Source organism: Chromobacterium sp. INPA-IVC (assembly GCF_059047085.1).
In genome coordinates this window covers 1-112511 of the sequence record NZ_JBTNLS010000012.1, presented here as the reverse complement: position 1 = coordinate 112511, position 112511 = coordinate 1, and the positions used below count along the sequence as shown (strand labels likewise).

The following is a 112511-nucleotide window of genomic DNA, read 5'->3' as shown; positions in this document are numbered from 1 at the left end:
GTCTGGTGGCCTTAGCGAGGTGGTCCCACGCCTTCCCATCCCGAACAGGACCGTGAAACGCCTTAGCGCCGATGATAGTGTGGCATTCGCCATGTGAAAGTAGGACACCGCCAGACGCCCCATTGTTGAGCGAATCGAAGATTCGCACACGAATGCAGAACCCCAGCTCAGACGAGCTGGGGTTTTTGCTTTGCGCGACCCGCGCTGAGTCCGCCCCCATGAAAAACCCCGCCAGTCTTCTGGCGGGGTTTTTTTACTTGGCGGCAGCCCTGAGTGATTTACAGACTGGTCCACTCTTATGACTGCGACGGTTCGGAGTCCAGCAGCCTGTGGATTTCTTCTTCATTCCAGACGACGATGCCATTTCGCTCCAGCAGGCTGGCGGCTACGCCCTGCCCATCGCGCAAGGTGGATGAAAAACTGCCATCGTAAATCCGACGGTTGCCGCAGGAGGGGCTGTTGGCTTTGAGCAGCGCCTGAGTGCAACCCTGTTGCAAGGCCGCATCCAGGGCGCGTTCCGCGCCGGCGATGAAGGCGGCGCTGACGTCATCACCGGCCGCGGTTCGAATGCGGGCCGCGCCGTCCAATGCACTGCGGCCGTCTCCGCCGACAATTTCGGCGGCGGGCCGGGGCGTAGGCAAGCCGCCCAGGCATTCCGGACAGACGGGGATCAGGTCGAAGCGTTGTCTCAAGGTTGCCCAGCGCGGATTGGACAGCGGTTTGGATTGGCCATCGTAGCGCACGGGCTGTCCCAGCAGACAGGCGCTGACCAGCAGTGGCGGTTTTGTCATTTGAGTCTCGTTTCCAGCAAGTCCGCCAATTGTTGCACGGCCGGGCGCATCGCGTGGTCGGCGATGCCGGCATAACCCAATACCAGTCCGTTGCGGTAGGGCGTATCCAGAAAATGGCGGGCCAGCGGGCGCAGCCACAGTTGGCGCTCCGCCGCCGCCGCTTGCAGCTCCCACTCATCGAAGCCATCCGGCAGCTCCGCCAGCAGATGCATGCCGGCATCGCCGCCATGAAGGGGAAGGGCCGAGCCGAGACGCTGTTCCATCGCGTGTCGCAGCAATTGCTGGCGTCGCTGGTACAGCTCGCGCATATGCCGGATATGGCGAGCGAAGTGGCCCTGTTCGATGAAGTCTGCCACAGCGGCCTGCTGGAGGTAGCTGCCCTCGCCTTGCAGCCTGGCCTGGCAGCGGCGGTAGGGATCGACCAGTTCGGCCGGCAGCACTAGGTAGGCCAGCTTCAGGCCGGGAAACATCACTTTGCTGAAGGTGCCGACATAGATCACGCGGCCATCCTGATCCAGGCTTTGCAGCGCGGCCAGCGGCGCCGAGGCATAACAGAATTCGCCGTCGTAATCATCTTCCACGATCCAGCTATCGTGGCGGCGGGCTTGCGCCAGAAGCTCCAGCCGCCGCGGCAGGCTCATCACCGCGCCGGTCGGGTATTGATGGGCGGGCGTGGCATAGATGAGGCGCGGCGGATCGGCTGCCGGATCCGGCAACAGCCCTTGCGAATCAACGCGGATGGCCTGGCAGCGCAGGCCGGCGGCCAGCATGGCGGCCTGCGCTCCGGTATAGCCAGGCTCTTCTATCCAGGCGGTGTCTCCGGGCTCGGCCAGCAGTTGGGCCAGCAAGGTCAGCGCGCTTTGGGCGCCGGGAACGATGACGACCTGTTCCGGCTGGCAGCGGACCGATCGCGTCAAATGCAGGTATTGGCTGAGTATGGCGCGCAACTCGGGCAATCCGCCTTGATGCTGATAGTGCAGCCATGCCAGCGGCGCGCTCCGTTGCCGCCGGCTCAAGCATTGTTGCCATTGCTTGTGGGGGAAGAGCTCCAGTTCAGGCTGGCCCGGCACGAAGGCGCCGAGCTTGCGGGCTGGCAATCGGCTGGCATTGGCCAGACCTTGGCCGCGGAGGGAAAGCTGGCGCGGGAGCGTATCGGCGCGGGAGAGTTGGGGCGCTGCATCGCCGAAGGCGTCGCAGACATAGGTGCCCGAGCCGTGGCGGCTTTCCAGATAGCCCTCGGCTGCCAGCTGATCATAAGCCGAAAGCACGGTATTGCGGCCCAGCCGCAGCGTCTGCGCCAGCGCGCGGCTGGCGGGCAGCGCGCTGCCGCCGGCCAGCCGGCGCAAGCGTATCAATTCGCGCAGCTGGCGATAAAGCTGACGGGACAAATGCTCCGAGCCATTGCGCGTCAGCCGGGACTGCAGATAGTCGACTAACCAATCGTCGCTCAAAGTGGTTCCATTGAATTGGTTGAAGTGGAGCTATTCGTGTGATGACTTTGAACTTAGCATAACAGTATTCCATGCATGCAGAAGGACAGGCTCCATGATCAGCCAACAGGAGTTTTACGAAGCCAAGCTGGCTTACGAGATCGATGCCGCCGATGTGGCGCAAGCGCTGGCAGAAGGCGGTGGCTCGCTGCTTCTGATCGATACCCGAAGCGCCGAAGCATTCGGCCATGAAACCATCCCTGGCGCGCTCAGCCGCCCGCACCGGCTGATGACGGTGGAGAGCACCGCCGACCTGCCGCGGGATGTCACGCTGGTGGCGTTCTGCGACGGCATCGGTTGCAACGGTTCGACCAAGGGCGCGCTGAAACTGACGCAGCTGGGATTCAAGGTGAAGGAGCTGCAGGGCGGTCTGGATTGGTGGAAGCGCGACGGCTACGCCACCACCCGCGATGCGGGTTGCGGCAAGGAGGTGTGCGATGCGTGCTGATTGGGATGCGCTGGCGCAGCCGGCGGAAGCGAACGCGAATGGCCAGATGGTAGGCATGCCGGTTGAGTGGCAGGGAGCGCGGCATCCGCCGCGCAGCCTGTTGGCCGGGCGCTATTGCCGGGTGGAGCCGTTGAGCCTGGAGCGCCATGGCGCGCAGCTGTTCGACGAGCTGCATCGGATGCCGGGCGGCGCGAACTGGACCTATCTCAGCCATGGTCCGTTTCCCAGTTTGGAAGACTGGCGGCAGTGGGTTGTGGCGAATGCGGCGCTCGACGACCCGCAGTTCTACGCGATCGTCGACGCGCGCGATGGCGCGGCGATCGGCCTGTGCAGCTATCTGCGCATCGCGCCGGCTGACGGCAGCATCGAGGTGGGCTTCCTCAATTTTTCTCCTCGCCTGCAGCGCAGCCGGCTGGCCACCGAGGCGATGTATCTGATGATGCGCAACGCGTTTGATCTCGGTTATCGCCGTTACGAATGGAAATGCGACGCGCAGAACGCGCCGTCGGTGCAGGCCGCCTTGCGCTTGGGCTTCAGCTTCGAAGGCCTGTTCCGCCAGGCCCGCGTCAACAAGGGGCGCAACCGGGACACGGCCTGGTTTTCCATCCTGGACCATGAATGGCCGGCGCGCCGGGCTGCGTTTGAGGCCTGGCTGGATGAGGGCAATTTCGACGCCGAGGGCCGGCAGCGCGCCAGTTTGGCGAGGATTGTTGCGGCGCGGGTGTAAATTGCGCGGCAGGCTTCAAGCCGGAGGATGGCGGCGCTACAATAGATGCTTGTAAACGTAGATAGTGTCGCCTGATGAAATCCCTGCCGCGCAATGCCCGTATTCGGGGCGAACCCTACCTGCCCAACCGCTTCATCTTCGGCGACGCCGTCGATGAGCAGGGCCTGGAGGGCGCCGAATACCTGGTGCATACCGAATCCCCCGCCTTTGTCTGCCGCCTGGTGGGCAATGACGATACCGACTTTCCCGGTCGCGAACGCGATGGCCTGGTGAGCGCGATGCTGTACGACGAGGAGGAGAGCCTCACCGTCTATGTCTGCAACCTGCGTTTAAGGCTGTTCGACTTCAATTTCTACGACGAGATCGAGCCCAGCGTCGGCGAGCTGCAGGATATCTGCGACGAGGCGATGCGCGTCTACCAGCGTTTGCACAAGGCTTATGCCGATCGCGACGCGGCCGGTCCGGAGCCGCGAGAAATGCGCACCGGGCCGACCAAGCCGCTGCCGCCGACGGAGCGCCAGCAGGCGGTCGGCAAGCTGGCGGAGCAGGCGCGCCAGGCGGTGGGCAAGCCGATGGAGGGCGCGCAACTGGCGGCCGCGGTGCAAATGGCGTTGTTGGCCGGCGACCAGGCGGTGTTCACCGAGGCGCAGCTGTCATTGGTGTCGGAGCCGGCTGCGCGCCAGCTGCTGGTGAACAGCGCGCGCGACGCGGTGGCCTTCCCCGAGGTGATGCGCAAGGATGGCAATGTGATGTCGTTCGAGCTGTGGGCGCTGCCGTTCGCGTTTTCCCGCAGCCAGGGCGGCGTCTGGTGGCACTTCCCGCGGCTGGAGTCGCTGGAGGTGGCGCTGGCCGATGCGCTGGAGGTGCCGGAAAAATCCATCCTGTGGATTTCGCCGACGCTGTTCACCGTGGACATGCTGAATGAGCGCGCCTGCCAGGATCTGGTGCAGCTGGCGCCGGTGATGGACGCCGGCTGCGACTTCGCGCCGCTGGATCCCGAATCGTCGCGCGCCACCTTCGACGCGGCGCGCAAGACGGCTGAGCCGCAGCTGGTGATGAGCTGGATTCCCTTTCTGGTGGAACGCGGCGCCTTGCCGCCGGAACGCGCGCGCCGCCTGGCGCGCCGCGCGCTGGACGCATCGATGCCGCTGGTTCAGCAGGCGGTCGCCGCCGAGATGGAATACGGCGAGGCCGAGCTGTTCGCGCCGCTGCCGTGGTGGGAGGCGCTATCCAGCGGCATGCGCGCCTGGAACCGCAAGCGGCTGGGCATATCGGTGGCCTTGCTGGCGACTAGCCAGGGCGGCATCGATAAGCTGGAGGCTGTGGCGGAATACCAGCCGGAGATCCAGGGCTATGAAGTGGGCCTGAGGTTGAAGGGCAGCGATGAGATCGCCGCCCGCGTGCCGTGGCTGGTGGTGCCGGACGTGGCGCCCGACCGCGACGCGAGCTGGCGCGATCTGGCCGATTGTCTGAAAGAGGCGGGCATTCCGTTGTCGCAAAGCGTGGCGCGGCTGCATTGAGCGGCGCGTTGCGGAAAACAGAAAGGGGCCAATGGCCCCTTTTTCTTTTGTCCGGCTACTTCTGCCAGTAGGTTTTGACGTTGACGAATTCGTACAGGCCGAATTCGGACAGCTCGCGGCCATAGCCGGAGGCCTTGACGCCGCCGAAGGGCAACCGCAGATCGGAACTGGTGTGGCGGTTGACGAATACGCTGCCGGCCTCGATCTGGCGGGCCAGCGTCCACGCGCGGTCATTGTCGGCGCTGTAGAGGCTGGCGCCCAGGCCGAAGGGGGTGTCGTTGGCCAGCCGGATCGCGTCGGTTTCATCCGCGGCGCGCAGGATGCCGGCCACCGGGCCGAACACTTCTTCGTGGTAGACGCGGCAGTTGGAATTGACATGGTCCAGCACGGTGGCGGGATAGTAGAAGCCTGGCGTGTGCGGCATCTGTCCGCCCAGCTTCAACTCCGCGCCATGATGACAGGCGTCCAGCACCTGGGCGTGCAGCGCTTCGCGCAAGTCGGCCCGAGTCAGCGGCGACAAGGTGGTGGCCGGATCGCGCGGATCGCCGGCGCGCAGCTTGGCCGCCTCGGCGCAGAAGGCATCGACGAAGGCATCGGCGATTTCCGGCACCACGATCATCCGCTTGGCGGCGTTGCAGCTCTGGCCGGCGTCGCGGAAGCGGGAATTGGCGGCGTCGCGCGCGGCCGTCTGGACGTCGGCGTCGGCGAGCACGATGAAGGGATTGCTGCCGCCCAGTTCCAGCACGGTTTTCTTCAGGTGCCGGCCGGCCAGAGAAGCGATCACGCGTCCGGTCTGGGTGGAGCCGGTGAAGGCGACGGCATCGCATTGGCGGATCGCCTCTTCCACCAGCTCGGTTTCGATCCAGGCCATGTCCAGGACATGGATGCCGGCTTGCAGGACGATGTCCAGCAGCAACTGGCTGCATTGCGGCACCGACGGGGCCGGCTTGACCAGGCAGGCGTTGCCCGACATCAGCGCAGGGATTGCAAAGCGGAGCACCTGCCATACCGGATAGTTCCAGGGCATGACCGCGAGCACCAGGCCCAGAGGCTCGAAGGCTACGCCGCTGCGGCTGGCCTGGGTGGGGATGTTCAGCGACTGCAGCAGTTCCGGCGCCAGCGCTGCGTAATAGCGAATCAGTTGCGCGGACTTGTCTATTTCCGCGAGGCACTCAGGCGTGCGTTTGCCCACCTCCAGCGTCACCAGATCCGCCAGCGCTTCACGTTGCTGGGACAGCAGGTCCGCCAGGCGCAGCAGCGCCGCGGCGCGTTGTTCCACTCCTTGGGCGGCCCAGCCGCGTTGAGCGGTTCGCAGCTGTCGGAGACTTTGCTCGAGGGCCGGCATGTTCCAGGATGAACGGGTGAAGCAGACTTCGCCGGAAGAGGGATTGCAACTGGTGAAGGCGGTCATGATCAGAGGAGGGCAAAGACCTTAATGTAACAAAAAATCATGGATGGGATGACGATTTGGGCGGGATTTGATTGTGGTTTCTGCGCATTCGCTAGACAAAATTTCATCAAATTTTCCTGTCCTATTTGTCAGATTCAGTTATTTCGGTCTGGTCTTACATTTCTCCTGCCTATACGAAACCATAATAGGAGGTTGAAATGAAAGAATTTTTTCCGCTGCAGCAGAATGGACTAGTACTGGAGTGGGCGGACACCGAGTCCAGAATGAAACAGTTGTGGGCGTTTCGACACAGGATTTTCCGCGAGCAGTTGCAGTGGGTGCCCTTATGCGAGGATGGCTTCGATAGGGACGCGTACGATGATTTTTCTGACAATCTGATGCTGTCTCGGGAGGGCAGAGTCGTCGGCGCGATACGGCTGACGACCGGAGACCATCCTTTCATGCTGGAAGAAGAGTTCTCACGCTTGCTGGCGCCAGGCGAGCGGATAGGCAAGGGACGCGAGTATTCGGAAATCACCCGTCTGGCGGTGGATCGGGACGCGCTAGGCGCGCGCGAGTCCATCATGGCGGCCCGGCTGCTATACCTGGGGGCATGGCTCTGGTCGCAAGCACGCGGCGTGCGCTGGATGTATTTCGTGGTGGAGCCAGTGTTTTACCGGCGATTGGTGATGATGGGCTTTCCCATCGTGCCCGTGGGCATCCCCCGCCCTCTGGACGGCGGGGTGATGTCGATGACTGGTCTGCTGGATTGGGGCCAGGCGAAAACGGAGCTTATCCGTTCACTAAATCGCGGGGTGTCAGCGCCAGGTGCATGCCAAGCACTATGGCATGAGTACGATTATTCGCATTGAGCTTGCGAATCACGTTAGCGACGTGAAACTTCACCGTCCTCTCGCTGATGTTGAGGATGGTGGCGATTTCCCAGTTGGTCTTGCCGCGGCTCATCCAGTGGAAGATGTCGTATTCCCGTTGCGACAGCGGCATATTGCTGGGAGAGGCTGGCGGCAGATTCGCGATGCGGACTGCGGCTTGGTGTAGATGGGGCGTCAGGCAATTGAGCATGGCCACCAGCGCCGCGTTGCGGCTGGGTTCCTTGCCGCCGAGAGATAGGATGCTGCCGACGTTGTTGCGATCGGACGCCGCGCTGAAGGTGATTCCGCTGGCCATGCCGTTGCTGGAGGCCTCGGCGATGAAGCGTTTTTCTTCCGCGCCTTTAGCGCGGCTGAAGCGCTCCTCCCAGATCACCGGCCCCTGTCCCAGATGGATGCGCATGATGGGGTCGTGCTGGGCGAAGTTCTCCTGAGAGTATTGGTCTAGCCAGTCCGACGGGTAGCTGACGTTCAGCACCTTCTCCATGCGCTGGATCTGATTCTGATTGTTCAGGCGGCCGAGGACCAGAATGATGCGGTCCGAGGGGGCCTGGGTCAGGATGTTGTCCAGGAAGGCCTTGAGCTCGCCTTCGGTTTCGATGTGCCCGGCCATGTGAATCCACTCCAGCAATGTCCATTGCTGCGACGCGGTGAGTCCGGCCGGGAGCGGTCTTGCATTGATGGGTTTTGAAGTCACCATGAGCGGGTCTTCCTTGTTCTTGGTTCTGTGTGCCGCAGATAGTACCCCACATGCTTGTTGCATGTAAGACCCTGCGGATTTGAATTCATATGAATTGTTGCTTTTTCGTCATTGAGTATACCAAATTTGTAAGAGCATGAATCCTAGGAAAATTACTGATAATTCATCATTTTGTTTGTCATAACGCCATTCGTTACAAATAGAAACATGCTTGCAGGGGAAAAGAATTTGACTTTTTTTGAATTGTAAAAGTGGTGAGATTGATTTGCATCAATGATGACAAGTGCATGTTTTGGCGGAGAATAATCTTCTGCTTATCTTGTCGCGGAGAACGATGGCTGATGCCTAGAAGGGTTGGAATGTCGCATTTTACATTCACCCCGATGGCATAAATTGTAAGTGATAGCTAATAAATTCTGGCAAGCGAACGCTTTAAAGCGCATAATTGGATCGCATAAAATAATTGATAAGCTGGCGGCGTTCATTCGTGGATGCGGTCAGCGAACATCGGGGATGTAGGGTAGGCAGTCGGCGTGGCCAAAGTGGTGGATAGTATATGAGATTAAACTATATTCTTTAATATCGTGCAGAATTGATGTAAGCTGTTTTAATAAATAGCTTCAATTCTGTGAACGATCCGTCTATTTGCCAGACCAATCAATCAGGCAAACAAGCATGGATCGCTTCAGGAATCGCCCCGCTTATGGATACCTTGAAAGCATTAATGGTCTTCATGACCACCGCCGAGAACGGCAGTTTTTCCGATGCCGCGCGCAAGCTCGGCGTCTCGCCGGCCGCGATCAGTCAGAGTATTGCCCGCTTGGAGCAGGAGCTGGAAGTGCGGCTATTCAACCGCACCACCCGCCAATTGACGCTCACCGAAGACGGCCGGCGCTTCTATGCGCAGTGCCGCGGGCCGGTCAACAATCTGGATTCGGCGATCAACCAGCTGAAAGCCAGCCGCGACGAGCCGGCCGGCCATCTGCGCGTCAGCATGCCCAATTCCTTTGGCCGCCGCTTCATCTTGCCCATCATGGGCGAGTTCTGCGAACGCTATCCCAAGGTGAGGGTGTTTTTCGGCCTGGATGACCATTTCAGCGATCTGATCGAGGATGGCTACGATGTCGGCGTCCGCACCGGCATGATGCCGGACAGTCGGATGGTGGCACGCAATCTGGCGCAGATGCCGTTGTACGTGGTGGCCTCTCCTGAATATTGGGACCGCCACGGCCGGCCGTCCGCTCCCGAGGAGCTGAGCGGCTACGACTGCATCAATTTCCAGTTTCCGACTTCCGGCCGCCTGTTCAAGTGGGAGTTCGACCGCAAGGGCGAGCGCATTCCGCTGGAGGTGAACGGCACCTATACGCTGAACGACATGGAGGCGGTAGCCGAGCTGGCCCGTTTGGGCATGGGCGTCGCGCAACTGCCGGGCCACGAGGTGGTGCACCTGATCCGCAGCGGCGAACTGGAGCCGGTGCTCACCGACATGGTGTCGCTGGAGCGCTCCATCTACATCTGCTTCCCGCACCGCGACCATATCGCGCCGCGCACCCGCGTTTTCGTCGATTACGTGGTGGAGAAGCTGGCGGACCATCCGGACATCATGGCGGATTTGCCGGGATTGGACCTGTCGGCCAAGCGCAGCGCCTTTCAGCAGAGCGTGGGCGCGCTCTGAGCAGCCTTTCCCCATGCGAAGAAAACCGGCGCCGCGGCGCCGGTTTTTTCATGGCTGCGTGGCGGGGGAATGGTTTTCTCCCACGACTTGGTCCCGGCCTGCCTGCTTGGCTGCGTACAGGCAGATGTCGGCGCGATGGACCAGGCTGTCGGGCGTGTCGTCGTCGGCCAGGGTCGCCACGCCTATGCTGGCGGTGACGCGGAGGGCCGGATCGAAGTCGGTTTCGCGCAGCAGCTGGTTGATGCTTTCGGCCAGCGCCAGCGCGCCGTCCTGCTCGGTTTCCGGGCAGACGATGATGAATTCCTCTCCGCCCCAGCGGGCGATGGTGTCCAGCTGGCGGGCCCGCTGGCGCAGCACCTGGCCGAAGCGCAGCAGCACCTTGTCGCCGACCAGGTGGCCATGGCTATCGTTGATGTGCTTGAAGTGGTCGAGGTCGATCAGCAGCACCGAGTAGCGCCGGTCCGAACGGCGGCTGCGTTCGGTTTCGCGCTGCAGCGCCTGATTGGCGCGCCGGCGGTTGGCCAGGCCGGTGACGTCGTCGCGCTCTGCTTGGCGGCGCAGCGCCTTCAGCAACTGGCGCGCTTCGCGCAGCCGGCGGATGGCGAACCAGGTCATCGACAGCGCCAGCGTGAAGCTGAGCAGCAAGGCTTCATCCAGCAGGGAGCCAGGATGCCGGTGCAGCCAGACGTCCAGCTTTTCGAACAGATCCCAATGAATGAACAGCAGATAGCAGCCCAGATTGAGCAGCAGGATCAGGATCAGTTCCTTGCGGATGCGGCGGGCGCTGAACGGCCAGGGATTCATGGTGCCCCTGCGTGGGTGGCGGACTATTTTCTTGCTAGCCCATCCCGCAGGCCGGGGCAAGCGGCCGCTCAGGCCGCCATCATCCGCGCCAGCGGCGTCTGGCTCCAGTCCACGCTGTCCAGCAAGTTCTTGATGATCAGCCCCAGCTCGGTATCGCCTTCAATGGAGAGCTTGCGCTGGAAGAACAGCGTGTCCGGGTCTTCCTCGCGCAGCATCATGCGGGCGAAGTCGCAGCCGCTGGCGGCGAGGCGCAGATCGGGCTCGCCGCGGCTGGCGACGAAGGCATCGCCGCTGGCGGCGACGCCCAGCCTCAAGCCGGCATCCTTGACGTGAACCTCGAAGCGCTTGCCGTCCAGCAGCGCCATGTCCACCGGCAGCACGCCGCGTTTCTTCAGCAGATTCAGGGCGGCGGCCAGCAGCCAGCTGGGCGGCGCGGAGGGCAGCCGCGACAGCAGCCGGGCGCCGGCGGCGGGGAAAGTCAATTCTGGAACGTGCATCAATGGGTTTCCTCCAGCGCTTGGATGCCGGCCTGGCCGCGCCAGTAGCCGTCGACGAGTTCGCCCGGGGCTTGGGCGCGCAGCCCATCCAGCAGACCGTCCGCATCGGCTAATCCGTCCAGCCGCTGGCGGAAGGCCTGAATTACGGCGCCGGTGCCTTGCGCCTGCGGACTGATCCGCGCCCGGCGCGCGCCGGCGGCGTGCAGCTCTTCCAGGCGCGGCAGCAGCGCGTGGCAGCCGTCGGACATGGTCTGGATGCCGTTGATGGCGAGAAAGTGCTGGCCTTCGCGGGTATCCAGCCTGAGTCCGTCGGGATGCTCCAGGCAGCGGAACTGGCAGTCGTCCTTGTTCAGGTTGTAATGGCGGGCGGTGAAGCAGCGCGAGGACAGCGCCAGCGGCAGCCGTCCCCAGGCGAATACCTCGGTGTCGATTTCCAGCCGCTGGCGGTCGGCTTCGGCCAGCAATGCGGCCAGCGTGTCGCGGCCCATTTCCACCGGCGGCAGCCAGCGGTAGGCGCCCAGGCGGCGCATCAGCGACAGCGTGTCGGCGTTATAGATGTTCAGGTGGGTGCCAGCGACGAAGGGTAGCTTCTTTTCATTGGCCAGCCGCACCGCGCCGAGGTCGTTGGCCTCGATCGCCAGCTGGCCGTTGTCGACCATCTTGCGCAGCCGCTTGAGGTCGGTCTCGCTCTCGATCAGCGCCTGGCAGGACAGCACCACCTCGCGGCCGGTCGAGGCGAGATCGGCGGCCAGCGAAATCCAGTCCTGGCTGCGCAGCTGCTGGCGGCGGCCGCACACCACTTCGCCCAGGTATAGGGTATCCAGCGGCCATTCGGCGGCTTCGGCGTAAAAGCGGAGGATGTCGTCGCGGCTCCAGAAGAACAGCACCGGGCCGAGCGACAGTTTCATGGGAATGGGATTCATGAGGGTATCCATGCGGCGGCTCACTTCCAGGGCCGGTCATAGGCGCCCAGCGTTTGCTGGCGCCCTTCGGCCACCTTGTTCAGCGCCTGTTGCCAGGCGGGCAGCACCATGAAGCGGTGCCGCTCGCGGCCGGCTGCGTCCAGCGCCTCGCGCAGCGCCCTGGTCACCTGGGCGACGTAGGCCGGGCTGCGCTGGCGGCCTTCGATCTTGATCGCGGCCACGCCCATGTCCAGCAACTGCGGCAGCACCGCCAGCACATTAAGGCTGGTGGGCTCCTCCAGCGCGTAATAGGTATCGCCCTGGACGTCGAAGCGGCCCTTGCACAGCGTCGGGTAGCCGGCGGGCTGGTCCAGGCCGTACTGGTCGATCAGGATGCCGGACAGGCGCGCGTCCAGGCTGGACGGCGTGTTCTGCCACTGCACGTATTTGGCCGGAGAGCAGACGCCGTGGCTGTTCGGCGATTCGCCGGTGGCGTAGCTGGACAGCAGGCAGCGGCCCTCCACCATCACGCACAGGCTGCCGAAGCCGAATACTTCTATTTCTATCGGGCTCTGCTCGATCACTTTCTTGACCTGCTCCAGGGTCAGCACCCGCGGCAGCACCGCGCGGCGCACGCCGAACAGTTCGTGGGCGAGGCGGATCGCCTCGTGGTTGGTGGCCGAGCCCTGCACCGACAGATGCAGCCGCAGTTCGGGATGGCGGCGGCTGGCGTAGTCGAGCAGGCCCAGGTCGGCCAGGATCACGGCGTCGACGCCGAGGTCGGCGGCCTGATCCACTGCCCGGCGCCAGCGGCTGATGTCGCCGCCCTGGGCGTAGGTGTTGATCGCCATCAGCACCTGGCGGCCGCGGTCATGCGCGTAGCGGATGCCGACGCGGGCGGTGTGTTCGTCGAAATTGAGGCCGGCGAAGTTGCGGGCGTTGGTGTCGTTTTTCAGGCCGAAGTAGACGGTGTCGGCGCCATGGTCGACGGCGGCCTTGAGCGCGGGCAGACTGCCCGCCGGGCACACCAGTTCCGGCAGTTGCTGACTGGCTGGCATCGGATAATCACGGGTAGGGGAAATGCGGCGACAGTAGCAGATGGGCGTCCGGCCGCCCTTGTTTTGGGTCAAGGAGCGCCAGACGCGCTATTTCGGAGCGGTCAGGCTCAGGGTGAGGCTTTCGCCCTCGCTGTCGGTCCAGTTCACGTCCACCTGGGCGGTGAGGCCGCTATCGTTGCTGCGGCAGCGGAAACGGGCCAGGGTGCCGCTGGCGGCGGCCGGCGCGTAATTGCTCTGGCGGCAGTCGGCGGGCTGGTTTGTTTTCCGCTGTTCCAGCGCCGCCTGGGCCAGATTGGTGGCGGTGTTGTAATCGTTGGCGGCGATCTGGCTGTGCAGCAGCTGGGTTTCCAGCCGCAGCAGGCCCAGCGCGCCGACGGCCAGCACCAAGAGGCTGATCATCATTTCCAGCAAGGTGAAACCGCGCGGGGCCGGGGTCTTCATGTGTCCATCCAGCTGTAGGGCAGCGCTTTGAAGCGGCCGCCGCCGTTCTGGCCGCCACCGTTGTCTGGCGGGCCGTCCGGCCGGAACGAGTCGGGCAGTCCGCGCAGGTCTATCGTGGTGCTGGCGCCCCATTGGTGCGGCCGCGCGCCCTGGCCGCCGGCCTGGGCCAGCGCGCTGACGTAGCCGTGTATCGTGGTGCTGCCGCTGGAAAACAGCTGGTTGCCGGCCCAGACATTGCCGAACACCCGGCTGGACGAGCCCAGCGTGATGTCGCCGCCATGGAAGCGCTTGTCGACGTAGCCGCCGGCCAGCAACACCGCGTTGCCCACCGGCCGCCCCTTGAACGCGCCGCCGCGGCAATCGTCTTCCGGATAGAGGCTGGGGAAGTCGGCGTTGGCGCAGATGCCGACGGCGCCGGCGTAATTGACCGCGTAGCTGACGTGCTGGCCGCTGGTGGCGATGTTGCCGCTGGCGATGAAGGTGTTGTGGTAGGTGCCGTTGCCAACCTCCAGGTCACCGTCGAACCACAGCACGCCCGGCGCGAAGGTGACGCCGTCCAGCTTCCATTGGCCGGGCCGGCTGCCGGCGAAGCAGTCGTTCTGCGGCGAATGCCCCTTGCAGATCAGCGTCGCCGGCGCGCGGCAGACGCCGTTGACGTCGGCGGTTCTGCACAAGTAGTTGGGCAGCCGGTTGTCCGGGTCCCGGCCCAGCCGGTATTCGCCGTCGGCCAGGCCGTGGATCTTGCGCACCGTCACCCGCACGCCGCCGTCGGCGGCATGGGTGAACACGTAGTGGGCCTGGCCGCGGTAGTCGTAGGCATCCAGGCGCGGCCGTTTCACTTCCAACGGCGGCAATGGCTGCAGGTTCAGTTGCAGGCTGGGCTGGAACGCGACGCGGATGTCTGGATTGCCCGCGTTGTAGCTGGCGGCGCCGGCGACGGTGGCGGCGATGGGCGCACCCCAGCCCTGCACGCTCAGGTGGCCTTCGGCGCGCAGCGCGTCCAGCGCGCCGATCTGGCGGATGTCGACCTTGCCTTCGGCATCCAGTTGGCCGAAGCGGGCGCCGCCCATCGCGATGTCCACGTCGCCCTTCACCTCGGCCCGAGTCACCGCCGGCGCGACGCCCGGGCTGTTGAGGAAGGCGGCTTTGCCGTTGACCCGCGCCAGCGCGCCGATCGCGGTGTCGCCGCGCAGCGTCAGGTTGCCGAGCGCCTTCACCGTCTGGTAGCGGCCGTTTCCCAGTTCGATATTGCCGTTGGCGTACAGGGTGTTGATGCTTTGCGGCCCGGTCACGATGATGTCGCCGGTGCTTTGCAGGGTGGCGATGCCGTCCACCGAGCCGCTCAGCGTCACCGTACCGTCCACCGTCATTTCCACAGGTTTGTCGCCGATCAGGTTGATGGCGCCGCTCAGGTCCAGATTGCCGACCAGGGTCAGCGCGCTGCTCGATCCGCCCTGGTTCCCGCTTTGGAGGAAGTCCCGCTGCACGGTGACGCGATGGCCGTCGTAGTTGCCGGTGCTGCGCAGCCGCATGCGGTCCGGAGGGATAGCCTGCTGCGCGAGCGAGAAGCGGTCGTCATCCGCTGGAAGAGGCTGGCCGTTTTCCAGCGCCTGGCTGCCTTGGCGGAGGCCTTCCTCGGCGTTGTCCAGCGCCTGGTGGTAGCGATGCTGGTTTTGCGCGTTGGCGTGGATCAGCACCAGCTGGCGCGAGGCCGCCAACAACACCAGGCTGGCGATCGCCAGCAACGTCAGCACCGCGAACAGCGTGGCGAGCCCGGCGTGGCGGCGGCTCATCTTGCCGCCGCCTTGGGGTGATTGCGCAGCGTCACGCTGGTGTGGATGTCCAGCCTTTCCTCCTCCGGGCCGTTGGCGGCATGGGCGCCGACGGCGATGCCGATCGCGTCGCCGCCGGCTTCCGGGCTGAAGCGCAGCTTGTCGACGACGCCGATGCCGGGTTTGCTCAGGTCGTCCCAGCCGCCGCTGGCGGAGCAGCTCCAGCCGGCCTTGTCGCTGCTGCGTCGCTGGATGCGCTGCCCTTCCAGGCGGAAGGCGAAATAACGGAGATCGGGCGTGGCGGAGGGTGTGGCCGGATTGTCGTAGCCGTAGAGCAGGCAGCTTCCGTTTCGCTCGATGAACAGCTCGCGGTAGGGATTGTCTTCCTCCGCGCCGGAGCCGTTCCAGAAACCGGCGCGGCGAAGGTCCATCGCGATCAGCGACAGCGACGCGTCCATCATCGCGCCCAGCTGCGCCTGGCGGCGTTCGCGGCTTTGTTCTCCCAGCAGGCTGACCAGCAGGCCGGACACCACCAGCAGCAACAGCAGGCCGATGGTCATGCTGATCAACAGCTCCAGCAGGCTGATGCCGCGCGCCGGTCTCATGGACATCTGGCCTCGCCGACGATGACCAGGCCGGTGGGCAGCAGTTGCAGATCCGCCGGCCGGCAGCCGGAGCGGCTGAGCCGCAGCCGCAGTCCGCCGATCATGGCGCCGCCGGGGGTTTCCGGCAGGCCGCGCAGCGGCGTGAAAACCAGCTGCAGCGGCAGCGGATCGGCCATGTCCAGCACGATGCCGGCATGCTCGGCGCTGCCGACGCACAGCAAGTCGCGGGCGGTGTCGCATGGGCCCTTTGCGTCGCTCTCCGACACCCGCAGCAGCCAGGCGGCGCCGTCGCGGCGGAAGGTCACCCAGATCTTTTTCTGTCGGGTGGCGGCGCTCTTGCGCGCCAGTTGAAGCCCGCGGTCGATGTCATCCAGCGCGCCCTGCAGCTGCTGGCGGGCGATCCAGCGGCCCAGCGCCGGCAGCGCCTGGGTCAGCAGCACTAGAGCCAGGGCCAGCACCACCAGGAGCTCGATCAGGGTGACGCCTCGCTGGCCGCCGCGCATCATCGTCCCCAGCAGGCGGGCGGCGTCAGGCTGACCGTCTGCTGCCGCTGGGTGAGCGTGATGGTCTGGCAGTCGCGGTCGCCGGCCTGGGCACCGCCGGGCTTGGCCGTGGCCTGGACGTAGAAGTCGGACGCGGGCTTGCTGCCGGTTCCGGTTTCCAGCTGGTAATGCTTTTGGCCGCTGACGCCGCTGGCGTAGAGTGTTTTCAGGTCCGTCAGTTGCGAGGCGTATTCGGCGTGAAAGCCCCGATAGCGTACTTGCGCCTGCTGCAGCTGGTACAAGGCGTCCAGCGCGTCGCTGCGGCGGCTGCGCTGCATATGGCTCTGGTAGGAGGGGATGGCGATGCCCGCCAGGATGGCCACCACCGCCAGCACGATCAACAGCTCCAGCAGCGAAAAACCGCGGTTTCGGAAGGCGGCGGGAAGGTCGCGGTTCATCTGGCGGCAGGCTCCGGGGGCAGGGACGGGATAAAGGGCTGCATCGCGCGTCCCTACTGTGTCCTAGAAGCCGCGGCCGGCGCAGTCAAGCCGGCGGGGTCGATCAGAGCAGCGGCATGACCAGTTTGGTTTTGGCCACCAGCACGATGTAGATCACGGTGAGCAAGGCGGCGATGAAGGCCGCCACGCGCCGCCGAGGCGTGGAGCCGCGCAGCGCGATGGTGCCCAGGGCCACGTAGGCGATCAGGCCGGCGATCTTGGCCAGCAGCCAGGGGCTCTGCAGAATGGGCCAGCCGCCCATCGCCACCAGCGCGATGGCACAGGCCAGCAGCAGGGTGTCGATCACGTGCGGCAGAATGCGCAGCGGCTTGTTCTGCAGCAAGTGGCCGCGGCCGCCCAGCACCAGCGCGCCGCGGGCGGCGAACAGCAGGATGGACAGATAGGCGAAGCCCATGTGGGCGTGCTTGACGATCAGGTAGGGGTACATGGCGGTCCGACGGTTGAGGCGCGCAGCGCGCCGATGCCGGCCATGGTACACGGCGCGGGCGACGTTTTGTAGCGAGCGCGGCGAGGGGCGGTGGGGCGGAAAAACGAAATGTCATCATCATCGGCGTATTGAATGTCATCCGAGCGGGGCGGGCCTTGATGGGCGTCAATCGCCGCCGGTTCCCCGGCCGGCCGCCGCGCGATGCTACAATCCGGCCATATCCGCATCCAGGCGCGCGCACTCCATTCCATGCTGTTTCTCTATCAATCCAATCGTCTCGAGCAACTGGGCGAGCTGTTCTGCGGCATGACCCAGGCGATGCCGCTGGCCGATCCGTTCGCGGCGGAGACCGTGATCGTGCAAAGCCGCGGCATGGGACGCTGGATCACGCTGGACGTGGCGCGCAAGGCCGGCATCGCCGCCAATATCGATTTCGCGCTGCCGGCGGCCTTCGCCTGGCGGTTGATGCAGCTGGTGATGCCGGATCTGCCGCGGAAGTCGGCCTTCGTACCCGAGGTGCTGGCCTGGCGGCTGCTGGCGCTGCTGCCGACGCTGGAGGGCGAGCCGTTCGGTCCGGTGCTGCATTATCTGGAAGGCGGCGAGGCCGCGGCTTTCGAGCTGGCCGGCAAGATCGCCGACATCTTCGACCAGTACCTGGTGTTCCGCCCGGACTGGATCCGCGCCTGGGAGGCCGACGAGCTATTGGGCCTGGGCGAGGACGAGGCCTGGCAGGCCGCGTTGTGGCGGCTGCTGGCAGAAAGCGATCCGGGCCGCCACCGGGTGCGGATGCTGGACCAGTTTTTCTCCGAGCTGAAACCCGAGCACCTGCCGCCGCGGGTGACGCTGTTCGGCATCGCCAGCCTGGCGCCGATGTATCTGGCGCTGGTCAAGCGCCTGGCCGAACTGACCGACGTCTGCCTGTTCACGCTGAACCCGTGCGAAGCCTACTGGGGCGACATCGTCGACGCGCGGCGCATGCTGAAGCTCAGGCAGGCCGGCGACCTTTTCGCCACCCAGGGCCATCCCTTGCTGTCGTCGCTGGGCAAGCAGGGGCGCGACTTTTTCGAGCTGATCGCCGAGGACGCCGAACTGGACGCCAGGCCGCTGTTCGCCGCGCCCAAGGGCGACAGCCTGCTGGCCCGGCTGCAGCGCGACATCCTGGAGCTCAACGATCCGTCGCAATTGCCGCGGCCTTTCGACACTGCCGACGATTCGGTGGAGGTGCATGCCTGCCATGGCCCGATGCGCGAGCTGGAGGCGTTGAAGGACAGGCTGCTGGCGATGTTCGCCGCCGACCCCAGGCTCAGCCCGGCCGACGTGGCGGTGCTGACGCCGGACATCAACGCCTACGCGCCGTACATCGACGCGGTGTTCGGCCGCCGCGACGACGCGCCCAACATCCCGTACAGCATCGCCGACCGCCGCGTCGAGCGCGAGCAGCCGCTGCTGTCCACTTTCGCCGCCGCCTTGAAGCTGGCCGATTCCCGCTTCGCCGCCGACGAGGTGCTGGCGCTGCTGGATTGCCCGGCGTTGCTGGCGCGCTTCGACCTGGCAGACGCCGACCTCGCCTTCATCCAGGACTGGGTGCGCGGCGCCGGCATCCGCTGGGGGCGGGACGCCGCGCATAAAGCTTCGCTGGGTCTGCCGGCCGAAGCCGCCTACACCTGGCGCTGGGGGCTGGACCGCCTGCTGCTGGGCACCGTGCTGCCGCCGGCGCTGGCCGGGGACGACGCCGGCCTGTTCGCCGGCCTGCTGCCGCACACCGCCGCCCAGGGCCAGCTGGGCGAGGCGCTGGCGCGTTTCGCCGATTTCTACGACGCGCTGGACGCGCTGGCCGGCGAATGGTCGACGCCGGCCGCGCCGCAGCAGTGGGCGCAGCGCTTCCACCTGGCCTGCGACAGCCTGTTCCTGACCGACGGCGACGACGAGGCGGCGCTGGAGCTGCTGCGGGAAACCTTCGCCGAGCTGGCCGAGGACGCCGATCTGGCCGGCTTCGGCCAGCCGGTGGGCCTGGCGGTGGCGCGCGACTGGCTGCTGCGCAAGCTGTCCTCGTCGTCGGCGCAGGGCTTTCTGTCCGGCGGCGTGACCTTCTGCGCGATGGTGCCGATGCGCTCGATACCGTTCCAGGCGCTGTGCCTGGTGGGCATGAACGACGGCGCCTATCCGCGCGACGAGCGGCCGGTCAGCTTCGACCTGGTGGCGCGCAATCCGCGCCGCGGAGACCGTTCGCGCCGCTTCGACGACCGCTACCTGTTTCTGGAGGCCATTCTGTCCGCCCGCGGCCGGCTGTATCTTTCTTATGTCGGCCAGTCGGCGCGCAGCGGCGAGCCCTTGCCGCCGTCGCCGCTGGTGTCGGAGCTGCTGGACACGCTGTCGGCGATGTGCGGCGAGGACATGGCGGCGCGGCTGACGCTGCGCCATCCGCTGCAGCCGTTTTCGCCCAAATCGTTCGATGGCGGAGACGCGCGGCTGGCCAGCTTCGAGCCGGCCTTCGCCGCCGCGCTGGCCGCGCCGCCGGCCGAGCCCGCGCCCTTTGTCGCGCCGCTGCCGGACGAGACGGCGGCGACGGTGGTCAATCTGCACGATTTCATCCGCTTCTGGCAGAACCCGGCGCGGGCCTGGCTGGGCGACCGACTGGCGCTGCGCGTCGCCTATCGCGACGAGGCGCAGCCGGCGCGGGAGCCGTTCGCGATGGCGCGCGACGCCAGCCACGCGTTGCGCCGCCAGCTGGTGGAGGCGATGCTGCACCGCAAGCCGTCGGCTCCGGTGCGGCAAAGAGTGGCCGCCGCCGGCCTGCTGCCCACCGGCGAGCTGGGCCAGGCCTGGCTGCAGGAGGAGGGCCGGGCCAGCGCCCGGCTGGCCGGCCGCTTGCCGCGCGCGCTGGGCGAGGAGACGCTGCCGCCGCAGCCGGTGCATCTGGACATCGCGGGCTTCACGCTGGTGGGCGAGCTGTACGGCCTGCGGCCCGAGGGTCGGCTGGATTTCATCGTCGGCAAGCTGAACGCCGCCCAGCGCGTCGCGCTGTGGCTGAGCCATCTGATCCTGTGCGCGGCGCGGCCGGCGAACGTGATCCTGCACAGCGCCTGCTACGACGATGCCGGCAGCACGCTGCTTAACGAGGAGACCGACGCCGCCGGCCTGCTTGCGCCGTGGCTGGTCCGCTGGAAGCAGGGCCAGGCCCAGCCCTTGCCCTTCTTCGGCCGCACCAGCTGGGCTTACGCCGAAGCGCTGGCCAAGGCGCCCGAAAACCGCGAAAAAGCTTTGGCCGCCGCCTGGCAGAAGTGGGAACCCAATTTCATCCTCGGCGACGGCATCGCGCAGAAGGACGAGCCGGCGATCGCGCTGGCCTTCCGCCACCAGTCGCCGCTGGAAGATCCATTGTTCGTCCAGTTGGCGGAGACGCTGCTGCTGCCATTGGCCGAACGCCTGCAGGGAGGCGAGGCATGAACGCGCCGCAGGCGCTGGACGCGCTGAACTGCCCGCTGGCGGGCGTCAACCTGATTGAGGCCTCGGCCGGCACCGGCAAGACCTGGACCATCGCCGCGCTGTTCGCCCGGCTGCTGCTGGAGGAGCGCGACGGCGCGCCGCCGCCGGCCATCGAGCAAATACTGGTGGTCACCTACACCAAGGCCGCCACCGCCGAGCTGCGCGAGCGGCTGCGCCGGCGGCTGGCCGAGATGCTGGCGCTGCTGGACGGCAAGGCCGACGGCGACGACTTCCTGCAGGCGCTGGCCGCGCGCTTTCCCGAGGGGCCGGCGCGCGACGTGGCCCGGCAGCGGCTGACCGCCGCGGTCAACGGTTTCGACGCCGCCGCCATCTACACCATCCACGGCTTTTGCCAGCGGGTGCTGACCGACGCCGCTTTCGAGAGCGGCCAGACTTTCCAGGCCGAGTTGGTCGAGGACGACGCCGCGCGGCTGGCCGAGATCGTCGACGACTTCTGGCGCCGCCGCATCGTCGCCGCGCCGTTGCTGGCCCAGGTGCTGGTGGAGCAGGGCGAGAGGCCGGACGCCTGGCTGGCCGAGATCCGCCCCTATCTGTCCAAGCCTTATCTCAAGCTGCGCGCGCCGGACTCGGTCAGGCTGGAAACCGCGCAGCGGCTGGCTTTCGAGCGCTGGCAGGCGCTGGCCGGGGAGTCGGCGCTGGTGGAAGAGGGCTTGGCGCTATTCCTCGCCCATCCCGGCTTCAAGGCCAACATCTACCGGCCCGACACCATGGCGCGCATCGCCGACAATCTGCGCGGCTGGTTGGCCCTGCCCGACGCGCTGCCCGAGCTGGACAGCGACAGCCGCAAGCTGTTGGATAAGCTGCGGCCGGAGATGCTGGCCAAGGGCATGAAGAAGGGCTGCGATGCGCCGGCCCACCCCTTGTTCGAACGGATGGAGGCCTGGCTCGCGGGCTGGGATGTCTATATGGACCAGGTGGCCAACTCGCTGGCCGGGCTGAAGCTGGAGCTGATCGCCTGGGCCAACGAGGAGCTGGCGCGGCGGCGCGGCGTTGAGCGCAGCCGCAGCTTCGATGATCTGCTGACCGATCTGGGCGCGGCGCTGGCGCATCCGGAAACCGGCCCCTTGCTGGCGGCGCAGGTGGCGGACAGTTTTTCCGTGGCCTTGATCGACGAATTCCAGGACACCGACCCCACCCAGTACCGGATCTTCCGCCGCTGCTTCGTCGAGGAGGCGCGGCCGGTATTCCTGGTCGGCGATCCGAAACAGGCGATCTACAGCTTCCGCGGCGCCGACATCTTCGCCTATCTGGCGGCCCGCCACGACGCCGAGCGCCAGTACACGCTGGACACCAACCGCCGTTCCGACGAGCCGCTGGTGGCCACCGTCAACGCGCTGTTCGGCCGCGAGCTGCCGTTTCTGCTCGACGGCATCGCCTACCAGCCGGTGGCGGCCAGTCCCTCGTCCGGCGGCCGGCTGGAGGTGGACGACGACCGCGCGCCGTTCAACGCGCAATGGATGCAGGCTGGCGAAAAAGAATTGAGCAAGGAGTCGGCCGAGCAGGCCGCGGCCGAAGCCTGCGCCGACGAGATCGCCCGGCTGCTGACGCTGGCGGGCGAGGACCGCGCCGCCATCGTCAAGGGCGAGTCGCGGCGGCCGCTGGCCGGCGGCGACGTCGCGGTGCTGGTGGCCACCCACAGCCAGGGCGACCGGGTGCGCACCGAGCTGCGCGCGCGCGGCGTGGCCAGCGTGGCGCTGACCCAGGAGAGCGTGTTCGCCAGCCGCGAGGCCGGCGAGCTGCTCGCGCTGCTGCACGCCTGGGCCGAACCGGCCAACGAGGGCAGGCTCAGGCGCGCGCTGGCCACCGAGCTGGCCGGCTTGGACGCCGCGCGGATCAAGGCGGAGCTGGAGGACGAGACGCGCTGGGAGCGGCAATTGCTGAAGAACGCCGGCGACCACCAGCGCTGGCGCGAGCGCGGCTTCATGGCCGCCTGGCGGCATTATTTCGCCCGCGAGCGCGCGGCGGAGCGGCTGCTGCCCTTGCCTGACGGCGAGCGGCGGCTGACCAATCTGGGCCACCTGGCCGAGCTGATCCAGCAGGAGAGCGAGAGCCGCCAGGGCATGGCGCCGCTGTTGGCCTGGTTTGCCGCCCGGGTCGCCGATCCGCCGCGCGGCGAGGACGCGGTGCTGCGGCTGGAGAGCGACGCCGCGCTGGTGAAGATCGTCACCGTGCACACCTCCAAGGGCCTGCAGTACCCGGTGGTGTTCTGTCCCTTCCTGTGGAACGGCGCGCTGGAGCGGCGGGGCGCCGGCTTCTGGAGCTATCACGACGGCGACGAGCCGTGGCTGGCGCCGGAGGCGGCCGCCGACGACGGCATCCGGCAGGCGGCGCGGAGCGAGATGCTGGCCGAAAAGCTGCGCCTGCTGTACGTGGCGCTGACCCGCGCCCAATACCGGCAGTACATCGCCTGGGGCTGGGTGCGGGAGCTGAAGACCGCCGCGCTGTCCTGGCTGCTGCACGCGCCGGGCGCGCGCGACCTGGCGGCGCTGGACGCGCTGGAGCTGGACGGCGGGATGGTGGAGGCGCAGCTGCGGGCCTTTCTCGACCAGCGCGGCGACGCGGCGCGCTGGCTGGCCGGCGAGGGGCGACAGGCGCTGGCCGGCGGCCGCGATCCTGGCCGCGCCTACGCCGCGCGGCCGTTCGAGCGCAAGTTGTACACGCCGTGGAAGATCGCCAGTTTCACTTCGCTGACCCATGACGCCGGCAGCCATCTGGCCGAAGCGCCGGACTATGACCGCGCGGCGGCGTCGGCGCCGGCGGCCTCGCAGGAGGACCCGATCCGGAATCGCTTCAGCTTCCCGCGCGGCGCCAAGGCCGGCGTCTGCCTGCACGAGATTTTCGAGAACATCAGCTTCGGCGCCGGCGAGGACGATATCCGCGCGGCGGTGGCGCGCGCGCTGGCGCGGCACGGCTTCGGCGAGGAGTGGCTGGACGCCGGCTGCGAGTTGATCCTGGACGCGCTGAACGCGGAGATCGCCCCCGGCGCGCGGCTGCGCGGCGTCGCCGACCATAAGCGGCTGATCGAGCTGGAGTTCACGCTGCCGGTGAAGAAATTGGACGTGGCGGCGCTGATCGCCGCGCTGCAAAAGCCGGAGCACGGCCTGGCCGAGCCGTTCCGGCGCGCCGCCGGCGCGCTGGATTTCGCCAGCGTGCAGGGCTTTTTGAAAGGCTTCGTCGATCTGGTGTGCGAAGCGGACGGCCGCGTCTACCTGATCGACTACAAGTCCAACCATCTGGGCGACGCCTACGACGATTATCGCGACGACAGTCTGGTCCATGCGGTGGCGCGCGAGCATTATTACCTGCAGTACCTGATTTACCTGGTGGCGCTGCGGCGCTACTTCGCCGCGCGCGGCGCGGATTGGGACGGCCGCTTCGGCGGCGTGCGCTACCTGTTTTTGCGCGGCATGGGCGAGCCGGGCTGCGGCGTGTGGGCCGATGCGCCGTCCGCGGCGCTGCTGGACGCGCTGGACGCGCTGCTGGCGGGATCTGGAACCAAGAGAGGCCCTGGTAGTTCTACGCAGTGATGGCGACCGGGGATGGCAACTAAGCTAAGCAAGTGGACAAGGATGTGAAACATGTTTGAATCCGCCGAAATCGGCCACAGCATAGACAAAGACACTTTCCGCAAGATGATGCCGGCGTTGCGCGAGGCGCTGCTGGACGTGCAGTACGACTTGAAGGAAAAAGCCGATTTTCCGGTGCTGATCCTGATCCACGGTTTCGACGGCGCGGGCCGCGGCGAAACGATGAATTTGATCAACGAGTGGCTGGACCCGCGGCTGATCCACACCGTCGCCTTCGACAAGCCCAATGACGAGGCGCGCGCCCGGCCGTGGATGTGGCGCTATTGGAACGAGCTGCCGGCCACCGGCCGCATCGGGATGTTCTTCGGCTCCTATTATTCCGATACCTTGTTCGAGCGGGTATTCAACCGCAGCGACCGCGACGCCTTCGACCGGCAGATTTTCGACATTCTGCGCTTCGAGCGCATGCTGACGCTGGACGGGGCGGTGGTGCTGAAGTTCTGGTTCCATCTGAGCCGCGACAAGCAGAAGGCGAGGCTGAAAACGCTGGAGCAGGACCCGGCCACCAGCTGGCGCGTGACCAAGACCGACTGGGAGCACTATGAGCGCTACGACAAGATACGCAAGTACGGCGAACACATGCTCAGGCTGACCAATACCGCGCACGCGCCGTGGATCGTCATCGACGGCGAGGACGCCAACTACCGCAGCTTGACGGTGGCCAACACCATACTGGAGGCGATACGCAACCGTCTGGGCCAGCCGATGCTGAGCACCGACCGCGTCGAGGCGCCGCCGCTGCTGGCGCCGATAGACAACAAGCTGGTGCTGGACACGCTGGAGCTGGAGCAGAAGCTGGACAAGGCCAGCTACCAGAAAAAGCTGGACCAGCTGCAGGGGCGGCTGAACAAGCTGACCCGCGATCCGCGCTTCGGCAACCACTCGCTGGTGCTGGCGTTCGAGGGCAACGACGCGGCCGGCAAGGGCGGCAGCATACGCCGCATCACCCAGGCGCTGGACGCCCGGCGCTACCGGGTGGTGCCGGTGGCCGCGCCGACCCAGGAGGAAAAGGCCAAGCCCTGGCTGTGGCGCTTCTGGCGGCATCTGCCGGGCAAGGGCGGCATCACCATCTTCGACCGCAGCTGGTACGGCCGGGTGCTGGTGGAGAGGGTGGAAGGCTTCGCCGCCGAGGCCGACTGGATGCGCGCCTATTACGAGATCAACGACTTCGAGCATCAGTTGACCGAGAACGGCGCCATCGTGCTGAAGTTCTGGCTGGCGATCAGCAAGGATGAGCAGCTGGCGCGCTTCAAGGGTCGGGAGGAGACGGGCTTCAAGCGCTTCAAGATTACCGACGAGGATTGGCGCAACCGCGACAAATGGGACCTCTACCGCCAGGCGGTCAGCGACATGGTGGACCGCACCAGCACCAGCAAGGTGCCGTGGACGCTGGTGGAGGCCAACAACAAGTATTTCGCGCGCATCAAGATACTGTCCACCATCTGCGACGCGCTGGAGGCCAGGCTGAGTGAATAGGCTGTGGTGGGGACTGATGCTATTGCTGTGCCTGCCGGCGCTGGCCCAGACCACGCTGCGCGCAGGCCTGGCCAACGACAGCGGCGAGTCGCTGCGCGCGAACGCCGACGACGGCCTGACGCTGGCCTACCGCGACGCGCTGGCCCTGATCGCCCGGCAAAGCGGCATCCGTTTCCAACTGGACTACTATCCCTCGCAGCGGCTGGAGCAGCTGTTTCAGGTGGGCAAGCTGGACGTCGAGGTCGGCGTCAACGCGTCATGGCGCGCGCTGTCCCCGGTGGCCGGCTTCTACACCCAGCCCATCGCCGACGAGGAATTCGTGCTGTGCCTGCCGCCGGGCGGGGGCAAGCGGCCGGCCACCCTGGCCTCGCTGAAGGGCGGCACCATAGGCACGCTGCTGGGCCAGCGCTTTCCGTCGCTGGAAAGCGCGTTCGCCAGCCGCAAGCTGCGGCGCGACGGATCGGCCAACGAGGACGAAATGCTGGACAAGCTGCGGCAGGGCCGGGTCCAGGCCGTGGTGCTGGAGCGCCGCCGCGCGCAGTACTGGAGCCGGCGCGACGAGGGCGGCCGTTGCCTGCCGGGCGAGTCGCTGGGCAGCCTGCCGGTGGCGCTGCGGCTGCACCCGCGCTATCGGGACCTGCTGCCGGGCTTGAACCAGGCCATCCAGCAACTGCATGAGCAAGGCCGCTTGCGGCCGCTGTTCGCCCGCCACTGAGCGGCGTCCGATTTATCCGGAAGTCCCATCGATGAAACCCGATATCCCGCTGCTGCCCGGCCAATTGGTCCGGCTGTTCCAACGCCTGGCGCCCGGAGCCGATGATAGGGTGCTGGCGCTGATAGGCGAATTGAGCAACGCCAATCTGGCTGGCCACGTTTGCCTGCCGCTGGCTCACCGCGGCGAGGCGGCGGCGCTGCGCGGCAGCCCGCTGGTCGGCCGGCCGGGCGATTACGCGCCCTTGATCCTGGACGAGGCTGGGCGGCTGTATTTCGCCCGCCACTGGCACGACGAGGACAGGCTGGCCGAAGGGCTGGCTCGGCTGGCCCAGCCGCTGCCCCCGCCGGACGAGGCGCGGCTGGCCGATCTGCTGGCCCGGCTGTTTCCCGGCGCGGCCGACGGCGAGCCGGACCGGCAGAAGCTGGCGGCGGCGTTGGCGGCGCGGCAGCGGTTGATGGTGATTTCAGGCGGTCCCGGCACCGGCAAGACCACCACCGTGGTGCGGCTGCTGGCGCTGCTGGCGGCGATGTCGCCGCGTCCGCTGGTGATGGCGATGGCGGCGCCGACCGGCAAGGCGGCGGCGCGGCTGTCCGAGTCGGTGCGGGCGGCGCGCGACCGGCTGGACGTGGATGACGCGGTGCGCCGCCAGCTGCCGGCCCAGGCGGAGACGCTGCACCGGTTGCTCGGCCTGCGCCCCGGCGTGGAAGCGCCGCGCCACCACGCCGGCAATCCGCTGCCGCTGGACGTGCTGGTGGTGGACGAGGCGTCGATGATAGATCTGGCGCTGATGGCGCGCACGGTGGCGGCGCTGCCGTCTCAGGCCAGGCTGATCCTGCTGGGCGACCGCGACCAGCTGTCGTCGGTGGAGGCCGGCGCGGTGCTGGGCGAGCTATGCGGGCGCATCGCCTATCGCGACGAGACCTCGCAATGGCTGCAGCGGGTCGCCGGGGCCAGCCTGCGGGGCGACGCCGCGCCCGGCGGCGCGCTGACCGACTGCGTGGCGCTGCTGACGCGCAGCCACCGTTTCGGCGCGGACTCCGGCATCGGCGAGCTGGCGCGGCGGGTCAACGCCGGCGAAGGGCGGGACTCGCTGCAAGTGCTGGACGATGCCGGACGGCCCGATGTCTGGAGGCAGGACGCGGCCGACGACGCGGCGCTGCTCGCGCGCCGGCGCGGCTATCTGGACGCGGTGGCCGCCGGGGCCGGCGCGGACGAGGCGCAGCGCGAGTTTTCCGCCTTCATGCTGCTGGCTGCCGAGCGGCGCCAGGTGGCCGACTGCAATCGCCGCATCGAGCGCGAGCTGGAAGCGGCCGGGGTCAAGCAGGAGGGCCGCGACTGGTATCCCGGCCGGCCGGTGATGATAGGCGAGAACGATTACGGGCTGGGCCTGTTCAACGGCGACATCGGCTTCGCCTTGCAGCGGCCGTCCGGCCTGAGGGTGCTGTTTCCATCGGACGACGGCGGCTGGCGTGAGTTCGCGCCCGGGCGGCTGCCGGCGCATGAAACGGTATTCGCGATGACGGTTCACAAGAGCCAGGGCTCGGAGTACGACGAGGTGTGGCTGCAGTTGCCGCAGCAGGCCGGCGCGCTGCTGAACCGCGCGCTGTTGTATACCGCCATCACCCGCGCCCGCTCCCGTTTCGCCGCGGTGGGGGACGCCGAGGTCTGGCTGCGCGGGGCGGAATTGGCGCTGCGGCGGGATTCCGGACTCGGCGATCGATTGCGTTGAAATCGCGGGAATGCAACAGTCTCCGGCTTTGTGCGACGAAGGATAGTCAAGCGTTGGCAGACATCCTAATATGCAGCCTTCCCGGAACAACGCAGGGGGAGTGGTCATGCAGGTGGACGCCGTACTCGGCTATCTGGACAAGGTCAGCCGCTTCGATGCTCAGCAGTTCACGCCGCTGTTCATCGGCACCGAAAGAATGGGGTGCGTCAATGCCCAGTGGAAAGAGCGCCTGCTGCAGCATGAGCCGCAATTGTTCGAGGAAACCTTCCAGGGCCTGCGTTGCAAGGTGAAGGGCAGCTACCGCAGCATCAGCCACGCGCTGGCCCATGCCGCGCGGCGCTGGCAACAGGCTGGCTGGCTCAACGGCTGGCGCAACGAGAACTTCACCGCCTTCCGCCAGGACGGCAGACCCTATTTCGAATTGGAGCGCGCGGCCTTCCGCCCGCTGGGCCTGACCAGCCGCGCTGTGCACGTCAACGGCCTGTGCCGGCTCGACGACGGCGAGGTCCGGATGTGGGTGGGACGGCGCAGCCCGCACAAGGCGGTGGACCCGAACCGGATGGACAACCTGGTCGGCGGCGGCGTCGCCGCCGGCGAAACGCTGGCGCTGGCCTTGGAGCGCGAGTCGTGGGAAGAGGCAGGCGTCGCGCGCGAGCGGGTGGACGGGCTGACGCCGGCGTCGCTGCTGTTGGCGCAGCGGCCGGTGGCGCGGGGCCTGCACCGCGAATGGCTGTACGCCTACGATCTGTGGCTGTCGCCGGGAGAGTCGCCGGCTTGCCAGGATGGAGAAGTGGCCGAGCATCTGCTGCTGCCGTTCTCCGAGGTGGAGCAACTGCTGGTGGACGAGCGCTTCATGATAGACGCGGCGCTGGTCAGCATGGATTGTCTGTGTCGGCATGGCTACTGGGAGAACCACAACCCGAAGCTGGCCGACGCGCTCTCGCGGATCCGCTACGCGCAGGGGCAGGAAATGGGCGTGCCAGCCTGAGCGCCGCTCTCAGCGGGACGCTGCCCGCTTATAGATGACCCGGCCTGGCCGGGTTTTTTCGCGTCGATTTTTCCCATATTCAATTTTCTCATTCAGTTGTCCAGGCTTTTTCCCGACAGTATCCGCATTTATTAGAATGTTTGCATTGAATTGTAAACATAAATGGATTTCTCCTTACATGGCGCAGCATCGATTTTCTATCAGGTAAACTCATGTAGAATCGAATGCTGGAAATGCATTCCGTATAAAAATATCCGGCAGCGCCATTTTTCGAGAAAATAATAATGTATCGGTTGAAACTGATTTCACCGGATTTCGGCATCGATGACAGCGGGCCTCTTCATCCGACCCAGGAGCAGGCGCGCAGGGCTGCCGAACTGATGTTGCATGTCTACAAGGGCAGGCTGAGGGCCGAGGTCCACAAAGTGGACGTGAAGACGCGCACGTCGGAAAAGCTGGAAGAGGTATATATCCGGCTGGAGGTGCAGAACTGAGGCAATCCGCCGGATGCCGCCAGTCTCGGCTATTTTCGTGCGCGAAAATGACTGCAAGCAAACTTTCCCATTGCAGACCTGCCGAAGATACGCTACCGTCATCGCTCCACTAAACCCCCTGTCCGGCGACCGCCTTGGTTGTCGGGAATGGAGCGATCTTTATGTTTTCCTGGTTTGAACGCCGGATATCCCCCTATCCGGACACGCCTGCCGCCCAGCCTCCACGCGGCTTTTTCTCCTTTATCTGGTTCTGTACCCGCGGCATGCGCGGCCTGATCCTGTGCATGACCCTGCTCACCGCGTTGATCGGCGCCTTCGAGGCCTTGCTGTTTTCGATGCTGGGCTCGGTGGTGGACTGGCTGGCCAAGGTGCCTGCCAACCAGCTGTGGCAGCGCGAGAGCGGCCATCTGCTGCTGCTGGCCGGGATTCTGCTGGCCAGCGTGCTGCTGGTGTCGCTGCAGGCGATGAGCAAGTACCAAGGCCTGTTTTCCAACTTTCCGATGCGGCTGCGCTGGAATTTCCACCGCCACTTGCTGGGGCAGAGCCTGAGTTTCTATCAGGACGAGTTTGCCGGACGGGTGTCGGCCAAGGTGATGCAGACCGCGCTGGCGGTGCGCGACACCGTGCTGATCATCACTGACATCCTGGTGTTTGTCGTCATCTACTTCGTCACCATGATCGCGGTGCTCGGCCATTTCGATGTCATGCTGCTGCTGCCTTTCCTGGCCTGGCTGGCGCTTTACGTCGCGACGCTGTGGTTTTTCGTGCCCAAGCTGGGCAAGGCTGCCACCCTGCAGGCCGACGCGCGCAGCCTGATGACCGGCCGCATCACCGACGCCTACACTAATATCGCCACGGTCAAGCTGTTCTCGCACGGCCAGCGCGAGGCGCGCTTTGCCAAGGGCGCGATGCAGGAGTTCCTATCCACCGCCTATCGCCAGATGCGGCTGGTCAGCGGCTTCGAGGTCGTCAACCAGCTGACCAGCATGCTGCTGATCGGCATCACCACCGGTTCCGCGTTGTGGCTGTGGAGCCAGGGCCAGGTCAGCATCGGCGCGGTGGCGGCGTCCACCGCGATGGCGTTGAGGCTGAATGGCATTTCGCACTGGATCATGTGGGAGATGTCCAGCCTGTTCGAGAACATCGGCACGGTGCAGGACGGCATCACCACGCTGTCGCGCACGGTGGCGGTGGTGGACAAGCCGGACGCGGCCAAGCTGGAAGTGCCGCGCGGCGAGATCCGCTTCGACAATGTCGATTTCGCCTACGGCGGCGCCAAGAAGGTGATTTCCGGCTTGGATCTGACGATACGCCCGGGCGAGAAGATCGGCCTGGTAGGCCGCTCCGGCGCCGGCAAGTCCACCATCGTCAACCTGCTGCTGCGCTTCTATGACCTGGATGGCGGCCGCATTTTGATCGATGGCCAGGATATTTCCGGCGTGACCCAAGACAGCCTGCGCTCGCAGGTGGGCATGGTGACCCAGGACACGTCCTTGCTGCACCGCTCGGTGCGCGACAACCTGCTGTACGGCAGGCCGGACGCCAATGACGGGCAAATGATTGAAGCGGCGCGCAAGGCAGAGGCAGACGATTTCATCCGCTCGCTGACCGATCCCAAGGGGCGCGTCGGCTACGAGGCGCATGTCGGCGAGCGCGGCGTCAAGCTGTCCGGCGGCCAGCGGCAGCGGATCGCCATCGCGCGGGTGATGCTGAAAGACGCGCCCATCCTGCTGCTGGACGAGGCGACCAGCGCGCTGGATTCGGAAGTGGAGGCGGCGATCCAGAGCAGCCTGTACCGGTTGATGGAAGGCAAGACCGTGGTCGCCATCGCCCACCGCTTGTCCACCATCGCGGCGATGGACCGGCTGATCGTGCTGGACCAGGGCCAGGTGGTCGAGGAGGGCACGCATCAACAGCTGCTGGCGCAGGGCGGTCTCTATGCCAGGCTGTGGGCGCACCAAAGCGGCGGTTTCCTCGGCGAGGAGGATGGCGACGAGGAGTCCAGCCTGTCCCTGATGGGCTGAGTTGGGCCTGATGATGCAAACACGCAAACCCTTCGGCATGCCGGAGGGTTTTTCATTGGAGAGGGGGCGGAAATTTTTTGAGGCGGGATGGCGTGCGTTGTTTTACCCATCGTTTTGCGGACGAGGCGTCAGAAAAGAACGACAGGCGCGGGGCGGCAAGGCGAAAGCGGCGAAGCCGGGCAATTAATGGCGGGCTTTATGAGAAGTGAGCGAAAAAGATATTAATGCGGAGAATCGGCAAAAGCAGGCAGCGACGTAAGCGCTTGTTTTGATTGGCGCACCCGACAGGGATCGAACCTGTGACCTTCAGCTTCGGAAACTGACACTCTATCCAACTGAGCTACGGGTGCGCTGATACTTGAGATCAAGTGAACGCATCATACAGCAAACATCTAATCCGAGTCCAGAGTATGGTTTTTTGCCTTGTGAACTTGCATACCGTATAATTAACCAGTTTTAATTGTCATTTTTTCAGGCGAGGCTTGGGATGAGTAATGAGAACGGAATGGCCCCCGGCCAGATCGTAAAGGTTCTGGTCAGCGTCGTTGTCTTCCTTGTCGTGGCGATTTGGCTATTGGCCAAGCTCGCCACCAGTGGTTTCAACGTGGATGCCGAGGTGATGACCAAGGAAGCCGTGGCCGCCCGCCTGAAACCGGTCGGCGAGTCAAAGGCCAGCGACGCGCCGCCGGGCATGCGAACCGGCGAGCAGGTCTACAAGGGCATCTGCATTTCCTGTCACGGCACCGGCCTGGCTGGCTCTCCCAAGTTCGGCGACGCCGGCGCCTGGGGGCCCCACCTGGCCAAGGGTTGGGACATGCTGGTCGACCATGCGCTGCATGGCTTCAATGCGATGCCGGCCAAGGGCGGCGCCACCGACCTGAGCGATGACGAAGTGAAGCGCGCGGTCGCCTATATGGGCAATGCCGCCGGCGCCAAGTTCACCGAGCCGCCGGTTGGCGGAGCGGGCGGCGCAGCCGCGGCGGCGGATCCGGCGGTGGTCGGCAAGAAGATTTACGACAGCGTCTGCGTGGCTTGCCATGCCGCGGGCGTTGCGGGCGCGCCGAAGTTCGGCGATAAGGCGGCGTGGTCCGCGCGCTTGAAGCCGGGCATGGACGAAGTGGTGAAAATCGCCACCAAGGGCCTGAACGCGATGCCGCCCAAAGGCGGTTATACCGGCAGCGACGCGGAATTCCGCTCTGCCATCGAGTACATGGTCAATAATTCAAAATAAGCAGCACTTGATATTAAAAAAGCACCCAATCGGCATTGGGTGCTTTTTTATGCCCTTGGGGTTTTGTGAAATGTCAATATCTATGACTTGCTAAAAAGGACAGGTGGCATCCTGGCCGATATCGGGCATCATTCGTTCATCTGATTGACCGATTGGCTTTCCAGCCCTTCAGTCAGGTGAGGTTCCCCAGCCTCGCTTCACCCAGAGATGTTCCTCATTCTTCTTTATGGCGCCTCGCGGCGCCATTTTTCTTGCCTGTTCACTCTGTCGGCGTTTCGCCTGATTTGTCCTTGCCGGCCAGCATCGCGGTCAGATTGGCCAGCCGGGACTTGCCCTCGCTTTTGCTGACCAGCGGCTCGGCGCCGGGTTTGCCGAAATGGCGCAGGTCATCGCCGTCGATTTCGCTGATGAAGCGCGACGGTTCGATGAACTGCCATTCGCCGGCGCGGCGGCGCTTGACGCAGTAGCTGAGCGTCAGGCTGCGCTGGGCGCGAGTGATGCCGACGTACATCAGCCGCCGCTCTTCTTCCACCATGCCGTTTTCCACCGATTCGCTGTGCGGCAGGATGCCTTCCTCGCAGCCCACCAGGAACACGTGCGGATATTCAAGGCCCTTGGACGCGTGCAGCGTCGACATTTTCACCGCGTCCACCTCGCCTTCGTCGCGGCCTTCCAGCATGGTGATCAGCGCGATGGTCTGGGTCAGCTCGATCAGGTTCTTGCCGTCGGCCTCGCCCTTCTTCGCCAGCCAGGCCACCATTTCCAGCATGTTCTTCCATTTGGTTTCGGCGATCTTGGGGCTGTCCTCGCTGTCGTACAGCCAGGCTTCGTAGCCTATCGCCTGCAGCAGCTCCATCGATAGCTTGCCGGCTTCCTCGCGGGTGGCGCGGTACTGCAGCTGGGTGATGAATTCGCAAAACTGCTCCAGCGGCGCCAGTTGCGCCTGTTGCACCTGCACCCGCAGGCCGGCGTCGTGGGCGGCGGCAAACAGGCTCTTGCCGTATTGGCCGGCCCAGGCGCCCAGCTTTTCCAGCGTGCCGGCGCCGACGCCGCGTTTGGGCGTGGTCAGCGCGCGGATGAAGGCGGGATCGTCGTCAGGGTTGGTGACCAGCCGCATATAGGCCAGCAGATCCTTGATCTCCGGCTTGTCGAAGAAACTCTGGCCGCCGGCCATCTGGTAGGGAATGCGCTGGTTGCGCAGCGCCTGTTCGAAGATCCGAGCCTGGTAGTTGCCGCGGTAGAGGATGGCGTAGTCCTTGAACTCGGTGCGGCACTCGAACTTGTGGGCCAGCAGCTTTTGCACCACCGTCTCCGCCTCGTGCTCCTCGTCCTTGCACTGGACCACGTGTATCGGCTCGCCCAGGCCCAGCTCGCTCCACAGCTGCTTTTCGAACAGTTTGGGATTGTTGGAGATCACGCTGTTGGCGGCGCGCAGGATGCGGGCGGTGGAGCGGTAGTTCTGCTCCAGCTTGATCACTTTCAGCGCCGGGAAATCCTGCTGCAGCAGGCGCAGGTTTTCCATATTGGCGCCGCGCCAGGCATAGATCGACTGGTCGTCGTCGCCCACCGCCGTAAATAGGCCGCGCACGCCGGTCAGCAGCTTCACCATCTGGTACTGGCAGGTATTGGTGTCCTGATATTCGTCCAGCAGCAGGTAGCGCAGCTTGCCCTGCCATTTGAGCAACACTTCCGGATGGGTGCGGAACAGCTGCACCGGCAGCCGGATCAGATCGTCGAAGTCCATCGCCTGGTAGGCGGTGAGGGTGTCCTGGTAGGCGAGATAGGTCTTGGCGCAGACGCTTTCCCACTGGTCCTGCGCCGCCAGCAGCATGTCGTCCGGCGTTTTCAGATCGTTCTTCCACAGCGAGATCTGGCTCTGCACCTTGCGGATCTCGTCCTTGGCCGTGGTGTTCAGGATGTCGGCGATGATCTTGCCGGCATCGTAGGCGTCCAGAATGGAGAACTGGGTCTTGTAACCCAGATGGGGCGCTTCCTGGCGCAGGATGTGCATGCCCAGCGAGTGGAAGGTGGACACCGTGATGCCGCGGATCTCGGCCGGGCTCATCAGCTTGCCCACGCGCTCCAGCATTTCGCGCGCCGCCTTGTTGGTGAAGGTGATGGCGGCGATGTGCCGGGCGGGGATGCCGCCCTCGCGCACCAGGTGGGCGATCTTGTAGGTGATCACCCGGGTCTTGCCCGAGCCGGCGCCCGCCAGCACCAGCAAGGGGCCGTCGAGATAATGGATGGCCGCGCGTTGCGGCGGATTGAGCAGGGGAGCGGACATGGCGGTCGGGCCCGGACGGGCGCAGCAAATCGGTAATCAAGGCCATGCATTGTAGCATGGGGTATCATGGCTTATCGCGGATGGAATCCCAAGCCCGATCCGCCTCACAAGGAAACAATATGGCCATCTACGCAATCGGCGACATCCAGGGCTGTTTCGAGCCGTTCCAGCAGTTGCTGCGGCTGATCGACTTCAATCCCGGCAAGGATACGCTGTGGCTGACCGGAGATCTGGTCAACCGCGGACCGCAGTCGCTGGATGTGTTGCGCTGGGTGTTCCAGCACCAGGACCAGGTGGAGATGGTGCTGGGCAACCACGACTTGCATCTGCTGGCGGTATCGGAAGGCTTCGGCAAGCTCCATCGCGACGACACCATCGAGGACATTCTCAACGCCGCCGACGGCAAGGTGCTGCTGGACTGGCTGCGCTGCCAGCCGATGATGCTGGAGGGCCAGGGCTACGCGATGGTGCACGCCGGCCTGCTGCCGGAGTGGACGATTTCCAAGGCGCTCCGGCTGGCGGAGGAAGTGGAGTTCGGCCTGTCCGGCACCCGCTACCGGGAATTTCTCGGCCGCCTGTACGGCAACAAGCCCACGCGCTGGACCGATGATCTGAAGGGCGTGGATCGGTTGCGCCTGATCGTCAACGTGATGACGCGGATGCGCTTCCTGACGCGGGACGGCGAGCTGGACCTCAGCTACAAGGGCGAGTTGGACGGCGCGCCAGCGAATCTGGTGCCGTGGTTCGAGGCGCCGGGGCGCCGCCACGGCGGCACGCCCATCATTTGCGGCCATTGGTCGGCGCTGGGGGTGCATCTGGACGAGGACATCCTGGCGATAGACTCCGGCTGTCTGTGGGGCGGCAGCCTGTCGGCGCTGAGGCTGAATGACAGGCAATTGTTTTCCTTGCCATGCCGGGCCTATCGAGAAATCGCGCTGGCGGCGGGCAGATAAATAAATTTTTATCAAAGCTGGCAAGCGGCAAGGCTTGTTGTCATAATTGCCGCCTCCGCCAGCTTGTTACCTTAGCATGAGCTATCTGTCCATTGAGTTTGCCCTGGCTTTCGTCGGTTTTTTTACCGTCTACTGGGGCTGCCGCCGCATGCCCAGCATGCAGAACCTTCTGCTCCTGCTGGCCAGTTATCTGTTCTACGCCAAGCTCGACTGGCGTTTCGCCTCCATTCTTGCCGTCTACACGCTGGTTCAGCATGGCCTGAGCCGGCGGATGAGCGCGTCCGCCAATCCGCGGCGCTGGCTGCAGGCGTCCTTGCTGCTGGCCGTGGGCAATCTGGCCTTGTTCAAGTATTTCGATTTCTTCCGCGAGAGCGCGCAGGCCGGCCTTAACGCGCTGGGGGTGACGGCGCTGTTGCCGGCGCTGGATATCCTGATGCCGGTGGGCATTTCCTTTTATACCTTCCAGTCGGTCAGCTACTTCGTGTCGGTGTACCGCAAGGAAATCAAGCCGGCGGCGCTGCCGCAGTTCGCGCTGTTCCTGGCGTTCTTTCCCACTTTGCTGGCGGGGCCGATCTGCCGCGCCGGCGATCTGCTGGAGCAACTGCGCAGCCCCGCCCGGCGGCAGGTGGCGCAGCTGGACCGCGCCTTGGGCCTGATCGCGCTGGCGTTGCTGAAGAAGCTGTGGCTGGCCGGCTGGCTGGCCAGCGCCTGGGTGGACCCGGTGTTCGCCGCGCCCGACACTTTCCATACTCTGGAGGTGTGGGCGGCGTTCTACGCCTACGCGCTGCAGATCTATCTGGACTTCTCCGGCTATACCGACCTGGTCACCGCGCTGGCGTTGCTGCTGGGCATCCAGCTGCCGCGCAACTTCGACGCGCCCTATCTGGCGCTGAACCTGCGCGATTTCTGGCGGCGTTGGCACATCTCGCTGTCCAGCTGGATCCGCGACTATGTCTACATCCCGCTGGGCGGCAACCGCGATGGCTTCGCCCGCGCGCAGATCAACCTGCTGGCGGCGATGCTGCTGTCCGGCCTGTGGCACGGCGCCAGCCTGAAATACCTGGTGTGGGGCGCGATGCACGGCCTGGGCGTGGTGGCGTTGAACGTCGGCGACAAGCTGTGGCGGCGCGACGCCGTCAGCGGCGCATCGCCGTGGCTGGCGCGGCTGATCACTTTCCATTACGTGTGCCTGGCCTGGGTATTCTTCCGCGCCCAGTCGCTGGACGAGGCGATGGATTTCCTGCGCGCGATGTTCGCCCACTCCGGCCAGGAGCTGACGCTGAACGCGCCGGGCCTGCTGCTGCTGCTGGCGCTGTGGCTGGCCGCGCTGCCCATGCTGTCCTCCCTGCCCGAGCGCTGTTTCGGCCGGCTGGCCGCGCTGCCGTGGTGGGGCAAACCGCTGCTGTTGAGCGCCATCGCGCTGCTGGTGATCTCGCTGGCGCCGTCCGGCATCCCCGCTTTCATTTACTACCAATTCTGACGATTCGACCCTCGCCATGCTCGCCGCTTATCCGCACCGCCGCATCCTCGTGATCCTGCTCAGCTGCATGCTGTTGCTGTTCTGGCTGGAACAGGCCGCAGTCAACGCTTACTGGCGGCAAACCTTCCACGCTCCCAGCCTGCTGGAGCGGCTGGACGCGCTGTCGCCGTGGCGCGAGGGAGGCTCGCTCGGCGGCGGCTTGCGCCGGCACAGCGAGGCGTTGCAACAGCAGGTAGGCAGCTGGGACCGCAGGATGATAGACCGCCTGAACGCCTGCTGCTTGAGGCCGAAGCAGGATGCGCCGACCGCCGCCGCCAAGCCGATTGCGCCCAAGCCGCAGGCATCGGCCGCCGCCGCCGTCCAGGCGGTGGACCCGCGTCTGCAACTGGAGGAGGGGCTGCCGGTGCTGCTGGCCGGCGATTCGATGATGCAGGGCGTGGCGCTGCATCTGTTGCCGCCGTTGTTCCGCCAGCACCAGGTCAAGGCGATCGACATCAGCAAGCAAAGCACCGGCCTCACCTATCCGGACTTCTTCAACTGGCCGGCGACGGTGGAGCGCCAGCTGGCGGCCAATCCCAAAGCGCAGTTGCTGGTGATGTTCATCGGCGCCAACGATACCTGGGACATGGTCAACGGCAATCATTACATCCGTTTCGCGTCCCCCGATTGGGAGCAGCGTTACCGCGAGCGGATCCGGAGCATTCTCGCCAGCGCGAACAAGCGCAAGGTCAAGGTGCTGTGGCTGGGCCTGCCCAATATGAGCCGCGACAAGATGAACGACGGCGTCCATTACCTGAACCGCCTGTACCGGGAAGAGGTGGCGGCCGGAGGCGGACGCTTCATCTCCACCCGCGAGGCGCTGGGTAGCCAGGACGACAGTTTCAATAAATTCATGACATTGCCCGACCAGGGCGAGGTGGCGGTGCGTGCAGCCGACGGCGTGCATTTCACCCGTCAGGGCCAATTGCTGCTGGCGCGCCGCGTGCTGGCGGAATTGAGGTTCGAATGACATTCAAGGCAATCGCGCGCGCGTCGCGCTGGATGATCGCGGCCGCGCTGGCGGCCCAGGCGCAGGCCGCGCCGGTGCAGGACTTCGGCGAGCCCAACCTGGCCCGTCTGGCCGCGCGTTTCAGTCTGCAGGGCGACGCCCAGCCGCCGGTGCGCGTGATCCAGTTCGGCGACTCGCACACCGCCGCCGATTATTTCAGCGGCGAGTTGCGCGCCCGGCTGCAGGCGCGTTACGGCGATGCCGGCATAGGCTGGCTGCCGCCGGTCAATGTGTCGGGGCAGCGCAACGCGCTGGCCTATATGCGCAGCGAAGGCTGGGCGCTGCGCAACAGCCGCCGCGACACCGATCCGGACTTTCCGCTGGGCGGTTTTGTCGGCGTCGCGCAACGGCCCGGAGCCAGCGTCTCGGTGCGGCCGCGCGCCGAGGACAAGGGCTTGTGGCGGGTGAGGATCTGGCTGCGGCAGAGCGTGGACGGGCAGGGGCTGATCGTGGACGACGGCAGCGGACCGCGACGGGCGCAGGCGGTTGCCGGCGCGGGCTGGCAGCGGGTGGAAATGAAGCTGAAGCTGCCGTTCACCTTGCGCGCGGACAGCCTGCCGGCGCCGGAGGTGGGGGGTTACGAGCTGGAAAAGCTGGCGCCCGGCGTGGTGCTGGACACCGTCGGCAGCAACGGCGCCGAGCTGGCCTTGTGGCGCGGCTGGGGTGGAGCCTGGGACAGGCAGCTGGCGGCGCGGGAAGCTGATCTGGTGATTCTGGCCTACGGCACCAACGAGGCTTTCGATCCCAAGCTGGATCTGGATGAATATCGCGCCACATTGCAGGGCGCGGTCAGCCTGGTGCGCAGCCAATTGCCGCAGGCGGCCATCCTGTTGCTGGGCGCGCCGGATTCGGCGCGAAGCAAGGGCGGGGCGGTCAGCCACGAGTGCGCGGCGGGTCCGCAGCGGCCGCTGATGCTGAGCGCGGTGCAGCAGACGCAGCGCCAGTTGGCGCGCGACAACCATTTGCTGTATTGGGATTGGCAACAGGCGATGGGCGGGCCGTGCAGCATGCGGGTTTGGCGGCAACAGCAACTCGGCCGTCCGGACATGGTCCACTTCACCGGCCCAGGCTATGTCCGCCTGGGCGACGACCTCTACGAAGGCCTGAGCCAGCGGCTGGCGCGCTGAGCGATCAGGCGCCGGTTTCCGCCGCCGGCGCCGACTGCGGCTTTTCCTCCAGTTGCAGGCGCAGGCCGCGCGCCACTTCAAGCCTGGCTTGCTCCGCCAGCAGGAAGCGGTTGTCCAGGCTGGCGTCGCCGGCCTTCAGCGGCTGGCCGTAGCTGATTTCCACCTCGATCTGCGGCACGCTCAACACCTTGCCTATGCTCTGAAATAGCGAAATGTCGTCGATGTAGGCGGCCTCGCGCAGCAGGCTGCCGTCCGGACGCTGATAACGCAGCGATACCGGCTGCACGGTGCCGCCGGCGAGCAGCGCGGCCTCGAACAGGGAGGCCTTGAACGGCAGCAGGCCGCTGCCGTCCGAGGTGGTGGATTCCGGGAATACCGCCATGCAGCCGCCGTTCTTCATCGCCTCGGCCAGGATCTGATTGACGCGGCTGGCGTCGCGGCGGTTGCCGCGGTCGATGAACAGCGTGCCGGCCACGTAGGCCAGCCAGCCTATCAGCGGCCACTTGCGGATTTCGCGCTTGGCGACGAAGCGCGACACGGTGCAGCTGTTCAGCGCCACGATGTCCAGCCAGGACACGTGGTTGGCGACCAGCAGGGTGTTGGGCGGATAAAAGCCCGGATTGACGCCCTGCACCTTGATGCTGACGCCGAGTATCTTCAGCGCGTGCTGTGCCCAGCGGCGGGTGACCACCGCGCGTTCAGCCTGGGCCAGCCGGGAATAGCGGGTGGCTACGATGAACACGCCGACGGCCAGATGGCCAAGCAGGCGCAAGACGCGGCCGCAGCGGGTGGCGAAAGAAGTGGTGGCGTGTGACTTCAAGATCGTTACGGTTTCAAGTCTGAGGGATGACAGGCCGCCACTCTATCACGGCTGGCACAGCGGGCAATAGTAAGTGCTGCGCTGGCCCTGGCGGATGTGGCGTATGGGGGTGCCGCAACGGCGGCACGGCTCTTCCTGGCGGTTGTACACCATATAGCTTTGCTGGAAGTAGCCGGGCTTGCCTTCGCTGTCGACGAAATCGCGCAGCGTGCTGCCGCCGGCGTCGATCGCGCGCCGCAGCACGGCCTTGATTTCGGCCGCCAGCCGGTCGCAATCCGCGCGGGACAGATCGCAGGCCGGACGCGACGGCGAGATGCCGGCGTGGAACAAGGACTCGTTGGCATAGATGTTGCCGACGCCGACCACCACGTGGTTGTCCATGAGCACCAGCTTGATCGGGCTGCCGCGGCGGCGGATGGCCTGGAACAGCGCCTCGCCGTCGAGGGCGTCGGACAGCGGTTCCGGCCCCAGCGCCTTCAGCAGCGGATGCAGCTCGACCGGGCCGATATGCCACAGCACGGCGCCGAAGCGGCGCGGGTCGCGGAAGCGCAGCACCTGATCGCCCAAGAGCAGGTCCAGGTGATCATGCTTTTGCGGCGGCGAGCCGGCGGGCATCACCCTCAGGCTGCCGGACATGCCCAGGTGGATCAGCAAGGTGCCGCTCTCGCATTCCAATAGCAGGTATTTGGCCCGGCGGCGCACGGCCAGCACTTTTTCGCCGGCGACGCGCTCCGCCAGATCCGGCGGCACCGGCCAGCGCAGGCTGGGGTTGCGGACGACGGCGCCGCGCAGGATGCGGCCTTCGAGATGCGGCTCTACGCCGCGGCGGGTGGTTTCGACTTCGGGCAATTCGGGCATGGTCGGGCTGCGATTCGGTAAATGGTGCAAAGATGAAAAGCGGACATGCTATTCTACGCGTTCAACAGGCTTTGAGCAGGCAACTTAATCCATGCGAATGAAACCGCTGAAACGATCCCTCCCGTTGCTGCTGGCGCTGCTGCTGTCGGCTTGCGCCGGCGTCAAGCCTCCGGCGTCGGCGCCCGCTCAGCCCGAATCGAAACCGGCGGCCGCAGCCGATCCGGACGAGGCCAATCTGCCCAAGGTCGAACTGTCGCCCGAAATCCTCTACGGCGTGCTGGCCGGCGAGATCGCCGCCCGCCGCGGCGCGGCCGGCTCCGCCGGGCTCACCTATCTGGATCTGGCGCGCGAGACCCGCGATCCGCGGATGGCCCAGCGCGCCGCCGAATTCTGCCTGCTGTCCGGCCAATTGAAGCCGGCGACCGAGGCGCTGCAATTGTGGATAGAGCTGGATCCCAATTCCCTGCCGGCGCGCGAGCAGCTGTTCATCACGCTGATGCGCGGCGGCAAGCTCGCCGAAAGCAAACCCTTGATCGAGGAGCTGCTGCGGCTGGAGCCGCAGCGGGCGCCCGCGATCTTCGTGCAGCTGGCGCGGCTGAGCGCCAGGCAGGACGGCGGCTCTGCCCCGTCTTACCGCCTGGTGGAAGAGCTGGCCGATCGTTATCCCGATCTGCCGGAGGCCCGATTCGCGGTGCTCGCCGCCGCCGCCGACAACAATGACCAGGCCGCGGTGGACCGCGAGTTCGACCGCCTAGCGCGCATCGCGCCGAAATGGGACCTGCCGGTGGCCTGGCAGGTGGACAGGCTGCGCCGCAAGGACATCAACGCGGCGGCGGAATTTCTGCAGCGCGAGCTGGCGCGCCGCCCCGACGCCGGGCTGGAGCTGCAGACCGCCTACCCGCGGCTGCTGGTCGGCGCCAAGCGTTTCCCCGAAGCGCGCGCCGCTTTCGAAGCCTTGCTGAAGACGCATCCGGACAATGCCGACCTGCTGTACGCGACCGGCCTGCTGGCTTACCAGATGCGGGATCTGAAAACCGCCGACGACCGGCTGCAGCACGCGCTGGCCAGCCAGTATCAGGAACAGGACTTCGTCCGCTACACGCTGGGACAGATCGCGGAAGACAGCCGTGATGTCGAGCGCGCCGAAAACTGGTACCGCCAGGTCGGCCCCGGCCAGCAATACCTGCCCGCGCAATCCCGGCTGGCGATACTCGAGGCCGGGGACGATCATCTGGAAGAGGCGCTGGCGCGTCTGAACGGCCTGGGCGGCAACGACCAGGAAAAGGTTTCGGTGGCCTTGCTGCAGTCGCAGCTGGCGCGCGAGGCCAAGCAGCCGCGCCGCGCTTATGAAGTGTTGACCCAGGCGCTGCAGCGGCAGCCGCGCTCGACCGAACTGCTGTACGAGCGCTCGCTGGTGTCCGACATGCTGGGCAACACCGGCAATTCCGAGCGCGATCTGAAGCAAATTCTGAAAGACAAGCCAGGCGACGCCCAGGCCTTGAACGCCCTTGGCTACACGCTGGCCAACCGGACCACGCGCTACCAGGAAGCCTATGGCTATATCGAAAAGGCGCTGAAGGCAGAGCCGGGCAATCCGGTGATCCAGGACAGCCTGGGCTGGGTGCAGTACAAGCTGGGCCGGCTGGACGCCGCGCGGCGCAGTCTGGAAAAGGCCTACGCGGCGATGCCTGACCCGGAAGTGGCGGCGCATCTGGGCGAGGTGCTGTGGAAGCAGGGCCGGCGCGACGAGGCCATGGCGATATGGAGCAAGGAATTGGCGCAGCATCCCGGCCATGAGGTGATCACTGAGGCGATGCGCCGCTTGGGGGCCAAGCCGTGATCCGGCGCGCGCTGCTGCTGACGTCGGCGCTGCTGCTGGCCGGCTGCGCCAACGAGGCCTTGTTCCGTCCCAAGCCGTCGCTGGAAGCGGCGGCCGACGCGCCGTTCAGCGTCAGCGGCCGCCTGTCGGCCAATCTGGACGGCAAGGGCCACGTAGCCAATTTCGACTGGCGGCACCAGCCGCCGCGCGATGAAGTGGCGATCAACTCGCCGCTGGGCAACACCGTGGCCAAGGTGCTGCGCGATCCCGGCGGCGTGACGCTGCTGGCCGACGGCAAAAGCTGGCAGGCCGACGACGTGGAAAGCCTGACCCGGCAGGTGATGGGGTGGCCGCTGCCGCTGTCCAATCTGGTGTGGTGGATACGCGGCCTGTCGGCGCCAGGCCTGGAAAGCCGCGTCGATGCCGACGGCAATCTGGAGCAACAGGGCTGGCATATCCGCTTCGTCCGCGACGCCGACGTCGACGCCGACCATCCCAAACGGGTGGAAATGCAGCGCGAAGGCCTGACCGTCAAGGTGGTGGTGCAGAGCTGGCAGTAAGCCAGCGTCCCCGCGCGCTCCGAATACCCATCATTCAGATACAGAACAAGATCGATATGCGGCATCCGTTTCACACCTATCCGGCTCCGGCCAAGCTCAACCTGTTGCTGCACGTGGTCGGCAAACGGCCCGATGGCTACCACTTGCTGGAGACGGTGTTCCGGTTCATCGATTTCGGCGACACGTTGCGCCTGGCCGTCCGCGACGACGGCGGGATCGAGCTCTTGACGCCGACCGACGGCGTGCCGCCGGAGCAGGATCTGACCGTGCGCGCGGCCCGGCTGCTGCAGCAGGAAAGCGGCTGCCGGCTTGGAGCGAGCATCGAGCTGGAGAAACGCACGCCGATGGGCGGCGGCCTGGGCGGCGGCAGCTCCGACGCCGCCACCGTGCTGATCGCGCTGAACCGCTTGTGGGGGCTGGGTTGGCCGCGCGAGCGGCTGCAGGCGCTGGGCTTGAGGCTGGGCGCTGACGTGCCGGTTTTCATCTTCGGCCGCAGCGCCCTGGCGACGGGGGTCGGAGAGGTGTTGGAGCCGCTTGATTTGAGGCCTGCCTGGTATTTGGTAATTCACCCACAGGTCCACGTGCCGACTGCCGAGATATTCCGGAATTTTTCGCAAAGCATGTTGACAGAAGTAGGTCGCCTCGGCATAATGCGAATCCTCGAATCAACGCAGCAGCGCAGAAACGACCTGCAAAACGTTGTAGAGAAAAGATTTCCAGCGGTGAATGAAGTACTGAGCGAGTTAAGAAAATATGGTTCGCCGCTGATGACCGGTTCCGGCGCTTGCGTGTTTATGGAATTCGAGTCGAAAGACGAAGCCGATAAAGTTTACCGAGTGTTGTCGCAAAAATATCAGGGATTTGTAGCGGAAGGGCTGAATGTCCACCCCCTGTTCGACAGCGCTGAATAAGGTTACTGGGGAGTCGCCAAGTGGTAAGGCACCGGATTTTGATTCCGGCATTCGTAGGTTCGATCCCTACCTCCCCAGCCAGGACTTTCTCCGAATAAGAGAGAGCATGAAAAAAGCGTGTAAGAGAGCCTTACACGCTTTTTCTTTATCCAGCTAAGGCAAAGCGAATCATGGCGGCATACGACAGTTTGATGGTATTTACCGGTACGGCTAATCCGGAACTTGCTCAGAACGTAGTCAAACATTTGGATATTTCGTTGGGACGCGCCGATGTCGGCAAGTTCAGCGATGGCGAAGTGGCAGTGGAGCTGCTGGAAAATGTTCGCGGCCGCGACGTTTTCATCCTGCAATCCACCTGTGCGCCGACCAACGACAACCTGATGGAAATCCTGACCATGGCCGATGCGCTGAAACGCGCGTCCGCCGGCCGGATCACCGCGGCGATTCCCTATTTCGGCTACGCCCGCCAGGATCGCCGTCCGCGTTCCGCCCGCGTGCCGATTTCTGCCAAGCTGGTGGCCAATATGCTGACCAGCGCCGGCATCGACCGCGTGTTGACCGTCGACTTGCACGCCGACCAGATTCAAGGCTTCTTCGACATCCCGGTGGATAACGTCTATGCGACCCCGGTGCTGTTGAAGGACATCCGCGCCCAGCGCTTCGACGACCTGATCGTGGTCAGCCCGGACGTGGGCGGCGTGGTCCGCGCCCGCGCGGTGGCCAAGGCGCTGAACACGGATCTGGCGATCATCGACAAGCGCCGTCCGAAGGCCAATGTGGCCGAAGTGATGAACATCATCGGCGATGTGTCGGGCCGAACCTGCCTGATCGTCGACGACATGATCGATACCGCCAACACGCTGTGCAAGGCGGCCAGCGCTCTGAAGGAGCGTGGCGCCGAACGCGTGCTGGCCTATGCGACCCACCCGATCTTCTCCGGTCAGGCGGTGGACCGCATCAAGAATTCCGACATCGATATGGTGGTGGTGACCGACACCATCCCGTTGACCGCCGCGGCCAAGGCCTGCCCGAACATCCGGGTGGCTTCGATCGCCGGCCTGCTGGCCGAGACGCTGCGCAGGATCAACAACGAAGAATCGGTGTCCTACCTCTTCAATGAGGAACTGGTTGCGACGGGCGCTTGCCTGCCGTAAACATCTGGCCTGCTGGTCGCGGCGGGCCGGGTGCTTTTAACTGAAACTGGAGTTTTACAATGTCTTTTGAACTGATTGCTAGCAAGCGTGTTGATCTGGGTACGGGTGCGAGCCGCCGCCTGCGTCACGCTGGCCAAGTGCCGGCCGTGGTTTACGGCGCCGGCAAGGAAGCCGTTTCCCTGGTGCTGGATCACAACACCATGTACTACGCTCTGAAGAACGAATCCTTCCACGCTTCCGTGCTGGATCTGGTCATCGACGGCCAGAAAGAGCAAGTGAAAGTGGCTGCATTCCAGATGCACCCGTACAAACAGCAAGTGATGCACATCGACTTCGCTCGTGTGTGATTTCTGCTGCCGTCGCCGTTCGCGGTGACGGTGAAAAGCCCGTTGTGCGCCCAGGTGGCGGGCAGCGGGCTTTTTTCATTGGAATGAGCGATATGTCTGGCACCCGCCTGATTGTCGGCCTGGGCAACCCGGGCCCCGAATACGAAAAGACGCGCCATAACGCCGGTTTCTGGCTGGTGGACGAGTTGTGCTGGCAGTTCAAGGGCAACTGGCGCACGGAAGGCAAGTTCCACGGCGACGTCGCCAGGATCCAGATCGAGGGGCAGGACGTCTGGCTGTTGAAGCCGATGACCTATATGAACCTGTCTGGCCAGGCCGTGTTGGCGCTGGCGCATTTCTACAAGATATTGCCGGACGAGATCTTGGTCGTGCACGACGAACTGGATCTCGCGCCGGGTGTCGCCCGGTTCAAGCAGGGCGGCGGTCATGGCGGCCATAATGGCCTGAAGGACATCGCGGCGCGGCTGGGCTCGCCGGCCTTCTGGCGTCTTCGGCTTGGCATCGGCCATCCGGGGGACAAGAAGGAAGTGGCCAACTTCGTGCTGAAGAAGCCGCGCGCAGAGGAGCAGCAGGCGCTGGACGAAGCCATCCTGGCGTCCTTGCGCGAGCTGCCGCGCGCGATCGCCGGCAAGATGGCCGAGGCGATGAAGGCGCTGCACACCGAAGCCAAATGATTGCGGGCTGGCGGTCCGCCGGTCCGCCGCCATAATGGATTGAAATAGAATTTCTTTAGGAAGACAGCAATGAGTCTGAAATGCGGTATCGTCGGTTTGCCCAACGTCGGCAAGTCCACCCTGTTCAATGCGTTGACCAAGGCCGGCATCGAAGCCGCCAACTACCCGTTCTGCACCATCGAGCCCAATGTCGGCATCGTCGAAGTGCCGGATGCGCGCCTGGCTGAACTGGCCAAGATCATCAATCCGCAGAAGATCCAGCCGGCCATCGTCGAATTCGTCGACATCGCCGGCCTGGTGGCGGGCGCCTCCAAGGGCGAGGGCCTGGGCAACCAGTTCCTGGCCAATATCCGCGAGACCGACGCCATCGTCAACGTGGTGCGCTGCTTTGAGGACGACAATATCGTCCATGTCGCCGGCAAGGTAGACCCGATCGCCGACATCGAAACCATTCTGACCGAACTGGCGCTGGCCGACCTGTCCGCTGTGGAAAAAGCCATGCAGCGCGAAGGCAAGAAGGCCAAGTCCGGAGACAAGGACGCGCGCGCGCTGATCGCGGTGCTGGAAAAGCTGGTGCCGCATCTGGATCAGGGCAAGCCGGCGCGCTCGTTGGATCTGTCCGATGAGGAAAAGGCGCTGATCAAGCCGCTGTGCCTGCTCACCATCAAGCCGGCGATGTATGTCGCCAATGTGGCCGAAGACGGTTTCAGCGGCAACCCGCTCTTGGAGCGGGTGCAGGCGCTGGCCGAAAGCGAAGGCGCGCCGGTTGTCGCGCTGTGCGCGGCCATCGAGTCCGAGATCGCCGAACTGGACGACGCCGACAAGGCCGAGTTTCTGGAAACGCTGGGTCTGGAAGAGCCTGGCCTGGATCGCCTGATCCGCGCCGGCTACAAGCTCTTGGGTCTGCAGACCTATTTCACCGCAGGCGTCAAGGAAGTGCGCGCCTGGACCATCCATATCGGCGACACCGCGCCGCAGGCGGCCGGCGTGATCCATACCGATTTCGAGCGCGGTTTCATTCGCGCGCAAACCATCTCCTACACAGACTTCATCTCTTACGGCGGCGAAGCCAAGGCCAAGGAAGCCGGCAAGATGCGCGCCGAAGGCAAGGAGTATGTGGTGCAGGATGGCGATGTGATGAACTTCCTGTTCAACGTCTGATAAGCAAGTGGTGGCGATGAGCCGCCACTTTTGCTATAAAAACGCGGTTTGAAAATGGTCTGCACTGCCAGGGCGGCGGAGATTGGGGTACGGTAGTGAAGCAAGAAGAGCAAGAAGTCAGTTTTTTGCAGATTGTGCGCTTTTGCTATGGCAATTGGCGGCTGCTGTTATCTGGCTGCCTTTTGTTTGGGTTGCTGGGCTTGATGGTGGCGATGACGTTGCCGGATGTGTATTCGGCAAAGACTCAACTGCTGGTTGCTGAGCCAGTAGGGGCGAAGGGCGCGGCGACATTGGCTCAAAGCGATATAGCGCTTGATAAAATGGTAAGCAAGTTTGGCTTGATGGAGCGCTATAAAAAAGAGACTGTCCGGGAAGCCAAGCTGGAATTGTTGAATAGTAATTTGAAGGTCAATGTGAGCAAGGATCAGCCGCTGGAGATTGTTGTTTCGGACTCCAATCCGACGGTTGCGGCCCAGATGGCCAACTATTTGGCGAGTGTTTGCAAGCAGCAGATTCTAGACGCGCATATTACGGATCAGGGGCGCAGGCTGTATGTGCTGCAGGGTAGGCTGGCGGCGACAAAGGAGCGTCTGAAAGTTGCGGAAAAAGATGCGCGCGCGGATATCCAGAATGGGCGCTTGAGCCTGGGCTCAACCTCTGTGCAGATCGTAAGTGGCTTTGCCAGTCTGGAAGGCATGCTCGCCGCGGGTGACACCAGCAATCTGGATAGTGCTTTAATGCAGATTAAGATGGAGCTGGCCAAAGCCAGCGGAGAAGTCGCCGCGCTGCCGCCTGATGTGTTTACCGAAGTTCGAGACGTATATTATTACCGTGCCTTGACCAAGGAGCTGGCAAGACAGGTCCAGCAGGCAACCTTGGTGGCATCTCAAGATGTGCAGGTGCTGGTTGAAGCCACGCCGCCTTTGGTGAAGACCATGCCCAAGCGCAGCATGATCGTGCTGATGGCGGCGCTGATCGGTTTGGCGATTTCCGTCTTGTTGTCGCTGGTGTTGCAGTGGCGCAGATCGGGGGGGTTGGCTCTCTCTCCGGTGAAGTGAGTGGAGTGGTTTTCAGACCTTGCAGCCCTGTCGGTAAGCCGCCAGGGCTGTTTCGTTTAAGCAGCTAGAAAATGCTTGCGCTACCGGGTAGCAAATGCGGGCATGTCAGGCTGGGCTTTTCAATATCAACTTTTATTGATATTCTCCATAAAATTATTTATGCAGTTCAATATTGCAAAAGGTTATATTGATATGAAGAAGTTGATGCTCGCACTGATGGCCGCCGCAATCGGCAATCTCGCTCTCGCGGCGGACCTGATGGACACGGTGAAGCAGCGCGGCACGCTCAAGATCGCGTTGGAAGGCACCTATCCGCCGTTCAACTTCAAGGATGCCAAGCAGCAGCTGACCGGCTTCGACGTTGAGATTGCCACTGAGATCGCGCGCCGGATGAAGGTGAAGCCGGAGTTCGCCACCGCGGAATGGAGCGGCTTGCTCGCAGGCCTGCAGAGCGGCAAGTTCGACATCGTCGTCAACCAGGTGGGCGTGACCGCGCAGCGCCAGGCGGTATTCGATTTCAGCCAGCCTTACACCTACTCTAGCGCCCAGCTGATCGTGCGCAAGAACGAAAGCCGCGTCTTCAAGAACCTGGCCGACCTGAACGGCAAGAAGCTCGGCGTCGGCCAGGGCAGCAACTACGCCGACATGGCCAAGGCCGCGGCCGGCGTGCAGGTGAAGACTTATCCCGGCGCGCCGGAATACCTGCAGGATCTGGCCACCGGCCGCCTGGACGCGGCGCTGAACGACAGCCTGCTGATCCCGTTCGCGATCAAGCAGGCCAAGCTGCCGCTGAAGGCCGGCGCGCCGGTGGGCGACGTGGCCACGATGGCGATTCCGTTCGCCAAGGGCAATCCGCAATTCAAGTCCGAGATCGATAAGGCCCTGAGCGGCATGAAGGCTGATGGCACCTTCCGGAAGATTTCCGTGAAGTGGTTCGGCATCGACGTGTCCAAGGCGCCTGCCGCGGCGAAGAAATAAGCCGGTTTGTGATAGCATGAACCGCACGCCCCTGCTTTCGCGGGGGCGTCGGTTTTTCAGGGAAGGGATGGAATGAGCGATTGGATGGCTCTGTTCGAGGCGGCGCTGCCGGTGCTGCTGCAGGGCGCGGCGCATACGCTGCTGTTCGCGCTGGTGGCGATGGTGCTGGGTCTGGCGCTGGGTTTCGCGGTGGCGATGGTGCGGGTGGCGAAGCTGCCGGTGTTGTCGCAGCTGGCGGCGTTCTATGTCAGCGCGATGCGGGGCACGCCGCTCCTGGTGCAGATTTTCGTCATCTATTACGGCTTGCCCGGCGTCGGCCTGGAGCTGGACCCGGTTCCCGCCGGCGTGTTGGCCCTGACGCTGAATGTGGCCGCCTATCTGTCGGAAAGCCTGCGCGGCGGCATCGCCGGCGTGGCCAAGGGGCAGTGGGACGCGGCGTTCTCACTGGGCTTTACCTGGTGGCAGACGATGCGCCACATCATCGCGCCGCAGGCGCTGCGCTTGTCGGTACCCAGCCTGTCCAACAGTCTGATCTCGCTGATCAAGGACACTTCGCTGGTATCGGTGATCACCGTCACCGAGCTGATGCTGGCGACCAAGGAAGTGATCGCCCAGACCTTCCAGCCCCTGCCGCTGTATCTGGCCGCGGCCGCCATCTATTGGGCGCTGAGCGCGCTGTTCGAGCGTTTGCAGCGCCATGTGGAGAACCGGCTCAATCTGGCGCATCAGCGCTGAGCGACGCCGGTTCCGCCGCTGCTGCGGATCGCCATATGAAAAAGCCCCGCATCGCGGGGCTTTTCGTTTACGCCGGTTCCGGCATGCCGTACATGCCGTCTATCAATATGCGGCAGCGCTCGGTGATCACCTTGCGGCGCAGCTTCAAGGTCGGGGCCAGCTCGCCGGCGTCCACGCACCACGGCTTGTCCAGCAGCGAGAACTTCTTGATGTGCTCCCAGCTGCCGAAGTAGCGGTTGAAACGCTTCACCTCGCGGTCGATCAGCTCCACCACCTTGGGATGGCGGCTCATCTCGCAGTCGGTGGTGTAGGAGATGCCGTGCTCGGCGCACCATTCCTTCAGCTTCTCGAACAGCGGCACGATCAGCGCGGCCGCGTACTTCTGGCCGTCGCCCACCACCATGATCTGGTCGATGAAGGCCGACTCCTTCAGCTTGTTCTCCAGCGCCTGCGGCGCGATGTACTTGCCGTTGCTGGTCTTGAACATTTCCTTCTTGCGGTCGGTGATGCGCAGGTAGCCGTTCTCCAGCACGCCGATATCGCCGGTGTGCAGCCAGCCGTCGCGCAGCGCGTCCGAGGTCTGCTCCGGCTCCTTGTAGTAGCCGGACATCACGTTGTCGCCGCGCACCAGGATCTCGCCATCGTCGGCCAGGCGCACTTCCACGCCCGGCAGGGGCAGGCCGACGCTGCCGATGCGCACGCCGCCGGCGGTGAACGGGTTGGCGGAGATGACAGGAGAGCTTTCGGTCATGCCGTAGCCCTCGGCCACGGCGATGCCGGCGGCCCAGAACATCCGCGCCAGCCGCGGCTGCAGCGCGGCGGAGCCGACATTTATGGAGATCAGCTCGCCGCCCATCGCCGCGCGCCACTTGCTGTACACCAGCTTGTCGGCCAGCGCATGCTGGATCGCGTCCAGCGGCGAGCGGCGGCGGTTGGGGTCGAAGCTTTCGGCGCGCGCCAGCGCCCACTGGTAGATGCGGCGCTTGGCGCCGGTCAGGTCGCGCGCCTTGCCTACCAGCTTCTCGTGCACCTTCTCCAGCACGCGCGGCACGGAGCTGAAGGTGTGCGGCTTGACGTCGGCCAGCGCCGACGACAGGCACTCCACGCTGGCGAAGTAGATGCCGGTGCCGCTGTACAGGTAGTAGAACACGCCGGCGCGCTCGAAGATGTGCGACAGCGGCAGGAAGCTCAGCGCGCGGCAACGGCCCTGCGGCAGGCCGGTGAAGGCGGCGGTGGCCACCACGGTGCTCAGCACGTTGCGGTGGCTCAGCATCACGCCCTTGGAGCGCCCGGTGGTGCCGGAGGTATAGATGATGGTGTAGACGTCGTCGGCGCGCGCGGCGTCGCGCAGCGCGTCCAGCTCGGCCATCCGCTCCAGGCGCGCGCGCTCGGCGATCTCGCGCCAGGAAGGCACGCCGTCGATGTCGGCCAGGCCGTAGATCGGGCAAGACAGCTTGCCTAGCGCTTCATGCAGTTTTCGCTGCAGTGCAGCACTGCCGGCGAAAGCCAGCTTGACCTCGGCATGCGTCAGGATATAGCGTGCATCATCAAGGGTGATGGTGGGATACAGCGGCACGCTGACCGCGCCGATTTGCTGCAGCGCGATATCCACCAGCACCCATTCGATGCTGTTGTCGGCGGCGATGGCCACCTTGTCGCCGCGCTGGATGCCCATTTCCATCAGACCCAGGCTGACGCGGTTGACGGTGTCCCGGACCTCGGCCGTCGACAATTGCCGCCAAGCCTTGCCGGACTTCGCCGCCAGGCAGTCCGGGCGGGGATGATTGGCGAGCTGGTGGGACAGGATGTCAAAAACGCGTTCTAGCTTCATGCAAACGATGGTTTTAATGCGAAACGCAGCAAAATAGCCCTATTGGCCGCCGCTGTAAAGTAAAAAACGGCGCTAGCTTGGCGAAAATCAGGACAATTTGCCGATATTTGCTCGCAATTGACCTGAAATTTTGGCATCGTGATGAAATGAGCATGGCAAATGCATGATTTGCAAGGAGTTAGGGTTTGATTGTCGGGCAATTTGGCCCAAGCTCATGATTTAGAGGGATTTTTGTGAAATTCGCTACCCGCGCCATCCATGTCGGCTACGACAACGCCGAGCACAACCGCTCGGTGATGCCGCCGCTGTACCAGACCTCGGCCTTCGCCTTCGACCATGTCGGCGAAGATTTGCGCTACGCCTACGCCCGCACCGGCAATCCGACCCGCAGCGCGCTGCAGGACTGCCTGGCCAGCCTGGAGGACGCCAGGCACGGCCTGGCCTTCTCCAGCGGCATGGCGGCGATAGACGCGGTGCTGCGCGCCTGCCTGAAGCCCGGAGACGAGGTGATCGCGGTGGCCGACCTGTACGGCGGCGCTTACCGGCTGCTGACCCGGGTGATGGAGCCGGCCGGCGTCAAGGTGAGTTTTGTCGACCTGTCCGATCCGGCGCGGCTGGAGACGGCGATCACGCCGGCCACGCGGCTGCTGTGGCTGGAGTCGCCGACCAACCCCTTGCTGGGCATGGTCGACATCGCCGCGCTGTCCGCCATCGCGCGCCGCCATGGCGTGAAGGTGGCGGTGGACAACACTTTCGCCACGCCTTATCTGCAGCGGCCGCTGGCGCTGGGCGCGGACATCGTCGTGCATTCCGCCACCAAATACCTGGGCGGCCACTCCGACGTGCTGCTGGGCCTGGTGGCGGTGAGCGACGACAAGCTGCACCACGACATCCGCTTCCTGCAGAACGCCGCCGGCGCGGTGCCGGGGCCGCAGGACTGCTTTCTGACGCTGCGCGGCATCAAGACGCTGGCGCTGCGGATGGAGCGCCATTGCGACAGCGCCGAGAAGGTGGCGGCCTGGCTGCTGGAGCAGCCGGCGGTGGCCAAGGTGTTTTACCCCGGCCTGCCCGAGCATCCGGGGCATGAGCTGGCGAAGCGGCAGATGAAGCGTTTCGGCGGCATCATCAGCATCCGCCTGAAGGACAACAGCCGCGAGGCGGCCAGCCGGGTCGCGCAGAAGTTGAAGTTGTTCGCGCTGGCGGAGTCGCTGGGCGGCGTGGAGTCGCTGGTCAACCACAGCTACACGATGTCCCACGGCGGCATGCCGGCCGAGCAGAAGGCGGCGCTGGGCATCGTCGAGGGCGGCCTGCGGCTGTCGATCGGCATCGAGGATCTGGACGACATCCTGGAGGATTTGGCGCAGGCGCTGCGCGATTGATCGAACCGGGCGCGGGGCCCGGCCAGCTGGCAAGACCCTAGAACAAGGAGAATACGGATGTCTGCAGCGAAATGGCAGCAGTTGCAACTGAAGTTGCCGGTGATACAGGCGCCGATGGCCGGCGGCGCGACCACGCCGCAATTGGCGGCGGCGGTGGGCGAGGCCGGCGGTCTGGGCTTTCTGGCCGGCGCGTTGCTGTCCCCGGCGCAGATCAGGGAGGAGGCCGGCAAGATCCGCGCCTTGAGCGACAAGCCGTTCGGGATCAACTTGTTCGTCCAGGGACGGCCGCAGCCGAACCCGGATGAGCTGGCGCTGGCGCTGGACCTGCTCAAGCCCTGGCACGCGGAACTCGGTCTGGATGCGCCCGCCGCGCCGGACAGCTTCTGCCTGCCTTTCGACGAGCAGCTGGAAGCGGTGCTGGAATTGAAGCCGGCGGTGGCCAGCTTCGCCTTCGGCATCCTCGACGCGGCGCAGATGCGCGCGCTGGGCGACGCCGGCATCCTGGTGGTCGGCACCGCCACCAATCTGGCCGAAGGACTGGCCTGGGCCGCGCTGGGCGCGGACGCGGTGTGCGCGCAGGGGCGGGAGGCCGGCGGCCACCGCGGCACCTTCATTGGCGAGCAGGAGCAGTCGCTGCGGCCGATGCTGTCGCTGACCTATGAGTTGGCGCAGAACCTGCCGCTGCCGGTGATCGCAGCCGGCGGCATCATGCATGGCCGCGACATCGCGGCGGCGATGCGGCACGGCGCCGTCGCCTGCCAGCTGGGCACCGCTTTCCTGCGTTGTCCGGAGTCCGGCATCTCGCCGCTGTGGAAACAGGCGCTGGCGACGGCGACGCCGGGGTCCACCCGGCTGACCCGGGCGTTTTCCGGCCGCTACGCGCGCGGCCTGGACAACCGCTATATGGCAGAGATGGCGCAGTGGCAGGACCGGCTGCCCGCTTATCCGGTGATGAATGCGTTGACCGGCGCGATGCGCGCGGCCGCCGCCAAGGCCGGCCGCAGCGAACTGATGTCGCTGTGGGCGGGCGAGGGCGTCGCCGACGCGCGCGAGCTGCCGGCCGGCGAGCTGATCGCCCAGCTGCAGGCGGAGTGGCAGGCCGCCTATCGCTAGTCTTCGCCGCGGTAGATGGCGACGGTGCGCAGGCCTGCGCCGTCTATCGCCGCCCGGTACATGCCCTCGCAATTGAAGGGCAGCGCCACCCGGCCGTAGCGGTCGACGGCGACCACGCCACCGGTGCCTCCCATCGGCAGCAGCTGGCCGTAGATCACGGCGTCGCAGGCCTGGGACAGGGTTTCGTCCAGATGGCGGACCCGGGCCGAGATTTCATGTCCGGCGGCGGCGCGGACGAAGTATTCGCCGTGGCCGGTGGCCGACACCGCGCAATAGGCGTCGGCCCAGGTGCCAGCGCCGATCACCGGGGTGTCGCCGATGCGGCCCGGCCATTTGGCGGTGCGCCCGCCGGTGGAGGTGGCCGCCGCCAGCTGGCCTTGCGCGTCCAGCGCCACCGCGCCGACGGTACCGTGCTTGCGGTCCTCGGAGATGTCCTCGTCCGAGCCGCCGTTGGCCAGCCTGTCCTTTTCCTCCAGCAGGGCCTGCCAGCGTTTGTCGGTGTGGAAGTATTCCGGCGGCCGCATCTCCAACCCTTCCCGGCGGGCGAAATCTTCCGCCGCCGCATACCCCAGCGTCACGTGGGGCGTGCGCTCCATCACCGCTCGCGCCAGCAGCACCGGATTTCGCACGCAGGAAAGGCCGGCGACGCTGCCGGCGTCCTGGCGGCTGCCGTCCATCACGCCGGCCTCCATTTCCTGCTTGCCGTCCAGATTGAACACCGAGCCGCGGCCGGCGTTGAACAGCGGATCATCCTCCAGCGCGCAGACGGCCGCGCACACCGCGTCCAGCGCCGAGCCGCCGCCGCGCAGCACCGCGTGGCCGGCCTCCAAGGCCTGTTCCAGGCCGGCGCGGTAGGCGCGCTCCAGTTCGGCGTCCATGTCGCTGCGGCGCAGGGTGCCTGCGCCGCCGTGCAAGGCGAGGGCGATGGTCATGTGTCGATCTCCAGGGTGGCGAGTGGACTGTTAGCATGAGGCTTTTGATGGGAGTTCGCCAGAGATGCGCAACGGCGACGATGCGGCGGCCAGCGCGCTTGCCGCTGCGGCCATTGGGCGAGATGCGGCTAGGTGGCGAGCGCTGCGCGCAGCACGAGGCGCCGTTGCCCGAGTCCTGGCGGCTGGGGCCGGAGGTGGCGGAGCTGCTGGCTATGCCGTTGCAGGCCTTGCATCCGCAACTGGCGGACTGGCTTGGCAAGGCGGGCGGGCCGGGCGCATAATAGTCGAGTAAATTACTCAACAATTGGAGTGAAGATGGACGCCGCGCTGGAAGCCGAGATTCAACAGAAATACACCGTTGAAACCATCACCGACATGAAGCGCTGGACCGACAAGCTGATCAGCTTCCGGCTGACGCGGCCGGACGGCTTCCGCTTCGCGGCCGGCCAGTTCGCCCGGCTGGGCCTGCCGCTGGAGAACGGCGGCCAGGTGTGGCGCGCGTATTCGATGTGCTCGGCCGAGTACGACGAGTTTCTGGATTTCTATTCCATCGTGATGCCGGACGGCCAGTTCAGCTCCCGGCTGGCCAGGCTGCAGCCGGGCGGCGAAGTGATGCTGGACAAGCGGGCGATGGGTTTTTTCCAGGCCGAACGGCTGCCGGCAGGCCGCGACTTGTGGCTGATCGCCACCGGCACCGGCATCGCGCCCTATCTGTCCATTCTGAAACAGCCCGGCGAGTGGCAACGCTTCGAGCGCATCGTGCTGACGCATTGCGTGCGCGAGGCGGCGGAGTTGTCGTTCCAGGACGAGATCGCCGCGCTGCGCGACCATCCGCTGTGGCATGAGCATGGCCACAAGCTGCAGTACCTGCCGGTGGTCACGCGTAATGCGCCGGCCGGCATGCTGAGCCAGCGCGTGCCGGCCCTGCTGGAAAGCGGCGAGCTGGCGGCGCGCGCCGGCATCGAGATGTCGCCGGAGCACAGCCGTTTCATGTTGTGCGGCAACCCGAAGATGGTGGAAGACACCCACCGCCAGTTGATGAAGATGGGCTACCGGATGACCCGGCAGAACGCGCCGGGCCATATCGTGCTGGAGAACGGCTGGTAAGCGCTTGGCCCCGCCGGCCAAACCCTGCCGCGTCGGCGTGTCTTGCCTCAGGCGCTTTGCCGGAATGCTTAACGGTTGGAGGCGGCAAGCAGGCTGCCGAACACGAGGAAGCTGGCGCCGCTGGCCTTGTTGATCAGATGGCCGCCGCGCTCGTTGTCCAGCCAGCGCCGCAGCGAGTGCGCCAGCAAGGCGTAAGCGCTGTGGATCAGCACCAGCAGCGCGCTGTAGCTGCTGACCAGCAGCAGGAAGTCGCTGGTGTAATGGGCGCTGCCGGCGGCGATGAACTGCGGGAAGATGGCCAGGAAGAAAAAGATGGACTTGGGGTTGCTCAACTGCAGCAGCATGCCGCCGGCGAATTGCCGCCAGGGCCCGGTCCGTTTGGCTTCCGGCGCGTCGAAACGGAAGGCCGGCGCGCGCAGCAGCTTGATGCCCAGATAGAACAGATAACCGGCGCCCAGCCACTTCAGCGCGGTGAACGCCAGCGCGGAGGTGGCCAGCAGCAGGCCCAGGCCGGTGGCGGACAGCGCGGCGACGATGAAACTGCCGCCGGCGACGCCGAGTATGCCGGGCAGGCTGCCCCTGAGGCCGAAACGCAGCGCGTTGCCCAGCGAGTTGAGCACGCCGGGGCCGGGCGTCAGGATGGCGAGGCTGGCCATCAGCAGGAACAACGGATAGTGGTGCATCGGTTTTCTCCCAAGTGCCGCAAATAGAAATCCTGATGCTGCGTTGCGCCGGCCGGCTGGCCGTGCTGTCTGCGTCGGCGCGCCCTGCCTCAGGCATAAAGCAGCGTCAGCGGCGCTAAGCCGCGGCCAGCGCGCTTTCCTCGCGCAGCAGCGACAGATTGATCAGATCCTGGTAGCGGCCCAGCCAGAAGCCGGCCTGGCGGGCTCGGCCTTCCACCTTGAAGTCCAGCCGTTCCAGCAGCGTCAGCGAAGCCTGATTGTTTGGATGGACCTGGGCCTCGATCCGGTTCAGCTCCATATGTTCGAAGCCCCAGGCCAGCGCGGCGCGCAGCGCCTCGCTCATCAGACCCTGGCCTTGCCGGCCGCGCGCCAGTTCGTAGCCCAGCGTGCAGCAGCGCCAGCCCGGGTTCCATTTGAACAGGCCGATGCTGCCGATCAGGGGGCCGCCTTCGCGCGGAGCCAGTCCCCAGCGGACGCCGGGCGCGGGCAGGTTTCGCCAGCCGGCGAACTTCTCCACCATTTGCCGGGCCTGTTCCAGCGTGGTGAGCGGATCGGTGCCGAACCAGCGCATCGCGTCGGCGTCGCCGTGGATGCCCAGCAGTGCCGGCGCGTCGTCCAGCGTGATTTCGCGCAGCGCCAGCCGCGGGGTATGCAGGGTGGGGAAGTCCATTCATTCTCCTGGTCAGGACAAATAGATATACCCTAAACGCCGCGGCTCTTCAAACCTGGACGCGCGGCTGTTCGCGTCAGGATGATGCCGGTATGATGAATGCCTTCGTCACCGATAACGGAGCCCCGCGCATGCCCACCCTGTCCACCCTGCTATTGTTCTCCCTCGCCTGTCTCGCGCTGGCCGCCACGCCTGGCCCTGACATGCTGCTGATCGCCAGCCGCAGCGCGGGACAGGGTTTGCGCGCCGGCTTCGCCACGCTGTTCGGCATCCAGATCGGCACCTATTGCCACGCCTTGCTGGCGGCGCTGGGCCTGGCTCAGTTGTTCGTGCTGGTGCCGGTGGCGTACGACGCGGTGCGCATCGCCGGCGCCGCCTATCTGCTGTATCTGGCCTGGACCACCTTGCGCAGCAAGAGCGTGTTGCGCGCGGCCGAGCCCGGCTCCGACGGCAAGCCTTTGGCGCGCATTGCGTTGCAGGGGCTGACCACCAATCTGCTCAATCCCAAGATGGCGCTGTTCGTGCTGGCGCTGTTTCCGCAGTTCGTCGAGCCGCAGGCCGGCCCGGTGGCGCTGCAGATCATGCTGCTGGCCACGGTGCTCAACGTGGTGGGCTTTGGTGTCAACGCGCTGGTGATCGTTGCTAGTGGCCGCATGGGCCGAGCGTTGGCTGGCGGCAAGGGCGGACGCTGGCCGCAGTATCTGCTGGCGACGGTATTCGGCGGGCTGGCCTTGCGCCTGCTGGCGGCGGGACAGAAGTGAGCCGGACCAACTGGAGCGACGTCGTTTAATCCTGGTCCCGGTTTTGCTCTACTATGGCTTATGACCGCCGTCCGCAATGGGCGGCGGCGGGCCGGTGGACATCGGCCCGAATGCCGCCGGATGCCAGTGTATGAAGCCTGCCGATGAAGACCAAGACATCTCCTCCCGCCTGATGTCGCTGCAGCTGGACAGCCCGCTGCTGATAGCCCTGTTCGATGAACACGATGCCCTGCGCTACGCCAATCCGGCCTTCTGCGCCGCGCAGGACGTGGGGCCGGACGAGCGCATCTGCTGGGTGGAGCTGATGCGGCGCAATTACCGCAACGGTCGCGGCACTTTGATCCAGACCCGGGACTTCGAGACTTGGCTCGCCTCGGCCAAATCGCGGCGGGCCAAGCTGCCCTTCCGCGCCTTCGAAACCGATCTGGTCGACGGCCGCTGGATCTGGATGACCGAGACCACCCAGTCGGGCGGCTGGATGTTGTGCGTCGGCAGCGAGATCACCGAGCTGCACGTCGGCGAGCGCGAACTCAGGCAGGCGCGCGATTTGGCGCAGCGCGCGGCGCTGACCGACCCCTTGACCGGCATCGGCAACCGCGGCCACATCCTGCAGCAGATGGACGGCCTGGTGGAGCAATACCATGGCGGCGCCTGCCAGGCCGCCGCGGTGGCCATCCTGGACCTGGACAATTTCAAGCTGATCAACGACCTGAAGGGCCATTTGGCCGGCGACGCGGTATTGCGGGATTTCGCGCATAGGCTGCAGCCCTTGCTGAAGCCGCATGACAGCCTGGGGCGGCTGGGCGGGGAGGAGTTTCTGCTGCTGTTGCCCGGCAGCGGCCTGGAGCAGGCGGAAGCGTTGATCCGCACCATACTGGCCGATGTGCAGTCGTCGCGGCCGCTGGCGGATGACCCGGCGTTCTCCTACACCTGTTCGATCGGAATGTCCTTGCTTCGCGCCGGCGACGATCTGTCGGCGCCGCTGGGCCGGGCGGACGAAGCCTTGTATCAAGCCAAGGCCGGCGGGCGCAATACCTGGCGCGTGCGGCTTTAAGTTGGCAGCGACATGAAAAAAGGCGGGATCGCTCCCGCCTTCTTTGTTTCCGGCCCCGTGTCTTATTGCTTGACGCAGTCCACGCAGTAAACCTTGCGGTCCTGCACCTCCACCGCCACCAGGCCGTGGACGTCGGTTTCGAAGCCCGGCAGCTCGCGGTTGAAGGCCTGGGCGAAGCGCAGGTAGTCGACGATGGTCTTGTTGAAGCGCTCGCCCGGAATTAGCAACGGAATGCCCGGCGGGTACGGCGTCAGCAGCACCGCGGTGACGCGGCCTTCCAGCTGGTCCACCGGCACGCGTTCGATCTCGCGGTGCGCCATCTTGGCGAAGGCATCGGCCGGGCGCATCGCCGGCTCCATGTCGGACAGGTAGATGTCGGTGGTCAGGCGCGCCACGTCGTGCTTGGTATACAGGCCGTGGATGCGCTGGCACAGGTCCTGCAGACCGACGCGATCGTATTGCGGGTATTTGGCGACGAATTCCGGCATCACGCGCCACAGCGGCTGGTTCTTGTCGAAATCGTCCTTGAACTGCTGCAGCAGCGAGATCAGCGTGTTCCAGCGGCCCTTGGTGATGCCGATGGTGAACATGATGAAGAAGCTGTACAAGCCGGTTTTTTCCACCACCACGCCGTGTTCGGTCAGATACTTGGTGACGATGGCGGCCGGGATGCCCATTTCTTCGAAGCTGCCGTCCACGTCCAGGCCCGGCGTCAGCACGGTGGCCTTGATCGGGTCCAGCATGTTGAAGCCGTCTTCGATGCCGGCGAAGCCGTGCCAGCGCTCGTCGGGACGCAGCGTCCAGTCGGTCTGGTCGCAGATGCCGTCGTCGGACAGGTCATCCGGGCCCCACACGCTGAACCACCAGTCGCGGCCGTATTCCTCGTCCACCTTGCGCATCGCGCGGCGGAATTCCATCGCCTCCACCAGCGACTCTTCCACCAGCGACTGGCCGCCCGGCTGCTCCATCATCGCGGCGGCCACGTCGCAGCTGGCGATGATCGAGTATTGCGGGCTGGTCGAGGTGTGCATCAGGTAAGCCTCGTTGAACCAGGCGGTGTCCAGCTGGCGGTTCTGCGGATCCTGCACCAGGATTTGCGAAGCCTGGCTGATGCCGGCCAGCAGTTTATGGGTGGACTGGGTGGAGAACACCAGGCTGTCCTCGCAGCGCGGGCGGCCTTCGCCGATGGCGTGGAAGTCGCGGTAGAAGTCATGGAAGCAGGCGTGTGGCAGCCAGGCTTCATCGAAGTGCAGCGTGTCCACTTCGCCGTCGAGCAGGCCCTTGATCTCCTCGACGTTGTACAGGATGCCGTCGTAGGTGGATTGGGTCAGCGTCAGGATGCGCGGCTTGCGGTGGGGGTGCTTCTCCAGCATCTCGCGCGCGAACGGATTGGCCAGGATCTTCTTCTTGATGGTGTCCGGCTGGAATTCGGATTTCGGGATCGGGCCGATGATGCCGTAGTGGTTGCGCGTCGGCATCAGGAACACCGGGATGGCCCCGGTCATGATGATGGCGTGCAGATTGGACTTGTGGCAGTTGCGGTCCACCAGCACGATGTCGCCGGCGGCGACGCAGCTGTGCCAGACGATCTTGTTCGATGTCGAGGTGCCGTTGGTGACGAAGAACAGGTGGTCGGCGTTGAATATGCGGGCGGCGTTGCGCTCGGAAGCCGCCACCGGGCCGGTGTGGTCCAGCAGCTGGCCCAGCTCGTCCACCGCGTTGCAGACGTCGGCGCGCAGCATGTTCTCGCCGAAGAACTGGTGGAACATCTGGCCGACCGGGCTCTTCAGGAAAGCCACGCCGCCGGAGTGGCCGGGGCAGTGCCAGGAGTAGGAGCCGTCGTAGGCGTAGTCCACCAGCGCGCGGAAGAACGGCGGCGCCAGGTTGTCCAGATAGCTCTTGGCTTCGCGGATGATGTGGCGGGCGACGAACTCCGGCGTGTCCTCATGCATGTGGATGAAGCCGTGCAGCTCGCGCAGGATGTCGTTGGGGATGTGGCGCGCGGTGCGGGTTTCGCCGTACAGATAGACCGGAATGTCCGGATTGCGGCGGCGGATCTCGGCGACGAAGCCGTACAGATTGCCCAGCGACTCTTGGGCCGAATCCACGGTCTGGAATTCCTCGTCGTCAATCGACAGGATGAAGCCGGCGGCGCGGCTTTGCTGCTGGGCGAAGGAGGTGAGATCGCCGTAGCTGGTGTAGCCGATCACGCTCATGCCTTCCGCCTCCATGGCGGCGGCCAGTTCGCGGATGCCGGAGCCGCTGGTGTTTTCCGAGCGGAAATCCTCGTCGATGATCACGATGGGGAAGTGAAAACGCATACCTGAGTCCTTGTTGCTGTTAACTCGGACACTGCAGCGGAGCCGATGGCGTCACCGGACTTTGCCGCCGCAATGTCGCTAGGTGCGCGTGGGGCGCAGATCTGTACGCACGGGCAGAAGAACGGGTCTTCGCCGCCGCCCTGGAGGCTGGCCTTGAGGCGCGAAATAGTGGGCTGGGCCTTGCCTGGAGAGGGCGAGCCGTCGTGTCTGGACAACACGCGGAACACCGCATCAGGCGCGGAACAGCCGATCTAAAACAGGGTCGCTTTGCGCCGCGGTCCGTACCTGGCGACCATCGGTCGCTTCACGTCAGCCGGCCTGGAGAACATCCCAAGAAGCGCGCATTGTAGACCTTTTGCCTGTCATGTTGTTGTGCGTTGCGGTAGATGGCGTGAAAAAATCGCGCCTTGAACAATCACCCGGGGCAAGAGGAGGGGGGCGACCCTGCCCACATGCCCTTCCGGGACGGTTAAAGGGCTGTTTTCATTGGCAGTCGGCAGGCGGGTCCCGGGTGTCGTCTGAGGGGGGCTGCGCCAGGCGCAACTGTTGTTTTTTTCTCCGTTTTTCCAGATACAGGCCGGCGGCCTTGAATACCACCGCCAGGCCGCCGGCGGCCAGCAGCGCGACCAGCGGCGCGGCGGCCAGCCAGGGGAAGTAGGCGATGGCCAGCGCCAGCAGGCACAGGGCGACGCCGATGCTGAGGAAGGCCGGCGCCTCGCTGCTTTCCACCATCCGGCTGCCGCGCACCGCGGAGCCCAGCGCGTCGCCGATGCGCATCGCCTGGCGCGCCGCGGCGCTGGCGCTGCTGAGCGCCATTTCCTTGGGCGTGCCGCGCGGCCGCTTTTCCTGCTTGCCTATCGGCCGCGGCACCGGTTTGCGCCTTTCCTGACGCAGCACGATTTCGGTGGACTGCTCCAGATCCTGCAGGAAGCGGTCGGCCAGTTCCCCGGCCAGGCCGGCGTCCTCCAGCGCGATGTCCAGCTCGCGGTTGACCAGCCAGCTCGACAGATTGAGGTTGGTGGAGCCGATGCGGGCCCAGCGGCCGTCGGCGACGGCGGTCTTGGCGTGGATCATCGGCCCGTTCCATTCGAACACCCGCACCCCGGCTTCCAGCAGCGGGCGGTACTGGGTGCGGGACACGGCCGCGATCCAGCGGATGTCGCTGGAGCGCGGCACCAGCAGGCGCACGTCGACGCCGTCCCGCGCCGCCTGCTTCAGCGCGGACAGGTAGAGGCTGGTGGCCATGAAATAGGCGTCGGTCAGCCACAAGGTGCGGCGGGCGAAACTGGCCACCAAGAGGTCCAGCCGCATCATCCGCGCGGTGGACGGCGTGGTGGCGATCAGCCGCGCGGCCGCCTCGCCGCAGGGCTGCGTATCGGCAGGAGCCAGCCAGCGCGCGTCCAGGGGCTCGCCGCAGCTGGCCCAGCTGTCGGCGAAGGCGGCCAGCGCCGGCGCCAGCAAGGGGCCGCGCAGCGCCAGGCCGGTGTCGCGCCACGGCGCCAGCCCCTTGTCGGGCTGGCCTTGCCAGCTCTGGCTGACGCACAGGCCGGAGACGAACAGCTCCCGCCGGTCGACGATGATCATCTTGCGGTGGTTGCGTCCCAGCAGGGCGAGCCCGGCGCTCAGGCTGGGCGGATGATAGGCGCGCACTTCGGCGCCCGCCTCCAGCAGCGGTTTGAAGAAGCTGGACAAGTGGGCGCGCCAGCTGCCCAGCCAGTCATAGAGCAGGCAGACTTGGATGCCTTGCTTTGCTCTTTCTATAAGGATGTTTCTTATTTTCAGTCCAAATTGGTCATTGGCGAAAATATACATTTCGATAAAGACGGAATCCTGGCTGGAGGCGATGGATTTTTCCCAGGCAGGGAAGTTCTCGGCGCTGTCGTACAGCAAGCTCACCTGATTGCCGCCCACCAGCGGCGCGCCGGCGGAGCGGGAAAGCGCCTGTTCCGCCAGCTGGCGGACGAATTGCAGAGTCTGTTGCGACTGCTCGTCTCGGTTCATGATTTTTCTGAATTTTGTCTGACAGAATACAAAATATTGCTGGAATGGCTACTTTGTATCTGGTTTTCAATGAGAAACACTGTCGTTTTTTTGAAAATTTTTGTCTCAAAAACTCAAAAAAAATGCAGTAATCGAGTAGTGGAATTACATATCAAAACAAGTCATTGCGCTTCAAATGATTGAAATCAAATGATTGTTGCGCTGCGCCAAACTGTCTTGCGGCTGGCGCGATCTTGCCCGTAGAATCGAACGCATCACTACAAAGTATAAATGGGCAGAGAAATGGACAGACAGAGCCGCCTGCAAGGCACATTGTATAAACCCGAGTTCGAACAGGACAGCTGCGGCTTCGGCCTGATCGCCCAGCTGGACGACAAGCCCAGCCACTGGCTGGTGGCCACCGCCATTTCCTCGTTGGCCAAGCTGACCCACCGCGGCGCGGTGGCGGCGGACGGCAAGTCGGGCGACGGTTGCGGCCTGCTGTTCAAGAAACCGGACGGGTTTCTGCGCGAGGTGGCCGGCGAAGCCGGCATCGCGTTGAAGTCAGTGTACGCCGCCGGACTGGTGTTCCACCACTCTGACCGCGCGGTGGGCGAGCGCAGCCTGGCGCGCCTGCGCGAGCATCTGGAAGCGCAGCAACTGGAAGTGGCAGGCTTCCGAGTGGTGCCGGTGGATCTGTCCGCCTGCGGCGAAACCGCGTTGGCGTCCTTGCCGGCGATCTCCCAGGTGTTCGTGAACTGCCCGTTCGGCATGGACGAGCTGGCCTTCCAGCGCCGGCTGTACATGGGCCGCCGTCAGGCGGAAAAGGCCTGTCGCGACGACGATCCCTGTTTCTATCTGCCCACGCTGTCGCCCCACACCATCTCCTATAAAGGCCTGGTGACGCCGGACAATCTGCCGCGTTTCTTCCTGGATCTGGCCGATCCGCGCTTCGAATCCAGCCTGGCGGTGTTTCACCAGCGCTTCTCCACCAATACCTGGCCGCAGTGGAAGCTGGCCCAGCCTTTCCGTTTCCTCGCCCACAACGGCGAGATCAACACGGTGCAGGGCAACCGCAACTGGGCGCGCGCGCGCGAGCGCATCATGGCCTCGCCGCACCTCGATATGGACGCGGTCCGTCCCATCGTCCAGACCGACGGCTCGGACTCGATGAGCCTGGACAATATGCTGGAAGGCCTGCTGATGGGCGGCATTCCGCTGTTCCGCGCGCTGCGCCTCTTGGTGCCGCCGGCTTGGCAGAACGTGGACAGCACCGACAAGGACTTGCGCGCCTTTTACGAATTCAACTCGATGCATATGGAGCCGTGGGACGGCCCAGCCGGCATCGTGCTGACCGACGGCCGCTACGCCGCCTGCATGCTGGACCGCAACGGCCTGCGACCGGCGCGCTGGGTACTGACCCGCGACAACATCCTGACCATCGCTTCGGAAGTGGGCGTATGGGATTACCGCGCCCAGGACGTGGTGAGGAAGGGCCGGGTCAAGCCCGGCCAGCTGTTCGGCGCCGATCTGCTGAACGGCGAATTGCTGATGCCGGAAGACATCGACGCGCAATTGAAGAGCGCCAAGCCGTACCGGCAATGGATCAAGGACAGCGCCAAGTACCTGGAACTGTCGATAGAGGACGATGCCGGCGTCGAGCCCTTGTCCAAGGATGAGCTGGCGCGGCTGCAGAAGCTGTTCAACCTCAGCCGCGAGGAGCGCGACCAGATCCTGCGCGTGCTGGCGGCCGACGGCCAGGAGGCGGTGGGCTCGATGGGCGACGACACGCCGATGGCGGTGCTGAGCCAAAAGGTGCGCGCGCCGTTCGACTATCTGCGCCAGCAGTTCGCCCAGGTGACCAACCCGCCTATCGATCCGATCCGCGAGGCGGTGGTGATGTCGCTGAACACGGTGTTCGGCCCGGAACGCAATATGTTCGAGGAGAGCGCCGAACACGCCAAGCGCCTGGAAGTGCGCAGCCCGGTGCTGAGCCACGAGAAGTTCACCCGCGTCACCACTCGGCCGGAGCCTTATCTGAAGGCCACCAACTTCGACTTGTGCTACGACCCGGACGAAACCACGCTTAGCGAGGCGATCTCCTGTCTGGCCCGCCACGTGGTGGAGGCCGTGGAGGAGGGCACGGTGGTGGTGGTGTTGTCCGACCGCCACGCCACCGGCGAGCGGCTGCCCATCCACGCCTTGTTCGCCACCGGCGCGGTGCATCACGCGCTGATCGACGCCGGCCTGCGCTGCAAGACCAATATCGTGGTGGAAACCGCCGCCGTGCGCGACGCCCATCAGATGGCCTGCGTGATCGGCTACGGCGCCACTGCGGTCTATCCCTATCTGGCCTACCAGACCATTCTGGAGCTTGTGAGCAACGGCGATGTGAAGCTGAGGGCCAACGAGGCGCTGCAGCACTACCGCAAGGGCATCAACAAGGGCCTGCTCAAGGTGCTGTCCAAGATGGGCATCTCCACCATCGCCTCCTACCGCGGCGCGCAGCTGTTCGAAGCCGTTGGCATTCACGAGGAGGTGGTGGAATTGTGTCTGAAAGGCACGGTGTCACGCGTGTCCGGCGCCAATTTCGCGGATTTCGAGGCCGACCAGAAACAGCTGGCCAGGCTGGCGTTCAACCCGATGCGGGGCCTGAACCAGGGCGGCCTGCTGAAATACGTGCATGGCGAGGAGTACCACGCTTACAACCCGGACGTGGTGCAACTGCTGCAGAAAGCGGTGCAGAACGGCGATTACGGCGTCTACCTGCAATACGCCGAGACGGTGAATACCCGCCCGGTGGCGATGCTGCGCGACCTGATGCAATTGAAGCTGGCCGGCGAGCCGATTCCTCTCGATGAAGTGGAGCCGGTGGAGGCCATCGTCAAGCGCTTCGATTCGGCCGGCATGTCGCTGGGCGCGCTGAGCCCGGAGGCGCACGAGGCGCTGGCGATCGCGATGAACCGGCTGGGCGGGCGCTCCAATTCCGGCGAGGGCGGCGAGGACCCGGCGCGCTACGGCACCGAGAAGATGTCCAAGATCAAGCAGGTGGCGTCGGGACGTTTCGGCGTCACCCCGCACTACCTGGTCAACGCCGAAGTGCTGCAGATCAAGGTGGCCCAAGGCGCCAAGCCGGGCGAGGGCGGCCAGTTGCCCGGCGACAAAGTGTCCGGCCTGATCGCGCGGCTGCGCCACGCCAAGGAAGGCGTCAGCCTGATCTCGCCGCCGCCGCACCACGACATCTATTCCATTGAAGACCTGGCGCAGCTGATCTTCGATCTGAAGCAGGTGAATCCATCGGCGCTGGTGTCGGTCAAGCTGGTGGCCGAGCCGGGCGTCGGTACCGTCGCCGCCGGGGTGGCCAAGGCTTACGCCGATCTGATCACCATCTCCGGTTACGACGGCGGCACCGGCGCCTCGCCGCTGACTTCGGTCAAATACGCCGGCTCGCCGTGGGAGCTGGGCCTGTCCGAGGCGCAGCAGGTATTGCGCGCCAACGGTCTGCGCGGCCGGGTACGGGTGCAGACCGACGGCGGCCTGAAAACCGGCCTAGACGTGGTCAAGGCCGCCATTCTCGGCGCGGAGAGCTTCGGCTTCGGCACCGGGCCGATGGTGGCGCTGGGCTGCAAATACCTGCGCATCTGCCATTTGAACAACTGCGCCACCGGCGTGGCGACGCAGGAAGTCAAACTGCGCTCCAAGTACTTCACCGGCTTGCCGGACATGGTGGTCAATTACTTCCTGTTCATCGCCCGGGAAACCCGGGAATGGATGGCCAAGCTGGGCGTGCGCAGTATGGAAGAGCTGATCGGCCGCATGGACCTGATGGACGTCTTGGCAGGGGAGAGCGAGCGTCAGGGCCGTCTCGATCTGGCGCCGCTGCTGTCGCAAGGCACGGTGTCGGACAGCGAGCCGCGGTTCTGCGTATCGGACAGCAACCCGTCCTTCGACAAGGGCGAGCTGGCCGAGCAGATCCTGCAGGACGCGCTGCCGGCCATCCACAACAAGCAGATGCTGGAGCTGGCCTATCCGATCGAGAACACCCATCGCTCCATCGGCGCGCGGCTGTCGGGCGAGATCGCCCGCGTCCACGGCGCGGCGGGGCTGCCGTTCGGCTGCCTGAAAGTGAAGTTCAGCGGCAGCGCCGGTCAGAGCTTCGGCGTGTGGAATGCGGCCGGCTTGCATCTGGAACTGGAAGGCGACGCCAACGACTATGTCGGCAAGGGCATGGCCGGCGGCCGCGTCACCATCTATCCGCCCAAGGACGCCGGCTATGTCGCGGGCGAATCCATCATCATCGGCAACACCTGCCTGTACGGGGCCACCGGCGGCCAGCTGTTCGCGGCCGGCATCGCCGGCGAGCGTTTCGGCGTGCGCAACTCCGGCGCTTTGGCGGTGATAGAGGGCGCGGGCGACCATTGCTGCGAATACATGACCGGCGGCACGGTCATCGTGCTGGGCGAAACCGGCTACAACTTCGGCGCGGGCATGACCGGCGGCTTCGCCTTCGTCTACGACCCGGCGGAGAAGTTCGCCTACCGCTACAACAATGAACTGATCGACATCCACCTGATCAACGGCGAGGCGATGGGCATGTACCGCGCCTACTTGTTGGAGAAGATCGCTAAGCAGGTGGAGCTGACCGGTTCGGAAACCGGCCGCGCGATGCTGCAGAACTTCGATGACTACGTTGACTACTTCTGGCTGGTGAAGCCCAAGGCCGCCAAGCTGGAAAGCCTGCTCAAAGACTAAGCGCCGGCAGCCATCCAAATACAGGGCGGCGCGAGGCGCCGCCCCACCCTAGCGGGAGAGAACACGATGTCCGATGTATTTCAGTTCATGAAGCTGTCGCGCAACCCCGGCGACAAGATCGACGCTGCGGTCCGCAAGATCGAATTCAAGGAAATCTATCAGCCGCTGCACGCGGTGGACGCCGCCGACCAGGCCGGCCGCTGCTTGTCCTGCGGCAATCCGTACTGCGAGTGGGAGTGCCCGGTGCACAACTACATTCCCAACTGGCTGAAGCTGGTAGAGGAGGGGCGTTTGTTCGAAGCGGCGGAGCTGTCGCATCAGACCAACAGCCTGCCGGAGATCTGCGGCCGAGTCTGTCCGCAAGACAGGCTGTGCGAGGGCGCCTGTACATTGAACCAGGGCGGCTTCGGCGCCGTTTCCATCGGCAGCATTGAAAAGTACATCACCGACGAGGCGTTCAAGGCGGGCTGGCGGCCGGACATGTCAAAAGTGGTGTGGACGGACAAGACGGTGGGAGTGATCGGCGCTGGCCCGGCGGGTTTGGCCTGCGCCGACGTGTTGGCGCGCAATGGCGTCAAGGCTGTGGTGTATGACCGCTATGAGGAGATCGGCGGGCTGCTGACCTTCGGCATTCCGGAATTCAAGCTGGAAAAGGACGTTGTGCGTCGTCGCCGCGAGATATTGGAAGGCATGGGCGTGGAGTTTGTATTGAACACTGAAGTCGGCAAAGACATTTCCATCGATAAATTGCTGAAGAAGCACGACGCGGTGTTCATGGGCATGGGCGCATATAAGTATATGAAGGGTGGTTTCGCAGGAGAGGGCAGTTCGGGAGTCTTGGAAGCGCTGCCTTATCTCATCAACAGTGCGCGACAAGGTTTGGGAACCCTATCCAAGGAGGAGGCAGCGATATCGATGCGAGGCAAGCGGGTAGTCGTGCTTGGCGGCGGCGATACCGCCATGGATTGCAACCGTACTGCGATTCGTCAGGGAGCTAGACGAGTCATCTGCGCCTATCGTCGAGACGAAGCCAATATGCCGGGCTCCAAGAGAGAGGTTGGTAATGCCAAGGAAGAAGGCGTGGAGTTCCTATGGAACCGGCAGCCGCTGGCGATCGAGCCTATGATAGGCGGCTCGCTGGCTGTGAAACTTGCGGAAACGAAGCTTGGTGAGCCAGATTCCAAGGGACGGCGTAGCGCAGACATTATACCGGGTAGTGAAGAAATCATTGAATGTGATCATGTAATCATTGCCTTTGGATTTCAGGCTGAGCTGGCTGCCTGGCTTACAGAGCATCATGTTGCTGCCGCAGCGAATGGCCGCATATTGGCATCTGCAGCTAGCAAATTCCCTTATCAGACAAGCAATCCTAAAATTTTTGCTGGTGGTGATATGGTAAGAGGAGCGGATTTAGTCGTGAGGGCTGTATACGAAGGGCGGCAGGCTGCGGAGGGAGTTTTGAAGTATTTGGGAATGTAAGGCAAGTAAATGAAACGCAGACATTGTCTGCGTTTCATTTACTGTTCAATAAAGTAAGCTCGAGTGTTGTCGTGAATACTGAGGTTTTCGATAATTTCAGCCCTCTTTATCCATCTGTATTCAGTGTGTTGAAGGTTGGGTAATGTGGATAGCTGGAGCGAAAGCTTAATTTTGTACGCCAGGACAATATAATGCGTACCAAATCCTTCTTCTTCACAGGCATTCGTGTTGTAGAAATGTTCCCAAACACCAAAAGGTTTTGCTTCGCTTCTTTCAATGGCAATGCCTAACTCCTCATTGCTTAATCTCAAAAAAGCAGAATCAATAGATTCATTCTTTCGAATGCGACCACCAAGCGCAAACCAATATCCTGCCGCAGGTTGATTCTTTCTTAGCCCGAGCAAGCACTCGCCATCCTCGTTCTCTATAATAAAATCAATAGAGATTAAAGGCGCGTGCTTTACCACGTGCATAAAATCCGTTGATGCAAGCTTAATACTCACATTCCTCTCCTACCTAGCAGCGCCCGTAACGATCTTCAAAGCGAATAATATCATCTTCTCCAAGATAGGCGCCGGATTGTACTTCAATCAATTCAAGAGGAATTTTACCTGGATTTTCCAGAGCATGTACCACTCCAACGGGTATGTAGATGGATTGATTTTCCGTTAATAGCACTTCTTTCTCACCATTCAATACTTTTGCTGTTCCAGAAACAACAATCCAATGCTCCGCACGATGATGGTGCATTTGTACTGATAGTTTAGCTCCAGGATTTACCGTGATGCGCTTCACTTGGTAGCGAGTGCCTGAGTCAATGCTGTCATAATAACCCCACGGCCGGTAAATCATTCGATGCTGGTTTGCTTCAGGCCGCTGGGTGGATTTCAAGTGTTCAACAATTTTTTTAACATCTTGGACCTGATTTTTCTTTGCAACCAAAATAGCATCAGCGGTATCGATTACTATTAAATCATCAATGCCGACAGTGGCTAACAGACGACGTTCAGCACTACGTAAATAACAGTTTTTGGTGGCAATTGAAATAACATTTCCGATGTTGACATTATTGCATTCATCTTGCTTTGAAATTTCCCATAAAGCATCCCAAGAGCCGACATCACTCCACCCTGCATCTAATGGTACTACGACAGCTTTATCAGTTCTCTCCATGACGGCATAGTCAATAGAGTTTTCTGGGCTGGACGAGAATTTTTCAGCATCAGGCCGTAAGAAATCCAAGTCTTTCTTTGCATTGTCAATGGACTGCTGACAAGCACTCAGGATATCAGGAGAGTATTTTTTTAACTCGCTAATGAAGACAGAGGCTCGGAACATGAACATGCCACTATTCCAGAGATAGTTTCCGCTATCAAGGTATTCCTGAGCTTTCTTTTGATAAGGCTTTTCAACAAATTTTTCGATAGGGAAAACGTCAGTATCAGTTTGAGAAGGAGTCGCTGATTTCACAAACTTTATATAACCGTAACCCGTTTCAGGCTTGCTAGGAACAATGCCAAAGGTTACCAACTTGCCTGCTTCTGCCGCGGGTTTTGCAATCGAAATTGCTTTATGAAATGCAGCAGTATTTGCGATCACATGATCTGCGGCCAATATGAGCAGGATCGGATCATCGTGTAGTTGTAAAGCATTTAAAGCAGCAACTGCAATAGCAGGAGCTGTATTGCGGCCAATGGGCTCTAATATTATGGATACGGGGTTTGCATTCATTTGCCTGAGTTGTTCTGCAACAATGAAGCGATGTTCTTCATTGCATACAACAATTGGCTTTTCGCATTGTTCTAATTCAACGATTCTAGCGTAAGTATCTTGTAGCATTGAGCTATCGCTAGCAAGGGGAAGGAATTGCTTAGGAAAGCTGCTGCGAGATAATGGCCATAGACGAGTTCCAAGTCCGCCGGCAAGAATGATTGGGATCATATGAAATCTTCCGAGTATCAATAAATAAGTTTTATGCTGAAGCGCAGTATTTTTTTAATAAATCTATATATTGTTTAATTATACGAGTCTCACTGAAAGACTGGGCCATGAACTGCCTTCCCGCATCTCCCATAAGGGATCTTTCCTCATCACTCAGTCTTAAAATTTTAATACAGGACTCAGCGAGTGACTCGGCATCCTTGGTTTTACATAAAAAACCAGTTTTATTATTAATTACTAAATCGCGGCAGCCTACATTGTCTGTTGTAATTAAAGGTTTCGCCATTGCAGCCGCTTCCATTAGCGTTCTAGGAATACCTTCTCGATAAAAAGATGGGAGTACTACGCAATCGGCCTGAGAGATATATGGACGCACGTCATCAGTAGTCCCAAGGTATTCGATAATGCCCTCATTTTCCCATTCTGTTACTAAAGACCGAGAAATTGCGCTGGGGTTAGGCACATCACATGCTCCTAAAAGCTGAAATTGTGCATGTGGGTATATTTCTTTTACTTTTCGGGCGGCTTGGATGAACTCACCGACCCCTTTATCCCATAGCATTCGGGAGATCAACAAGAAACGAATATTAGTATCAAGTTTTGTTTTGGGGCGAGGAGAGTAAAACTGCATATCAACGCCTTCACTATGCAGTAAAACAGCTTGCTCGGGCTTGATCAACTTATGTGACAAAAAAGTATGCTTATCATCCTCATTTAAAAACCATACTTCCTTAGGCCAGCGGAAGGCAAGTTTATATAGTTTTTTCGCAATCTGGGCAACCCAATTTTTTCTCACGAAAGTATAACCAAGCCCAGTTGTTATGGCTATGCATGAGTTATTGGAAAAGTATGATGCAATTGAACCATATATATTAGGTTTGATAGTGTAATGGATGATAAAATCTGGGGAGATATTTTTGTAATTAACATATAGCGCCTTAATCAGTTTTAAATCTGAGATGGGATTAATTCCCTTGGGAGATAGTTTAATATCAATAACTGAGCAGCCCATTTGGCGTAGTTTCTCAGAAAATGCATCTGGCGGCGCTATAATAAAAATTTGATGCCCTTTATTTAAAAGGCATTTAATAACTCCGTTGCGGAAATTGTATAAAGACCATGCAGTATTAGAAACAAGGCAAATTTTCATTAATTTACAAGCCTTCGCATAGTTACAACAGCCATTCGTTTTATAAATTTCAGTATTGAAAAAAATTGAAAGAAGATGGCTTTCATATTTAACTGACCGAGGCATTTTCTGATGGCTCGTAGCTCGCCATATTCCATCAATAATAAATTAGCGCTAAGACCAGAATGTCCGTATGAGGGCTTGCCTAGGGTAATTAATGGAGTAGGGATATAACCCATCTGATATCCATGCTTTGCCATCAGTAACCAGCATGCGTAGTCTTCAGAGTATCGCATGCTTTCATCAAATGGGATTAAAATTTCATTTAATACCATCACTGATGGAGTTGGAAAATAGTTTTTCAGTAGCAAACTTGACAAAGATATTCTTTTTACATCGTAGCTATAGATATGATCACTGGCCGCAGTGTACGAAAATGCACTTCCTATAAAAACCAGGGAGTGCTTAATCAAAGCATCAAGTTGCAATTCGAGTTTCTGTGGATGCCACGTATCATCCGCATCTAAAAAAGCGATCCATTTCCCCTTGGCAAATTTTCGCCCATGATTACGTGCAATTGCGGGGCCTGCATTCTCAGAACTTTCAATTAGAATAATTTTAAGGTCTGAAAATTGCTCTTGAAAAGAGGTAATTACATTAATTGTAAGGTCGGTTGATTTATCATCGACACAAATTATCTCTAGTGGTCGTTTAGTCTGTTCATAAATTGACAGTAAAGCATTACCTATAAATTTCTCAGCATTGAAACAAGGAATAATTACCGAGATAGTATCAAGCATTTTTGTTTGGTGCCGAAATAAAAATTAATGGGATAAATGCAATCAAATATCTTGGATGCGCAAATGGAATAAAAGAAAGTAGCAATATAAGTAAGATAAGGTTGAATGAGTATTCTTGCTTTTCGCTGTTTGCTTTCGCAGCAATGTTATAAAGTATAAAAAGGCACCATATTCCAAAGCAAAATTGGCTAAACAAATTAAAGTCAATTTTATAGTACATGGGTAATGCCGGCAAAAAAAGTATATTGCTTGCCAATCGTATAAAATAGTTAGGCTGAGAAATACTTAATTCGTTTGAAACATCAACAATTCTTTGAAATATAAATATATATTCGCCAAGATAGTCAAAGATATATGAAGATGCTAAGCCGCCAAGTAAAACAAAAACAAAATAAGATCTATGTTTTCTCAAAAGTAAAAATAATAAAAATAATAATCCGCTGCCTCTTCGTGTCGTTTCTAAAACAAAAAAGCAAGCCAAGCCCAATATAAATAATAAGGCGTAGTTTTTAATATCTTTCTTGTACTGAATAGCAAACAAGCTCAACGCAAAAAGCATTATTGCCTCTTTGCTGTATATTACAATAAATAATGCTATGCTGGGTATTAAAAGAGTGTTTATATATTTAACATCTTTCAGGCTCAGCAAGAATTTTAAAAAGGGTATTAATAGGATAACATTAAGAATCGTGTAATTAATATATCCCATTGGGAGGCCATATAAAATCCCAGGGGTCAAAATGTCGGCATAAATTGCTATATCTTCAACTGAGTCAAAATGATTCAGATATGTAACTATATCAGAAGCATGTATAAATATGGATTCTGAATCATTGGTTAATTGAGTAATGGGATAATTTTGAATATAGCAAAACATGCTAATAATAGTTACTAAGAAACTAGTTATTATTAGAAAAGATACGCTATAAAAGCTTATCGAACGTTGAGTTATCATGGTTGCTATACCCATTCGCTATATATTAATGATTTTCGTGTGGTAGCTTTGTCGATATAATTTCACGAAACGAGCGGTTGTAACGTAGGATAATAATCATACTCAGTAACGAGATAACTGCCATCAAAGCGAGGACAAAAATATTTCCTAGTAAGCTACTAGCCTTTAGTAGCTTACTAGCGAATATTGGAAGTAGGCTTAAGAACGATGCGCCGCATAGAAGTGTAATGTTGATTTTAATTGTGACTCTTCTAGATGCTGCAATTAATGAAATTACAGAGGTAATTCCAAGCGCTAACATCAAAATTAAGGGAACATAGATAAAATCAGATTGAGATTTTAAGAGCGCTGCAAAGCCAATAACTGCGAAAATTGTCGCAATAAGATAAGGAGTGAGCATCGCTGTCATTTTTTTATCTATTTGAGCTGATTGATTCAACATGCTACTTGATGCTCTAAAAAACTCAGCAAGCATTGCAATCTGACAGAAGACAATTGAGGAATGATACTTAGAATCTACTAAAATAGAGATTAAGCTGGTACAACTGGAAACGCCGAGTCCTAGCATTAAGACATAAATAGGAAGAACAGAGTTTATCATATTGTTAAATGCAACCACGCTATGGTTTCTATTTCCATGGCTTAGTTGTTGATAATACTTAGGCAAAATAATTTGCGATGCAATTGCTTCTACAACAGACCAAAATTGGCTTGCAACTCCTAAACCTAGTATTAGTAAGCCTAAATTGTATGGCCCCCAAACAGAATCAACAATAAATCTATAGCCACTAGTTAAAGACCACAGCAAGCCTGCAGTTACTGCGATGGGTACGCAATATGTCCTAATAATACTTGGCTCTATGAAGCATGAGGTTTTTACATGTGGTATGCCACAAATTTTTACCAGTATACGAAGAGCAATCATTGAACATATAGCAAAGCCAAGCAATTGGCCATATAACCAGAATAGCGCATCTTGCTTAATTTCAACTAATAAAATCGATATGGTTAATCCAAAAACTACAGTTAAAAGTGCTAGGTTGATCGATTTTATTCGTAAGCCGAGCATATTTAGTAAAGGTACAAGAGTGTTGTTCCAAGTCCCTATCCAGATACTTATCCCAATGCCGAGGCCTAACATAAAAATATATAAATAAGATGTGTTTGGGGGGGATGTAGTATATCCCCATACAATACCAGCAAAACATCCAGAAAAAGCTAAGATGGTTATATAAAGATTAAATTTCCGCAGCTGATTTATTAAGCTTCCTTCTTGATACCATTCATGAGTATGTCGATTAATATATTGGCCAACTGGGTTTATTAAAAACAATCCAAAAAAACCAGTAAAGGCAGTAATTAGTCCAAGCTTTGCAAATTGTTCAACAGGAAGCCAGTGTGTAATTATTTTTAATGATAAAAGCCCAATTAAAGCCTGGGCTAAGCGTGAAAGAGATATCCATAACATGCTCAGGTGATTGGATTTCAATTTTCACTTTCCAAATCATTCTTTATCACATCAGTGATACATTGGGCAAAATATTCTGACGAAAATGGCTTAAATTGCTCGCTGGTTAAAAACGCATAAATATTGTTTTGATAGTGTGTATACTCTTCCTCAGGCATAAGGCTTAAATAATCATAAAGTTTTTGATAGTTTGAAAACTGCGTCTTATTTATATAGCAATTTTCAGGAATAAAATCTTGAATGTCAGGGGCTCCATAATAAATGGGCACACACCCTGAAAAGAAGCTATCAAAAATTTTCTCAGTTATATAACCATCAAAGCCAGTGACGTTTTCATAACATATATTGAAGCGAGATTTTTTTAAAACAGATGATTTCGTTTCTACACGACCTTTATAAGCAGGGAAAAAGTCATGATGAGCATAGCTGGCTAGCTTTCCCTGTAACTTTGTTAGTGCGCGCCCTATTTTCCCATAGCGCATAGCTGGTAGATTCCAACCAGTTCCATATAATTCAAAAGAATCTGGGTGGTTATCTTGAAACCAAGTAATAGCTTTCACTCTTTCAGGGTACAAGCTTCGAATATCAGGGCCTAGAGTAGTTTTATTGCCAGCGATCATGCAACATAATATATCTCTATTCAAAAAGCCTGTTATTTCTGGCAAAATCAAACTTTGGCTATAGTTGACTTTTTGAAAGCGCTTTTGAGTTTTTGTATGGTTTGACCAGCAAAAGATGGTATCAAATTGATTTACTAATTTAGCAACACCATTATTTTTATCAATTAATGGTGTTTCCATGTTGAGCAAATAATATCTGACACTATCAGCGCGAGTAATAGGCCTAGCATTGATATGAATTTCAATTGTAGGCTTAGTTTTTGGGTTAATATCCCAGGTGTTTAAATCAATACCTAATGTTGATAACTCTTTACGTAGTAGTAAAAACGGGTGATTGCAATTATCACGATTAAGGTGCGACGAAGGGGAAAATACGTTATTATTTTCCCCTGCACCATAAAGAAGTGCTGATCTCATGAACCAATAATGTTCTTCAGGTAATTAATTTGCTCGCGCAAGCTATAATGATGATTCCCAACAAAGAAGCCGTTTTGATCAATATATTCAGCATTGTCGAGTTTGTCGTGAATCTCGTAATTAAACCAGTTCAGTACTTCATTTTTAGCAAAGTTACCAGCGACAATAGGGCGAACATCTATGTTCGCTGCGGATAATTTTTCAACTAAATCTTTGCGAGAAATTGGAGCATTTTCTTTTAAAATTAAAGAAAATCCAAACCAGCTACTATTTCCAATTTCTTGTTGTATAGAAATCCATGGATGGTCGGAAAATAACTCTTGAAAGTAAAAAGCATTATTACGACGCTCTTCAATAAGAGTGGGTAATTTTTTGACCTGCTCTTGCCCAATTGCACCACTCATTTCAAGTGGTCTCAGATTATAGCCAGGCAGTACAAACCTAAAAGACTCTTCGAATGGGTTATCACTTTTTTCACTGCAAACATGGTTAAACTTAGGTAAATTTCTTGTCCAGCCATGCGCCCTGAGACAAAGTAAAATGTGATAGAGTTCTTCATCATCAGTCATAATGCCACCACCTTCCATGGTCGCAATATGATGACTGAAGAATGTACTAAAGGTGCCCATCAATCCAAATGTACCGGCTTGCTTCCCATCAATCTGAGCACCCATTGATTCGCAATTATCTTCTAGCAAAATGATATTGCGCTCTTTAATTATATTTTGAATGCGCTTAAAGTCATTAGGGTTGCCTAGCAGATTGACTGCAAGAATAGCTTTAGTATTTTCTGTAATCGATTTTTCAAGTTGCTCTAAATTAAAGTTTAGAGTCTCTTTATCAATATCAACAAACTTCAGCTTTAATCCATATTGTTGCAGCGGATAGTAGGTTGTACTCCATGAAACAGCAGGAACGATAACCTCATCGCCCGCTTTTAAAGGATTTTCTTTTCTAAAAAACAGTGCGCCAATCATGGCTAGATTAGCTGAAGATCCGGAGTTGACCATTACGACATATTTGCAACCAACCCATTCAGCAAAGGCTTGTTCAAATGCGTAAACTTCTTTCCCCATAGAAAACATGCCTGACTCAATGACTCTTTGAATCGCAGCATATTCATTCTGATCCCAAGTGGTACTTGCAAGTGGGTAATGCATTTAATGGCTCTCTTTCTGAATTTGTAAGTAGTGCTGATATGTTTTCATTAGACCGTCAGCCAAGCTTGTCTGTGGCTTCCATCCCCATTCATTTGCTAGGCTTGTATCTGTCAATTTCCTATCCATTCCAACAGGCTTGGATAGATCGTGAGTGAAGGCACCATGATATTCAATTACGTCAGCAGCAGCTTGATAGTACTCATTAACAGAGTAATCATGACCAAGCCCTACATTCATATAGCTAGGTATAGTTTCAATATCATCAATAGCTTTTAATAGTGCGCTTGCTAAGTCTTCAGCAAATAAAAACTCTCGCCGCGCCTCCCCGGATCCCCAAATTTCTACTTCACTATGACCGTGAATTTTTGCTTGATGCAATTTATGGATAATTGCAGGAATCAGGTGTGACCACTTGGGATCAAATTTATCGTATTTGCCATATAGATTGCACGGTATCACTGTTTTGTAATTAAAACTCGGATTTTCACGGCATATATATTCCGCAAGTTTTGCTACAGTGATTTTTGCTAAGGCATATCCTTCATTGGTAGGCTCAAGCTCACCAGATAGTACATCGCTTTCTTTTAATGCAGTTTGGCAACCACGAGGATACATACAAGAGCTACCAATATTTATGAGATTTTTAATACCTACAGAATAAGCTGCTTGGAGAATATTACGGCCCATATCGAGATTATCGATTAGAAATTTAACGGGTTCGCGTATATTTGCCTGAATGCCGCCGACCTTTCCCGCGGCATGAATAATGCAATCGGGCTTTTCTCTATCGATATACCTCAATGTGGCAGTAAAATCCGAAAGGTCTAGTTCTGCATGTGAGGGAGTCAGCCATTGAAATTTATCTGCAGAAGGGTGCTCTAGCAGATTATGGCCAACCATGCCAGATGCACCAGTTAATAGTATTCTCATATAGCGTGCCTTAATATATGGTTATCGTTCAATACTTACTGGTGCATAATGGCCATGCTGTTTTAGGAGTGCATGCTGTTTTGCTTGTTCAAGATCATTCTGGACCATCTCGGCGCACATTTGTTGTACAGTGATTTCTGGAACCCAGCCAAGGCGCTCTTTGGCCTTGCTTGGGTCTCCGAGCAATGTTTCAACTTCTGCTGGTCGGAAGTATCGAGGATCGACTTTAACAATAATATCTCCAACTTTTAATGCGGGAGCATTATTTCCAAATATTCTTTTAACCTTGGCATGTTCATTGATGCCTGTTCCGACGAACTCCAGCTCAATACCCAGATTCTCAGCAGCCCACGTAATGAATTGCCGCACGCTATATTGAACACCAGTCGCTATAACAAAGTCTTCAGCTTTTTCTTGCTGAAGCATCATCCATTGCATTTTCACATAATCTTTTGCATGTCCCCAGTCTCTTAGAGCATCCATATTGCCCATGTATAAGCAAGGTTCTAAGCCTTGGGCAATATTTGCTAGACCACGGGTAATTTTCCTAGTTACAAAAGTTTCACCACGGCGTGGAGATTCATGATTAAAAAGGATTCCATTACATGCGTACATGCCGTAGGACTCTCTATAATTTATAGTGATCCAGTATGCATATAGCTTTGCAACGGCATAGGGGCTTCTGGGATAAAATGGTGTAGATTCTCTTTGCGGAATTTCTTGCACTAGCCCATATAATTCTGAAGTTGATGCCTGATAAAATCGGCATTTTTTTTCTAATTTTAAAAAACGAATTGCTTCGAGTAGACGCAAAGTTCCTATTGCATCTACATCAGCAGTATACTCTGGAGCTTCAAAACTTACCGCAACGTGAGATTGAGCGCCAAGATTGTACACCTCATCAGGTTGAACCTCAGATAATATCCGAGTCAGATTAGATGAGTCGGTTAAATCGCCATAATGCAGCTTTATTCTTGCATCTTGATTGTGCGGATCTTCAAATATATGATCTATTCGTTGGGTATTAAAAGAGGATGCGCGTCTTTTGATGCCATGGACCTCATAACCCTTCTCTAATAAGAATTCAGCCAGGTAGGAACCATCTTGACCTGTGATACCGGTGATAAGAGCTTTTTTCATATGAGTCTCATCTAAAATTTAATTGGGTTTGTGAGGGTTGTTCTGAATTGGTAATTTAAAATTTCCGACGAAAGAAATAATGCAATCCTTCATCTCAAATACTTTATATGCCCAGTTATAAAGGCGTATAGTTGCAGTATGTTATGGCTAACGAAAGTGGCTGCCAGCCATAACGGTTAAATATTTAAATAATTGAGCAGGCTGCCTGAAACGGCATTGCCCGGCAGCATGTTAATAGTCGACATGCGAACGAGGGCCGCATGTGAGTTGGGCGGTACGATTATTTTTTTATAAAGCGAACGTATATAAAGGCAACAAATCCACGAGCGACTCCCAGCAAGTATTGAACATTGCCTTTTAGTAAGAACTCTCTTATTTTTAACGAACTATCAAAAGCAAAAATATTATAAGCGTTACTTTTATTTGTCGCTTGGCCTTTATGGATACGATACTTCAGCAGAGGCTCACTTATATTTGAAAATTTAAAGTTGCCGAGACGACTTGCTCGAATCCATAAATCATAGTCTTCAGAAAGAGACCCATACATATAGCCGCCTAGGGCGGTAATGACTTCTTTTTTTACCATTATGGTTGGGTGGGCCAAGTTACACCGGAAGGGAAAGCTACTCACTATTGAGGAATGATCTAACGGATAGTTTGAGTATCCGATGGATTCTGATTCCTCATTTATATATTCAACATTGGATCCTAAAATAGACAACTCAGGCATGCTGGAAAAGTAGTTTACTTGTTTTTCTATTCGATCTAAGGTTGAAATATCATCAGAATCCATGCGTGCAATGTATTCGCCTTGCGATAAGTGAACCCCAAGATTAAGAGAAAATGGTAGGTACTTGATAGATGTTCTGATGACTTTTGTTTTTTGATCCTGATGTTTCAGCAGCAATGAATAGAAACTATCCTCGCAATTGTTGGCAATAATGATTAGCTCTAATTTCTTGTATGTCTGGTTTTTAATGCTTTGTATTGCTTCTTCTAGATGAGGGTTATTTTTATTGACAGGGAAAATAACCGAGACAAGAGGGCTCTCTGTCATAATTTTATCCATTCATCCGGTATTATATTGGCACTGCTCAAATCAGTCTTAAACCATGATTTGGGGGCCACTACGATCTTATTTTCATTTTTTCCTAACCATGCGCCCCACCAACTGAAAGTGCTATTTGCAATTATGTGATTTCTGCAATTAGTCATTAAATTAAGTTCATCAATAGCAGTCGTATTGCTATCTGAGACGTAAAAGACATTTTCTTGCAAGCCAATCATCTGTTTGGCAGATTCGATATCGTCAGAGAAAATAAAAAATGTAGGATTGTTGATCTTTTTTTTCATCAATTCCATTGCGTTGAAGTAATAATCTTCATCCAAATAATGGTATATTTTTTGGGCTATTGCATTGGAGGTGTAATCGCCTCTTCTTATATGTAGGGAAACGGAGTTTACACTTTCCATCTGAGCTATAATTTTTTGAGAGTGTAAAGAGATAGGGGTAATTATTTCTAGCTCTCTAAATATAGTCTTACTATGAGTCTTGAAATAATTTTCCGACTGCCAATATCCAATATAAAGAGTGTCTAGTTTGCTACGCAATGAAATCGGGCTGTGCTTGTTGGATTTCTCATGATGAATTTTTAAAAAAAAGCGAGAAAATAATTTTATTTTTCTAGATAAAGACACTTTCCAAGATGGGAACTTCTGGCTTTGCTTTTCGTTAAGTAAGGAAGCATTGATGTTGAAATTGTTTAAACAGTAGCCAGTGTGAATTTTTTCAGCATCTAGTCTGCGCGTGTCTAGGCACAGATCTACTCCACTCTCGATGGCAAGGGCGCGTCCAAATGCATATTGGAAAAGTTGATTGCCTAAGCCGCCTGCTAATTGGATAAGTATCATATTAAATAAATCTTAAATTTCATACGTGCCCTGATTTTGATCAGGACACTGTTGCAGGTTAACTAACTTAGCTAAACAGAGCTTCTCGATGTATTGAGTTATGGGCGGGTATTTTATTGCCTGAAGATTAAGAAGATTTGTGTAGTAATAACCAACGAGGCGTACGAAAGCGGATAATCATCCGATAGAGTTGAATATATGTAGCCATAAATGCGATTACAAAACCTATTAATACTGGTGTGTTGTTCCAGAACAGCATGGCAGGCGCAACTGAAAATGATGACAATGCCCAGAGATACGGCGAAGTTAGGCTATTGCGTTGTGTCAGATGCACTGCGTCTTTTGAGCCTACCATCCAGCGAACAATACGTTTGTATACCAACATGTGTAGATGCAAGCCGTCAGGTATTCCGGGGGACATTCCGCGGAGGAATTTTTTTCTATAAATCGAGTACACTGTTTCGAAAACAGGGTAGATAACGCAAAGTAATGGAAACCATGGGGAAACTTCATGGTGTCTGCCTACGAGCAAAACGGCGACCTCAGCAACCATGAAGCCGACAAGATACGCTCCTCCATCACCGGCAAAAATTAGCCCTCGGGGAAAATTCCAAAAAAGAAAGCCAGCAATGGCTCCTATCATGGTAAAACATAAGCCCATTAATTCAATATCGTGAACCTTAAATGCGACATAGGCCATGGCTAGAAAAATAAATATGGCAACTACGCCAGATAGCCCATTGTAACCATCAATAATATTTACGGCATGAGCGACGCCCCCTACTGCAATCATTGTCAAAAGCAGGGATAGGAGCCACCAGGAACTTAAGGCTGTATCAATTCCAGGAATATCTAGTCTTGAGAGATTTGCTTGGGCTAAGAAAAAGGCCGCAGCCGCTGCTGCGAAGGTTGCCAGCAATCTCGTGCCTGGCCCAACTTTCTTGGTTATATCCTCCATGAGACCCGTGAGAAATGCGGGTAGAGACGCCAGCAGTAGTAGTGGAGTCGTCCAAGATCTTGTCAAAAAGAATATTGTGATTATGCCAACAATTAGGCCCGCCATGACTGCAATGCCGCCGATGCGCGGAACAGGGGTTGCATGAAATTTTTGGACGCCAGATAAATCATGGTCGGCAGAAAATTTCTCATGGAAGTGAGAGAAATGAATTAGAATTGCACCGATAATTAATGAAAAGAGTATCGAGTTTAACAGTGCTAGAAGCATATTTTTCTCATGATAAAAATGCTAAAAGTTTTTCAAACAATCTGAAGAAATGATTGTCTCACAACGATTGCTACAAATGAAGCTGCGCTGTTTCGTTGTGCGCAGGTCAAATTGCATAAGGCGACGCTGCGCAAGCAGGATACCACGCTCATGCTGAGTTCGGTGTTCCCTTGCGTTTTAAACGTATGATTGATTTGTGTGAATATTGTTTGAGTTCTTGTCCGGCTTTCGTATCGCACAGGGATCTTAATCATCTTATCGTTCTGAACAGCGGCGAGGGCGTTGAGCAACAGCCACGAACAATGTTACTGATAGGTGTCTTTGAGAGGCAATAAAATAGCTGCTTTTGAAGGTGGGGCGGCTCAATCGCTTGTAGCATAAATGAGGCATAACCTTGTGTCGGAAGCCTCAGGGTTGCTTTGGCGCGATGGAACGGATCCCGTTTGTGGCTATCCTGCCGTTTTACGACTTTCAATGGCCACAAGATAGCGAGTGGTTGTTATCTTTATTGAATTTTCACCTAGAAAATGCTTCAAGAAAGTTTAACAGGGTGAGAGGGTAGTGGTCGCGATTTCTGCTCCATCTTGAGCTTGTTACTCATATCGCATTGATGGCTGAAGCCTGAGGTGAGGCGAGCAGACTCGTCTTTGTAGGTAATTTCGTCCAGGATGGCACGGCGCAAAATTGACGCGCGGAGCTCTTGAAAACCCGGCTTCTCATCCCTATTATTAGCACTCGTGATGGTCGAGTGCTAAGCTCTCGATCGCAACCAACACTACCTGATGTTCCACTCTCAACAGCCAATGTAATAGGAGAGATCAATGGCAATTCGTCCCCTGCACGACCGTGTTGTTATCAAGCGCCTCGAGGCTGAAGAAAAGACTGCTTCCGGCATCGTTCTGCCGGGCGCAGCCGCCGAGAAACCGGACATGGGCGAAGTCCTGGCGGTTGGCAACGGCAAGATCCTGGAAAACGGCGAGCGCCGTTCCTTGGAGCTGAAGGTCGGCGACAAAGTGATCTTCGGCAAGTATTCCGGCCAGACCGTCAAGGTCGACGGCAACGAAGTCCTCGTGATGCGCGAGGAAGATGTAATGGGCATCGTCGAGTAATCCGACCCTTATCTCAACTTCAAAAATAGATTCTGGAGATTTCGAGCATGGCAGCTAAAGACGTAAAGTTTGGTGAATCCGCGCGTAGCAAGATGGTGGCCGGCGTCAACATCCTGGCCGACGCGGTCAAAGTTACCCTGGGCCCGAAAGGCCGCAACGTGGTGCTGGACCGCTCCTTCGGCGCGCCGACCATCACCAAGGACGGCGTATCCGTCGCCAAGGAAATCGAACTGAAGGACAAGTTCGAGAACATGGGCGCGCAGATGGTGAAGGAAGTGGCTTCCAAGACTTCCGACGTGGCCGGCGACGGCACCACCACCGCCACCGTTCTGGCTCAGGCCATCGTGCAGGAAGGCATGAAGTACGTCGCCGCCGGCATGAACCCGATGGACCTGAAGCGCGGCATCGACAAGGCCGTGGTGTCGCTGGTGGGCGAGATCGCCAAGATCGCCAAGCCGTGCGCGACCTCCAAGGAAATCGCCCAGGTGGGTTCCATCTCCGCCAACTCCGATTCCGACATCGGCGAAATCATCGCCAATGCGATGGAAAAAGTGGGCAAGGAAGGCGTGATCACTGTTGAAGACGGCAAGAGCCTGAACAACGAGCTGGACGTGGTGGAAGGCATGCAGTTCGACCGCGGCTACCTGTCCCCGTACTTCATCAACAACCAGGACAAGCAGATCGCTGCGCTGGACAATCCGTTCATCCTGCTGTTCGACAAGAAGATCTCCAACATCCGCGACCTGCTGCCGGTGCTGGAGCAAGTGGCCAAGTCCGGCCGCCCGCTGCTGATAATCGCCGAAGACGTGGAAGGCGAAGCGCTGGCTACGCTGGTGGTGAACACCATCCGCGGCATCCTGAAGGTTGTGGCTGTCAAGGCACCGGGCTTCGGCGACCGCCGCAAGGCCATGCTGACCGACATCGCCGTGCTGACCGGCGGCGAAGTGATCGCCGAAGAAGTCGGCCTGACCCTGGAAAAGGCTAGCCTGGACCAACTGGGCCAAGCCAAGCGCGTGGAAGTGGGCAAGGAAAACACCACCATCATCGACGGCGCCGGCGAAGCCACCACCATCCAGGCGCGCGTGGGCGAAATCCGCAAGCAGATCGAAGAAGCCACTTCCGACTACGACCGCGAGAAGCTGCAAGAGCGCGTGGCCAAGTTGGCCGGCGGCGTTGCCGTGATCAAGGTCGGCGCAGCCACCGAAGTGGAAATGAAAGAGAAGAAGGCCCGCGTCGAAGACGCGCTGCACGCCACCCGCGCTGCGGTTGAAGAAGGCGTTGTGCCTGGCGGCGGCGTAGCCCTGCTGCGCGCCCGCGCTACTCTGGAAAGCCTGAAGACCGACAACGTCGATCAGGAAGCCGGCGTGAAGATCGTGCTGCGCGCGATCGAAGCGCCGCTGCGCCAGATCGTCAAGAACGCCGGCGACGAGCCGTCGGTTGTCGTGAACAAGGTGCTTGAAGGCAAGGGCAACTTCGGTTACAACGCTGCCAGCGGCGAATACGGCGACATGCTGGAAATGGGCGTGCTGGACCCGGCCAAGGTGACCCGCTCCGCTCTGCAGCACGCGGCTTCCGTAGCCGGCCTGATGCTGACCACCGACTGCATGATCGCCGAGCTGCCGGAAGACAAGCCGGCCGCAGGCATGCCGGACATGGGCGGCATGGGCGGCATGGGCGGCATGATGTAAATCGAGCCGTACAGGCGGGCATGCTCTCATGTCCGCCGAAACAAACAGCCCCGCGGCGTATGCCTGCGGGGCTGTTTGCTTATGAGGCTGCGCTTCAGCTCTTCAGCGAGACGAACGGCGCGCCGGCCTGGTCTTTAGCCGACAACGTGGGCGCGCCGCTCAGCGGCCAGGGAATCGCCAAGTCCGGATCATCCCAGGCTATGCTGCGCTCCAGCTCCGGATGCCAGTAGTCGGTGGTCTTGTATAGAAACTCCACATCGTCGCTCAGCGTGAGGAAGCCGTGGGCGAAGCCGGCGGGTATCCACAGCTGGCGCTTGTTGGCGGCGCTCAACTCCGCGCCTATCCATTTGCCGAAGGTCGGAGAGCCTGAGCGGATGTCGACGGCAACGTCGAACACGGCGCCGGCGACGACGCGCACCAGCTTGCCTTGCGGGTGTGGATCCAGTTGATAATGCAGGCCGCGCAGAACATTTTTGCCGGAACGGCTGTGGTTGTCCTGCACGAAGGCGACCGCATGGCCGATGGCTTGCTCGAAGCGTTGGTGGTTGAAGCTTTCGAAGAAAAAGCCGCGCTCATCGCCGAATACCTTGGGTTCGATGATTTTGACTTCAGGGATGCCGGTGTCGATTACGTTCATGGTGCTTATTCTGCTTCGCTTGGTTTAGTTCGCGATCATCGTCAGCAAATAACGGCCGTAGCCAGTTTTCTGCAGTGGTTGAGCCAGTCGCAGCACCTGAGCCTCATCGATCCATCCATTGCGGAAGGCGATTTCCTCCGGGCAGGCGACCTTCAGTCCCTGGCGGTTTTCGATGGTGGCGATGAACTGGCCCGCCTCGAGCAACGACTCGTGGGTGCCGGTATCCAGCCAGGCATAGCCGCGGCCCATGGTCTGCACGTTCAGCTGTTGCTGCTGCAGATAGATGTTGTTGATGTCGGTGATTTCCAGTTCGCCGCGGGGCGAGGGCTTGATGCTTTTCGCGATTTCCACGACTTGCGAGTCATAGAAATACAGGCCGGTCACAGCATAGTGCGATTTGGGCTTGGCGGGTTTTTCCTCGATGGACAGGGCGCGGCCTTGTTGGTCGAACTCCACCACGCCGTAACGCTCGGGGTCGCTGACCCGGTAGGCGAAGACGGTCGCGCCATCGTTCTGGATGTTGGCGGCCTGCAGCAGATTGGAAAATTCGTGGCCGTAGAAGATGTTGTCGCCGAGCACCAGCGCCGATGGATTGCCGTTGATGAAGGTCTCGCCGATAAGGAAGGCCTGAGCCAGGCCGTCCGGGCTGGGTTGGACCGCATATTGCAGATTGACGCCCCATTGGCTGCCGTCGCCTAGCAGCTGCTGGAACCGGGGCGTGTCCTGAGGCGTGGAGATGATCAGAATATCCTGGATGCCCGACAGCATCAGCGTGGTCAGCGGATAATAGATCATCGGCTTGTCGTAGATCGGCAGCAGTTGCTTGCTGACGGCGATGGTGGCGGGATACAGCCGGGTGCCGGATCCGCCGGCGAGGATGATGCCTTTTCGTTTCATGGCTTGCTCTCCTGTTGTCATTCCCGGTGGGCCTTGCCGCAGCCAGAAGCCTGCAGCAACTGCGCAAGCACCTGATCCACGCCGCTTTGCCATTCAGGCAGCTCGATGCCGAAGGTGTTTCTCAGCTTGTCGCAACACAGCCGGGAGTTGGCGGGGCGTTTGGCGGGCAGCGGGTACTCGCTGCTGGGAATGCCCTGGATATGGGCGGGATCGATTTTAAGCGCCAGCCCGGATGCGGCGGCGCGCCGGAGCAGGTAGACCGCATAGCCGTGCCAGCTGGTTTCGCCGCGGGGCGCCAGATGGTAGGTGCCGAATGCGAATCCGGCCGGCCCGGACAAATAGCGGCGGATCAGTTCGGCGCTGACGTCGGCGATCAGGGCGGCGGATGCCGGCGCGCCGATCTGGTCGTTGACGACCTTGAGCGTATCCCGCTCCTGTCCCAGTTTCAGCATGGTTTTCAGAAAGTTGGCGCCATGCGCGCCGAACACCCAGCTGGTGCGGAGTATCAAGTGGCGGGCATCGGCCAGGCGCACGGCCTCTTCGCCTGCCAGCTTGCTGCGGCCGTATGCCGATTGCGGGCCGGTGGCGTCGTCTTCCCGCCAGGGGCGTTCGCCGTCGCCGTTGAATACGTAGTCGGTGGAGTAGTGCGCCAGCAATGCTCCGCGGCGGGCGGCCCAGCGCGCCATGACGCCGACGGCGTCGGCGTTGACGGCGTTCGCCGTCGCCTCGTCGCTTTCGGCCTTGTCCACCGCGGTATAGGCGGCTGGGTTGACGATGATGTCTGGCTGGAGGCGATCCAGGGCCTGCTCGATGCGCTCCCCGCTCTGGGCCAGGTCCAGTTCCTGCCTGTCGGTGGCGATGAGTTCGCCCAGCGGCGCCAGCGAGCGTTGCAATTCATGGCCGACCTGGCCATTTTTTCCGGTTATCAGTATGCGATGCATGGCGCTCATCCGTAGTGCTTGTCGAGCCAATCCCGATAGCTGCCGTTGCTGACATGTTCTATCCAGTCCGGATTGTTCAAATACCATTCGACGGTTTTGCGGATGCCGCTGTCGAAGGTTTCTGCGGGTTTCCAGCCCAGCTCCCGTTCCAGCTTGCGCGCGTCGATCGCGTAGCGGCGGTCGTGGCCGGGACGGTCGGCGACGAATTGGATCTGCTCGCGATAGGCCTGGCCATCCGGGCGGGGCTTCAGTTGATCCAGGATGCCGCAGATGGCGCTGACCACTTCGAGATTGGTTTTTTCGTTCCAGCCGCCAACATTGTAAGTTTCGCCTGGCTTGCCGGCCTCCAGCACGCGGCGGATCGCGCTGCAGTGGTCTTTGACGTACAGCCAATCGCGGACTTGCCGCCCATCGCCGTAGATGGGCAGCGGCTTGCCGGCCAGCGCGTTCAGGATGACCAGCGGGATCAGTTTCTCAGGGAAGTGGTAGGGCCCGTAGTTGTTGCTGCAATTGGTGGTCAGCACCGGCAGGCCGTAAGTGTGATGCCAGGCCCGCACCAGATGGTCGGACGCCGCTTTGGAGGCGGAGTAGGGGCTGTTCGGCTCGTAGCGCTTGGTTTCGGCGAAGGGAGGATCTTCAGCCTGCAGGGTGCCGTATACCTCGTCGGTGGACACATGGAGGAAGCGGAAGGCCTCGCGCTCGCCGGCCTCCAGCCCGTTCCAGTATTCGCGCGCGCATTCCAGAAGGTTAAAGGTGCCGACGATATTGGTCTGAATGAAATCGCCCGGGCCGTGTATCGAGCGGTCCACGTGGCTTTCCGCGGCAAAATTGACGATGGCCCGCGGGCGATGGTCGCGCAGCAGCTCGGCGACCAGTTTCCGGTCGCCGATATCGCCATGGGTGAAAACATGGTTGGGTTTGGTCCTGACTGTGTGCAGGGTTTCCAGATTGCCGGCGTAAGTCAGAGCGTCCAGATTGACAACGGTTTCCTCGCGGCCGGCCAGCCAGTCGAGAACGAAGTTGCCGCCGATGAAGCCGGCGCCGCCGGTAACGAGAATGGTCATTGAAGCTTCCTGTATGATCGAGTTTCCCGCCGCATGCGCTTGTATGAATCTCTGCGTGCCGGCTTTGTCGGGCTGGGGAGCGCTGAAGCGGATCGCCCGCGAAAGTGATCGCGTTAGCGCCGAATGCCATCCGCTGATGTCGAGAATAGCTCATATCGCTGCATGGCATTGCGGGGCGAAGCCGGATGGCCCATGACTGGGAACCATCGCGCGGGGCGGACAATTCCGTTGATTTTATCCACTTTAAAAACATCCGGCAAAGCGATGGGAATTCTGCGCGGAATTCGCCAGAATCGTCGCGAATAATGACAAAGCTCCGTCAGTAATCAATATTGAGGAAATGAAGGCCATGCAGATTAATGACGTACAGAATATTTTGGATGCCTGCCTTGAGCCTTGGCGCTACAAAGATTACGCGCCCAATGGCCTGCAGGTGGAAGGGCGCGGCGAGATCAGGAAGGTGGTGACCGGCGTCACGGCGTCGCAGGCCTTGATCGATGCCGCGGCGGCGCAAGGCGCGGATGCCATCCTGGTGCATCACGGTTATTTCTGGAAAGGCGAGGACGCGCGCATCTGCGGCATGAAGAAGCAGCGCATCCGCGCCTTGCTGCAGCACGACATCAGCCTGCTGGCGTATCACCTGCCGCTGGACGGGCACCTGGAGCTTGGCAACAACGCGCAGCTGGGCAAGGCGCTGGGGCTGGAGCCTGCGGGGCAAGCCGGCGAGCAGAATCTGCTCTGGCATGGCGGCTGGGCCGGAGATGGCGATGCCGCGGCGTTCGCGGAGCATGTGACCGGGGCGTTGGGACGGCAGGCGCAACTGTTGGGAAGGCCGGGCAAGCCGGTGCGCAGGGTGGCGTGGTGCACCGGCGGCGCGCAGGTTTTTTTCGCCGACGCGATCGCGCTCGGGGTTGACGTTTTCATCACCGGCGAAGCATCGGAACAGAATTACCACATGGCGATGGAAAGCGATGTGGCATTCATCGCCGCCGGACATCATGCCACGGAACGCTTTGGCATCAAGGCACTAGGCGAGCATTTGGCGCAAGTATCCGGCATAAATGTCGAATTTATTGACGTTTATAACCCTGTTTAAGCAAGTTGCTGGCGTCTCGCTCAATTTATTTGCATAGAAGCTTCAAGTCCCTACTAGTAATCGGGTAAAATCCAGCGGTTTAGGGCTCGATTTCCACGATTGAGGATGACTGTAATGAGTGAACAGCAAGTCGATACGGGGCGCCGTCGTTTTCTGACGATCGCTTCCAGCGCTGTTGGGGGGGTTGCGGTAGTCGGCGCGGCCACGCCATTTTTCATGAGCTTTTTCCCGTCCGAGAGGGCCAAGGCGGCCGGCGCGCCGGTCGAGGTCGACATCGGCAAGATCGAGGCCGGCCAGAAGATCAACGTCGAATGGCGCGGCAAGCCGGTGTGGGTGCTCAGCCGCACGCCCGAGCAGATCAAGAACCTGCCCAAGAACGATCCCAAGCTGGTGGATCCGAAATCCGAAGTCGATCAACAGCCCAAGTACTGCCAGAACGAAAATCGTTCGATCAAGCCGCAATTCCTGGTGGCGGTGGGCATCTGCACCCACCTGGGCTGTTCGCCGACCTTCCGGCCCGACCTGGCTCCCGCCGATCTGGGGCCGGAGTGGCTGGGAGGCTTCTACTGCCCCTGCCATGGTTCCAAGTTCGATCTGGCCGCCCGCGTATTCAAAGGGGTGCCGGCGCCCAAGAACCTGGAAATCCCCCCGCACAAGTATCTGTCCGATAGCCGCCTGCTGATTGGCGACGACAAATAAGCTGAGGGCGAAAAATGAGCAAAGCGCAAAAGTTGCTTAACTGGGTGGACGAGCGTTTCCCGCTGACCGCCCTGTGGGAAAGCCAATGGGGCAAGTATGTCGCGCCCAAGAACTTCAACTTCTGGTACTTCTTCGGTTCGCTGGCCATGCTGGTGCTGGTGCTGCAGATCGTCACCGGCATCTTCCTGACCATGAACTACAAGCCGGACGGCACGCTGAACGCCGCCGGCGTTCCGGTCGCCTTCGCCTCGGTCGAGTACATCATGCGCGACGTGGCCGGCGGCTGGATCATCCGCTACATGCACTCCACCGGCGCCTCGATGTTCTTCGTCGTGGTTTACCTGCACATGTTCCGCGGCCTGATCTACGGCTCGTACAAGCAGCCGCGCGAGCTGGTATGGGTGTTCGGCACGCTGATCTTCCTGTGCCTGATGGCCGAGGCCTTCATGGGCTACCTGTTGCCCTGGGGGCAGATGTCGTTCTGGGGCGCCCAGGTGATCGTCAACCTGTTCGGCTCCATCCCGGTGATCGGCCCCGATCTGTCGCTGTGGATACGCGGCGACTTCGTGGTATCCGACGCCACGCTGAACCGCTTCTTCGCGCTGCACGTGATCGCGGTGCCGCTGGTGCTGCTGGCGCTGGTGGCGGCCCACCTGATGGCCCTGCACGAAGTGGGCTCCAATAATCCGGACGGCGTGGAGATCAAGAAGCAGCCCAAGGATCCGAATACCGGCCTGTACCTGGACGGCATCTACTCCCATCCCTATTACACGATCAAGGACATCCTCGGCGTCGTGGTGTTCATGGTGGTGTTCTCGGTGATCGTGTTCTTCCTGCCGGAGATGGGCGGCTACTTCCTCGAGCACCCGAACTTCGATCAGGCCGACCCGCTGAAGACCCCGCCGCACATCGCGCCGGTATGGTACTTCACGCCGTTCTACGCGATTCTGCGCGCCATTCCGTCGTTTGCCGGCACTCAGGTGTGGGGCGTGCTGGCGATGGGCGCGGCCGTGGTGCTGATCGCCTTCCTGCCGTGGCTGGACCGTTCGCCGATCAAGTCCATCCGCTACCGTGGTCCCAAGTTCAAGGTGGCGCTGGTGTTGTTCATCGCCGCGTTCATCGGGCTGGGCATCCTGGGCGCGATGCCGCCGACCGAAGTGCGCACTTTGATCTCGCAGATATTCTCGGCGATCTACTTCGCCTTCTTCCTGGGCATGCCGTTCTACACCAAGAACGACGTGGGCAGCGTCCCGGTGCCGGAGCGCGTGACCGATACCAACGCCAAGCGCCAGATCCAGTTCGTGGCCCTGGTGGCGTTGACCGTGTTCCTGGCCGCGCTGTTCGCCATGAACGTGTAAGCAAGGGGATAAGGAAAATGAAAAACAAGATCCGTCACCTGATCGTCGCCGCGGCGCTAGCGCTGCCTGTCGCGATGCCGGTCTTCGCCAACGAGGGCGGGCCCAAGCTCGACAAGGCGAACATCGACATCCAGGATACCGAGAGCCTGCAGCGCGGCGCGCAGATCTTCGCCAACTACTGCCTGTCCTGCCACTCGGCCAGCATGATGCGCTACAACCGGCTGGAGGACATCGGCCTGACCGAGGAGCAGATCAAGGCCGACCTGATGCCGGAGGGCGCCAAGATCGGCGATCAGATGAATATTGCGATGAACAAGCAGGACGCCAAGGCCTGGTTCGGCGCGACGCCGCCGGATCTGTCGCTGATCGCCCGTTCCCGCGGCGCCGATTACCTGTACAGCTATCTGCGCGGCTTCTATCGCGATCCGTCCCGCCCGACCGGCTGGAACAACCTGGTGTTCGACAAGGTGGGCATGCCGCACATCTTCTGGGAATGGCAGGGCGATCAAGAGTTGAAGACGGTGAAGAACGCCGAAGGCCAGGAGGAGCACAAGCTCGAGTTGGTCAAGGCCGGCACGCTGACCAAGCTGGAGAACGGCAAGGCCAACACCGCCGAGTTCGACCGCCGCATGCGCGACCTGACCAACTTCCTGGTCTATATGGGCGAACCGGCGGCGGTGAAGCGGCAGCAGATCGGCTACGTGGTGGTGATGTTCCTCGGCCTGTTGTTGTTCCCGCTGGTGTATCTGTTGAAGAAGGAATACTGGCGCGACGTTCACTAAAGCGATCAGCTGGTTGAAAAAAGGCGGAAGAGATTCCGCCTTTTTCTTTTTTAAAATCATGATGTTGTGTTGAAATACTGGAATGTGTCCACCGGATGGTGCTAGAATGCGCGCTGCACTCATTTTTTAAGTTAGTCAAGGATTTTCTCCGCCATGATGACCCTCTACTCCGGAATCACCTGCCCGTTCAGTCAGCGCTGCCGTATCGTGCTCTTCGAAAAAGGGATGGATTTCGAAATCATCGATGTGGATATCCATAACAAGCCGGAAGATCTGGCTGTGATGAACCCGTACAACGAAGTGCCGGTTCTGGTGGAGCGCGACCTGATCCTGCATGAGTCGAACATCATCAATGAATACATCGACGAGCGTTTCCCGCACCCGCAGCTGATGCCTGCGGATCCGGTGATGCGCGCCCGCGCCCGCCTGTTCCTGCATCGTTTCGAGAATGAGCTGTTCATTCACGTGAAGACGCTGGAAGCCGGCGCCACCGGCAAGGAAGCGACCAAGGCGCGCGAAGCGATCCGCGACGGCCTGACCACCATCGCGCCGATCTTCTCCAAGCAGAAATTCATGCTGGGCGACGATTTCTCGATGATCGACGTGGCCATCGCCCCGTTGATGTGGCGCCTGGAGCATTACAATATCGACCTGGGCAAGAGCTCCGCTCCCATCCTCAAGTACGCCGAGCGCATCTTCCAGCGCCAGTCCTTCATCGATTCGCTGACCCCGTCCGAAAAGGCGATGCGTAAGTAAAGGAGACGCGATGAGCTCCAGCACCAAGCCGTACATGCTGCGCGCGCTGCACCAGTGGTGCGGCGACAATGGCTACACCCCGTACATCGTGGTGTGGGTGAACAGCCGCACCGACGTGCCGCTCGAATACGTGAAGAACAACGAGATCGTGCTGAACATCGCCGATGGCGCGACGAAGAACCTGCGCATCGACAATGAGTGGATCTCGTTTTCCGCCCGCTTCGGCGGCGTATCGCGCGACATCTGGGTGCCCATCGGCAACGTGATGTCCATCTTCGCCCGGGAGACCGGCGAAGGCATGGGCTTCGAGGTGGAGCCGATGAGCGAGGAGGCGGCAAGCCTGAAGCCGGTCAGCGCCGAAGAGGATGCGCCGGAGTCCGGCGGCGACGATCCGTCGCCGAACCGCCCCAGCGGGCGCCCCAGCCTGCGCATCGTCAAGTAAGCTTGTCGAATCGATCAAAACCGGCCTCTGGCCGGTTTTTCATTTTGGACCGGCGAAAAAAAAACGGGGCCGAAGCCCCGCCAAGTCCCTTACACAACAATCTTCGGTTCTGGCGTCTTATTCCACGCGTTCGCCGTGCAGCACCAGATCCAGGCCCTCGCGCTCTTCGTCTTCGGCCACGCGCAGGCCCAGCACGATGTCCACCAGTTTCAGCAGGATGAAGGTGACGATGCCGCAGTAGGCGATGGTCACGCCGACGCCCAGCGCCTGGGTGGCCAGGCTGCCGTCGGCGCCGCCGATGTCCTTGACCGCGAACACGCCGGTCAGCAGCGCGCCCAGGATGCCGCCAACGCCGTGTACGCCGAAAGCGTCCAGCGAGTCGTCATAGCCCAGCATGTGCTTGAGCCCGGTGGCGCCCCAGAAGCACACCGCGCCGGCGGCGAGGCCGATGATCAGCGCGCCCTTGACGTCGACGAAGCCGGCGGCCGGGGTGATGGCCACCAGGCCGGCGACCGCGCCGGAGGCGATGCCCAGCACGGACGGTTTCTTCTTAGTCGCCCATTCGGCAAACATCCAGGCCAGCGCGGCCATCGCGGTGGCGACCTGGGTGGTGACCATGGCCATGCCGGCGCGGCCGTCGGCGGCGCCTGCCGAGCCGGCGTTGAAGCCGAACCAGCCTACCCACAACATCGACGCGCCCATCAGGGTCAGCACCAGGTTATGCGGCGGCATCGCCTCCTTGCCGAAACCGACGCGCTTGCCCAGCACCAGCGCGGTCACCAGGCCGGCCACGCCGGCGTTGATGTGCACCACGGTGCCGCCAGCAAAGTCCAGCACGCCCTTGTCGCCCATCCAGCCGCCCGGCGCCCACACCCAGTGCGCCACCGGCACGTAGACCAGCAATGACCACAGCGCCATGAATACCAGCATCGCCGAGAACTTCATCCGCTCGGCGAAGGCGCCGGTGATCAAAGCCGGGGTGATGATGGCGAAGGTCATCTGGAAGGTCATGAACACCGATTCCGGAATGGTGCCGGCCAGAGGATGCACGGCCAGCTTGCCGGCGTCCTTCATGTACACCATGCCGTCCAGCATGAAGCGCGACAGATCGCCGATGTACGGCGTCCCCACGGTGAAGGCCAGGCTGTAGCCAACCACGGCCCACAGCACAGTCACCAGCGCGGTGATGGCGAAGCTTTGCATCAGTGTGGCCAGCACGTTCTTTTTGCGGACCATGCCGCCGTAGAACAGCGCCAGGCCGGGAATGGTCATGAACAGCACCAGGGCGGTGGAGGTCAGCATCCAGGCGGTGTCGCCGGAGTTGATCACCTTGGCGGCGACCACCGCGGGACCGGCCGGCGCGTCGGCCAGGGCGGGCAGCGAGAGGGCGGCGAGCCCGGAAGCCATTGCAGCGAGTATCTTTTTCATTATGGTTTCCCCAGTTTCACAAAGCGGTCAGACCGCGTCGGCGCCGGTTTCGCCGGTGCGGATGCGGATCACCTGCTCCAGGTCGTAGACGAAGATCTTGCCGTCGCCGATCTTGCCGGTGCGGGCGGACTTCTCGATGGCTTCCACCACCTGGTCCAGCAGCGCGTCGTCGATGGCGATTTCCAGCTTCACCTTGGGCAAGAAGTCGACGACGTATTCTGCGCCGCGATACAGCTCGGTATGGCCTTTCTGGCGGCCGAATCCCTTGACCTCGGAAACGGTGACGCCTTGTACGCCGATGGCGGACAGCGCTTCGCGGACTTCGTCAAGCTTGAACGGCTTGATCACTGCGGTAACGAGTTTCATGGCGGCTCCTTCTCGGACGATTGACAGATGGTTCTGCTGCGGATGGTTATGCAGGAATCGTGCCAGCCCGCGATGGGCGTTCTCTGAATTGTGATGCACTGCAAAAAAGGCCGCGCTGGCCGTTTTGGCACTTTCCTTGTGCGCCGGGGCTGCTTATGCTGCACAGTTTTGGTGCATCGCTGCGCCGCAACATGGCCTGGATGAAATCTGGAGACGGGCTGACATGTCCTTGCGGGCAGGAAATGCGGGAGCGCGAGGGCGCTTTTTGCTACACTCGGCTGAAGATCAAGACACTGCGGGAGCCGCCACCATGTTGAGCCAGAAACTGTTTGAAGAAATCAGCGCCAAGATCAGCGAGACCATCGCCGCCAGCCCGGCCAAGGATATCGAGAAGAATGTCCGCGCGATGATGGCTTCCACGTTTTCCAAGATGGATCTGGTCACCCGCGAGGAATTCGACGTGCAGCAGGCGGTGCTGGCGCGCACGCGGGAAAAGCTGGCCGCGTTGGAGTCGCGCCTGGCCAGGCTGGAGAACCAAGTGTTTCCGGACGAGGCCGCGGCTAAAGCGGAAGAACAGTCCGAACTCGGCCACTCCTGAGCGCCATGACGCTGGCGGTGGTAGCGAGCAGGGCGCTGTCCGGGCTTGATGCGCCAGAGGTAGCCGTCGAGGTCCACCTCGCCAACGGCCTGCCCGCGTTCAATATCGTCGGCCTGCCCGACACCGAGGTGAAGGAAAGCCGGGACCGCGTCCGCGCCGCCATCCTCACCTCGGGATTCGAATTTCCCGCCCGCAAGATCACTGTCAATCTGGCTCCGGCCGACCTGCCCAAGGATTCCGGCCGCTTCGACCTGCCTATCGCCATCGGCATCCTGCTGGCTTCCGGCCAGGTGAAGAACGACGACATCGCCCATTACGAATTCGCCGGCGAGCTGGCGCTCAGCGGCGCGGTGCGTCCGGTGCGCGGCGCGTTGGCGATGGCCTGCCAGTGTCACGCCGCGGGCCGGGCCTTCGTGTTGCCTGCCGACAGCGCGGCGGAGGCTGCTGTGGTCGGCGGCGCGGCCATTTACGCGGTGGCGTCCTTGCCGCAGGCCTGCGCCTTCTTGAACGGTTTGCAGCCGCTGGAGCCTTTCGCCGGCGCGTTGGGCGGAGAGTGGCCGAACTATCCCGATCTCGGCGATGTCAAAGGCCAGTCCATCGCGCGCGGCGCGCTGGAAATCGCCGCGGCCGGCGGGCACAGCTTGCTGCTGATGGGGCCGCCCGGCACCGGCAAGTCGATGCTGGCGGCCAGGCTGCCGGGTTTGCTGCCGCCCTTGTCCGAGCGGGAGGCGCTGGAGAGCGCGGCGGTGCAGTCGCTGGGATCCCAGGGCTTCCAACCGGGTCGCTGGCGGGTGCGGCCGTATCGCTCTCCCCATCACACCGCCTCGGCGGTGGCGCTGGTCGGCGGAGGCAGCGAGCCCCGGCCTGGCGAGATCAGTCTGGCGCATCACGGCGTGTTGTTCCTGGACGAGCTGCCGGAGTTCGATCGCAAGGTATTGGAGGTGCTGCGGGAACCGTTGGAGAGCGGAGTGATCCATATCTCGCGCGCGGCGCGGCAGGCCAGTTTTCCGGCGCGCTTCCAGCTGGTGGCGGCGATGAATCCCTGCCCTTGCGGCTACCATGGCCATCCTTCCGGTCGCTGCCAGTGCTCGCCCGAGCAAGTGGCGAAGTATCGGGGTAAAATCTCCGGCCCCTTGCTGGACCGGATCGACTTGCAGGTGGAGGTGCCGGCCTTGACGGCGGCGGAGCTGCAGCATTCCACGCCGGGAGAGGGCAGCGAGCCGGTGCGCCGGCGGGTGTTCGAGGCCAGGGAGCGCCAGTTGGTGCGTCAGGGCGGCTTGAACGCGGCGCTGCAGGGCGAGGCGCTGGAGACGCATTGCCGCGGCGACGAGCACGCGCTGGCCGTGCTGGCCAAGGCTTTGCAACAACTTGGCTTGTCGGCGCGCGCGTATCATCGGATACTGCGGGTTTCGCGCACCATCGCTGATTTGCAGGGCGTTGAAACGATAAGCCGCAACCATGTATTGCAGGCGATCCAGCTCAGGCGCGTCATGCAAGGCGGCGCTTGATAGAATTGATCAATTAAATACGGATGGCATGATGGCCGTCCGACAGACATAGCGGTAGTGGTGAATGGCTAATCGAGACCTGAAAAACTCCCCCAGACCGTCGCGCGGGCGCGGCAATTCCTCCTCGTCGCGCAGCGGCGGAGGCGGCATGATGGCGGGCATCATCATCGGCCTGATCGTCGGCGTAGCGGTGGCGGTGGGGTTGGCGATGTATCTGAACCGCTCGCCGGCCGCCTTCCAGCCCAAGAACGAGCGCAAGGCGGAAGCGCCGCAGCCGCCGACCGAGCTGCTGGCGCCGGGCACCCGCATTTCCGAGGCCGCTTCGGCCACGACGCCGGCCGCGGCGGCTCCTGCCCAGCCGCAGCAGCAGGCGACGCTGGACTCCACCGAGACGGTGCCGCTGCCTCCGCCGGCAACCCCGCACGAAGCCAAGCCCAAGCCGGCGCAGCAAGCGCCGGCAAAGACCGGCAAGGATGAGCAGCGCTTCGATTTCTACAAGATTCTGCCGGGCCAGGTGGACGCGGTGACATCCGACGCCAAGTCCTCGCGTTCGGGGGAACCTTCGGCATCGGCGCCTGCCAAAAAAGTTTATTTGCAGCTGGGCGCGTTCCAGAACCAGGACGAGGCCGACAATCTGAAGGCCAAGCTGGCTTTGCTGGGTGTCGAAGCCAAGATCCAGTCGGTCAACGTGCCTGACAAGGGGATGGTCCATCGGGTCCGAGTGGGGCCGCTAAGCCGTCAGGACGATGTGGATCGCATCCGCGCGCAGTTGAAGCAGGACGGCATCAGCGCCAATGTGGTGAAGGCCGCCGAGTAAGTCTCATCTCTCCAAATAACGGGAAAAGAACATGAAGAAATGGTTGTTGTTGGCAATGCTGGCGGTCAGCGGCATGGCGAATGCCGCGATCCAGCTGGGCAAGGACTACACGATGCTGAGCACGCCCCAGCCAGTGGCCGATCCCAAGAAGGTGGAAGTGATCGAATTCTTCTCCTACCACTGCATCCATTGCTATGACGACGATCCGGCGCTCAACGCCTGGAGCAAGACCCTTCCGGCCGACGTGAGCTTCCGCAAGGAGCAGATCGTATGGCAGAAGTCGATGGAAGGCTTCGCCCGCATGTTCGCCACCTTCAATGCCACCGGCACCTTCGACAAGCTGCACCGCCCGGCTTTCGACGCGCAGATCAAGCAGCGCATGGATTTGTCCAAGCCTGAGCAGTTCACCAGCTGGATCAAGCAACAGAAGGGCGTGGACAGCGCCAAGCTGCTGCAGACCTACAACTCCTTCGGCATCAACGCCCAGGTGGCGCGCGCGACCAAGATCACTCGCGATTACCAGATTCAGGGCACGCCGACCGTGATCGTCAACGGCAAGTACGTGGTGGTGACCAGCACGCCGGAGCGCATGATCCAGGTGATGAACGAGCTGGTGGCCAAGGCCCGCGCTGAGAAGAAGTAATCGGCTTTTTGTCCGATGCCAAAGGCGGCCCGCGGGCCGCTTTTTTGTTGCCGCTATGCTTGCGGAACGGGGGGTAAATGGGCTGGCGAGTATTTTTATGTAAAAAGTTCTTGACGCGCTTTTAGCATTGCCTTAATATGCAATCTCTCTGACGCGGGGTGGAGCAGTCTGGTAGCTCGTCGGGCTCATAACCCGAAGGTCGTAGGTTCGAATCCTGCCCCCGCAACCAAATGCCAGAAAAGCCGAATCGATAGCCGATTCGGCTTTTTGCATTTCAGCCGCCTCCGATTTTCATTCCGCGAGCTTTCCGCGACTTACAGCCCAGACTGCGCGGGGGGCTTCTGGATTCCAGATTTTCTATTTTTGTTAAGACTTTCTCCTGGTTGGCAATCTCACTAAAAGAAATATTTTTTGTAACGGTTTGCAACTGCTGACATGCCTGGGTCATGTTAATGACTTTGTCCTAAGTGGTTGTTGCTGCGGCAGAATAAGGCAGATGCCGTCGTTGATTTTTGTCAATTGAATGGCATATCGGATGCTGTCGAGGTCTTGACCATGGTCAAGACTCTTGAAATATCGGCCGGAACTGTTTCTAATACGCCCGCCCGCTACCGGGGACCGCGACGATTTGTCGCAGTTCTGCCTGAGCCGGGCGCTGATGTTTGTGCTTGCCGAATTCCTGTCTTCCCGCGCCGCGTGCGGCGTTTCACTCGGGCAGTGATCTTCAGCTGTCACGTCATCGTCCGGAAGCGATTGTGGAGTCGCTTCCCGCCGTAACCGGCGCAAGCCGCCGGTGGGGCCGGTCGTGGAATATCCGCGATCCCTAAATTTCTGGTTTGACCTGGATTCATGTGGCCGCGCCTGGCGCTGCCGCTTATGGATCCGGCAGGAAACTGTTTTCTTGGCGTTGGAGCATGGCTCGCAACGCCTGTTGCGCATCTGCGCGCCAAAGGATTTTTAACCCGAAAAGTCGTATGATGAGAAACCATAGACCCTCCCGCCTGATGCGGGGGCTGGCGCCTGTGGTGATCGCCCTGCTGTCGGGATGCCAAGGCGGCATTCTCGATCCCAAGGGCCAGATCGCCGCTGAGCAGAAGTCCCTGATCCTGACGGCAACTGCGCTGATGCTGCTGGTGGTCATCCCGGTGATCGTGATGACCTTGGTCTTCGCCTGGAAGTACCGCGCCAGCAACAAGGAAGCCGCCTACGAACCGAAATGGTCGCACTCGACCAAGATCGAAATCGTGGTCTGGCTGATCCCTTGCATCATCATCGCCTTCCTGGCGACGCTGACCTGGAAGAGCACGCACAAGCTGGATCCCTATCGTCCGCTGGAATCGGACAAGAAGGCGATCCAGGTGCAGGTGGTGGCGCTGAACTGGAAATGGTTGTTCATCTACCCCGAGCAGCAAATCGCTTCCGTCAACGAACTAGTGTTCCCGGCCGATACCCCGGTGAGCTTTAAGATCACCTCCGACGCGGCGATGAATTCCTTCTTCATTCCGCAGCTGGGCGGCCAGATCTACGCGATGGCGGGCATGCAGACCCAACTGCACTTGATCGCCAATGAGCCGGGCACCTATAAGGGCTTCTCCGCCAACTACAGCGGCGCCGGCTTCTCGGGCATGAAATTCAACGCCGTCGCCACCAAGACCCCGGCCGAGTTCGAAGCCTGGGTGGCCAAGGCCAAGGCTGCCGGCAAGGCATTGGACGCGCCTGCGTACCTGAAGTTGCTCAAGCCTAGCGAAAACAATGCGGTGGAATACTACGCGTCGACCACGCCGTATTTGTTCGAGGCCGTGCAGCACAAGTACATGGCCGCTCGCCCGTCGCTGGCCGACAGCGACGACGCCATCAAGCTGACCAAGATGACCAAAGAACTGTGCGCCGCGATCACGCCGCCGGTTGTGAAGGAGTAACAATCGATGTGGTTAGGTAAACTGACTCTGGACGCGATCCCGTTCCATGAGCCCATCATCATGGGGGCGCTGGGAGGTGCCGGCCTGATCGGGCTGATGCTGTTCGCGCTGATCACCAAGTTCGGCAAGTGGGGCTATCTCTGGAAAGAGTGGCTCACTTCCGTGGATCACAAGAAAATCGGCGTGATGTACATCATCGTCGCCATGATCATGTTGCTGCGCGGCTTCGCCGACGCGCTGATGATGCGTACCCAGCTGGCGATGGCCACCGGCGGCGCCCATGGCGTGTTCCCGCCCGAGCACTATGACCAGATCTTCACCGCCCACGGCGTGATCATGATCATCTTCATGGCGATGCCGTTCATGACGGGCCTGATGAACATCGTGGTGCCGCTGCAGATCGGCGCGCGCGACGTGGCCTTCCCGTTCCTGAACTCGCTGAGCTTCTGGCTGCTGGTGTCCGCGGTGATCCTGGTCAACCTGTCGCTGGGCGTGGGCAACTTCGCCCGCACCGGCTGGGTGGCCTATCCGCCGCTGGCCGAGCTGGGATTCAGTCCTGACGTGGGGGTGGATTACTACATCTGGGCCTTGCAGATATCAGGCATCGGGACGACGCTGACCGCGATCAACTTCCTGGTGACCGTGATCAAGATGCGCGCCCCGGGCATGAAGCTGATGGACATGCCGATCTTCACCTGGACCTGCACCTGGGCCAACGTGCTGATCGCCACTTCCTTCCCGATCCTGACCGGCGCGCTGGCCATGCTGGCGCTGGACCGCTACCTGGACTTCCACTTCTTCACTGCGGAACTGGGCGGCAACGCCATGATGTACCTGAACCTGTTCTGGGCCTGGGGCCACCCCGAGGTGTACATCCTGGTTCTGCCGGCGTTCGGCATCTTCTCGGAAGTGGTGTCCACTTTCGCCGGCAAGCGCCTGTTCGGCCACAAGTCGATGATCTACGCCAGCGGCGCGATCTCGGTGTTGGGCTTCATGGTTTGGCTGCACCACTTCTTCACGATGGGCTCCGGCGCCAACGTCAACGCCTTCTTCGGCATCGCGACGATGATCATCTCGATCCCGACCGGCGTGAAGCTGTTTAACTGGCTGTTCACCATCTACAAAGGCCGCCTGCGCTTTGAAACCCCGATCCTGTGGACCCTGGGTTTCATGGTGACCTTCTCCATCGGCGGCATGACCGGCGTGCTGCTGGCCGTGCCGGGCGCCGACTATGTGCTGCACAACAGCCTGTTCCTGATCGCCCACTTCCACAACACCATCATCGGCGGCGCCGTGTTCGGCTACCTGGCCGGCGTGTCGTTCTGGTTCCCGAAGGTGTTCGGCTTCAAGCTGAACGACAAGCTGGGCAAGGCCTCGTTCTGGTTCTGGCAAATCGGCTTCATGTTCGCCTTCATGCCGCTGTACGTGCTGGGCTTCCTGGGTATGACCCGTCGCCTGAACCATACCGACAATCCGGCCTGGGATCCGTGGCTGTACATCGCCCTGTTCGGCGCGCTGCTGATCGCCGCCGGCATCGCCTGCCAGCTGCTGCAGATCGTGGTGAGCATCCGCGACCGCAAGAAACTGGTCGACGAAACCGGCGATCCGTGGAACGGCCACACCCTGGAATGGTCCACGTCTTCCCCGGCGCCGTTCTACAACTTCGCCAAGCTGCCGCAGGTGCATGACATCGACGCCTTCACCGACATGAAGGAAAAGGGCATCGCCTACGCCGTGCCGAAGTCGTACGAGCCGATCCATATGCCGCGCAACACCGCGATGGGCATCTATATCGGCGCCTTCAGCACGGTGCTGGGCTTCGCGTTGATCTGGCACATCTGGTGGCTGGCCATCGTTGGCCTGGTGGGCATCATCGGCTGCATGCTGGCGCGCGCCTACGACAACGACCTGGACTACTACGTGCCGGTGGAGGAAGTGGAAGCGATCGAGCGCGCCCGCTTCGAGAAGCTGGGCATCGACGTCGACAACTACACCGAGCGTGATCCGGCCCAGCCGAAAAAGGCTGCGCGTCCGACCACCACCGCGTAACGGGTTGAATCTGACATGACGACTTATGTAAAAGAAGCGCACGCCGCGCACGACGACCACGAGCACCACGACAGCGGTTCGCAAACCGTTCTGGGCTTCTGGTTCTACCTGATGACCGACTGCATCCTGTTCGCGACCGCGTTCGCGACCTACGCAGTCCTGTTCCGCAACGTGGCGGAAGGCGTGTCCGGCAAGGACATCTTCGATCTGCAATACGTGCTGGTGGAAACCGGGGCCCTGCTGCTGTCCTCCATCACCTACGGCTTCGCGATGATCGCCGGCCACAAGGGCAACAAGTCCGCCGTTCTTGGCTGGCTGGCGGTGACCTTCCTGTTCGGCGCCGCCTTCATCGGCCTGGAAATCAATGAATTCCATCATCTGATCTCCGAAGGCCACGGCCCGCAGAAGAGCGCCTTCCTGTCGGCCTTCTTCGGCCTGGTGGGCCTGCACGGCCTGCACGTGACCGCCGGCCTGCTGTGGATGGGCGTGATGATGGCCGAAGTGGTCAAGACCGGCTTGACCGACCGCGCCATGACCCGCCTGAACTGCCTGTCGCTGTTCTGGCACTTCCTCGACATCGTGTGGATCTGCGTGTTCACCGTCGTCTACCTGAAAGGAGCCATGTGATGAGTCACGCGCATGACAATGCCAGCCACGGCACCGTGAAGAGCTACATGGTCGGCTTCGTGCTGTCGGTGGTCCTCACCGCCATCCCGTTCTGGATGGTGATGGGCGGCGCCTTCACCAAGCAGGCGACGCTGATCGGCATTCTGGCGATGGCGGTGGTGCAGATCGTGGTGCAGCTGAAGTACTTCCTGCACCTGGACTTCAGCAAGGAAGGCAAGCTCAATAGCTTCTCCTTCCTGTTCACCGGCATGGTGATCGTGTTGCTGGTGGGTCTGTCGATCTGGATCATCTACACCGCCGACGCGCTGATGATGCGCTGAGCGAGGCTGAGTTGAAGTTCAAGCGTTATCTTCAGGTCACCAAGCCGGGCATCATCTTCGGCAACCTGATCTCGGCCGCCGGCGGTTTCCTGCTGGCGGCGCAGGGATCGGTCGACTGGTGGCTGCTCGCGGCCACCGTCATCGGCTTGTCGCTGGTGGTGGCCTCCGGCTGCGCGATCAACAACTGCATCGATCAGGACATCGACGCCAAGATGGCCCGCACCCAGAAACGGGTGCTGGTCACCGGCGCGATGAGCACCAAGGCCGCGCTGGCGCACGGCGCGGTGCTGGGCCTGGCGGGCTTCGCCCTGCTGTGGTTCTGCACCAATCCGCTGGCCACCGGCTGCGTGCTGTTCGGCTTCGTGATCTATGTCGGCGTGTACAGCCTGTACATGAAGCGCAACTCGGTGTACGGCACCCTGGTGGGCAGCCTGTCCGGCGCGGTGCCGCCGGTGGCCGGCTACTGCGCCGTCACCGGCCGCTTCGACATGGGCGCGGCCATCCTGCTGCTGATGTTCAGCCTGTGGCAGATGCCGCACTCGTACGCGATCGCCATCTTCCGCTTCAAGGACTACGAAGCGGCCGGCATCCCGGTGTTGCCGGTGGTGAAGGGCATTTCCGCCGCCAAGCAGCAGATCGTGCTCTACATCCTGGCTTTCGCCGCGGCGACCGTGATGTTGGTGTACGGCGGCTACGCCGGCTACGGCTACCTGGCGGTGGCGGTGGCCACCAGCCTGTGGTGGCTGAAGATGGCGCTGTCCGGCTACAAGCGCGAAACCGACGACCGCGCCTGGGCGCGCCAAGTGTTCTTCTTCTCCATCATCACCATCACCTCGCTGAGCGTGATGATGGCGGTGGACGGGCAGACGCCGCCGCACAGCCGCGTGGTGATGACCGCGGACGCGGGCCACTACCGCTAAGATCGATACCGTTCCATGCCAAACGGGGAGCAGCTTGCGCTGCTCCCCGTTTTTGTTTGGCCGTGTCAGCGCGGCGGCCAGGCGGCGTTTTGCCGGCCGGCGGGTCCGTACACGCTGGGCCGGTATCCGCTTGGGGTGGGATCCAGCCGCAAGCGGGCGTAGCCGAAGAAGAAGTAAGCGTTGTCCTGCGGCTGCAGATAGGCTTTGCCCATGCCATCGATGCGATTGGCGAGGAACGCCTGAGTCAGCGCCATGCCGGACCAGGCGCGCAGCGCGCCTTGGCGGTCTCGGGCCAGGACCCACTCGTGGTTTCTCAGGTCGGCGGCGCTGACGCGCAAGCGCCGCTTGCCATCTTGCAGACGCATCTGGGCGTCGCGCAGCGCGGTGGTGAACGGGACTTGGTATGCGCCGCTGGCCGGGTCCTGGCGCGTGAAAAAGATATCGTCCAGTCCTTGGTCAGCCTGCCCGATCTGCGCCCGCGGAGCGGGGGAGGAGCAGGAGCGGTGCTCCAGCATCGGCCACGGATTCTGTGCAGAGTAGGCGAGGCACAGCTTGCCGCCATCCAGCCTGCCCAGCTGGCCATCCAGATCGCGTTCCACATATTGCGCCAGCTGATATTCCGTAGACTGGCCATGGGCCTGCCTATCCAACAGCCTCAGCTTGCCGATCGCGGTATCGGTGTACTTGGCGCCGGCTTCGATCGTGGACACGCGCAATTCCACTTTGGCAACGGCTTCGGCGCCCGGATTGATCAGCAGCAGTCGCTCGGCGGTATTGAGCGCATTGTCGGATTTGCCGGTGATGAGGTCGTCAGTCTGGTCGACAAAAGCGGTGTCGCCCAGCTCCCGATGCAACTGGGCCGCCGTATATTGGCGCGCGTGGTAGGCCAGCTTGAACAGGCGGGATTCAAACGGCTTGGCTTCGCCGGCTCGGTACAGGCTGATCTTCACCAGCTTGGGCGAGGCATTCTGAAACTGAGTGGCCGACGACTTGGCGTAGCCCGGCGTCAGCGCGATGGCGAACAGCGGGCTGGGATGTGCCAGCGTGAGCGTCAGCGCAACCGGTTTGATGTCTTCCGACTGAGGGTAGGGGCGCTCGGCGTGAAACACCCAGGCTTTGGCCGGGCTAGGATCAAACAGGTTTTTCACCGAATACTGGCCAGGATTGGCGCCAGCCAGGGTTTGATCGGCATGCAGCCGCAGCGTGTTCCAGCCGAGTGCGATGGCGACATTGCCGGGATGGACGGTGGCATGAGCATTGGGCAGGAATAAACTGAATAGGCTGCATGCTATCAATCGATAGCTGACTGCCGACACTTTACTCATTGCCTGCATACAAAGTACGAAATTTGAGCAGACCAATCTGATTGATTTTGGCTTCATTGACCCCATCGCCGATAAAGCCGGCCATGGAGTCATGGATGTATTTCTCCAGAAAATCCTCAATCGCCGGGGTCAATAGGCGGACATTCATCGTAGATGCGACCTTCTTGGGATCGGTTTCGGGTAGTACTTCGGTGGGGATGGGGATGCCTTGCTCTGGTAGAATCGGCATGATTTTTTGCAGCTCCTGGTCCTGCTTGGCAGCCTTCGCGGCGGCGCGCGCGGGGTCAAAATCAGGGGCCATTGGGTCGCCGGCGTAGAGTTTGAGCAGTCCCTTGATCAGCGATGCCTGAGTAATCTGTAAAAAGCCCTGATGCTTGGCGCTGGCGGTTCGATATGGTGCGCGCTTGGCAAAGTCATGCCGGTATTTGAATCGTTGGCTCAGGTATAGGGCCATATGCTGGTGATGCATCTTTTCCGTCGAGCCTGGAGCAATCTTGGCTTCACGCAAATAAGCGTTAAAGTCATTGATGACTTCTTGAGTGGGGGTTAGAAGGTTTTGCACCTGCTCGGTCAGCTGGCCTATGGCCAGGAGGGGTACACCTGCTTGGCGAGCGGCATCGTATAGCCGGCGTCCCGGTATCGCGCATAATTGACCATTTTGCGTGGGCAGAATGCCTAGGTCGCCGCTGGCATAACCTCCTCCCACATCCGAGTGCGAACCTGGGTACATGACTTCGATGGTATTGGCTGGATATGCGTTGCCGCGACGCACGGTGTCTAGCGGGAAGCAGGCACGCACTTCATGGCCGGCAACGTAATGCACGCATTGTTCGACTGCGGGATGAATGGTCAGATTGTTGTCCGCCCAGGCCATGTGCCCGGTTGCGGGTATGGTATTTGGCAGCAGTTGCGCGAGACCGACCGATGCTACCGTGTCCATGATCCCGAGAAACTGTGTTCGGATTGAAATGCCGGCAAAGCTCCACGCGCCATTTTGCTGATGACATAGTTGATACAACCAGTTGACGAATGCCCGGGCTTCTGTGGCTCCGCGTGAAAATCCAAATACCGATAAGTTGATCTGTGTGACTTGGGGTTTGCGTCCCTTAAGTGCCTGCTGTAGCTTTTCTTGCCAGGTATTGAAAATCACTTTGCGCATGACGCCCCCGGTCAGGCCGCCAGCATTGCTGGTAATTTTCTTGGCTAACCCGTCTGCGATCAGGGGGCTTTTGTTGACATACTGGTGGGGAGCATTTACCAATCGCGTCAGCGCCCAAAGAATGCGTGCCTCGCCGCCTGCACCGGCTCCACCACCCAAAGCTCCACCTTTGTCGTCGATTTCTGGGAATGGGGTACCGACTCCTGGCATGTAAAAACGGAAATAGCCTTCATTTGGCTTGTCTCGCGCAGTCATGAATAGGCGGGCGATATTGCTAGGGCGCTGTTTGCCGGAGGAGGCTTGGTAATAGTCAGCCTGGATGTTGTTGCCCGTTCCATCGAAGAACATCATCACGTGGATCTGACTTTGGCATTGGGCTTCCTGCTTACCGCTGACGCAGGACATGGCCTGGGCGCGTTGCAGTTGTTCGCGGGCGCTTAGTGAGCGTTGGCCTGCTGGGTAGGGGGGAGGGGTTTGCGTGCTCATTGGCGAGCCCCTTGAGTATTTTTTGGATATGCGGGGCGATAAGCGGGATGATAGGGCATGATATCGCTCAGTTTAACTAGTACCTGATCATTGGGTAAAAAGTGAACATCGAAATGCTGAATATCTTTTTCTTGATATTCTGGAATCGCTACGGTGCGAGTTTTCCAGGTTCCTTCGATGAACACCTTGTCGCCATTGCGTATTACTACATTGCCATTCGCATCGCGTTGAAAATGTCCACCTTGTAGCCAGCCAATTTTGGCAGTCAACCCTGGACGCCATTTTTTCGGCACCACGACACAGCATACTTCACCACCTCCACCTCCCATTGGGGGAACGTTAAGTACCCCTCCTTGATCATTGACAGTGACTGAGTCGATAGGTTTTTCCGTATGGTTGACTGAGAGATAGCTGATGGCTGTCGTGGCGTCATCACAGGCAGGTAGCAATAGTATGACCGTCAGCCAAGCAAAGCGAGGCAGTAAACTGTAGGGCTTTATCATTCTCATCTGACTAATTCCCGAAAATCTTTCAAAAATACCTTGTCGGTAGAAAAGTTGAGGCAATAGCTTGCTTACGGAATTGGAGGATAGTTCTGCCACAGAATAAAAAATACAAACCGCCATAGAAAAGAAATAGCAAGATTGTTGTGGCTAGTCTGAGGAATGTTCGCTGCAATCCATGGATTAGCCACGAAGACAATGCAAATGCGGTACCAATCAAAAATGGCGAAGTAAAAATGAGAAAGAAAATGTGGTTTAGTGAGGACCAGTCACCTTCTACGCTAGTCTCAAAGGGATGTAAGCATCGAAAATAAATAATCCCTACAGAAAATATCAAGAGGATGCCACCAATAATGAACATGCCTGCAAGTGAAACCACAAGCATGCCGGCGGGCCTTTTTTTCTTTTGGGAGACGTACGTTTCCATTGCTCAGCGGGCCGAAATGTCATCCAGCAAGGAGGTCAAGCTTTCGCCTAAATCGTCTCTTTGCAAAGCATGGCTCTGTAAGGCCTGTGAAAGTCTGGGGTCGTCCAAAATGCGTCCTTGACTCAGACAAATCGCCACGGCCAGCATCAATTGATCGGGTGCGTTTTCAATATGATGTTCTTCCAATGCTACGCAGGAGCGTTGCAAGCAGTCGTGGAGAAACGAGCCGGATGCAGGCAATAGTTCGGCAAAATCCTGACTGAGTCTATTGGCCAATGCATCGGGTTCCGCTAAACGCAGTAAAACTGCCAACTCCGGGTCACTGAGCTCCCAGCTATCTTTTTCATCGACAGCCAGATGTGATGGAGCAAGGTCCAGCGCCTGCAGCGTGCCTGCTCGGTCAACTATTAGCCAGTGAGTCAGGGGCGCGCATAACCGTCGCCAGGATAGGGGTGACAATGCTTGGGGCAGGGTGGCTGCGATGCGCGTGTCGGCAAAACGTAGAATGTAGGGTTGACCATCGGCCGTAGTTAGGCTCAGGCTTCGCTGCCAGATATCGCGTAATGTTTCCACATCCAGCACGCTGGCGACAAAGCCAAGCATTGGCCGACCTTGGCAGTGTCGCAGCAGCCTTGCGGGAATGGCATTGTTCTGCCTTGGGCATTCGATCAATAGCGGCGATACTGAGCGCAACTCCCCCCATTCCGGTTGAAAATAAAGTGGCCAGTTAGTGGTGGCCAATTGCAGCGGGCGATGGTTGTAATCGAAGCCAGCATCCATTAATGCGTACCAGTTCCACTCCATGGGACTGGCATCAATTTGTTCAGCCAAGGCGTTGGCCAGGGATGGCGCATCCCCTTTGTCCATTGCGAAATACATGGGACCTCTCTTATTGGCCTGCTAAGGGCGAGCCGGATTTGATTGCATTTAGCATGCACTGCAAGCAGAACTGCTTCCCCGGGAAAACTGGCATCGGGATGGTCATATTGTCCGGTCCGCTCAAGTTATGCTGAGCAGCTTTCACGCTTACCGCACCGGGGGCGTGCACTTCGATGTTGCCACTCTTTAGACGGATATAGGCTCCTCCGGCAGTAAGCAGGATTTCGTCTTTGGCATTGACGACAATCCTCTCCTTGCATGATGTGATAGTTACATCCTTATCCGCCGTCAGCTCCATCGCGTCGCTCTGCGCCTGCACCTGCACCTTGCCTTTCGCCGCGATCAGCTTCAGCGCCACCTTGTCCTTCACTCCCGCCACGAACAGGCTGATGTGCTGGCCGACGTTGTGCAGCCAGCGCCGTCCCGTCGTGTGGTTGGCGTCGCGCTGGGCGACC

Annotated in this window: 100 protein-coding genes, 3 tRNA genes and 1 rRNA gene; 56 read left to right on the top strand and 48 right to left on the bottom strand. The window is 60.6% G+C overall.

The features are described 5' to 3' along the window. Position 1 precedes the first annotated feature (1 nt). Positions 2 to 116: ribosomal RNA gene (gene rrf / locus ACX17K_RS21090) — 5S ribosomal RNA — on the top strand. A gap of 180 nt (positions 117 to 296) precedes the next feature. Here rrf and ACX17K_RS21085 read toward each other — a convergent pair. Next, entirely contained in the window at positions 297 to 791 is a 495-nt protein-coding gene (locus ACX17K_RS21085) for a 2-thiouracil desulfurase family protein (protein WP_493776303.1), read from the bottom strand. Next, entirely contained in the window at positions 788 to 2242 is a 1455-nt protein-coding gene (gene pdxR / locus ACX17K_RS21080) for a MocR-like pyridoxine biosynthesis transcription factor PdxR (RefSeq protein ID WP_493776302.1), read from the bottom strand. Before pdxR ends, ACX17K_RS21085 begins: the two co-directional genes overlap by 4 nt. 94 nt (positions 2243 to 2336) lie before the next feature. On the opposite strand from pdxR, the gene ACX17K_RS21075 reads away from it, so the two are divergent. The 3 genes from ACX17K_RS21075 to ACX17K_RS21065 all read left to right on the top strand — a co-directional run bounded on the left by ACX17K_RS21075 (position 2337) and on the right by ACX17K_RS21065 (position 4976). Then, positions 2337 to 2729, top strand: a complete 393-nt coding sequence (locus tag ACX17K_RS21075) for a rhodanese-like domain-containing protein (protein ID WP_493776301.1) — start codon at positions 2337 to 2339, stop codon at positions 2727 to 2729. Beyond that, the gene (locus ACX17K_RS21070) at positions 2719 to 3456 is read left to right on the top strand and encodes a GNAT family N-acetyltransferase (protein WP_493776300.1); all 738 of its coding nucleotides are present in this window, start codon (positions 2719 to 2721) and stop codon (positions 3454 to 3456) included. The genes ACX17K_RS21075 and ACX17K_RS21070 overlap by 11 nt, the downstream gene beginning before the upstream one ends. A 74-nt stretch (positions 3457 to 3530) precedes the next feature. After that, a complete protein-coding gene (locus ACX17K_RS21065) occupies positions 3531 to 4976 on the top strand; it encodes a hypothetical protein (protein ID WP_493776299.1) in 1446 nt (481 codons plus the stop codon). A gap of 55 nt (positions 4977 to 5031) precedes the next feature. Here ACX17K_RS21065 and ACX17K_RS21060 read toward each other — a convergent pair whose 3' ends face one another. Continuing rightward, the gene (locus tag ACX17K_RS21060) at positions 5032 to 6387 is read right to left on the bottom strand and encodes an aldehyde dehydrogenase family protein (protein ID WP_493776298.1); all 1356 of its coding nucleotides are present in this window, start codon (positions 6385 to 6387) and stop codon (positions 5032 to 5034) included. Between the two features lie 197 nt (positions 6388 to 6584). On the opposite strand from ACX17K_RS21060, the gene ACX17K_RS21055 reads away from it, so the two are divergent. Continuing rightward, entirely contained in the window at positions 6585 to 7238 is a 654-nt protein-coding gene (locus ACX17K_RS21055; protein ID WP_493776297.1) for an acyl-homoserine-lactone synthase, read from the top strand. On the opposite strand, the gene ACX17K_RS21050 is transcribed toward ACX17K_RS21055, so the two are convergent. Beyond that, on the bottom strand, positions 7159 to 7956 hold the full coding sequence (locus ACX17K_RS21050; protein WP_493776296.1) for a LuxR family transcriptional regulator: 798 nt from the start codon (positions 7954 to 7956) through the stop codon (positions 7159 to 7161). The genes ACX17K_RS21055 and ACX17K_RS21050 overlap by 80 nt on opposite strands. A 703-nt stretch (positions 7957 to 8659) precedes the next feature. Between ACX17K_RS21050 and ACX17K_RS21045 the strand changes: the two genes are divergently transcribed. After that, positions 8660 to 9631, top strand: coding sequence for a LysR family transcriptional regulator (locus tag ACX17K_RS21045; RefSeq protein ID WP_493776295.1), 972 nt, complete (start codon positions 8660 to 8662; stop codon positions 9629 to 9631). Positions 9632 to 9679: 48 nt separating this feature from the next. Here the strand turns inward: ACX17K_RS21045 and ACX17K_RS21040 are convergent, their stop codons facing one another. From ACX17K_RS21040 to ACX17K_RS20995, 10 genes are all read right to left on the bottom strand, one after another. Then, positions 9680 to 10435 (bottom strand): GGDEF domain-containing protein, encoded by a 756-nt coding sequence (locus ACX17K_RS21040; protein WP_493776294.1) that lies wholly within the window; start codon positions 10433 to 10435, stop codon positions 9680 to 9682. A gap of 68 nt (positions 10436 to 10503) precedes the next feature. Continuing rightward, entirely contained in the window at positions 10504 to 10932 is a 429-nt protein-coding gene (gene ubiT, locus ACX17K_RS21035; RefSeq protein ID WP_493776293.1) for a ubiquinone anaerobic biosynthesis accessory factor UbiT, read from the bottom strand. Then, positions 10932 to 11855 (bottom strand): U32 family peptidase, encoded by a 924-nt coding sequence (locus ACX17K_RS21030; protein ID WP_493776292.1) that lies wholly within the window; start codon positions 11853 to 11855, stop codon positions 10932 to 10934. Before ACX17K_RS21030 ends, ubiT begins: the two co-directional genes overlap by 1 nt. Before the next feature lie 20 nt (positions 11856 to 11875). Then, a complete protein-coding gene (gene ubiU / locus ACX17K_RS21025) occupies positions 11876 to 12892 on the bottom strand; it encodes a ubiquinone anaerobic biosynthesis protein UbiU (protein WP_221666959.1) in 1017 nt (338 codons plus the stop codon). An 87-nt stretch (positions 12893 to 12979) separates the two neighbouring features. Further along, positions 12980 to 13333 carry a type IV pilus modification PilV family protein gene (locus ACX17K_RS21020; RefSeq protein ID WP_493776291.1) on the bottom strand — a complete coding sequence of 118 codons (354 nt, stop codon included), beginning with the start codon at positions 13331 to 13333 and terminating at the stop codon, positions 12980 to 12982. Continuing rightward, complete coding sequence (locus tag ACX17K_RS21015; protein WP_493776290.1) at positions 13330 to 15126, bottom strand: DUF4097 family beta strand repeat-containing protein; 1797 nt, start codon at positions 15124 to 15126, stop codon at positions 13330 to 13332. Before ACX17K_RS21015 ends, ACX17K_RS21020 begins: the two co-directional genes overlap by 4 nt. Continuing rightward, a complete protein-coding gene (locus tag ACX17K_RS21010; RefSeq protein WP_493776289.1) occupies positions 15123 to 15716 on the bottom strand; it encodes a PulJ/GspJ family protein in 594 nt (197 codons plus the stop codon). The genes ACX17K_RS21015 and ACX17K_RS21010 overlap by 4 nt, the downstream gene beginning before the upstream one ends. Next, the gene (locus ACX17K_RS21005) at positions 15707 to 16213 is read right to left on the bottom strand and encodes a GspH/FimT family pseudopilin (protein WP_493776288.1); all 507 of its coding nucleotides are present in this window, start codon (positions 16211 to 16213) and stop codon (positions 15707 to 15709) included. The genes ACX17K_RS21010 and ACX17K_RS21005 overlap by 10 nt, the downstream gene beginning before the upstream one ends. Next, positions 16213 to 16650: a type IV pilin protein gene (locus ACX17K_RS21000; protein WP_493776287.1), complete on the bottom strand. Its 438-nt coding sequence runs from the start codon at positions 16648 to 16650 to the stop codon at positions 16213 to 16215. The genes ACX17K_RS21005 and ACX17K_RS21000 overlap by 1 nt, the downstream gene beginning before the upstream one ends. 103 nt (positions 16651 to 16753) lie before the next feature. Then, entirely contained in the window at positions 16754 to 17137 is a 384-nt protein-coding gene (locus tag ACX17K_RS20995; RefSeq protein WP_493776286.1) for a SirB2 family protein, read from the bottom strand. A 249-nt stretch (positions 17138 to 17386) separates the two neighbouring features. Here ACX17K_RS20995 and recC point away from each other — a divergent pair, with 249 nt between their 5' ends. The 8 genes from recC to ACX17K_RS20955 all read left to right on the top strand — a co-directional run bounded on the left by recC (position 17387) and on the right by ACX17K_RS20955 (position 31657). Next, positions 17387 to 20584 carry an exodeoxyribonuclease V subunit gamma gene (gene recC, locus ACX17K_RS20990; RefSeq protein ID WP_493776285.1) on the top strand — a complete coding sequence of 1066 codons (3198 nt, stop codon included), beginning with the start codon at positions 17387 to 17389 and terminating at the stop codon, positions 20582 to 20584. Then, entirely contained in the window at positions 20581 to 24171 is a 3591-nt protein-coding gene (gene recB, locus ACX17K_RS20985) for an exodeoxyribonuclease V subunit beta (protein ID WP_493776284.1), read from the top strand. Before recC ends, recB begins: the two co-directional genes overlap by 4 nt. Before the next feature lie 51 nt (positions 24172 to 24222). Further along, positions 24223 to 25707 (top strand): polyphosphate:AMP phosphotransferase, encoded by a 1485-nt coding sequence (gene pap, locus ACX17K_RS20980; RefSeq protein ID WP_347370086.1) that lies wholly within the window; start codon positions 24223 to 24225, stop codon positions 25705 to 25707. Next, positions 25700 to 26422, top strand: a complete 723-nt coding sequence (locus ACX17K_RS20975) for a substrate-binding periplasmic protein (RefSeq protein ID WP_493776283.1) — start codon at positions 25700 to 25702, stop codon at positions 26420 to 26422. Before pap ends, ACX17K_RS20975 begins: the two co-directional genes overlap by 8 nt. A 31-nt stretch (positions 26423 to 26453) precedes the next feature. After that, a complete protein-coding gene (recD, locus tag ACX17K_RS20970) occupies positions 26454 to 28151 on the top strand; it encodes an exodeoxyribonuclease V subunit alpha (RefSeq protein WP_493776282.1) in 1698 nt (565 codons plus the stop codon). 106 nt (positions 28152 to 28257) lie between these two features. Then, positions 28258 to 29139 (top strand): NUDIX hydrolase, encoded by an 882-nt coding sequence (locus ACX17K_RS20965; protein ID WP_493776281.1) that lies wholly within the window; start codon positions 28258 to 28260, stop codon positions 29137 to 29139. 284 nt (positions 29140 to 29423) lie between these two features. Further along, the gene (locus tag ACX17K_RS20960) at positions 29424 to 29633 is read left to right on the top strand and encodes a hypothetical protein (protein WP_493776280.1); all 210 of its coding nucleotides are present in this window, start codon (positions 29424 to 29426) and stop codon (positions 29631 to 29633) included. 161 nt (positions 29634 to 29794) lie between these two features. Beyond that, on the top strand, positions 29795 to 31657 hold the full coding sequence (locus ACX17K_RS20955; protein ID WP_493776279.1) for an ABC transporter ATP-binding protein: 1863 nt from the start codon (positions 29795 to 29797) through the stop codon (positions 31655 to 31657). 273 nt (positions 31658 to 31930) lie between these two features. Here ACX17K_RS20955 and ACX17K_RS20950 read toward each other — a convergent pair. Next, a tRNA-Arg gene (locus ACX17K_RS20950) sits at positions 31931 to 32007 on the bottom strand. A 137-nt stretch (positions 32008 to 32144) separates the two neighbouring features. Here ACX17K_RS20950 and ACX17K_RS20945 point away from each other — a divergent pair. After that, positions 32145 to 32888, top strand: a complete 744-nt coding sequence (locus ACX17K_RS20945) for a c-type cytochrome (RefSeq protein WP_493776278.1) — start codon at positions 32145 to 32147, stop codon at positions 32886 to 32888. A gap of 259 nt (positions 32889 to 33147) precedes the next feature. On the opposite strand, the gene ACX17K_RS20940 is transcribed toward ACX17K_RS20945, so the two are convergent. Beyond that, positions 33148 to 35172: a UvrD-helicase domain-containing protein gene (locus tag ACX17K_RS20940; RefSeq protein ID WP_493776277.1), complete on the bottom strand. Its 2025-nt coding sequence runs from the start codon at positions 35170 to 35172 to the stop codon at positions 33148 to 33150. 119 nt (positions 35173 to 35291) lie between these two features. Here ACX17K_RS20940 and ACX17K_RS20935 point away from each other — a divergent pair, with 119 nt between their 5' ends. The 4 genes from ACX17K_RS20935 to ACX17K_RS20920 all read left to right on the top strand — a co-directional run bounded on the left by ACX17K_RS20935 (position 35292) and on the right by ACX17K_RS20920 (position 39780). Beyond that, entirely contained in the window at positions 35292 to 36125 is an 834-nt protein-coding gene (locus tag ACX17K_RS20935) for a symmetrical bis(5'-nucleosyl)-tetraphosphatase (RefSeq protein WP_231150826.1), read from the top strand. 76 nt (positions 36126 to 36201) lie between these two features. After that, positions 36202 to 37605, top strand: coding sequence for an MBOAT family O-acyltransferase (locus ACX17K_RS20930; protein WP_343481098.1), 1404 nt, complete (start codon positions 36202 to 36204; stop codon positions 37603 to 37605). Positions 37606 to 37621: 16 nt separating this feature from the next. Continuing rightward, entirely contained in the window at positions 37622 to 38614 is a 993-nt protein-coding gene (locus ACX17K_RS20925) for an SGNH/GDSL hydrolase family protein (protein ID WP_493776276.1), read from the top strand. Then, positions 38611 to 39780 carry an SGNH/GDSL hydrolase family protein gene (locus tag ACX17K_RS20920; RefSeq protein WP_493776275.1) on the top strand — a complete coding sequence of 390 codons (1170 nt, stop codon included), beginning with the start codon at positions 38611 to 38613 and terminating at the stop codon, positions 39778 to 39780. The genes ACX17K_RS20925 and ACX17K_RS20920 overlap by 4 nt, the downstream gene beginning before the upstream one ends. Before the next feature lie 4 nt (positions 39781 to 39784). Here the strand turns inward: ACX17K_RS20920 and ACX17K_RS20915 are convergent, their stop codons facing one another. Together ACX17K_RS20915 and mutM are read right to left on the bottom strand one after the other, a co-directional pair. Next, entirely contained in the window at positions 39785 to 40600 is an 816-nt protein-coding gene (locus ACX17K_RS20915) for a lysophospholipid acyltransferase family protein (protein WP_493776274.1), read from the bottom strand. 45 nt (positions 40601 to 40645) lie between these two features. Next, positions 40646 to 41458, bottom strand: coding sequence for a bifunctional DNA-formamidopyrimidine glycosylase/DNA-(apurinic or apyrimidinic site) lyase (gene mutM / locus ACX17K_RS20910; protein ID WP_493776273.1), 813 nt, complete (start codon positions 41456 to 41458; stop codon positions 40646 to 40648). 91 nt (positions 41459 to 41549) lie between these two features. Between mutM and ACX17K_RS20905 the strand changes: the two genes are divergently transcribed. From ACX17K_RS20905 to ACX17K_RS20855, 11 genes are all read left to right on the top strand, one after another. Next, positions 41550 to 43298: a tetratricopeptide repeat protein gene (locus tag ACX17K_RS20905; RefSeq protein ID WP_493776272.1), complete on the top strand. Its 1749-nt coding sequence runs from the start codon at positions 41550 to 41552 to the stop codon at positions 43296 to 43298. Beyond that, a complete protein-coding gene (lolB, locus tag ACX17K_RS20900; RefSeq protein WP_493776271.1) occupies positions 43295 to 43837 on the top strand; it encodes a lipoprotein insertase outer membrane protein LolB in 543 nt (180 codons plus the stop codon). The genes ACX17K_RS20905 and lolB overlap by 4 nt, the downstream gene beginning before the upstream one ends. A gap of 56 nt (positions 43838 to 43893) precedes the next feature. Further along, a complete protein-coding gene (ispE, locus tag ACX17K_RS20895; RefSeq protein WP_493776270.1) occupies positions 43894 to 44748 on the top strand; it encodes a 4-(cytidine 5'-diphospho)-2-C-methyl-D-erythritol kinase in 855 nt (284 codons plus the stop codon). 6 nt (positions 44749 to 44754) lie between these two features. Continuing rightward, positions 44755 to 44829 (top strand) — tRNA-Gln (locus ACX17K_RS20890). Positions 44830 to 44918: 89 nt separating this feature from the next. Beyond that, positions 44919 to 45902: a ribose-phosphate pyrophosphokinase gene (locus ACX17K_RS20885; RefSeq protein WP_021478224.1), complete on the top strand. Its 984-nt coding sequence runs from the start codon at positions 44919 to 44921 to the stop codon at positions 45900 to 45902. Positions 45903 to 45961: 59 nt separating this feature from the next. Further along, the gene (gene rplY / locus ACX17K_RS20880; protein ID WP_231150834.1) at positions 45962 to 46249 is read left to right on the top strand and encodes a 50S ribosomal protein L25; all 288 of its coding nucleotides are present in this window, start codon (positions 45962 to 45964) and stop codon (positions 46247 to 46249) included. Positions 46250 to 46341: 92 nt separating this feature from the next. Continuing rightward, positions 46342 to 46923, top strand: coding sequence for an aminoacyl-tRNA hydrolase (pth, locus tag ACX17K_RS20875; protein WP_021478222.1), 582 nt, complete (start codon positions 46342 to 46344; stop codon positions 46921 to 46923). Between the two features lie 69 nt (positions 46924 to 46992). Further along, positions 46993 to 48084: a redox-regulated ATPase YchF gene (gene ychF, locus ACX17K_RS20870; RefSeq protein WP_493776269.1), complete on the top strand. Its 1092-nt coding sequence runs from the start codon at positions 46993 to 46995 to the stop codon at positions 48082 to 48084. A gap of 95 nt (positions 48085 to 48179) precedes the next feature. After that, positions 48180 to 49142: a Wzz/FepE/Etk N-terminal domain-containing protein gene (locus tag ACX17K_RS20865; protein ID WP_493776268.1), complete on the top strand. Its 963-nt coding sequence runs from the start codon at positions 48180 to 48182 to the stop codon at positions 49140 to 49142. A gap of 192 nt (positions 49143 to 49334) precedes the next feature. After that, the gene (locus ACX17K_RS20860; protein ID WP_493776267.1) at positions 49335 to 50120 is read left to right on the top strand and encodes a transporter substrate-binding domain-containing protein; all 786 of its coding nucleotides are present in this window, start codon (positions 49335 to 49337) and stop codon (positions 50118 to 50120) included. Between the two features lie 72 nt (positions 50121 to 50192). Then, positions 50193 to 50855 carry an amino acid ABC transporter permease gene (locus ACX17K_RS20855; protein WP_166440028.1) on the top strand — a complete coding sequence of 221 codons (663 nt, stop codon included), beginning with the start codon at positions 50193 to 50195 and terminating at the stop codon, positions 50853 to 50855. Between the two features lie 67 nt (positions 50856 to 50922). On the opposite strand, the gene ACX17K_RS20850 is transcribed toward ACX17K_RS20855, so the two are convergent. Continuing rightward, on the bottom strand, positions 50923 to 52686 hold the full coding sequence (locus ACX17K_RS20850) for an AMP-dependent synthetase/ligase (protein WP_343481107.1): 1764 nt from the start codon (positions 52684 to 52686) through the stop codon (positions 50923 to 50925). A 233-nt stretch (positions 52687 to 52919) separates the two neighbouring features. Here ACX17K_RS20850 and ACX17K_RS20845 point away from each other — a divergent pair, with 233 nt between their 5' ends. Then, complete coding sequence (locus tag ACX17K_RS20845; RefSeq protein WP_493776266.1) at positions 52920 to 54065, top strand: trans-sulfuration enzyme family protein; 1146 nt, start codon at positions 52920 to 52922, stop codon at positions 54063 to 54065. Between the two features lie 57 nt (positions 54066 to 54122). After that, the gene (locus tag ACX17K_RS20840; protein WP_493776265.1) at positions 54123 to 55178 is read left to right on the top strand and encodes an NAD(P)H-dependent flavin oxidoreductase; all 1056 of its coding nucleotides are present in this window, start codon (positions 54123 to 54125) and stop codon (positions 55176 to 55178) included. Here the strand turns inward: ACX17K_RS20840 and ACX17K_RS20835 are convergent. Further along, positions 55175 to 56110, bottom strand: a complete 936-nt coding sequence (locus tag ACX17K_RS20835) for an isoaspartyl peptidase/L-asparaginase family protein (RefSeq protein ID WP_493776264.1) — start codon at positions 56108 to 56110, stop codon at positions 55175 to 55177. The two genes, ACX17K_RS20840 and ACX17K_RS20835, sit on opposite strands and share 4 nt — an antisense overlap. 80 nt (positions 56111 to 56190) lie before the next feature. Between ACX17K_RS20835 and ACX17K_RS20830 the strand changes: the two genes are divergently transcribed. Further along, positions 56191 to 56391, top strand: coding sequence for a hypothetical protein (locus ACX17K_RS20830; RefSeq protein WP_493776263.1), 201 nt, complete (start codon positions 56191 to 56193; stop codon positions 56389 to 56391). Between the two features lie 34 nt (positions 56392 to 56425). Next, positions 56426 to 57217, top strand: a complete 792-nt coding sequence (locus ACX17K_RS20825; RefSeq protein ID WP_493776262.1) for a ferredoxin--NADP reductase — start codon at positions 56426 to 56428, stop codon at positions 57215 to 57217. 68 nt (positions 57218 to 57285) lie between these two features. Here the strand turns inward: ACX17K_RS20825 and ACX17K_RS20820 are convergent, their stop codons facing one another. Both ACX17K_RS20820 and ACX17K_RS20815 read right to left on the bottom strand, forming a co-directional pair. Then, the gene (locus ACX17K_RS20820; RefSeq protein WP_231150844.1) at positions 57286 to 57900 is read right to left on the bottom strand and encodes a LysE family translocator; all 615 of its coding nucleotides are present in this window, start codon (positions 57898 to 57900) and stop codon (positions 57286 to 57288) included. Positions 57901 to 58015: 115 nt separating this feature from the next. After that, on the bottom strand, positions 58016 to 58570 hold the full coding sequence (locus tag ACX17K_RS20815) for a GNAT family N-acetyltransferase (protein ID WP_493776261.1): 555 nt from the start codon (positions 58568 to 58570) through the stop codon (positions 58016 to 58018). A 131-nt stretch (positions 58571 to 58701) separates the two neighbouring features. Here ACX17K_RS20815 and ACX17K_RS20810 point away from each other — a divergent pair, with 131 nt between their 5' ends. Together ACX17K_RS20810 and ACX17K_RS20805 are read left to right on the top strand one after the other, a co-directional pair. Then, a complete protein-coding gene (locus ACX17K_RS20810) occupies positions 58702 to 59331 on the top strand; it encodes a LysE family translocator (RefSeq protein ID WP_493776260.1) in 630 nt (209 codons plus the stop codon). Positions 59332 to 59461: 130 nt separating this feature from the next. Beyond that, positions 59462 to 60385 (top strand): sensor domain-containing diguanylate cyclase, encoded by a 924-nt coding sequence (locus ACX17K_RS20805; RefSeq protein WP_493776259.1) that lies wholly within the window; start codon positions 59462 to 59464, stop codon positions 60383 to 60385. A gap of 62 nt (positions 60386 to 60447) precedes the next feature. Here ACX17K_RS20805 and ACX17K_RS20800 read toward each other — a convergent pair whose 3' ends face one another. Both ACX17K_RS20800 and ACX17K_RS20795 read right to left on the bottom strand, forming a co-directional pair. Continuing rightward, positions 60448 to 62706 (bottom strand): Orn/Lys/Arg family decarboxylase, encoded by a 2259-nt coding sequence (locus ACX17K_RS20800; protein ID WP_493776258.1) that lies wholly within the window; start codon positions 62704 to 62706, stop codon positions 60448 to 60450. 483 nt (positions 62707 to 63189) lie between these two features. Further along, positions 63190 to 64707, bottom strand: a complete 1518-nt coding sequence (locus ACX17K_RS20795) for a phospholipase D-like domain-containing protein (RefSeq protein WP_493776257.1) — start codon at positions 64705 to 64707, stop codon at positions 63190 to 63192. Positions 64708 to 64989: 282 nt separating this feature from the next. Here ACX17K_RS20795 and gltB point away from each other — a divergent pair, with 282 nt between their 5' ends. After that, positions 64990 to 69438, top strand: coding sequence for a glutamate synthase large subunit (gltB, locus tag ACX17K_RS20790; RefSeq protein WP_493776256.1), 4449 nt, complete (start codon positions 64990 to 64992; stop codon positions 69436 to 69438). Between the two features lie 66 nt (positions 69439 to 69504). Beyond that, positions 69505 to 70917 carry an FAD-dependent oxidoreductase gene (locus ACX17K_RS20785; protein ID WP_493776255.1) on the top strand — a complete coding sequence of 471 codons (1413 nt, stop codon included), beginning with the start codon at positions 69505 to 69507 and terminating at the stop codon, positions 70915 to 70917. Between the two features lie 38 nt (positions 70918 to 70955). Here the strand turns inward: ACX17K_RS20785 and ACX17K_RS20780 are convergent, their stop codons facing one another. The 13 genes from ACX17K_RS20780 to ACX17K_RS20720 form a co-directional block, all read right to left on the bottom strand. After that, on the bottom strand, positions 70956 to 71420 hold the full coding sequence (locus tag ACX17K_RS20780; protein WP_493776254.1) for a GDP-mannose mannosyl hydrolase: 465 nt from the start codon (positions 71418 to 71420) through the stop codon (positions 70956 to 70958). A 13-nt stretch (positions 71421 to 71433) separates the two neighbouring features. Next, complete coding sequence (locus ACX17K_RS20775; protein ID WP_493776253.1) at positions 71434 to 72858, bottom strand: mannose-1-phosphate guanylyltransferase/mannose-6-phosphate isomerase; 1425 nt, start codon at positions 72856 to 72858, stop codon at positions 71434 to 71436. A gap of 31 nt (positions 72859 to 72889) precedes the next feature. Further along, the gene (locus ACX17K_RS20770) at positions 72890 to 74008 is read right to left on the bottom strand and encodes a glycosyltransferase family 4 protein (protein WP_493776252.1); all 1119 of its coding nucleotides are present in this window, start codon (positions 74006 to 74008) and stop codon (positions 72890 to 72892) included. Beyond that, positions 74008 to 74787 carry a glycosyltransferase family 2 protein gene (locus ACX17K_RS20765; protein WP_493776251.1) on the bottom strand — a complete coding sequence of 260 codons (780 nt, stop codon included), beginning with the start codon at positions 74785 to 74787 and terminating at the stop codon, positions 74008 to 74010. Before ACX17K_RS20765 ends, ACX17K_RS20770 begins: the two co-directional genes overlap by 1 nt. Then, positions 74780 to 75742 carry a hypothetical protein gene (locus tag ACX17K_RS20760; protein ID WP_493776250.1) on the bottom strand — a complete coding sequence of 321 codons (963 nt, stop codon included), beginning with the start codon at positions 75740 to 75742 and terminating at the stop codon, positions 74780 to 74782. Before ACX17K_RS20760 ends, ACX17K_RS20765 begins: the two co-directional genes overlap by 8 nt. 25 nt (positions 75743 to 75767) lie before the next feature. Next, entirely contained in the window at positions 75768 to 77231 is a 1464-nt protein-coding gene (locus ACX17K_RS20755; protein WP_493776249.1) for a lipopolysaccharide biosynthesis protein, read from the bottom strand. Beyond that, the gene (locus ACX17K_RS20750) at positions 77228 to 78247 is read right to left on the bottom strand and encodes a glycosyltransferase family 10 domain-containing protein (protein ID WP_493776248.1); all 1020 of its coding nucleotides are present in this window, start codon (positions 78245 to 78247) and stop codon (positions 77228 to 77230) included. Before ACX17K_RS20750 ends, ACX17K_RS20755 begins: the two co-directional genes overlap by 4 nt. Beyond that, positions 78244 to 79407, bottom strand: coding sequence for a DegT/DnrJ/EryC1/StrS family aminotransferase (locus ACX17K_RS20745; protein ID WP_493776247.1), 1164 nt, complete (start codon positions 79405 to 79407; stop codon positions 78244 to 78246). The genes ACX17K_RS20750 and ACX17K_RS20745 overlap by 4 nt, the downstream gene beginning before the upstream one ends. After that, positions 79408 to 80337 carry a GDP-L-fucose synthase family protein gene (locus tag ACX17K_RS20740; RefSeq protein ID WP_493776246.1) on the bottom strand — a complete coding sequence of 310 codons (930 nt, stop codon included), beginning with the start codon at positions 80335 to 80337 and terminating at the stop codon, positions 79408 to 79410. A 21-nt stretch (positions 80338 to 80358) separates the two neighbouring features. Beyond that, complete coding sequence (gmd, locus tag ACX17K_RS20735; RefSeq protein ID WP_493776245.1) at positions 80359 to 81477, bottom strand: GDP-mannose 4,6-dehydratase; 1119 nt, start codon at positions 81475 to 81477, stop codon at positions 80359 to 80361. Positions 81478 to 81757: 280 nt separating this feature from the next. Continuing rightward, a complete protein-coding gene (locus ACX17K_RS20730; protein ID WP_493776244.1) occupies positions 81758 to 82534 on the bottom strand; it encodes a glycosyltransferase in 777 nt (258 codons plus the stop codon). Further along, positions 82531 to 83388, bottom strand: coding sequence for an alpha-1,2-fucosyltransferase (locus ACX17K_RS20725; RefSeq protein WP_493776243.1), 858 nt, complete (start codon positions 83386 to 83388; stop codon positions 82531 to 82533). The genes ACX17K_RS20730 and ACX17K_RS20725 overlap by 4 nt, the downstream gene beginning before the upstream one ends. A 127-nt stretch (positions 83389 to 83515) precedes the next feature. Further along, the gene (locus ACX17K_RS20720) at positions 83516 to 84613 is read right to left on the bottom strand and encodes an MraY family glycosyltransferase (RefSeq protein WP_493776242.1); all 1098 of its coding nucleotides are present in this window, start codon (positions 84611 to 84613) and stop codon (positions 83516 to 83518) included. Positions 84614 to 85434: 821 nt separating this feature from the next. On the opposite strand from ACX17K_RS20720, the gene groES reads away from it, so the two are divergent. Beyond that, entirely contained in the window at positions 85435 to 85722 is a 288-nt protein-coding gene (groES, locus tag ACX17K_RS20715) for a co-chaperone GroES (RefSeq protein WP_046168017.1), read from the top strand. Positions 85723 to 85769: 47 nt separating this feature from the next. Continuing rightward, on the top strand, positions 85770 to 87410 hold the full coding sequence (gene groL, locus ACX17K_RS20710) for a chaperonin GroEL (RefSeq protein ID WP_231150878.1): 1641 nt from the start codon (positions 85770 to 85772) through the stop codon (positions 87408 to 87410). A 94-nt stretch (positions 87411 to 87504) separates the two neighbouring features. Here the strand turns inward: groL and rfbC are convergent, their stop codons facing one another. The 4 genes from rfbC to rfbB are packed head-to-tail and all read right to left on the bottom strand — an operon-like array spanning position 87505 to position 90949. Next, entirely contained in the window at positions 87505 to 88047 is a 543-nt protein-coding gene (gene rfbC, locus ACX17K_RS20705; RefSeq protein WP_493776241.1) for a dTDP-4-dehydrorhamnose 3,5-epimerase, read from the bottom strand. A 24-nt stretch (positions 88048 to 88071) separates the two neighbouring features. Continuing rightward, entirely contained in the window at positions 88072 to 88944 is an 873-nt protein-coding gene (gene rfbA / locus ACX17K_RS20700; protein WP_493776240.1) for a glucose-1-phosphate thymidylyltransferase RfbA, read from the bottom strand. 17 nt (positions 88945 to 88961) lie between these two features. Then, positions 88962 to 89885: a dTDP-4-dehydrorhamnose reductase gene (gene rfbD / locus ACX17K_RS20695; protein ID WP_493776239.1), complete on the bottom strand. Its 924-nt coding sequence runs from the start codon at positions 89883 to 89885 to the stop codon at positions 88962 to 88964. A 5-nt stretch (positions 89886 to 89890) separates the two neighbouring features. Then, a complete protein-coding gene (rfbB, locus tag ACX17K_RS20690; protein WP_493776238.1) occupies positions 89891 to 90949 on the bottom strand; it encodes a dTDP-glucose 4,6-dehydratase in 1059 nt (352 codons plus the stop codon). Between the two features lie 349 nt (positions 90950 to 91298). Between rfbB and ACX17K_RS20685 the strand changes: the two genes are divergently transcribed. The 6 genes from ACX17K_RS20685 (at position 91299) to ACX17K_RS20660 (ending at position 96082) form a co-directional block, all read left to right on the top strand. Continuing rightward, the gene (locus ACX17K_RS20685) at positions 91299 to 92045 is read left to right on the top strand and encodes a Nif3-like dinuclear metal center hexameric protein (protein WP_493776237.1); all 747 of its coding nucleotides are present in this window, start codon (positions 91299 to 91301) and stop codon (positions 92043 to 92045) included. A 114-nt stretch (positions 92046 to 92159) separates the two neighbouring features. Beyond that, on the top strand, positions 92160 to 92744 hold the full coding sequence (gene petA / locus ACX17K_RS20680) for a ubiquinol-cytochrome c reductase iron-sulfur subunit (protein WP_021478504.1): 585 nt from the start codon (positions 92160 to 92162) through the stop codon (positions 92742 to 92744). A gap of 14 nt (positions 92745 to 92758) precedes the next feature. Further along, the gene (locus ACX17K_RS20675; protein WP_231150884.1) at positions 92759 to 94102 is read left to right on the top strand and encodes a cytochrome b; all 1344 of its coding nucleotides are present in this window, start codon (positions 92759 to 92761) and stop codon (positions 94100 to 94102) included. A gap of 17 nt (positions 94103 to 94119) precedes the next feature. Continuing rightward, the gene (locus ACX17K_RS20670; RefSeq protein WP_231150885.1) at positions 94120 to 94884 is read left to right on the top strand and encodes a cytochrome c1; all 765 of its coding nucleotides are present in this window, start codon (positions 94120 to 94122) and stop codon (positions 94882 to 94884) included. Between the two features lie 153 nt (positions 94885 to 95037). Beyond that, positions 95038 to 95640, top strand: coding sequence for a glutathione S-transferase N-terminal domain-containing protein (locus ACX17K_RS20665; RefSeq protein ID WP_021478501.1), 603 nt, complete (start codon positions 95038 to 95040; stop codon positions 95638 to 95640). 10 nt (positions 95641 to 95650) lie between these two features. Beyond that, on the top strand, positions 95651 to 96082 hold the full coding sequence (locus ACX17K_RS20660; RefSeq protein ID WP_493776236.1) for a ClpXP protease specificity-enhancing factor: 432 nt from the start codon (positions 95651 to 95653) through the stop codon (positions 96080 to 96082). Between the two features lie 117 nt (positions 96083 to 96199). On the opposite strand, the gene ACX17K_RS20655 is transcribed toward ACX17K_RS20660, so the two are convergent. After that, on the bottom strand, positions 96200 to 97510 hold the full coding sequence (locus tag ACX17K_RS20655; RefSeq protein WP_493776235.1) for an ammonium transporter: 1311 nt from the start codon (positions 97508 to 97510) through the stop codon (positions 96200 to 96202). Between the two features lie 27 nt (positions 97511 to 97537). Continuing rightward, positions 97538 to 97876 (bottom strand): P-II family nitrogen regulator, encoded by a 339-nt coding sequence (gene glnK, locus ACX17K_RS20650; RefSeq protein WP_021478498.1) that lies wholly within the window; start codon positions 97874 to 97876, stop codon positions 97538 to 97540. A gap of 310 nt (positions 97877 to 98186) precedes the next feature. Here glnK and ACX17K_RS20645 point away from each other — a divergent pair, with 310 nt between their 5' ends. From ACX17K_RS20645 to cyoE, 10 genes are all read left to right on the top strand, one after another. Beyond that, on the top strand, positions 98187 to 98474 hold the full coding sequence (locus ACX17K_RS20645) for an accessory factor UbiK family protein (protein ID WP_021478497.1): 288 nt from the start codon (positions 98187 to 98189) through the stop codon (positions 98472 to 98474). A 5-nt stretch (positions 98475 to 98479) separates the two neighbouring features. Next, the gene (locus ACX17K_RS20640; protein ID WP_493776234.1) at positions 98480 to 99982 is read left to right on the top strand and encodes a YifB family Mg chelatase-like AAA ATPase; all 1503 of its coding nucleotides are present in this window, start codon (positions 98480 to 98482) and stop codon (positions 99980 to 99982) included. Positions 99983 to 100046: 64 nt separating this feature from the next. Further along, on the top strand, positions 100047 to 100799 hold the full coding sequence (locus ACX17K_RS20635; protein WP_493776233.1) for an SPOR domain-containing protein: 753 nt from the start codon (positions 100047 to 100049) through the stop codon (positions 100797 to 100799). A 31-nt stretch (positions 100800 to 100830) separates the two neighbouring features. After that, a complete protein-coding gene (locus tag ACX17K_RS20630) occupies positions 100831 to 101442 on the top strand; it encodes a thiol:disulfide interchange protein DsbA/DsbL (RefSeq protein WP_493776232.1) in 612 nt (203 codons plus the stop codon). A 152-nt stretch (positions 101443 to 101594) separates the two neighbouring features. Then, positions 101595 to 101671, top strand: a tRNA-Met gene (locus ACX17K_RS20625). A gap of 745 nt (positions 101672 to 102416) precedes the next feature. After that, a complete protein-coding gene (cyoA, locus tag ACX17K_RS20620; RefSeq protein WP_331275147.1) occupies positions 102417 to 103361 on the top strand; it encodes a ubiquinol oxidase subunit II in 945 nt (314 codons plus the stop codon). Between the two features lie 6 nt (positions 103362 to 103367). Beyond that, on the top strand, positions 103368 to 105410 hold the full coding sequence (gene cyoB / locus ACX17K_RS20615) for a cytochrome o ubiquinol oxidase subunit I (protein ID WP_493776231.1): 2043 nt from the start codon (positions 103368 to 103370) through the stop codon (positions 105408 to 105410). Between the two features lie 15 nt (positions 105411 to 105425). Then, positions 105426 to 106037 (top strand): cytochrome o ubiquinol oxidase subunit III, encoded by a 612-nt coding sequence (gene cyoC / locus ACX17K_RS20610; protein WP_493776230.1) that lies wholly within the window; start codon positions 105426 to 105428, stop codon positions 106035 to 106037. Beyond that, entirely contained in the window at positions 106037 to 106357 is a 321-nt protein-coding gene (gene cyoD / locus ACX17K_RS20605) for a cytochrome o ubiquinol oxidase subunit IV (RefSeq protein ID WP_081527254.1), read from the top strand. Before cyoC ends, cyoD begins: the two co-directional genes overlap by 1 nt. Positions 106358 to 106368: 11 nt before the next feature. Then, a complete protein-coding gene (gene cyoE / locus ACX17K_RS20600) occupies positions 106369 to 107277 on the top strand; it encodes a heme o synthase (protein WP_166439983.1) in 909 nt (302 codons plus the stop codon). Positions 107278 to 107342: 65 nt separating this feature from the next. On the opposite strand, the gene ACX17K_RS20595 is transcribed toward cyoE, so the two are convergent. The 5 genes from ACX17K_RS20595 to ACX17K_RS20575 all read right to left on the bottom strand — a co-directional run. Further along, positions 107343 to 108602 (bottom strand): hypothetical protein, encoded by a 1260-nt coding sequence (locus tag ACX17K_RS20595; protein ID WP_493776229.1) that lies wholly within the window; start codon positions 108600 to 108602, stop codon positions 107343 to 107345. Next, complete coding sequence (locus ACX17K_RS20590) at positions 108595 to 110247, bottom strand: T6SS phospholipase effector Tle1-like catalytic domain-containing protein (protein ID WP_493776228.1); 1653 nt, start codon at positions 110245 to 110247, stop codon at positions 108595 to 108597. The genes ACX17K_RS20595 and ACX17K_RS20590 overlap by 8 nt, the downstream gene beginning before the upstream one ends. After that, positions 110244 to 110756 (bottom strand): DUF3304 domain-containing protein, encoded by a 513-nt coding sequence (locus tag ACX17K_RS20585; protein ID WP_493776227.1) that lies wholly within the window; start codon positions 110754 to 110756, stop codon positions 110244 to 110246. The genes ACX17K_RS20590 and ACX17K_RS20585 overlap by 4 nt, the downstream gene beginning before the upstream one ends. 424 nt (positions 110757 to 111180) lie before the next feature. Then, a complete protein-coding gene (locus tag ACX17K_RS20580; RefSeq protein WP_493776226.1) occupies positions 111181 to 112056 on the bottom strand; it encodes a DUF4123 domain-containing protein in 876 nt (291 codons plus the stop codon). Between the two features lie 10 nt (positions 112057 to 112066). Continuing rightward, positions 112067 to 112511, bottom strand: a 445-nt coding sequence (locus ACX17K_RS20575; RefSeq protein ID WP_493776225.1) for a DUF2345 domain-containing protein, incomplete at its 5' end; no start/stop codon positions are given.

Coding starts and splice junctions, on each gene's coding strand:
- ACX17K_RS20580 (WP_493776226.1), bottom strand. CDS start 112,056: ATGTATTTCGCAATGGACAAAGGGGATGCGCCATCCCTGGCCAACGCC.
- pth (WP_021478222.1), top strand. CDS start 46,342: ATGTCTGGCACCCGCCTGATTGTCGGCCTGGGCAACCCGGGCCCCGAA.
- ACX17K_RS20685 (WP_493776237.1), top strand. CDS start 91,299: ATGCAGATTAATGACGTACAGAATATTTTGGATGCCTGCCTTGAGCCT.
- recC (WP_493776285.1), top strand. CDS start 17,387: ATGCTGTTTCTCTATCAATCCAATCGTCTCGAGCAACTGGGCGAGCTG.
- ACX17K_RS20725 (WP_493776243.1), bottom strand. CDS start 83,388: ATGATACTTATCCAATTAGCAGGCGGCTTAGGCAATCAACTTTTCCAA.
- recB (WP_493776284.1), top strand. CDS start 20,581: ATGAACGCGCCGCAGGCGCTGGACGCGCTGAACTGCCCGCTGGCGGGC.
- ACX17K_RS21075 (WP_493776301.1), top strand. CDS start 2,337: ATGATCAGCCAACAGGAGTTTTACGAAGCCAAGCTGGCTTACGAGATC.
- glnK (WP_021478498.1), bottom strand. CDS start 97,876: ATGAAACTCGTTACCGCAGTGATCAAGCCGTTCAAGCTTGACGAAGTC.
- ACX17K_RS20675 (WP_231150884.1), top strand. CDS start 92,759: ATGAGCAAAGCGCAAAAGTTGCTTAACTGGGTGGACGAGCGTTTCCCG.
- ACX17K_RS20995 (WP_493776286.1), bottom strand. CDS start 17,137: ATGTACCCCTACCTGATCGTCAAGCACGCCCACATGGGCTTCGCCTAT.
- ACX17K_RS20585 (WP_493776227.1), bottom strand. CDS start 110,756: ATGAGAATGATAAAGCCCTACAGTTTACTGCCTCGCTTTGCTTGGCTG.
- gmd (WP_493776245.1), bottom strand. CDS start 81,477: ATGAAAAAAGCTCTTATCACCGGTATCACAGGTCAAGATGGTTCCTAC.
- ACX17K_RS21000 (WP_493776287.1), bottom strand. CDS start 16,650: ATGAACCGCGACCTTCCCGCCGCCTTCCGAAACCGCGGTTTTTCGCTG.
- ACX17K_RS21020 (WP_493776291.1), bottom strand. CDS start 13,333: ATGAAGACCCCGGCCCCGCGCGGTTTCACCTTGCTGGAAATGATGATC.
- ACX17K_RS20640 (WP_493776234.1), top strand. CDS start 98,480: ATGACGCTGGCGGTGGTAGCGAGCAGGGCGCTGTCCGGGCTTGATGCG.
- ACX17K_RS20730 (WP_493776244.1), bottom strand. CDS start 82,534: ATGACAGAGAGCCCTCTTGTCTCGGTTATTTTCCCTGTCAATAAAAAT.
- ACX17K_RS20660 (WP_493776236.1), top strand. CDS start 95,651: ATGAGCTCCAGCACCAAGCCGTACATGCTGCGCGCGCTGCACCAGTGG.
- ACX17K_RS20925 (WP_493776276.1), top strand. CDS start 37,622: ATGCTCGCCGCTTATCCGCACCGCCGCATCCTCGTGATCCTGCTCAGC.
- ubiU (WP_221666959.1), bottom strand. CDS start 12,892: ATGCCAGCCAGTCAGCAACTGCCGGAACTGGTGTGCCCGGCGGGCAGT.
- ACX17K_RS21050 (WP_493776296.1), bottom strand. CDS start 7,956: ATGGTGACTTCAAAACCCATCAATGCAAGACCGCTCCCGGCCGGACTC.
- rfbB (WP_493776238.1), bottom strand. CDS start 90,949: ATGACCATTCTCGTTACCGGCGGCGCCGGCTTCATCGGCGGCAACTTC.
- ACX17K_RS20920 (WP_493776275.1), top strand. CDS start 38,611: ATGACATTCAAGGCAATCGCGCGCGCGTCGCGCTGGATGATCGCGGCC.
- ACX17K_RS20930 (WP_343481098.1), top strand. CDS start 36,202: ATGAGCTATCTGTCCATTGAGTTTGCCCTGGCTTTCGTCGGTTTTTTT.
- ACX17K_RS20645 (WP_021478497.1), top strand. CDS start 98,187: ATGTTGAGCCAGAAACTGTTTGAAGAAATCAGCGCCAAGATCAGCGAG.
- recD (WP_493776282.1), top strand. CDS start 26,454: ATGAAACCCGATATCCCGCTGCTGCCCGGCCAATTGGTCCGGCTGTTC.
- ACX17K_RS20590 (WP_493776228.1), bottom strand. CDS start 110,247: ATGAGCACGCAAACCCCTCCCCCCTACCCAGCAGGCCAACGCTCACTA.
- cyoD (WP_081527254.1), top strand. CDS start 106,037: ATGAGTCACGCGCATGACAATGCCAGCCACGGCACCGTGAAGAGCTAC.
- ACX17K_RS20945 (WP_493776278.1), top strand. CDS start 32,145: ATGAGTAATGAGAACGGAATGGCCCCCGGCCAGATCGTAAAGGTTCTG.
- ACX17K_RS20595 (WP_493776229.1), bottom strand. CDS start 108,602: ATGAGTAAAGTGTCGGCAGTCAGCTATCGATTGATAGCATGCAGCCTA.
- ACX17K_RS20940 (WP_493776277.1), bottom strand. CDS start 35,172: ATGTCCGCTCCCCTGCTCAATCCGCCGCAACGCGCGGCCATCCATTAT.
- ACX17K_RS20630 (WP_493776232.1), top strand. CDS start 100,831: ATGAAGAAATGGTTGTTGTTGGCAATGCTGGCGGTCAGCGGCATGGCG.
- ACX17K_RS20800 (WP_493776258.1), bottom strand. CDS start 62,706: ATGCGTTTTCACTTCCCCATCGTGATCATCGACGAGGATTTCCGCTCG.
- ACX17K_RS20850 (WP_343481107.1), bottom strand. CDS start 52,686: ATGAAGCTAGAACGCGTTTTTGACATCCTGTCCCACCAGCTCGCCAAT.
- ACX17K_RS20860 (WP_493776267.1), top strand. CDS start 49,335: ATGAAGAAGTTGATGCTCGCACTGATGGCCGCCGCAATCGGCAATCTC.
- ACX17K_RS20855 (WP_166440028.1), top strand. CDS start 50,193: ATGAGCGATTGGATGGCTCTGTTCGAGGCGGCGCTGCCGGTGCTGCTG.
- ACX17K_RS21055 (WP_493776297.1), top strand. CDS start 6,585: ATGAAAGAATTTTTTCCGCTGCAGCAGAATGGACTAGTACTGGAGTGG.
- ACX17K_RS21060 (WP_493776298.1), bottom strand. CDS start 6,387: ATGACCGCCTTCACCAGTTGCAATCCCTCTTCCGGCGAAGTCTGCTTC.
- ACX17K_RS20830 (WP_493776263.1), top strand. CDS start 56,191: ATGCGGCGGCCAGCGCGCTTGCCGCTGCGGCCATTGGGCGAGATGCGG.
- ACX17K_RS20840 (WP_493776265.1), top strand. CDS start 54,123: ATGTCTGCAGCGAAATGGCAGCAGTTGCAACTGAAGTTGCCGGTGATA.
- gltB (WP_493776256.1), top strand. CDS start 64,990: ATGGACAGACAGAGCCGCCTGCAAGGCACATTGTATAAACCCGAGTTC.
- ACX17K_RS20775 (WP_493776253.1), bottom strand. CDS start 72,858: ATGATCCCAATCATTCTTGCCGGCGGACTTGGAACTCGTCTATGGCCA.
- ACX17K_RS20770 (WP_493776252.1), bottom strand. CDS start 74,008: ATGAAAATTTGCCTTGTTTCTAATACTGCATGGTCTTTATACAATTTC.
- ACX17K_RS20665 (WP_021478501.1), top strand. CDS start 95,038: ATGATGACCCTCTACTCCGGAATCACCTGCCCGTTCAGTCAGCGCTGC.
- ACX17K_RS20655 (WP_493776235.1), bottom strand. CDS start 97,510: ATGAAAAAGATACTCGCTGCAATGGCTTCCGGGCTCGCCGCCCTCTCG.
- ACX17K_RS20805 (WP_493776259.1), top strand. CDS start 59,462: ATGAAGCCTGCCGATGAAGACCAAGACATCTCCTCCCGCCTGATGTCG.
- ACX17K_RS21070 (WP_493776300.1), top strand. CDS start 2,719: ATGCGTGCTGATTGGGATGCGCTGGCGCAGCCGGCGGAAGCGAACGCG.
- ACX17K_RS20635 (WP_493776233.1), top strand. CDS start 100,047: ATGGCTAATCGAGACCTGAAAAACTCCCCCAGACCGTCGCGCGGGCGC.
- ACX17K_RS21065 (WP_493776299.1), top strand. CDS start 3,531: ATGAAATCCCTGCCGCGCAATGCCCGTATTCGGGGCGAACCCTACCTG.
- ACX17K_RS20835 (WP_493776264.1), bottom strand. CDS start 56,110: ATGACCATCGCCCTCGCCTTGCACGGCGGCGCAGGCACCCTGCGCCGC.
- ACX17K_RS21010 (WP_493776289.1), bottom strand. CDS start 15,716: ATGTCCATGAGACCGGCGCGCGGCATCAGCCTGCTGGAGCTGTTGATC.
- pap (WP_347370086.1), top strand. CDS start 24,223: ATGTTTGAATCCGCCGAAATCGGCCACAGCATAGACAAAGACACTTTC.
- ACX17K_RS21015 (WP_493776290.1), bottom strand. CDS start 15,126: ATGAGCCGCCGCCACGCCGGGCTCGCCACGCTGTTCGCGGTGCTGACG.
- ACX17K_RS20960 (WP_493776280.1), top strand. CDS start 29,424: ATGTATCGGTTGAAACTGATTTCACCGGATTTCGGCATCGATGACAGC.
- ACX17K_RS20955 (WP_493776279.1), top strand. CDS start 29,795: ATGTTTTCCTGGTTTGAACGCCGGATATCCCCCTATCCGGACACGCCT.
- ACX17K_RS20810 (WP_493776260.1), top strand. CDS start 58,702: ATGCCCACCCTGTCCACCCTGCTATTGTTCTCCCTCGCCTGTCTCGCG.
- cyoA (WP_331275147.1), top strand. CDS start 102,417: ATGATGAGAAACCATAGACCCTCCCGCCTGATGCGGGGGCTGGCGCCT.
- groES (WP_046168017.1), top strand. CDS start 85,435: ATGGCAATTCGTCCCCTGCACGACCGTGTTGTTATCAAGCGCCTCGAG.
- mutM (WP_493776273.1), bottom strand. CDS start 41,458: ATGCCCGAATTGCCCGAAGTCGAAACCACCCGCCGCGGCGTAGAGCCG.
- ACX17K_RS20750 (WP_493776248.1), bottom strand. CDS start 78,247: ATGAGATCAGCACTTCTTTATGGTGCAGGGGAAAATAATAACGTATTT.
- ACX17K_RS20740 (WP_493776246.1), bottom strand. CDS start 80,337: ATGAGAATACTATTAACTGGTGCATCTGGCATGGTTGGCCATAATCTG.
- ACX17K_RS20765 (WP_493776251.1), bottom strand. CDS start 74,787: ATGCTTGATACTATCTCGGTAATTATTCCTTGTTTCAATGCTGAGAAA.
- ACX17K_RS20965 (WP_493776281.1), top strand. CDS start 28,258: ATGCAGGTGGACGCCGTACTCGGCTATCTGGACAAGGTCAGCCGCTTC.
- rplY (WP_231150834.1), top strand. CDS start 45,962: ATGTCTTTTGAACTGATTGCTAGCAAGCGTGTTGATCTGGGTACGGGT.
- ACX17K_RS20935 (WP_231150826.1), top strand. CDS start 35,292: ATGGCCATCTACGCAATCGGCGACATCCAGGGCTGTTTCGAGCCGTTC.
- ACX17K_RS20795 (WP_493776257.1), bottom strand. CDS start 64,707: ATGAACCGAGACGAGCAGTCGCAACAGACTCTGCAATTCGTCCGCCAG.
- petA (WP_021478504.1), top strand. CDS start 92,160: ATGAGTGAACAGCAAGTCGATACGGGGCGCCGTCGTTTTCTGACGATC.
- ispE (WP_493776270.1), top strand. CDS start 43,894: ATGCGGCATCCGTTTCACACCTATCCGGCTCCGGCCAAGCTCAACCTG.
- rfbC (WP_493776241.1), bottom strand. CDS start 88,047: ATGAACGTAATCGACACCGGCATCCCTGAAGTCAAAATCATCGAACCC.
- ACX17K_RS21005 (WP_493776288.1), bottom strand. CDS start 16,213: ATGCGCGGCGGCCAGCGAGGCGTCACCCTGATCGAGCTCCTGGTGGTG.
- ACX17K_RS21045 (WP_493776295.1), top strand. CDS start 8,660: ATGGATACCTTGAAAGCATTAATGGTCTTCATGACCACCGCCGAGAAC.
- rfbA (WP_493776240.1), bottom strand. CDS start 88,944: ATGAAACGAAAAGGCATCATCCTCGCCGGCGGATCCGGCACCCGGCTG.
- ACX17K_RS20905 (WP_493776272.1), top strand. CDS start 41,550: ATGCGAATGAAACCGCTGAAACGATCCCTCCCGTTGCTGCTGGCGCTG.
- ACX17K_RS20820 (WP_231150844.1), bottom strand. CDS start 57,900: ATGCACCACTATCCGTTGTTCCTGCTGATGGCCAGCCTCGCCATCCTG.
- ACX17K_RS20720 (WP_493776242.1), bottom strand. CDS start 84,613: ATGCTTCTAGCACTGTTAAACTCGATACTCTTTTCATTAATTATCGGT.
- groL (WP_231150878.1), top strand. CDS start 85,770: ATGGCAGCTAAAGACGTAAAGTTTGGTGAATCCGCGCGTAGCAAGATG.
- ACX17K_RS21030 (WP_493776292.1), bottom strand. CDS start 11,855: ATGAATCCCATTCCCATGAAACTGTCGCTCGGCCCGGTGCTGTTCTTC.
- cyoC (WP_493776230.1), top strand. CDS start 105,426: ATGACGACTTATGTAAAAGAAGCGCACGCCGCGCACGACGACCACGAG.
- ACX17K_RS20815 (WP_493776261.1), bottom strand. CDS start 58,570: ATGGACTTCCCCACCCTGCATACCCCGCGGCTGGCGCTGCGCGAAATC.
- ACX17K_RS21040 (WP_493776294.1), bottom strand. CDS start 10,435: ATGAATCCCTGGCCGTTCAGCGCCCGCCGCATCCGCAAGGAACTGATC.
- ACX17K_RS20885 (WP_021478224.1), top strand. CDS start 44,919: ATGGCGGCATACGACAGTTTGATGGTATTTACCGGTACGGCTAATCCG.
- ACX17K_RS20825 (WP_493776262.1), top strand. CDS start 56,426: ATGGACGCCGCGCTGGAAGCCGAGATTCAACAGAAATACACCGTTGAA.
- ubiT (WP_493776293.1), bottom strand. CDS start 10,932: ATGCACGTTCCAGAATTGACTTTCCCCGCCGCCGGCGCCCGGCTGCTG.
- rfbD (WP_493776239.1), bottom strand. CDS start 89,885: ATGCATCGCATACTGATAACCGGAAAAAATGGCCAGGTCGGCCATGAA.
- ychF (WP_493776269.1), top strand. CDS start 46,993: ATGAGTCTGAAATGCGGTATCGTCGGTTTGCCCAACGTCGGCAAGTCC.
- ACX17K_RS20760 (WP_493776250.1), bottom strand. CDS start 75,742: ATGATAACTCAACGTTCGATAAGCTTTTATAGCGTATCTTTTCTAATA.
- ACX17K_RS21085 (WP_493776303.1), bottom strand. CDS start 791: ATGACAAAACCGCCACTGCTGGTCAGCGCCTGTCTGCTGGGACAGCCC.
- ACX17K_RS20745 (WP_493776247.1), bottom strand. CDS start 79,407: ATGCATTACCCACTTGCAAGTACCACTTGGGATCAGAATGAATATGCT.
- ACX17K_RS20785 (WP_493776255.1), top strand. CDS start 69,505: ATGTCCGATGTATTTCAGTTCATGAAGCTGTCGCGCAACCCCGGCGAC.
- ACX17K_RS20670 (WP_231150885.1), top strand. CDS start 94,120: ATGAAAAACAAGATCCGTCACCTGATCGTCGCCGCGGCGCTAGCGCTG.
- cyoB (WP_493776231.1), top strand. CDS start 103,368: ATGTGGTTAGGTAAACTGACTCTGGACGCGATCCCGTTCCATGAGCCC.